The organism is uncultured Tateyamaria sp. (genome assembly GCF_947503385.1).
Lineage (GTDB): Bacteria > Pseudomonadota > Alphaproteobacteria > Rhodobacterales > Rhodobacteraceae > Tateyamaria.
This window is the reverse complement of record NZ_CANNDO010000006.1, coordinates 56291-171633: the sequence shown is the minus strand read 5'-3', so window position 1 is coordinate 171633 and position 115343 is coordinate 56291. Positions and strand designations below refer to the sequence as shown.

The following is a 115343-nucleotide window of genomic DNA, read 5'->3' as shown; positions in this document are numbered from 1 at the left end:
CTTTGGTGTCAAAAACCTCATTGGTGAGCCGTGTCCATTCAGAGCCGAAATCTTCCGCCTGCATCCCCAGCATGTCCGGTGCGGATTCCGCAGACAGCCGAATGCTTTCCAACGCGACATCGAAACCGGTCACTTCGAGAAACGCTTCCAGCTTGGCCCGGTCCGCTGCATCCGCGAGGCGCGGCATCAGAACAAGAGCGAGGGCAAAGACCAAAGAAACTGTGACAAAACGCACGGCGTGCATGGGCATCCTTTCGGGACAGAGGTTCGTTAACGATTGGTAAAAGCCTATGCGAAAAAGTGCCCGCGTCCATCAAAATCCTCGTGAAAGCGTTAACAGGCAAAAACCGCCTTGCCTCTGGTCGGTCTTGGCTCTAAACGCACCGGACAGACCCCCGCGGAGAGGTGCCGGAGTGGTCGAACGGGGCGGTCTCGAAAACCGTTGTGGGTGCAAGCCCACCCAGGGTTCGAATCCCTGTCTCTCCGCCAAAGACTTCATTAAGACATTGAAAATCATAGAAAATATTTTTCCAAATGGATCGAGGTCCACCTGAGGTCCACTTTTGTACCCATTGCGAGCGACGTTTAGTGACGTCGCGTAACGGTTAGAGGCAAATCAGTTGAACGGACCGAAATGGCCCACCTTCGTCCCTGACGACTTGCGCGACGCGTTGGCTGAACTCGAAAGATGGCGTTCGACCCCGACCGCGCAGGACATTTACAGCGTCGTAAAAGACTGGGCCGAACGACGCGAGATACCACCGCCGGATCGAGACTAAACAACTTTCGCCGCACAAGTGCCCCGCCGTCTGCAATCCCTTTTGCAGGCGCAATGTCGCGCCGCAACACAAGGAAAATCGAAATGAAACAAGTGGTGTTTTTCGGCGCTGACGCGCGGCGCTTTCACGACGCACATGCGACCGGCGAGCTGTCGACCCCGATGGGTCTGATTGAACGCGTGCAAGACAAGCGCGATGAAATCGGATGCGTTGTCGAGTGCATAGCTTGGGTCTTGTGCGACCCGGTCTAGTTCGACCACACGCCCCCTGAAGCGGCCACACGCGGCTTCAGGGGATACGGGAAGGCAATCAGCGCAAGGGCCTCTGTAGGCGCGTTTACACGCCCTTGTCGATCACTTCACGAGAACACGTATCGCAAAGTCGATCAGCATTCGCGCCACATCGGGTGAGTTTGTCAAAATTGAAGTGACGACAGGTTCAAAGTCGGCGTCGTCTATGTGTTCGTTCACTTCGCGGCGCAGTCGGTCGAGGTCGATATGGTCCATGTCCGTTGGTCCTTTGTTGATAGATCGACCTGCATTGTCCCGCGTCGATCAGGACCGCGACAATCGGTGAAAAATCAGCCATCGGAACTGAAAGTGAGAAACACCCCCGGAACTGCAATTCACCACGCGTGATGTATCGACGATTTTCATCACAAAGCGTGATAAGACGATTTTTTACAAAAATTCGCGTTGCTAGTGGGGGCCGGTCGTTGACCGCAAGGGTCTGCGATTATTTGCCCCCCTCCCCTGATCGTTCGCGCAAACCAAACGCCGCTCGCATTCTACGCTGAAGCCCAAGCTCGATATGATCGAAGACGTATTTCAGCAGATGGCTGATGGGTTGTTCGGATCACTGGATACGCAGCACATGTTCAAACGGTATTGCTCGCAAGTACCTTGATCCTGTTCGTGTGCACGGCCAGAAATGCAACCATAAAGAGTTGTACGGAAGGGAACAAACGTCATGAGAACGACAATTGCAGCTATTGCCTTGTGTACTGTTGCCGGTGCCGGCTTGGCCGGGGCGACTGACGCGCAGTTGAACGCATGTGCTGCGAAAGAAACCGACGCTGACAAGCTAACCTGTTACACAGCCCTGTCGCCTACACCGAAACCTGCACCTGAACCTATAGCCGGTGCCGAAATCTGTGACGTTCAGTTTCCGAACAAAGGCGAGACGCACGCTATGTGCGTTCGCAAGGTTGCAGAGAGCGCCGCAAAAGCAAATGACGCGAAGAACGGAAAAAACACGGGTCGCTGGTCGATCAGAACGAGTACCAACGCAATTGACGACAGCAAAATTGTGCTTGTTTCAACAAACCGCAGCGTTGTCGGATCGGACAATTACGGCAACAGCATCACCGCTAGTGTATTGCTCCGGTGCATGGAGAACACGACTTCACTGATCCTAAACACAAGTGAATTTATGTCAGATACACAGGGCTTCGGACGCGTCGACTTTCGAGTGGACGACAAGAAAGCGCAGAGGCTGAACATGATCGGCAGCACCGACAATCGTGCTCTGGGCCTTTGGAACGGACGGCGTTCGATACCGGTGATTAAGTCTATGTTCGACGGCGAGAAGCTGACACTGCGATTTACGCCCTACAACGAAAACCCGATCACAGCGACATTCAATATTCAGGGCGTCGAAAACGCCGTGGCTGAACTGCGCGAGACGTGTAACTGGTGATCAGTTCAGCTTGCGACGGTCCGCGTTGACCGCTGCAATCGCGTCCGACGTTTCGATTAGAGCGTCACAGAACGCGTCGCTCGTCCCCTGAAGCGTTGCAAGGGCTGCACGGCACTGTTCGTCGCGCAGGACCGCCCCAGCGGCGTTACGATCCGACGCAGGGTTCGACAGGGCTATTCCGATCCGCATCAAAAGGCCCGCAAGGTTTTCGTGTAAACCAAGGCTTTCCGCAACAGTCATTTCACCCAACCTCTTGCCGTTCAATCCATGCCGTGAGCGTCGTCTTGCGCCCACACAGCGTTGCCCCTTCAGTGAACAACGGTAGCTGTTTCGCACGGTGCAAACGGTACACACGCGACGGGGTCGTGTTCAGAAACCCGGCAATCGCCTTTGCCCCGCGCAGGACGTCGAGACTTTCCGGCAAGATATGAAGGCGCGGCGGGATCATCCGGTGACACTGTACGGGTGCGATAAGTTGCGCGCGGCTTCGCAGAACAACGCCAAGGGGGCCAAGGAAACGGTTGCCTGACGCGTCACAAAGCCTCCGCCGTTGCCGACCTCCCCGAACTGCATCACGACGCCTGACGGCCCCTGTAGCGTCGCCCACGGGGCCTCTGTGGCGGTCATAATCAGGTGCATGTCGACGGCCTTGCCGGGGTTCTCGAACAGACCTTTGACGATTTCAGACAACACGTCACCCAGTGTCACTTGCGCGGTCATGTCACCGGGCCGGTAAACGAAGCGGCGCAGGTCCGCGAGTTCGGCGATACGTTCGGGATAGGTGACGCCCAGACCAATAATCAACAGGGCAATGCGTACAGGCGTTGTAGGCGGGATCGACCGACCTTGTGCGGTCGGGAACATGCCGGATCGGCGCAGCGCGTCCTTTGTCGTCATGAGACCGCTTTCAGGGACGTCATAAATCTCAGCCAAAAGCTGGGTGGCTTGTGTGATCGAAAGCATGTGCAAACCCCCTTTGGATTGTCGGGGTCACCGTACCAAAATTCAGCAATAAAACCAGCGTATTAGGTCAGCTTTCTAGGGTTGCGTAAGTTTACCTCAGCGAAGACGGGATATCGTTCCAGTGCGCAAATTCCACAACAATCCCGCAATGCGTTTTGCGCAGAAAGCGGGCTTTGCAAAGTTGCGAACTTTGGGATTGACTTGAGGCGAGCGCACCCGGTTGCGGAAACTCGCCGCCTCTCTGCAGGGAATGTCGCTGCGTCTCCTATACGGTCATTCGTTCAATGAAAACGAACGGCAGCTCCTGCGCTTTGCTCGCGAAGCACAACAACTCCAAGGACGCAGTCGCAAGGTACATTCTACTATTCATCGAAGAGCCAACTTCTCTAGAGCGCTAGCACAGCGATCAAAAAAGTAGACTGGAAGTCGACCTAAACAGTTTGACTCAAGACAATTGTCCGACAAGCATGTCGACTGAGCATAACGCCAACTGAACCTGTAGATGCCAATGAGAGAAACGTGGACAAAGCACTACTCGATGAAAAGAACTTCGAAGCTCAGATCATCAGAATCTGTGATCAGATTTTTAGCCCATATTCAGACCGGAGGATCAATTACATTATCGACGGGATCGAACACGATGGGTACTATGAAACTGATCTAGTTGTACACGTCGTTGAGGTTACCGTCTCACAGAAAAAGTCGAAAGCTGCCCATGACCTTGACAAGCTTCGGAAACGTATCTCTGAGTTGCAAAGGGAATTTCGGGGATCAAAACCAATTACAGGATGGTTCATCACTAAATTCGATCTTGCACCTGAGCAGAGAGAGCTACTACGAACTTACCCAAGCAATATCAGGCATCAAAGCTATAGACAGTTTGTTTCGCGTGTCATCGATAGCGCAAAATATCTATCTGCGCGATCACACTATCGCTTTGGAAGTGCCGTAGATTTATTTCGTGAAAGCCAGGATTTTGAAACCGATTTCTTTGTCCAAACAAGTTTATCAAGAATTGGCAACGGAAAGAAGAAAAAACCAATTCAGCTCGATGTTCTGAAATCGTGGATTGATAAAGGGTCTGTAAATCGCGTTCTCTTATTGGGTGATTTTGGCACTGGCAAGAGCATGCACATGAGGGAGTTATTCCTTCATCTCGCAAAGGCACACACCTCTGGACGAAAAGAGACGTTTCCTGTTGCACTTAACCTAAGAGATTTCGCAAACCTGGAGTCACCAGACGAAGCGTTGCGAAGGCATGCTGATAGGATTGGTGTCAGAGATCTTGGGGAACCGCTGATACGTGCCTGGCGAGCAGGTTATGTCACGCTTTTGATTGATGGTTTCGATGAGATGGTCCCCCGCCTCTCACTGCGAAGAGATGAAAAGTACTTTGATATTCGACGGCAAGCGCTATTGGTAGTTAGAAGACTTGTTTCTGAAAGCCCTGAAAATGCAGTAATAGTAATTGCTGGAAGATCGCACTTCTTCCCGACCTTTGAAGAGGCCAAGGCTTGCTTGGGCGTGAATGAAAGTTGGGAACAACTGGAGCTCAGCGACATTGCAACTGAAGTAGAACTGACCCGTTTTCTTCAAAAGTATAATGCAAACTTTCAACCGCCTGACTGGTTACCTAGACGCCCCTTGTTGCTTGGCTATCTGGCCGTTTTGGATTCCAGAAAAAGTCTAGGCGAAATATCTACACTTGATGCTTCCGTTGGTTGGAAACTGTTACTTGACAGATTTTGTCAACGGGAAGTCGATCAAATCGATATGTTGCCGTTGATAAAAAAGGACCTTCTGGAGATTTATGGTGAATTGGCTACAGTGGCTAGAAAGCGTGGGAGTGGAGTTGGCCCTATCACGACTACAGATCTTACAGAAACCTATCGGAATGTTTTTGGCGATGAACCAGAAGGCGTTGTACTCGGTGAGTTGATGCGACTTCCCGGCCTTGTTCAAGCTGAGTCGATGAGATTTGAAGCTAGCACGCGCAACTCGCCGCAGGTATCAATCGAGTCCAAGAATTTTATGTCTCCTGACTTCGTGGACGTTTGTTCAGCCACCTATTTAAGTAACTTATTCCAAGACTATGCAGATTTTCGACTTAACGCGTATGTTGGCATTAAAAACCCGCTTGGCATTGCCGGAATTGAAACGCTTAGTGAAGTCGTTTTTGACGCCGACAAATGCTCTCCTTTTCTATCGTTCATTAACAATAAATCTCAAGACAATCACTCACAACTCGACCTCTTACACTCGATGATCTATTTTGGCACTCCCTACAAGGGTGCACACATTGAGATTTCCAACTGTGATGTAAGCACTCTTATTTTGGAAAAAGTTAGAGAAAACTATTCACGGATTCAATTTCATAATTGTTATTTTGAAAAAATCATTTTTGACTATGTCGAGGATGACAGCCTACTGCCAGTATTTTCTGAATGTGTATGTGAGCAGATTTTAGCGGTAGGAAGTCAAGCTCTCAAGTTTGGGTCTATGAGCGGTTGTGAAGTAGAGTTAGCAGTTAATCGGGAGTCTGACCTAGTTGAGCAAAAAATGACTTTTAAGAACGTTGCTGAACAGATTGTTTATGATGTCCTAAGGAAGACATATGAGCAGTCTGGCCCTCGTGTTGAGAAGGCCTTACTAAGTGGTAATGCGCCTCATCTACATGATGAGGTCAAGTCAGTAATTAGGACCCTTGAAAAAACAGGCTTTATTGTTCAAGTTCCAGGTGTGGCAAACGATACTATCTGGAAGTCCGTTTCGGGGAAATCGGCCGAGGTCAGACGCTTTTTGGAAAGTCCGAGCCCAAAATTTGCGCGTCGAATTTTACAGGCTTAGCAATTGTGTACTCACAGGTTGCACGCTATTGTAAGACGCTTGGAAATAGTCGCGATTGACGACAGTCCTTACGGATGGCCGTTTCCAGCCAATGCAGGTTCTACGCGATACGTGTTCTTTGCAGCCTCGTAACCATGAGTTCGAAGCCGACTTGCTCCCGTATAGAGTGCTGTGCGAGTTCTATGGAAACTGAACGTCCGCTTCCGTATGCGTTTTAGAGCGCTATCGCACATGCGGCGAATGACCGGCTCCCACACGGCCCTCTGCAACACATGCCGACTCTGCTCTCCTCGCAAAGTCCGCTTCGGGCTGCGCGCCGACCTTGGCGCGGTATGCAGCCAATGTCGGGACAGAGCCCATACTTCTGGATGCTGCGTCACTTACAGATGTCTGCGTTGCGGGTTTTGCGAACCAAACGTGCCAGTCACCGTTGAGGTATTTCTACTGCAATCGGCAACCAGCGATTGCCAACCAAAGCGCAGAAGATACACTGACTCCAGAAACTATGAAGCTTGGATGCGCCAAAGTGCCAATAGAAGTCACAAACCTATTACATTTTTTGGCACGTGACAGAACTCGTCTTAGTCGAAGCAGTTCTGCTGCTGTTCATGGCGATCCGCTTAGTTCTGCCGTATTAAACTTTCATCGCTACAATAAGAACGTTGTAGATAGGCTTGGCATTGAAAAGATCATTATCCGAACTCGAAGTGGGGAGGGTGACGTTTTCTATAGCTTGACGGATGGCGGAGGACACATTCCGAGGCCGATAAGCGACCTTCAGTCGATGGACAATCTTGTCGCAATCCACTCCAAAGCTACGCAACTCGATCCCGGATTTTTGACATCCACCAGCGATGGCTACAAGGCCCAAGTTGTAGCTTATATTGAACCTGCCGATGAGACCGAAGCTTTTGCCGTAAAGGCATTCTGCGACTTTTTAGTGAACGACTTTATATCTTCGAAGAAGGAAATGGTTTCCAAGTCTGTCGAGCGCGGCCTGTCGGATGTGGAAAGCTTGTATCAGATGGCGCGGGACCAATCGATCCTTCCGGGAACTTTTGCCATCAAACTAACTAGGATACTCGCGAAGTCTTTGGGGGCAAAGCTATGTGCTTTTGCGGTGATCGACACGGATTCTGTGTTTCTAGAGTATGCGACGCTGAACGCTCCGAAAAAACGAGAGCGCCCATACATTATTGGAGGCAAAAGGCTAAAGTTCTCGCGAGAGGATGAGTTCGAGCGGTACTTCGGTGATATCAGGCACAGCGGACATAAACACATCGAGCAAAACTCAGAACTGCACAGCGCCTTTTGCAACGCACTATCTTCGATTTCATCGATAGGGTTCGGGGAGTATGATCGGATAACGCTTTCCCCGGTAGTTTATGACAACGAAGTTCTTGGGGTACTTGTATTTGTCTTCGACTCGGTATCCCACTCTAGCTTCGGTTATGGGGCAACGCTTGTCTCTCGAGCGTGTCGAAACTTCTCGCCACTGGCTCGATATCTTCACCAGCGAAGGATAAACAGTATGATAGTTGACCCCATTTTCTCTGGACGCGACACGGGAATTAACAAGTCCACCTGTTTCGTAATAATGCCGTTTGGCGAAAACTGGTCAGACACTGTATCCAAAATTCTCAAAGAAGTTCTCGCAGACGAAGGCATATCTACGATTCGAGCAGATGAAATGCATGGCGAGAACGTAATGGAGGACGTTTGGAATGCTATCGTGAAGTCAGAATTCATGATAGCAGACGTGACGGGTAAGAACCCAAATGTGTACTACGAGCTTGGTATTGGCCACACACTTGGAAAGAAGATTCTACTACTAACTCAAAGCACAGGTGATATCCCATTTGACACTCGTCACCTTCGGCATATCGTTTACTCCAACGATCTTACTGGGTTTGATTCAATTCGAAACGGTGTCAAAGGCTTCCTTGCTAGGTAGCCCAAATTCAGGTTTGTCTATGATAAGTAGGCAGCCAAAGCGGACCTTGGCGCAACAGCAGCGAACGTCAGCAACGTCCGCATCCAGGCCGCCTGTGGTCGCTAGATGAATGTCCGTATTGGGCTGCGCACAGCTTTTCTGAGGCACCGCTCAAACAGAGTTCTGCAGTAGGGTGATGCCTCCGACATTCGACCAGGTTTCCCCTCCGGTGGTTCCGGGGTCCTCTCATCAGTCGTTCCGTCGAAGGCGCTGTTGTCGCACGCCTATGCAGCGGCGTACGCAATCAGCATGACATTGACATTGACGTCCCACATCCGTTTCGCTCCGTTTGACCACCAACACATGCCGCGGAGCTGTGGTTATCCTTCCTGCATCAAGGTGTTTACCGCGCTTCCAAAAGTTTGGTCAAAGTGTGTCCTCCTTTTGGCTGACGTGCCTATACCGCAGATCAGGTGTATTGCAAAGTCTGGACGAGCGGCAGTCACGACGCAGAGTGTACGGTTTGTTCGGTGATTGTCTGCTTGGGGCTGATGGCCGTCACGGCGATGCAACAGTTGAACGCGTCATGACGTATCCGTGCTAAGACAACAGGGCGGCAAGGTTGCCCCTACCGCCCCCCAAGAGTTTAGTTCGCATGGGTTACGCCTGCGTAAGCGTCCGTGCGGCCTCACCCTGGACCACGTCGCCGCCGACGCGTGCACGGGCGTGGAACCGCACCATCGACTTTGTCGCGAGGGAATACGGGTCGCGCAGAACGCTGATATCGAGGCGCGTCACGATCCGGTAAGCCCGGCTGAAATCACCGAAGGCGACGGCCTTTGCGTTGGCGATGGGATCGGGCATGTCGGGGGCCTCATACACCGGTCGACCAAGGATCGTGGCGGGCTGACCGTCGGCAAGGCTTTCGCGCCAGATGTAGTCGCCGCCCGCCGTCTTCAGCTTGCGCACAGCCGCAAGGGTCTGCGAATTCATCATCCACGCACCGGAATTCCGGTAAGACGCCTTCAGCGAATAGAACAGCCCGATCAGATCATCGCCGTCGATCACGCCCGCCGCTGCGGTGTTGACCGTCGGAATGTCGGCGCTGTCGAGAATGCCCTTCGGCTTGCCGACACCGTCACCGACGATAAACGCGTTGCTTTCGATTTCCCCGAAACTTTCCGCGAAATCAGCGGTCAGTTCGGCTTGCATGTCGAACGCGCTGTCTTCGAGGTTCATGTTCGAGATGGCCGTGAACACACCGATTTCGTGCACCGGGATTTTGATCTGACCGTAGGTGGGTTCGCTTTCGGTGCGGTCAGCCAGTTCAGCGGTCCAGCCCCCGGCGAGTTTCGTCAGACGCTTCGGCAAAACCAATTCGTCGCGACCGGTCGTGGTCACGCGTGCGACTTGGCGCATCGGCGAAACTTCGGTCAGGTCACGGATCAGTTCGGCGCGGAAATCTTCGGGAACAAGGAACCCGCCCTGCGCGTCGGTGCCGGAATTCAGCGCCTTGATTTCATCCGCCGCCATGCCCTCTTTGCCGTGACGGGCGAAGTTCTCGAACGCCTTGACCTCGACGGGGGTTTCGTCCGCCTTCGCCTTTGCGGGGACGGCGTCGAATTTCGCCTCCAGATCCGCAATCCGTTCGTTTGCTTTTTTCAATTCGGTGTCCAATTCGGACGCGTCAAGTGCCATGTCGTTGGCCCCTCCTGTTGCGGCCTTTTGGGCCTTGGTTGTGGGGTCGTCCCCCTTCACATCCGTGACGACCGCCGCGCGATTGGCGGGGAAGGTCACAACGGAAATTTCGACAAGGTCGATTTCGGTCAGCACGCGACCGCCGCCTGCGCGCGGATCGGCAGAGACGGTGCGGTAACCGATGCTCAGAGCGTCAAGAACGCCGTCTTTCATGAGTGCCCAGACGTTGCGGCCCGCGTCGCTGTTGATGCTCAAACGCCCTTCGACCTTCAGGCCGTCGGGTCCGTCTTCGAACTTCGTCCAGCGCCCGATGGGCTTTGACGGGTCATGGTTGTCGAGCATCACGACCGACCGACCTTCGGTGTCGATCTGGTTCAGCGTATTCGTGAAAGCACCCTGTTTGATCGTGTCACCGACGCGGTCGGGATTGCTGTCGTAGGTGGCGGCAATGCCTTTGACGACGCCGTTTTCGGGATTGGCGAACTTGACCTGTACAGGCGCAAATTCGTGCGTTTCAAGAAAGTCTTTAGCCATCGGTTGACCCCTGCATATTGAGCGGACGCAGGAATTCGTCGCCGCCCGGATAGGGGGCGCGATTTTCCATTGCGCGTGCTTCGTTGGGTGAAAGAATTCCGTTCGTGACCGCCTGCGAATACGACTGCATTCGTGCGGCCAGATCGGCCTTTGCGATATCGTCGGTCAGGAATTCGAAATACCGGGAACCGTCGTCAGCCCCCAGTTTCAGATTGCATTCCTGTTCCCACGATTTCAGGTGCGGCATCATCGTGAATTGCAGGAATTGCCGACCCATCTGTTCGGCGTTCTGGTGCGTGATCCGTTCGAGTTCTTGCAACATGTGCAAAGGCACCCGAAACGCCCGCGCGATTTCCGCGACCTGATGGCGGCGCAATTCCAAAAACTGCGCGTCGGCGTTCATGACGCCCAGCGGCTGATACTTTGCCGACCCGTCGAGAACCGCAGTCCCCTTGCGTTCGCCCAGTGCGCGGAACTGTTGCTGCGCGCGGTCGATTGCCGCGTCGGTCATGGCGTTCTCGAACATGAGAATGCCCGACGGTTTCTGACCGTGTGACAAGGACGCGGCCAGCTCAGCCTCTTGCGCAAGCGCAACCGCGATGGCCTCTTTGCACAGGTCGGTGACGGCTTTCCTGTGCAACGCGCGAATGTGCAGAATATCGCGATGGCTGAAGTTCTTCGAACCGCCTTCGGACAGGGTCACGCGGTACGTCGGTTCGTCGGTCAACCGGTTTTCGTCGATATGAACCGACCGGGCCGGTAGCTTACGCAGAAAGCGCGGTTCGCCCTGACGGTCGCGCTGAATGACGGCGAAGGCGCTCCCGTGCAACAGAACGTCGGCCTGCATGGCCAGACGGAAATCGAACGCCGTGGTCCACGGGTTCGGGCCGCGCGAAAACATTCGGTGAAAAACGCTGATGCGATCCCGTTCGGTCGTCCCGTCAGGTGCACGGGTGTACGCGTGCAAGGGAAGCTGACCGACGGTTTCCGAAATGATCCGCACGCACGCGAGAACGGTTGTCTGACGCAATGCGACTTCGGGCGTGACCACCTGACCGGTTTTCGCCGGTGTCGACGGCCACAAGGCTTCCCAAACGCCACGCGTCGCGTCCTTGGTTTCAACGGATCGGGTAAACGGCCAGATCATGACGCACCGTCCACGAGAACGTTGCCGTCGCTGTCGACAAGGAACAGTTCGGACGAACTCACCTGAACCGCGTGCAGTGTCACGTCAGCCTCAAGTGGCATGACAAAGACGGTTTCTAGACCATTGTATGCGAACGATTTTACCTGACCCTGCGCGGACAGTAGCAAACTATCCTGGGGATCGGTCGGCGGGGTATCCGCGATACAAATCCGCAAGCGACCGCACGCCCAGTGTAGCGCGTGCGGACCCGTGCCGATTGCGGTCCACTGACCTTCGGGAACGGACACTTCGCGGATCATGACGCCGCCGTCCAATATTCAGCGTTCCCGCCGACGGGTCCGATTGCGATATGCAGCCCGCGCAGGACGTCGACCGGATCGGCAAGAACTGTCGCGATGGTCCCCGCCTCGACCGTCGTCGGGTCAGGCAATTCGGCGTAGAGGGAATAGCTTGTGACGGTCGCGGGGTCGCGAGTGGTCGAGGTCAGAACGCCGGTGACCCGCAGGATAGTCGTCGTGGCCTCGACAGCGCGCGCCCAGACGGTGTCAGTGCTTGCGAAGGACACCAGCCGGGTCTGGCCCTGCGCGGCGTGCAAATAGCCCGTGCGGTCGTCCGTGGGCGCTGTCGTCTGCGCGGCGAAGAACATTCGGCCCCGGTTCAGCCCGACGGCCATCGGTCCCGACCCTAAGCTGGTCCAAGTCGTTGCGACAGAAATGCGAGTGGTGGCCATGGGTTACCAAGGGTTTTGAACGCTTGGCCACCCATTGATCGGAACTTTGACGACCGGTCAAAAGACCCCTTGTCGGTCCTTCGCGGTTTGTCGCGGTCCTTCGCGATTTTTGTCGGTATTTCTCACTCGACGACCCGCATAGACGCCCGCACACGGCGCTTGCGTTCGACGTCGTCGAGGTGCGCCGACAACCAGCGCCACACGTGGTCACACCGAACCTGACCTTCAGGCGTGTTTCGCCATGTGAGGTCTTCGACAGCGTCGACCGCGCGTTCGAGGCCCGCGACGTACTGCGCTTCACTCGCGAACGGCATTCGCTGACGCAGGAAGTCAATCGCGGGGATATCTCGGCGCACAAATGCGCGGTCGAGTGGTATCCGTTCGATTTCGTCGATTACGGTCATGACGACCCCCTGAATTTCTGACACACACAGGGCCGGTAGTCTCAATCTGGGCCTACCCCTGCCGAAAAGGCGAGATGGCCCCACGTGGGCGATTTTTGAGGGGTCAGCCGCCGAATACGATCCTCGGACGACGTCCCGCGATTGCCTCGACCCGTTCGACCGGCCAATACGTCAGCAAAAAAGGCACGCAGGTTATCGAAAACATCGGGTCTGTGTGTGTGCAGAGAGTATATTTCGCCCGGTGTGAAATCCGCCCCGTCCCAGCCAACAGTGATCCGACCGGACCGGAATGTGACAACCCCGTCGGCGCATTTGCTGGGGATTAGGTCGAGGCGACGACGCGACAAGTGCGTTTGATAGATCGACGTCACGGTTTGAACCCCTCCGGTTGAATGTAGATCTGGCCGTTTTCTTCGATCCGCACCAAACGCGGCAAAGGCTTGCGGCCCCGACGATCCGCCTGTTCGACGACACGGTTTCGCTGTTCGATGAAATCCCGCACCGCACGCGCCGAGTCCGTCACCGCCTGATCGTGCAACAGGTCGACCCATTCGGCCTCTGACGCACGGCGTGAGCGCAGGTGAAAGGCGCGATGGTGTAAAGTCGTATAAATGTCTGTCAAAATTCACTTTCTCCCATAGCTTCGCCCCTTTCTCGCCTTGGATAAGGCCGTAGGGGCGTCCAAGGGGGGTGACCAGCCCCGGACAGGCTCACGACCTGCCCCGATACTTGGTTGTCCTTTGGGGTCGCTTTCGCTCGCCCTGACGGTATTTCTACCGTCCCTCGCTGGCGCATTTTGGGCTGCGCCACGGTCCTGAAATGCTTCGGCGGTCACCCGGTCAGTCATTCCGATCCCGACTTTGACCCTTTCGGGGGTTTCCCTGTTTCCAAGGCCGCAAGTTGTCAGGGGCCGACAGCGCCTGCGATTTTTCGTTGCCCCTGATTTCCGATAGGCGGGGCCAGATCACTTTGGGCGGGTTTGTCACGGGAACCCGGCTGAACCGTGGCGACTGGCTTTGACTGGGAACGGCGGTCTTGCTATTCCGGGGACACGTCAGGGAACCAGTCGCATGAACCTGATTGTGTCGTTGAGCCGGGGCCGTGTTGGGTGGCCTCGGCTCTTTTCGTGGTGCGGTCGACTGTGCTGTCGGTCGCAAAAAACAGATCGACCGCAATTATTCACCGATCCGGCCCCATGTCTGCGCCTCAAATCGTGCGATTTTTCGGTCCATTTTGAGGTGCAAAAGGTTGTTTATTTTGAACGCGTTAGTGATTGCGCCGCGTTTTTGGGGTCAAAACTGACACCCCACGCGCGGAAAACGTCGCCCAGAACGTGCACGAACCGCGACCGGCGGCTTGCCGACACGGGCATACCAAACTGGGCAAACAGACTTGCGAGGTGGTACGCGGCTTCGTGCGGCCCCTTCTTTGCCTTGTCCTGAATGCGGGCGATGTAGCGGTCGAACCCGGCGTCTAGGTCAGGCAGGGCTTTGCCCGCAAACAAGGTCACGTGTTCGGCGTTCTCGGGCAATGCAGCCAGCGAAATCGCGGTACTGAACGCTACGTCATTACAGGCCTGTTTTTGGACGCGGCGCAGGTCGGCAATCAGCTTGCGTCGCGCTTCGGCGGTCAGACCGTCCATTGACATGAACATGACTGCGATTGCGTCTAGGGCTGTCTGGTCGACTTGAAATGTCGCTTGATCGTCGAACAGCTTCACAACTTTACGTTCGCGGCGGTCGACGTGACGGTCGATTTCCGCAACGACGATTTTTGCCGCCTCAGCGACCACACGTTGTTCGTCTGATTTTAGCGCCGAAAACGGGCCAATGGCTTGCTGGGCAGCGGGCGTAGGGGTATCGTGCATGTGTTGCTCTTTGTGGAGTTAGGGTGCGAACAAATGAAACCCCCGGTCGCGTGTGAGGCCGGGGGTTTCGCGTTTTATCCGGCTTGATCTTTGCCGCGTTGTTCCATGTACTCGTCGATCGCGTCTTCATCCCAAAACCGAATGCGCCCTAGTTTGATCGCGTGGGGAAATTTGGGGTCGTTACGCATGTCGCGTTCGAGTGCAGAAATTGAACGGCCTGAAAGTTTTTCCGACAACTTGTGAATGTCGAGATACTTTTTGGCTATAATGAACTCCTTTCTGACGGTCTGTGACCCTCAGAAAGGCGAACAAAATCGGCAATACAACCAGTTATTTATCCACAGCGAAACGTGTGCATACGACTGCAATTCAATGGCACATTATGGGACACGTTTTCGCTGTGGCTTGAAACAATTCGTGAGCGTCACGCCGCCCGCAAACGGCGCATTTCGTCGAGGTCAAGTACGTTGGCCTTCTCTTTGCCAACTACAAAATTGGCCCACTGCTGCATGAGCGGACGACGCAGTTCGCACAGGGTGCCGCGAATGTACGCCTGTTCGACGTCGCCGCGTGCACGATGGTGCAACGCTTCTTCGATCAGGACACTTTCAAACGGGGTCGTCAGTTCGGCCCACATCTTGAACGAACTGCGAAACCCATGCGCGGTAGCGTTCATTTTGTTGCGGCGTAGTGATTGCGTCCAGTCGTTCGCAGACACCTTGCCCGTCTTGTACGCTTGTGCCGACGGGAACAGGTACTTGTGTGGCAAGCCCGCGACTTCACGGTGTTTTGCCGCCTGCGGTTCAGCAAGTTCGAGAACGCGCAGGGCTTCGTCGGACAGCGGCACCCAGTGGTCGGCGTGACGTTTCATGTCGGACGGTTGTAAGTGCCAAACGTCGCCTTCTAGTTGGTCATAGCGGGCCGACGCAGCATTGTCGGGGCGCACGACGGTCAGGATCAAGAACCGCAGCGCAAGGTCGCTCAGGCTTTCGCCAAGAGACGCATAGAAGGCCGGGACGACTTCGTAGGACATGGATTTCACGTTGACCTGTTCGTACCGGGTCTTTCCGAGAATTTTGCGCGCTCTTCGGGCTGCACCGCCGTCTGCGCCGTAGTCGTTGTCTTCGGCCCATGCGAGAACCTGACCGGTGAACAACAGCGCCTTGTCGACCGTCGGGTACTTGTCGTGCCACAGCTTGCGGCACATGTTGGCGAGGTCGCGGGGCTTGATCTGATCCACGGGCATGTCGCCAATTGCGGGCAGAACGACGTCGTCCATCTTCGTCTGAAACCCGTACCCTTTGCCGCCGTTTTTCCAACCGGCGCGAATGTCCTCGTACGCCATCGGCAGGATCGTACGGAACGACGTCGAAGCGTTCAGGTTCGCTTGCACTTCGGCCTCTTGTTCGGCCTTCGGGTTGATCCCCTTCTTTGCGTCGAGTTGGTTTTGCAGGTGTTCGTCGCGCACCGCCGAAAGTTTGTTCAACGGGTAGGTTCCGAGCGACATGGTCACGGTGCGCGGCCCGACACGATACCGGCCTTGCCAGCTACCGGTGCCGTCGCCGTTGGCCTTGAACCGCAGCCCGACGACAATCCCGTGAACGCCCTTCGGCAGGGCACGAAGTTGGGTGTCTTTTGTGACGTTTCTCAGCATGATTTTTTCTTTCAAGGTCCACTTGAGGTCCACTTTTTTCGCCGTTGCGGTCCGAAACACTCCGTCGAACAAATCCAACGACTTACGGGCCACCTACGGTAACCGAATGGAAACACAAGAAAAAATCAGAGTCTAAGCGACGGCTAGAAACATGGTGAAAAACGTAGAAGGTCCACTAGCGCCCGACTGTCTCTCCGCCATATCTCACCTGTTTCTGCGTGGCTTGCGCCTAGTAGTCCCGCTCAAAGAAGATCCCGATCGAGCTGTTCCCATCCGCCTTTTGCGTCCCGCGGGCGGTCAGGTTGGGTGTCAGGTCCACGTTCAGCGACACCCCGGCGCTTTCGTTGTCACCTACAGTAACGTCTGTATACACGTTCTCCGACAGGTACTTGCCAAACCGCAATCCGGTTCGGCCTTCGTCATCGGTGGTGATGTCGAGGTCATCCAGACCAAAGTTGCGGCGCAGCCGCGACACGATCCCCTCGCCGCCCTGCCCGGCCAGTTGGGCGACGGCCCCCGCCAGTTGCAGCGCCTGAAATGGCGACAATGTCCCAAGCGACCGCCCAAAGAATATCTGCGCCAGCACCTCGTCCTGTGGCGCTTCTGGGGTGGCTTCAAAGGTGACTTGCGGTGAGGTGGCTGGCCCCTGAATGATGACGCTGGCCGAGCCGGTCGTGGTCGAGGTCGAGGCGACAAAGCGTATGAAAGGGTCAAGCTGGCCTTGCAGGCTCACGCTGCCTTCATCCAACACGAACCGCTTGCCAAGAACGTCGAGACGCCCGCGGATCAATTCGAACCGTCCAAGGGATATGACGTTGTTGGTGGTGCCGCGCAGGGTCACGCGCCCACCCAGTTCCGCGTCCAGCCCCCGGCCCCGCACAAACACGCGCGATGGCGCACTCATGGTCAGGTTGAGGCCAAAGCCCGGCCCCGCACCCGAGGCGGTCTCACTGGTTTGTTGGTTCAGTCCGGCGCGGGCGATGGTCTGACGGACATCCCGTGGTGCGCCGACATGGGTGATCTCCGGGATAATACTGAACCCGCCACCAGTGGCGTTGGGCACCTGTACCTGCGTCTCGCCCACGTCGATCTGACCTGCGATGAGGGCACCGCCGCTCAGCGGGCCGCGCAGGCTCAGCCCGCCATTGAGCCGCGTGTCATAGAGGTTGGCGTCGGTCAAACGCACATCGTTCAGCGTGGCGGTAATGTCGCTGTTCAGCGCCCCGGCAAGGGCCACCTGTCCGCGCACAGACACTTGTCCCCCGCTGGACACGGCGCCGTCGGCGACAATCTGTGCCTGCCCGCCGCCCAGTGTGATGTCGGCGTCAAGCGCGTTCAACGCAACGGCGACGGTCGGTGCGGACAGGCGTGCGCCGCGCGTGGTGATCCTGCCGCTGAGATTGGCCAGCGACGCAGCACCAGAATGCGTAAGGTTGAACTGTGCCGTGCCTTGCAGGCTGCGCGGCGCAATGAGAGGCGTGGCCAATGCCAAGGGCAAGGTGCCTTGCGCGTTGATATCAACCGCATCCGCGCTGGCGACCGTGCCCCTGATTGCGGCGGTCGCGCCGCCCGGACCGGTCAGATCCGTGGTCACGCGCCACGCGCCCGCCACCTGATCGGCACGTCCCGAAACCGAAAGCGGCCCGCCCACCGGGCTGCCAAGTGCGGCGATGTTCGGCAACCGCAAGTCATAGGTCACACTGGGGGCGGCACCGGTGAGCTGACCTGCAACAGTGCCGCTGGACTCATAGGGCCCGCGGAACGTCGAGTTGACAGACAGCCCGTCGGCACCTTGACGCGCGCGACCTTGAAGGGCGACTGGGCCGGAGACACTTGCCACCAATGGGCGGATGTTTGGCACATTCAGATCAAAGGTCACATCCGGTGCCGCAGTGCCTGTCACACGCCCGTTCACAGTGGCGCGGCTGGCAAAGGGCCCCGAGGCTGCGGCGTCCAGCAGCCAGCCGTCAGGCGTGGGGCGCGCGGTGCCCTCCATGCGCAGCGGGCCGCTGATCTCGGGCACGAGGGCGGCCATGTCAGGCAAAGACAGATCAAAGGTCAGCGACGGCGCGGGTCCGGTCACTGCGCCATCCAGATTGGCCACCGCATCAAAGGGTGCAGTGGCACGGGCCGCGACCCGCCATACCGCGCCACGTTGCGTGGCTGTTCCGTTCAGCGTTAACGCGCCGGTCAGCGTGGGATCAACGCGGGTGCCATCCGGTATCGACAGGTCGAACGCCACGTCCGACGCTTCGGTCTGCAAAGTGGCCTGCGCAGACAGCGACAGCTGCGCATTGCGAAGGTCCACCTGCGGCAACCGCGTGCCATCGCCGTCACGTTCGGCGCGGATGGTCAGTCGGGTGTCGCCCGCCAACAGCCCATCCACCTGTGCCACACCAACCGCCAAATCGCGGGCGCTGCCATCAAGCCGGATGTCCGCCGCACCGCCCAGATCAAACGTGCCCGTCACCGCCACATCAGCGGCACCGCGCAGATCCGCGCCTGCCAACTGGTCAAACCGGGCCAGCCGATCCGCTTCCAGCCGTAGATTGATGTCCGTTTCAAATCCGCTATCCAGTCCGGTGAGGTCGATATCGCCGGTCAGGCGATAGTCTTCGCCTGCAATCGCAAGGTTTGACAGGGTCACGGGAACGCCTTGCGCGACGCGCAGATCGACACCGGCACTCAGCGTATCACCTGCCGCGCGTTGCAGCGCGTCAGACACAAAGGCGAGCGCTTCGGCATCCACTTCGATCCGCCCATCAATTGTCTTGCGGTCCTCGATCCGGCCAGCGCCATCCAAGGTGAGCCGCGCAGCCGACAGATGTTCTGATGTGAACCCCTCGACCACGCCGCCGATGCGCCACGCATCATCCGTCGCGGCGTCATAGGCCAACGTCAGATCAGCGCGATCCACGCGCGTTGCAGCACCGGGAATGGGCAAGATTACAGGGGCACCTGTTTCGTCGCGCAGCACTGTTTCCAGCGTCGCCTGTTCGGGCCAGCCATCCGCGCCAAGGCGCAGGGTGCCCGACAAGGCCAGCGTGCCGGTTTGCAGCGACAGCGCCTCAAGGTCCAGCACGCCGTTGTCCGCACGGTTTCCCCGCGCGGCGAGGCTCGTGGATGCTCCGAAAAACGGGCGGAACTCGGCAGCGACCAGCGGCGCCAGATCGCCCGTCAAATCGACGTCAAACACCCGTGTGGACGCATCATCGCCGGATAGGCGAACGCTGCCATCCACACGGTCTGTTCCGGACGTATCAAGGTCGATTTCCATCTCGTAGTCACTGAGAGGGCCGGTTCCGTCCACACGCAGCGCGACCGACGGCATATCGGGCAGGTTCAGCAGGCGTGCGGCGATGCCGCCCTCGCCTTCGCGCAGCGATAGGGTCAGGGCAAGGCGCTCTTGCCCGCGCACATAGCGACCGTCGATGACAAATGCGCCGTCACTGCCATCAATCCGGTTTGCGTTGAATTGCAGTGCCAGCGTGGTGTCGTCGAACAGACCAGCGGCAGACAGCGACAGGGCCGCCGGTGCGCCAAGGATTGGCGCACCAAGGGTAAAGCGCGCCACTTCCAACGCCTTGATATCAATGGCCACCGGCAAATCAGGAAGGGCGAAACCCGACGCCTCGGCCTCGGGCAGCCCGTCGTCCTGTGTTTCGGGTGTACGCTCCAGATCAATGCGATCCGCCCGCAACGCGGTGATGTCGATCCGCCCGCGCAACAGGGCGGACCGGCTCCACTCCATTGTCAGGCCATCCATCGTCAGCCAGACGCCCTGCGGGTCGGCAATGGTGATGCGGTCAATCTCTGCCGTGCTGCTAAGCGCGCCACGAAATCCCGTGATACGCACCGTGCGCCCCTCGCCCCCAAGGCTTTGCTCCAGCAGACCGGCGAGAAAGCCCTGATCGCTTTCTTCGGCCAAGTCTTCGGACAATGCCGGGCCGTCCTGTGCCCGTTCTTGCGCCTGCGCGACCGCAGCCCAGATCAGGACCAGCGCCACGACACTGGCGCGGAGAATGTGCAACAGGGCCATCAAAACGCCTGTCCGATGCCAATATAAGCCTGAAAGCCGGATGGATCGTCGGGCCCGGACACCGGCACGGCAAGATCGACGCGGATCGGGCCCAACCCGGTGTCATAGCGGATGCCTGCCCCTGCCCCGCTGTGCCAGCGCCCAGATGTGCCGTCGGGAAAACTCTCTGCTCCGATGTAACCGGCATCGACAAACCCCACCACGCTCAGGCGTTCACCGGTGCGCACGCGCAATTCCGACGTCAGACCGATAAAGGACCGCCCACCGCTTTGGGCGGTGCCCTGTTGGACTCCAAGCGATTGAAAACTGTGCCCGCGCACGGTGCCGCCACCGCCGGAAAAAAACAGAAAATCGGACGGCAGATCCACAAGGGATGCGCCCACCACTGACCCCAACTGACCGCGCAGGGCCAATGTCACCCGCTCGCCTTCGCCAAAGCTGCGGTAAACCCGCGCGTCCACAAAGCTGCGCAGTCCATTGCCTGCCTCGTCCAGCCCCACAAACGGGATCAATTCGGCGCTAAAGTAATAGCCGGATTTTGCGTTCAGCGTGTTGTCACGGTAGTCGAATGTCGCCTTTAGCGGCAGGGTCAGGATACTGTAGCTGCGCGCCCCAAACACATCAGTGGTTTCTGCGGTCTCGAACCCGATGCCGAATTCGTATTCCCGTTCCGGCGCGGCATAGCGCACAATCCCCGTTTCCAGCGCCAGCCGGTCAAAGGACAGATTGGGTTCATTGCGGCTTTCGAGCGTGCCGGTCACATAATAATCGGTGTCCTCATTGAAGGTCGCGGGGCGCATAAAGCGAAAGCCCAGCTCGTAATCCTCGCCGCCGGTGTCACCTTCGATCCCGCTGATCTCACCCTCCACACGCAGCCGTTCGGCACCACCAAACAGGTTGCGGTGCAGCCAGAAGGCCGACAGCGTGATCCCCTCTTCGGTGGAAATCTCGGCCCCAAAGCCAAAGCGGCGGGGCTGGGCCTCGGTCACTTGGAGGTCGATGTCGAGTGTCTGGTTCGGGCCGATGGTCTCGGCTTCGGTCAGGGACACCCCCCGGAATGCGCCCGCGCGCCGCAGCCGCGTTGCGGCACGGTCCAGTTCGTCGGGGTGAAAGACTCTGCCTGTGGGCAGGCCTGCAATGTCAATGATGCGATCCACACGCACATCCTGCGCGCCTGAGACGCGCAAAGTGCCAAACCGCAGTTGTGGTCCGGGATCGAGGGCGATGTCCGCGTCAATGATGTTGGCCGGATGGCGGGCGGTGATGGATTGCCCGGCCAGACGGGCCTTGGCGTGGCCCGCATTGCGCCACGCGGCAACGCCGTCATCCACGGCGTCGCGCATCACGCGCGTGGTTGCGACCGCATCCGGGGCAAACCCGTCAGGTGGTTGCGCGCCGGGTGGCAAGGGCGCGAGACGCGCCGTGCCAAAGCGAAAGACGGGACCGGGCTGCACCACCACATCCACGCGCTGCACGCTGCGCGGACCGGACAGAACGGGGATGCCGGACGCCTCGCGTCCGTCAATGCGGATCGACACCGCCGAACCGAAATATCCGTTGTCATAGAGCACGCCAACGATGCGTTCATAATCCGCCCGTGCGGCGGCCACGATGTCCTGCGCGGTCGGCTCTGCGTCGCCGGTGGTGGCCAATTGGTAGCTTAACGATGCGCCTTGCAGACTGTCGAGCGTGTCCTGTGACACACCGGGGGCCGACAAGGTGGCGTCAAAGGACCACGCGGGCGCGCCCACCATCAACAACACGGCCAGTACACCGCCCCCGATGCGCCCCAAACGGGTTGCCAATGGGCCTGTGCCACGTAGAGGAGGTGATGTACGGATCATTGGCGTTCCTGTCCTTGAACGCCATGTCGTGCAAAGTCGCGCGGGTTCAAGTTATTTTGTTTTATGGACCCCGTTGCCCGGCCACAATCGGTGTTTCGTACCGTGGCCCCGAATTTTTGCACCGGGCGCAAATCCGCCCAAGGATGTTTCATTCCGGTACGTGGTCCAGCCACGCCTCAGCGCTGGCGTGCAGCAGGCTGTGACCCGCATCCGGAAGGGTCACAACACGGGCCCCCACACGCGCCGCAAGCCGTCGGACCGCGGCGATCGGGGCGTTCTTGTCCTTGGCACCCACGACGAAACACGGCTGCATCGCAAGCGTGGGCAAGCCCTCGTCCCAGTGCCGTGACGACAGCGCAGCATCCGCCAAAAATCCGTCAGGGCCACGTTCCACGTGCCATGCATGTCCGTGCCAGAACAGCCGTTGCACCGTCTCTGATCCGGCTACGGCACGCTGGTCAAAGCGGGCATTTGCAAAGACAATCTTGGCAAAGCCCGCCGGTCCCTGCCGCAGGATACGCTGGCCGCCCAGCAAGGCCAGATACCGCGCGGCTTTTGGGTTCACCCGTGACAGGGCCGAAAAAACCCGCGTTTCGGCGGGCAGCGACCACAGGTCAGACCAGTTCGCCAGCGACGGGACCGGTGCCAGACAGGTCAGCGACTGAATGCGATCCGGGGCCAGCGCCGCCATCCACAACGCAAAGGGCGCGCCCAGATCGTAGGTGACGACGTCAATCTGGCCAACGCTGAACGTGTCGAGCATGTGCAGCAGGTCCTGCGCGATATCCTGCACCTGCGCGTCGGCATCACCGGGCGTCTGCCCGTGACCGGGCCGTCCGGGCGCTATGATCCGGCGGGACCGGAACCGTGCAAGCGCCGGTTCCGGCAATCTGCGCCCCGCGAGACAGCCGTGCAGAAACAGCAGCGGCTTGCCCTGATCCGGCCCGGTGACTTCGACATCCATGCGCCGCCCGCTGGGCAGGCTAAGCATGTAGTTGCCATGTGCATCCACCGCACGCTCGGCCCGCATGAACTGCGTTGTAGCAATCAGGCCGTAGACGAGATGAACGATATCCACATGCCCGTGGGTGTCCGTCTTGCGGCAAATGGTGCGGACCTGCGTGCGCACCGTTTCCAGCGCCCGGTTGCGGCGCTGCGCAATATCCTTGGGCTGGTGCCCACGAAACAGCATCTCGACCACGTCGACCTCGGTGTCGGTCAACTGGAACCCGCTTTTGAGCAAGGGAGCCACGGCGCTGTTCCATCCCACCACAATTGCGATGGCATCGAACCCGCCCGTGCCATTGGATTGGGCAAAAACCGGAACCGGGCGCAACTGTGGCCGGGTGAACAGCGTGAATGTCGCCTGCGACCGCCGCCCCCGCAGCAGATCCTCCAGCACGGACTGGCCGCTTTCGCCCAGCTGATCCATCAGGCTTTTGCCGGGGTCGAGGCCAAAGACCGAGATGGCCGACGCCGTACCGGTCACCATGCGGCCCTTCCGGTCAAAGGTGAAACTCAACTCGCCCGTGCCCTGACCAACGGCACCGGTCTGCATGACCGCGTCGGCTGCGGATTCGAATTCGGGCACGAGGTGGCGCAACCCCGCCCCCGGTTCAAGCTGCATGGCCGTGTCCGTCTGTTCGATCAGCGTGCCGAATGTCTCGTTGCGGGCAATCGACTCGAATATCAGGCTGCGCAGGTGGTCCGTTTCGCGATTTTTTCCTGTCAAAATCCGCGTTCCCCGCCACCCGTACCCTCATCGGAGTATGGATCAGCCTCTGCGGTTCTTCAATGCTGGGCCCGTCACAGTTGCGTTTGCGCATATAGGGAAAGGGTGCGGGATGATTGGCAAAACCGGATGGAACGGAACAAGTATTTGCAGATGGGTCTGCGCGGTATCGGTTTGCGCATATATTGCCGGACCACCCGCCCATGCCGATACGCCGTGCACGGTCATCACCGACCCTGCAATCTACGCGGACCGCCTGAACGAGGCGATCCTGCTTATGCAATACAAGGACATCGTGGTGCGGGCGACCGATGGCAAAATCCGCTGTAACGAGGACGCCAAGAACACGCGGCAAGTCTGCGTGGTCGAGGGCCGTGGCGAAATCCTTGTCGTGGGCGGGGACGCCCCGGAACAGGTGATCCGCCTGAACAACGAAAAGATGGGCGAAGTCCACATCTATGCCACAGGCGATGTGACCTGCGGCCTGCAATCCGATTTCAACTGAAACCGATCGGGGCGTTTGGGCCAACACAAGGGGGACGTTTATGAAAATTCTATTGTGTGGTGCGGGGCTTGCTATTCTGGTCGCGACCCCAACTTTTGCGGACACGTTGGAGAACAAGCCCGCCTGTGAGGAGTTGATAGCGCTTTTCATCGTGCTGGCAGAGAAATCCGGCGAGACGGTCAGCAACGCCAGCGCCCAAGCCGAGGTGATGTCGGAAAATCCCAGCGATGCGGAATGCGCCGCGATGCTTGCCCTGTTCCCGCGACAAGAATGATCATTCTGCGTGCGCTTTCACATGGCTGACTAACCCAATCGACGCGCAACAGAGTGCGGCATTGCCTTATCCTTCGGGGGCGAGGGTCACGTCGAATGTCACGTGCAGATAGGGTTCCGTGATCTTACCGGACAAAGCCATGCCGCTTGGGAAAGTCGACGCGGGTCGTTCGACATAGGTCATCACCAGATCCTCCCGCACGCCAAAGACGGTGTCCTGATCCAGATACGGGTCATCGTCGGGAAAAATCTCGGTCACCAGCGGTTTGAACCCGGGTGCCTTGACGATGTAGTGCAGATGCGACGGACGCCACGGATGACGTCCACACGCATTGAGGATGTCGCCCACCGGCCCGTCCGACGGCACGGTGTATTCCACAGGTTTAACAGTGGTAAAGCCATAGCGCCCGTCGGCACCCACCGTCATCAGCGCATGAAACGAATACATGTCCTGATCGGCGTCCTGACTGGCATAAAGCCCGTTGGGTGCGGTTTGCCAGATATCCAGTTCCGCGCCCGGAATGGGGTTGCCATCCGTATCCTTGATGACCCCTTCGGCCAACAGCACCGGCCCGCCAAAATCGCGCTTCATATCGCCGCCCACTTCCAAAGGCGGCGCGCCTGACACGTGAAACGGGCCCAGAACGGACGAACTGGTCGCATCCGGGCTCGAATTGATCATGTCCACCAGCGACGACATGCCCAGCACATCCGAGGCAAGGATGAATTCGTGCCGGTCCTCGCTTTCGATGGCCGCGCACCCTTCGAGAAAGGCGATGCCGGCCTGCCATTCCTCGTGGGTCAGGTCCACCTCTTTGGCAAAGTCGTGCATATGCCGGACCAGCGCGCCCAGCACCTCGCGCATCCGCGGGTCCATATCGTCGGACATGTAGCCCAAAAAGACATCCGTGATGTTGTCCTTGGTGACAGTGCGCATGAGGGGTCTCCTTAGATCAGGGCAAGGCTGAGGATCGGGAATTCGATAAGGATAAAGAGCACGATCAGCATCACGAATGCAAAGGGCAGCGCGCCCATGAACACATCCTTGAGGCTAATGCGATCGTCGTTGATCGTCGATTTGATCACAAAACAGGATATGCCAAGCGGAGGCGTAAGCAGGCCGATTTCCGCACCCACTACAGTGATGATGCCGAACCAGATCAGCGACATATCCAGCGCCTCGGCCAGCGGCAGAAACAGGGGCACCACGATCAGGATGATAGAGGCTGTGTCGAGCAGCGTGCCCAGAAACAGCATCAGCAGCACATAAAGCAGCATGATCGACCAGAACGACGCGGCGTTGCCCGCCAGAAGGTCCTGCAACTGGTTTGGCAACCCGGCGAGCCCCAGCATCCGGCTGTAGATCGAGGCCGCCGTGATCAGGAACAGGATGGCGGCGGTGATGTGCCCCGTCTCTAGCAGCGCGTCCCAAAAACTGCGCGCGGTCATGGATTTGCGGATCACCGCGATGATCAGCGCCACCAATGCGCCCGCCGCCCCGGCCTCGACCGCTGTGAGCCAGCCGGTGTAGATGCCGCCCAGCACGATGGTGATCAGGAACAACGTCGGCAGGGTTTTGGACGCAACCTCGCGACCCGACATCCATTCGGTGTCCTCGACCACCCTGCCCCCGACAAATCCCGGCGTAAACCGGCCCATGACCCAGATGGCACCCACATAGGCGATGGCCAGCAGGATGCCGGGAATCACGCCCGCAAGGAACATGTCGCCCACCGATTGCTCGGCCACAAAGGAATAGATGATCAGCATCGCGGATGGCGGGATGATCATGCCCAGAACGGAACTGCCTGCCACGACCCCCACGGCGAACCGCGGGTTGTAATCCTGCGCCATCATTTGCGGAACGGAAACCTTGGTGAACACCGACGCAGATGCAATGGACGACCCGGTTACGGCGGCGAACACGGCATTGGCCCCCACAGTCGCCATGCCAATCCCACCTTTGACCTTGCGAAACCGCATGGTCATGACTTCGTAGATGTCTCGGCCCAACCCCGCCTTGGAAACGATCAGCCCCATAAAGGTGAACAGCGGGATGGTGGCAAAACTGTACTCCATCGCACTGTCGCCCACGGCGACCTTCAGCAGGTTCAGCGCCAGCGTGAAATTGTCCCGCATCAACCAGATCGACACAAAGGACACCATGCCAAGGGCGACCGGAATGTAGACGCCTGAATAGATCAGAAAGACAATCGCGACGACCGAGATCAGGCCAATCTCGATCGGTGTCATGGGGTGCCTGCGGGGCGGTCGCGGCCCGTGATGACCTTGATCACAAAGATCAGGCAAGACAGCGCCGTCCCCAGCGTGATCACCAGTTTGACCGGCCACCAAGGCAGCGTGAACAGGCCCGGCACGCCAAAATAGTCATTGGTGGCCCACATCTTTAGGAATTCGGGCCAGGTGATGTAGGCGATCAGACCCATGAAAATGGCCGATAGCGCATTGATAATGCGCCGCATATTGCTGGCCGCAGCGGGACGCCGTGCCGAGAGGAATGTCAGAAAACCGTCAGACCGTGTCAGCCGGTCCACCCGCACCACATCCGCCAATTGAAGAAACACGATCAAAACAACAGAAAACTGCACCATCTCGTAGGTGCCCCGCAGCGGCGACGCAAAAAACCCACGCGCGACCACGTCCACATTCAGCACCACCACCAACGCCAACACGACCAGCGTGCCCAAGGCGTTGGCGGCAATGGCCAGCGTATTGGCGACCGAAGACAGGCCAGCAACGGCGGACTTCAGCATGTTCCGGCCCCTCCCCGGACCCGCGATCAGTTCGCCGTCCAGTCGCGCACGCCGGTGTAGCCTGCCGCGTCAAGCTTGCCCAAATAGGCCGCCAGCATCTCTGTACCGGCCTCGCCCTTGTCATTCAGCGTCGCAGCCCATTCCTGTGCGATATTCGGCATGGCGTTGGCCCACGCGGCGCGGTCTTCGGCAGATACGTCGACGATGGTGCCACCGTCGGCCACATAGGCGTCGCGCGAGGCTTGAGCCCGGTCCATGGCGATGCCTGCCACGTGGTCACGATAGGCAATCGCCACCTCCTTGAGCACGTCCTTGACCGGATCGGGCAGACCCGCCCAATAGTCGGCGTTCACCGTGATCGTTTTGGAATTCACAGCGCCAAGGTCCGCCCTGAGCATATAGGGCGCCACTTCGGCGATCTTGAAGGTTTTGGCCGCCTCCGGCCACAGCATTCCGCAATCCACCAGACCGGTCTGGAGCATGTTGTAGAAATCGGTCAGCCCGCCGCGCACGCCTGCTGCATCCTTGATCCCTTCGAGGTAACGCAGGTTCAGACCGGCGCCGGCAATCTTCTTGCCCTCGAGGTCCGCCACAGACGACACCGGTTCGGTGCAGAACACCTGATATGTGTCGAGCACGACGCCCGTGGCCAGATAGACCTGATTTTGCGCCGCAAACTCGTTGTTCATGGCCGGGAATTCGCGGGCAATCTCGTCCACGGCCTGCGCCACTGCACGGGCGTCAGAAGCCACAAAGGGGGTGGAGCCGGAAATGCCCTGACTGGGCAGTTTCGAGGAATGGAAGATCGTGGTGACGATGCCGATATCACCCAGCCCCAGTTGCACGCCTTCCAGCACGCCCTTGGGCTTTACGATGGAACCGCCGTAATTCTCCTGCCAGTTCATCTTGAATTCGCCAGCCTCGGCCAGACGTTTGTCGACCTCGGGGATAAAGAAATTGGTGAATTCTTTGACCCACAATGCGCGGTCCGGATAGCCGTCGATGACCACTGCGTTGATTGTGGTCTCGGCTGCGACCGACAATGCCATCGCGGTGGCAAGTGCCGCGCCGATCAGGCCCTTTTTCATCCAAAATGTCATATGGTTTTCCTCCCAGAATGCGCGGCCATGTGCGGCCTCTTTTGTCTCAGTTGGTCTTGACCCAATTCACCGTCAGATCCGTGCCTGCGGCCTCGAACAGCTTGGCGATGGCGCAGTATTTTGACGTCTCTTGGCCCACGCGGGTCAGATCGTTTTGACTGGCGGGTGTGTCGCAATTCACGGTCAGCGTGATTTCGGGAAACGGCAGGTCGATCTCTTCCTCCATGAGAACGCCGCGCCGATCGAACTTGCAGTTTGCGTCAATCGTGACTGTGCCAAGGTCCACCCCCAGCCTTGCTGCGTTCTTGTGGCCGATCACATTTGTGCAGGCGATCAGGGCCGTCATCGCCGCCTCGGTCGGGCTGGGGCCCATGTTCGTGCCACCCCGCGCAACCGGTTCGTCAATCACCACGTTGAGGTCGCGCACGGGGATTTCGGTGCGCGCATGTGTCGGACAGGCCGCGGTGGTGCGGTATGTCACGAAGGTTTTCATCTTGACGGCCATGGCCCCTCCTCAGGCGTAGCTGCACGCCTTGTCGAACGGAAAGCGCGGCAATTTCTGGAACAATGCCGTCTCGTCCGCGTACCCGATGTTGCACAGGAAATTCGATTTCAGCGTGGTTCCGGCAAAGAACTCTGCATCCACGACATCGTTGAAAAAGCCCGACATGGCACCGACATCAAGGCCAACAGCCCGGGCTGCGATCATCAAATACGCGCCCTGCAACGTGCCATTGCGGAACGCGGTGTCGGCGATGTGCTGGTCCTTGCCCTCAAAGAAATGCCGCCGGTCTTCATGCGGAAAGGTGAAGGTCAACTCTTTCCAAAACTCGAGATCATGGGCGACAATTACGGTTACGGGCGCACCCATCATCTTGGCCACATTGGCGGGCTTCAGTGCCTTGGCCAGCCGGTCCTTGCCCTCGGGCGATTTCACGAACACGAACCGTGCAGGCAGCGTGTTCATGCTGGTCGCGCCATTTATGGTAATGTCATAGATCTCTTCGAGCAGCGCATCGGGCACGGGTTCGTCCCGCCACGCGTAATGCGACCGCGCACGGCGCAGGATCAGGTCGATGGCGTCATCCGACAGCCGGTCGATGCGGAACCGCAGGTCGCGGTGATCGGCCTGCGCCTTGGCGCGCGCGGCGTCCAGCGCCTCTTTGGCGGGGGCGTTCATTCGGCTGCCACCTGTGTGCCCGCGTCTTTTTCATCGATGACGGGGCTGGCGCAAATGCCGATCCCCTCAATCTCGATCTCGACCGTTTCACCTGGGATCAACCAACGGGGGTTGGGTTTCTTGGCATGGCCCACGCCCGGCGGCGTGCCAAGCGCGATCAGGTCGCCGGGTTCCAGCGTGGTATATTCCGAGATCGTGGCAATCACCTGCCGCACGCCCCAGATCATGTTGGCCGTGTTGGAGCTTTGCAGAATCTCGTCGCCCACGCGGCTTTCGATTTTTAAGCCCGATGCCGCTTCGGGCAGATCATCCGGCGTCACCGTAAACGGGCCAACCGCGCCGGTGCTGTCGAAATTTTTTCCCGGCGTCCACTGGTGCGTCTTGCGCTGGTAGTCCCGGACCGAGCCGTCGTTGAACACGGTGTAGCCAAACACATGATCCAGCGCGTCCGCTTCGGAGACGTGCCGCCCGCGTTTGCCGACGATCAGCATCAGTTCGGCCTCGTAGTCCAACTTGTCCGAACAGGCGGGCCGAACCATCGGTTGCCCTGCCGCCATGATCGAATTCCGGCCCCGCATGAACAGCGCCGGGTAGTCGGGAATGTCGTAGCCGCCTTCTTTGATGTGTTCGACATAGTTCAGCCCGAGGCAAATGATCGTGCCGGGGGTCGTGACAGGAAGCGCCGGCGTGATGGAACTGACGGGCACCTGCGGCGCATCGGCAAGCTGCCCGGCCAACGCCGCGACTCGGTCCGGCGCCGCGATCACCCCCATCAGATCAGCGCCGAGATGTGCGTCCAGGGCCGTCAAATTCACGGCATTCTCGCCGGTTACAGCAAAAACAGCCGTGCCACCCGGCACCTCGCCCACCAGATATTTCATCGTCGCAATCCTTGTCAGTTCACGCAATTTCTGCCTACAATATGATCAAGTGTCAAATAATATCGATATTTTGGAGGGGCAGTCATGGTGGCCTGGGCCGACTACAAAGCGACAGCCAGAGATCGGGGCGCGTTGGCGCTGGAGCTTTATGTGGTGATGAGCACGCCCGCCAAAACACCAGATGACGTCAAGGCTGCGCTGCCCGATCACCTTGCATATCAGGCTGATCTGGAACGGGCGGGCCAGCTTGCTTTTGCCGGTCCAATGTCCGATGAAACGGGCGAACACATGCAGGGCATGGGTCTTGTCATCTACCGCGCCGACAGCTTTGAGGCGGCGCGCGCACTGGCCGAGAACGACCCGATGCACAAGACCGGCGCACGCACGTTCACCTTGCGGCGCTGGATGATAAACGAAGGGTCGCTGACGCTGTCTGTTGGCCTCTCGACGGGCGGCGCCGCCCTCAGCTGAGCCGGAAAGGCACGACATGAACGTCACACGCGACATTGCGGGCAAGGAAACCTCCGCCACCCATGGCGCGTATCTGACATTGCGCGAGATGATCCTGACGGGCGCGCTGCCCCCCGGCGAAAAGCTGAAAATTGAACAGTTGCGCGGATTGCTGAACACCGGGGCAAGCCCCGTACGCGAAGCGCTGAGCTTGCTGACCTCTGACATGCTGGTCGAGCGGATCGACCAGCGCGGATTCCGTGCGGCCCCCGTGGGCAAGGCCAATTTCGAAGAAATCCTGACCCTGCGCTGCACGCTGGAGCCGATGGCGCTGCGCGCCTCCATCGCCAACGGTGCCGCCGATTGGGAAGAACGTCTGGTGCTGCGGCATCACCATATGAAAAAGGCCAGCCAGCGCGATGCGACGGATTTCGAAGTTGCGCACAAGGCGTTTCACATGGCGCTGCTCGACAATGCAGGCCTGCCGATGCTCGAACGCTACTGCGCGCAGCTTTATGATCTGAACATCCGCTACCGGAACCTTGCCGCCGGTGGTGCCAGCTATCGCAAACGCAGTATCGCCACGGAACATCAGGAAATCCTTGATGCGGCATTGGACCACGATGCGGACGCGGCCACAGATTTGCTGATCAGCCACTACCGCCGAACCGGCGAATATCTGAGCCGTCAGATGGAGGCGTAAGGTGCAACGGAACTGGTTTCTGGGCGATCTGCTGACGCAATTGTTTGAACGCCGTGACCGGGCGCGGGGCAAGGACGATACGCGTCCCCTGCCCGCCTTGTGCGACGCATTGCTGTCCACCGAAGGCGAACTGTCCGGTGTCCAACTGGCCGCCACGCTCCTTGACCGCTATGCCAGCGCAAATGACGCTGACAAACTGGCGTTTTTCGAATACCTCAACACCGCGTTGGAGATTGACGCCGCGCATCTGGCCGCCCTTGCGCGCACCTATGCCGAAGCGCCCCGGACGGACCTGTTTCGAGACCTCAGCCGCGCCGCAGAGCCGCGGCGTCAGGAATTGCTGCGGCGCCTGAACCAGCCCGTTGGTGCGACGGCGGCACTGGTGGCCATGCGTGTGGATCTGCTGCGGTTCGTGCGGGATCACCCGGACCTTGCGCGGACGGATTTTGACTTTGTCCATCTGTTGCGCAGTTGGTTCAATCCGGGCTTTCTGGTGCTCAAGGCCATCAACTGGGACACGCCAGCACGCATTCTGGACAAGATTGTCGCCTATGAGGCCGTGCACCGGATCGGTGATCTGGATGATCTGCGCCGCAGGCTTTATCCCGAAGATCGCCGGTGTTTCGCGTTCTTTCATCCGTCAATGCCTGACGAGCCGTTGATCTTTGTCGAGGTTGCGCTGACGGCGGACATTCCCGGCTCTATTGATGCGCTGCTGCTGGATGGGCGGACGCCGCTGGCGACAGAGGCCGCGCGGGTGGCGGTGTTTTACTCCATCTCGAACTGTCAAAGCGGGCTGACCGGCATCAGCTTTGGCAATCTACTGATCAAGCAGGTGGCCGCAGAACTGGCGCGCGATGTGCCGGGGTTGGAGCGTTTCGTGACCCTGTCACCCATCCCCCGCCTGAACCAATGGCTGGCCACGCAAACCGATGACCCGGAGCACGGGCAAGCCGCGCAGGATGTGCTGGGCGGCACCGCCTCCGAAGCCGTGCTGCGTGCGATGGCCGCGCGTTACCTGATGACGGCAAAACGCGCCGATGGCACGCCATTTGATCCCGTCGCACGGTTCCATCTGGGCAATGGTGCGGAAATCCATGACCTGCACGCCAATGCCGACACGTCCGCAAACGGACACGCACAGTCAAGCGGTGTCATGGTCAACTACCTCTACGATCTGGCGCAGACGGGTCCCAACCACGCACGCTTTGCGCTGCACGGGGATGTGGCGGCCACCAAGGCAATGCGGACGCTGGCCAACGCACCGCTGACCCAGACCTCCAAGGAAGAACCTGCGTGACCAACACTCTTTATGACGCGCTGATCGCGCCGCACGCCAATACTGCCGACCCATTCCTTGAACGCGACGATGGTGTCACGCTTAGCTATGCGGATTTCGTAAAGCGGGCCGCACAGATCGCGCATGTGTTGATCGAGACAGGCGTGACACCCGGCGACCGCATCGTCGTGCAAGCCCCCAAGTTGAGCGATACGGTCGCGCTTTATGCGGCTGCGGTGCAGGCAGGCGCGGTCTATCTGCCACTCAACACGGCCTATACCCTGTCGGAACTACACTACTTCATCAGCGATGCGACACCCGCTCTGATCGTGTGTGATGACGGTGACGCGCCTCAAATCGCCGAGATCGCCGCGGATGTCGGGGCAAAAGTGCTGACGCTTGCGGGCGACGCAGGCAGTTTGAGCGTCGCAGCGAACGACAGGCCGACGCAGTTTGAGACGGTGCCGCGTGGCCCCGATGATCTGGCGGCGCTGCTATACACGTCTGGCACGACCGGACGGTCCAAAGGCGCAATGCTCAGCCACAAGAACCTGCTGTCCAATGCCACGGTTCTGACTGACCTTTGGCAAATCACTGCGCAGGACAGGCTGATCCATGCGCTGCCCATCTTTCACACGCATGGGCTGTTTGTTGCGCTGAACACGGCACTGATGGCCGGGTCCTGCGTGCGGCTGATGGCGGGGTTTGACGTCGATACCATTCTGGACGAACTGCCCCGCTCCACGCTGATGATGGGCGTACCGACCTTTTACACCCGCCTGTTGGGAGATGCGCGCTTTGCCGATGGTCTGTGTGACAAGATGCGGCTCTTTGTCTCCGGGTCCGCGCCGCTGCTGGCCGAGACGCACAAGGCGTTTGAGGCGCGCACCGGGCACCGCATTCTCGAACGCTACGGCATGACCGAAACGAACATGATCACCTCGAACCCCTATGATGGTCCGCGTGTCGCCGGGACGGTTGGACATGCCCTGCCCGGCACCGAGGTCAGGATCACCAATCCCGAAACCGGAGACACCCTGCCTTACGGAGAGATCGGCATGATCGAAGTCCGCGGCGACAACGTGTTTCAGGGCTACTGGAACATGCCCGAAAAAACGGCGGAGGAGTTGCGTGCAGACGGCTTCTTTCTTACCGGTGATCTGGCGGTCATGGAACCGGATGGCCGCATCGCAATTGTGGGCCGTGCCAAGGATCTGATCATCTCGGGTGGCTACAACATCTACCCCAAAGAGATTGAGGACGTGATCAATGACGCGGACGGTGTGACCGAAAGCGCCGTGTTCGGTGTCCCGCATCCGGATTTCGGCGAAAGCGTCATTGCCGCTGTGGTTCCCGCCCCCGGCGCGTCACCCGATCCTGACAGCATCAGGGCCAAGGTCGAGGCGCAACTGGCCCGGTTCAAGCATCCGCGCCGCTACATCATCCTTGATGCGTTGCCACGCAATACGATGGGCAAGGTGCAGAAAAACGTCCTGCGGCAGGATCACAGCACCTGACCATTCAGAACCGCGCGACCAGAACGGACACTTTTGCGTGCCGCGCCACGCGCGAGGCGTTCGGCCCGGTGATCCGATCCGATAGGTCCGGCTTGTGCGCACCCACGATGATGAAATCCGCGCCGCATTTCTCTGCTGCGCGCAGGATGTGTTCGTAGACCACTCCGATCTCGACGATGCATTGCACCGCCCCCATGTCGGGCAGCACCTCGTCCACCATCTCGTGCAAGGCCACCTGTGCGGCCAGTGCTGCCTCTTTCAGCGTGCCCTCCTTGAAGAACGAGCCGACAAAGGACGTGCCGTAATCGGGCAGCACCGTCACGACGCTGAACTGCGCGCCCTGCGGCTCTGCGATGCGGCGCGCCTCGGTCAGCAGCGCGCGGGCATCTTCGGGATGGGTCAGGTCAATGGCGCAAAGGACATGTTTCATGCCAGGGCCTCCTCCTTGGGTTGGCGGCGACGTTGGAGCAGGAACACGGCAAGCACCAAAAGCAACGCCGGCAGATAGAAGATTTCCTTGGGGGGGCGGTCGGCGGGCACGTCCAGTTCGACCAGTTCCCAGTCCCAGTCGATGCCCAGCTGTTCGGCAGGTCCGCCAAAGCTGAGATTGTCGACAAATATCTTGCCATCCTCGTCCCGGAATTCGATCCCCGCGCCGTTCAGCAGGCGCGCCGCGCCGTCCTCGCCCGCATCTCCGACAGGCAGCAAATAGCGCGCGTCCACCACCTCGCCGTTCAGATTTTCACCCATCAAGCGCACGCGCAGTGATGCGTTGTCCGGCGCTGCTTGGGCCATGGAAAACAGTTCCGATCCGGGTCGTGTTTCGAACTCGGGCGCGAACTGGTTAAGGATGTAGCCCGGTTGAAACAGCACGAACGCAGCCACCAACAGCGCAATGCTTTCGTAGAACCGCGATGGTACGATGAAATAGCTCATCGTGGCGGCGGCAAAGAGCAGCATCGCGATGAGCGCCACGATAAAGACGAACACCGCCTGCACTGGCCCCACGTCAATCAACAGCAGATCGGTGTTGAAGATGAACAAAAACGGCAACAGCGCCGTGCGGATCGAATAGAAAAACGCCTGGAACCCCGTCTTGAGCGGATCACCCTTCGAAATTGCGGCCGCCGCAAAACTCGCAAGTCCCACGGGCGGAGTCACATCCGCCATGATGCCAAAGTAAAAGACGAACATGTGCACCGCCACCAGCGGCACAATCAGCCCTTCTTGCGCACCCAGTTCGACGACAACACCCGCCATCAGCGACGACACCACGATATAGTTGGCAGTGGTGGGCAGCCCCATCCCAAGCACGATCGAGATCACGGCGACAAAGAACAGCATCGCCAGCAGCTTGATGTTCATAAACGGCACCAGACCATCAAGACCAAGCGCCAGAAATTCCACGAACTCCGCCATCACCTGCCCGATCCCGGTGAGCGTCACAGCACCCACAATGATACCCGCCACACCCATGGCGGCGGCAAGGCCGATCATGTTGCGCGCGCCTGCGATCATGCCTTCGGCAATGTCGCTGATCCCGTCGGCAAAGCGTTGGACCACACCGCCCTGCCCCCGGAAAAACGCCTTGAGCGGGTTCTGCGTCAACAGGATGAACAGCATCGCGATGGTTGACCAAAAGGCGGACAGACCGGGCGATTTGCGTTCGATCATCAGCAAATACATCAGCAGCAGGATCGGCATGATGTAGTGGATGCCGGTCTTGAAGATTTCACGCACCGGCGGCAGGTTCTGCATACTGTCAAGGCTGGTGTCGAGATCGGGGCCTTTGGCGGCGAACCGCACCGCAGCAAGATATGCCACGAACATCAGCGCCAGCAGCACCGACATCGCCGCACCGCCGAACACGCCATAGATCGTGTCGACAACGACACCGGTCAGAAACAGCAACCCACCCGCAATCACGATGGAGATCGCGATGATGAAAATCGCGCCCAGCATGAATTTGACCGGGTGCATCCGGCTGGAGCCTTTCATGCCCGATTTCAGCGCCTCAAGGTGGACGATGTAGACCAGCGCGACATAGGAAATCGCGGCAGGCACAATAGCGGTCTTGACGACCTCGACATAGGAAATGCCTACATATTCCGTCATCAGGAACGCGACGGCCCCCATCACCGGGGGCGTCAGCACGCCGTTGATCGACGATGACACCTCAACCGCGCCCGCTTTGGTCGCGGGAAAGCCGACCTTTTTCATCAGCGGAATGGTAAAGGTGCCGGTGGTGACCACGTTGGCGATGGACGAGCCTGAGATCAGGCCGGTGGCAGCAGATGCAATCACGGCAGCCTTTGCGGGGCCGCCGCGCAGGTGGCCAAGGGCCGCAAAAGCCAGTTGCAGGAAATAGTTGCCCGCACCGGCTTGATTCAGCAGCGCGCCAAACAGCACAAACAGAAAGACAAAGCCCGACGACACGCCAAGGGCCACGCCAAACACCCCTTCGGTCGTCAGCCACATGTGGCTCATCGCCTTTTCGAACGACGCGCCTTTCCACTGGACAACTTCGGGCAGGCCGGACCACGAGCCAAAGAAGACATAAGACAGGAAAAACAGCGCCACGGCCATCAGCGGAATGCCCAGCGACCGGCGCGCGGCCTCCATCAGCAGGACCAGCCCGATGCCCGCAATGACAATATCCGTCATGTTGGGCGCACCGGTGCGGTTGGCGACCCCGCGATAATCCCACCACAGATAGGACGCGGCCGCCGCCGCAATCAGCGCAACCACCCACGTCAACGCAGGGATGCGGTCGCGGGGGGCGGATTTGTGACCGGGAAAGGCGAGAAACGCGAGCAGCACGGCAAAGCCAAGGTGAATGGCCCGCGTCTGCGTGTCGTTCCAGACAAAGCCCACGACAAAGGGCAACGGCGACGCAATCCAAAGCTGGTACAGCGCCCAGCACAGCGGCAGCACCCACAATGCGCGGCGGCCAAAGGTATCTTTTGGCTGGCGGCCCCCTGTGTCTGCGTCGGCGACGATATCCTCAAGCGCCGGATCGGATCCGGCATTGGTGCGCGCGTCTGTCATGGGGTCCCCCGTCGGAATTATTATGGGCCCGAGGCGCGGACGCCTCGGGCTATGTTCATACCCCCGCGGGGGCGGCAGGCGCGCTTAGAGCAGGCCCGCTTCTTTGTAGTACTTCTCGGCACCGGGGTGCAGCGGCGCGCTCAGCCCGTCTTTGACCATCTGTTCCTTGGTCAGGTTGCCAAAGGCCGGGTGCAGCTTTTTGAAGTCGTCAAAGTTTTCGAACACTGCCTTGACCAGCACATAAACCACGTCGTCGGAAGTGGCAGCATCGGTGACAAAGGTCGCCTTTGGACCCCACGAGGCCACGTCCACGTCATTGCCGGGATACATGCCGCCCGGAATGGTTGCCGCAGCATAGGCGGAGTTTGCGGCCAGCACCTTGTCTGTTCCCGATGTGGTCAGGTCCAGCAATTTGATGTCGCAGGTCGATGTCGCTTCCATGGACGAGCCGTTGGGCAGGCCAGCGGCCCAGATCGCCGCGTCCAGCTTGCCATCGCACAGGGCGGCGGATTGCTCAGACGATTTCAGTTCAGCCGCGAGCGAGAAGTCGTCAGGCGTGACGCCAGCCGCGTCCATCAGAACACCCGCCAGCACCCGCGTGCCCGAACCGGGGTTGCCGATGTTGACGCGCTTGCCCTTCATGTCCGCCACAGAGTTGATGCCGCTGTCGGCGCGGACCATCACGTGCATCGGCTCGGGGTGTACCGAGAAGACGGCGCGCAGGTCGCCATAAGGTTCGTCGCTTTCAAATGCGCGGACGGCTTCCATTGCCGCCGACTGCACGTCTGACTGCACAACGCCGAAATCCAGCTCACCCTCGCGGATGGTGCGGGTGTTGTAGACCGATCCGCCCGTCGATTCGACCGAGCAGCGCACGCCATGTTCCTTGCGGTCCTTGTTCACCAGACGGCAGATCGCACCACCGGTGGGATAGTACACGCCCGTTACGCCACCGGTGCCGATGGTGATGAACTGGCCATGGCCGTCCGCCAGTGCGGCACCGCCCATTGTGACCATTGCGACGGCCGCAGCCGTCAGTTTCAGTTTAGCAAACATGAGTGTCTCCCTGTTCATTGGTTTGCGGGTGTCATCACGGGGTCCAGGTCTCTCCCAGAGCGTGAATTTGGTTCTCCGCGTCGCGGATCATGTCCTCGGCATTGTCGCCTGCCCGCGCAAGTAGCATTGTGATGATCGTTTCGATCAACACAAGCGTGGCAGCATAGGACGAAAAGAATTGCGGGCTTTCGGTGGGCACCACAAAGCTCTGTGATGCAAAAGCCAGCGCCGGTGAGGTGTGGCTGTCGGTGATTACGATGGACGGCACACCCAGATCCCGCGCCGCTTGCAGTGCCGAAATGGTGCGGCGCGCATAGGGTGCCTTGGAAATCGCCAAGACAGCGTCGCCCGGCCCCAGCCGCGCCATCGTCGCCGCCAGCGTCGTGCCGTTGCGCCCCGCAACGGACCAGTTGGGGCTGAACCAGTGAGCCAGATAACCAAAGTAGTCGACAAAGCCCGACGACCCCTGCGATCCGACAAGCAGGACATGGCCCGCAGCGTGCAATGTCTCCACCGCCGCTTCGAGGCTGTCATTGGTAATGTCGCGGTCGAGATATTCGATATTGGCGATGCAGGCCGCGGCCTGCCGGTGCAGGAACACATCCGCATCCGGAGGCGTCGCCTTGGCGCGCAGCGCGTGGGCCCGTTCGGAAAAGGACGCCATCTTGCGTCCCATCGCGACGCGACCATCTTCGCGCATTTGTTCATAGTCGTGATACCCCAGCGCACGCGCCAAACGCGAAAATGTTGCGGGCGATACGCCGCTGGTGCTGGCAAGGGACCGCAGGGACCGGGTGGCAATGTCGATGGGATTGTCCGCGACGAAATCGGCTGCAACCTGCAACTTGTCGCTCAGCCCGGCATAATTGCGACTGATCCGCTCTTCGATCGTGGCCGTTTCGGTCACGCGCGTCCCCCTTTTTGGTGAAACGGACTGTTTCAACTGTTTTGAGAGTTGTCAACGCGTGAAACGCGTGTTTCAAAAGGAGAGATTGAAAATACGGATTTGCGCCATGTCCCTGCCCTCTCATGCGTCGGTTGTTGTCATCGGTGGCGGTATTATGGGCTGCTCGACCCTGTACCATTTGGCCAAGTTCGGTGCCGACGCGATCCTGCTGGAGCGGAACAAGCTGACATCCGGCACCACGTGGCATTCCGCCGCTCAGGTGCGCGCGCTGCGCTCGTCGCGAAATCTCACCCGCATGATCCAGTATTCCGTGGACCTTTACAGCCAGCTTGAGGCCGAGACGGGACAGTCCGTGGGGTGGATACAGGAAGGGTCGCTGTCGCTCGCCACCAATTCCGACCGCCTGACCCTGATCCGGCGACAAGAGGCGCTGGCCCACGCCTATGGCATCGCTGCCACGTCCATCACACCGGACGAAGCCAAAGCACGTTGGCCCCTGATGAACGCCAACGACGTGATCGGTGCAGTCTGGTCGCCCGAGGATGGGCGCGTGTCGCCCTCGGATGTGTGCGCGGCGCTGGTCAAAGGGGCCAAAGCGCTAGGGGCAAAGCTGTTCGAAGATACAGGTGTCACCGGTATCCTTACAGAAAATGGCCGCATCAAAGGGGTCGAGACCACGCAAGGCACTGTGATGTGCGATGCCATCGCGCTGTGCACGGGCCTGTGGTCGCGGGAGGTGGGCGCCATGGCCGGGGCCGAAGTGCCGCTGCTCGCCTGTGAACATTTCTACCTGCTGACCAAGCCCATCGACGGGATCACCGGCAATCTGCCCACGCTCAGCGATCATGACAATTACCTTTATATCCGCGACGATTCCGGCGGGCTGCTGGTGGGGTGTTTTGAACCCATGGGCAAACCCATCGCGCCCGGCGTGCTGGACGACAGCTTTGCCTTTGGCCTGCTGCCCGAGGATTGGGACCATTTCGAGCCGATGATGCACAAGGCCCTGCACCGATTGCCGGGGCTGGAAACAGCGGAGGTCAAGATGCTGCTGAACGGTCCAGAGAGCTTTACTCCCGACGGGTCCTTTATGCTGGGTGAAACCGCGGAAACGCGCGGGCTGTTTCTGGGCTGCGGCATGAATTCAATGGGTGTGGCGGCAGGTGGTGGCGCGGGCATGAACCTCGCCCACCAGATCGTGCACGGGCACACCGCCTATGACCTGAGCGAAGCCGATGCCAAACGGTTCGCGCCCGTGTTCAACTCGGTCGACCACCTGATGGCCCGCGCGCCTGAAATTCTTGGCACGCATTACGAGGTGCCTTTTCCCGGACGCCAGCTACAGACAGCACGCAATCTGCGTAAACTGCCGTTGCACGACCGGTATGCGGCTGCGGGCGCGGTCAATGGACAGTTCTACGGCTGGGAACGCCCGCTTTACTTTGGGGATGCACCAAAGCGACTGACCTTTGACCGCCCCGCGTGGCACGACGCGGTTGCGCGCGAGGTGCAGGCCGCGCACGAGGCTGCCGCGATCTTTGACGCCTCATCCTTTGGCAAGATCGACGTAACCGGCCCGGACGCCGAAGCCTTCTTGTTGCATGTCTGTGCGGGTCACATGGCACGCGCGCCCGGCTCCGTGATCTACACCGCGATGCTGAACCACCGCGGCACTTTTGAAAGCGATTTGACCGCACAGCGCATCGCGCCCGATCACTACCGCCTGATTGTCGGCACCACAGCGATCAAGCGCGACCTTGCGTGGCTTGCGCGGCACAGCGACGGGTTCAACGTGACCCTTCAGGACACCACCGAAGCCTACGCCGTCCTTGCCCTTATGGGGCCAGACGCGGCACGGATCGTCACCGAAACAGGCGCGTCAGAACTGAACGATCTGGGCTATTTCAAGGTTGGCCCTGCCCATATCGCGGGCAAACATGTGCGCGCCGCGCGCATGTCCTATGTCGGAGAGGCCGGATGGGAGATCACGATGAAGGCCGAAAATGCGGCGGCGATCTACGCCGCACTCACTGCAGCCGGCGCACGGCCCGCAGGCCTTTATGCCCAGACATCCATGCGCGTGGAAAAGGGGTTCTGCGCCATGGGCCACGAATTGGACAGCGACGTGTCCCCGGTCGAGGCGGGGCTGGATTTTGCGACCCGCAAACGGGGTGGTTTCATCGGCGCGGATGCGCTGGCCCAGCGGCGCAGTGACGGTGCGCTGTCGCATGTCGTGTCGCTGCGCTTTGACGATCAAGACGCCGTGCCCCTTGGCCATGAACCGATCCACGCGGATGGCAGCATCGTTGGCCAGACGACGACAGCCACCTACGGGTTCCGTGTGAACGCACCGGTTGCCCTTGGCCATGCACCGGGCCTTGCCGACGGACAGCGCGTGCAGGTCGACATTGCCCGCACGCTCTATGACGCAACCGTCACCATTGGCCCCCTGTTTGATCCTGACGGCGCACGGATGCGCCCCTGACCCCGCTCCAAGGAGCCTGACCCATGTCCCACATCTTTCCCCGCCATACCAAATCCACCCCGCCCCGCGCCGTGCGCGGCGCAGGTGTGTATCTTTATGACGAAACCGGCAAAGCGTATCTCGATGGCTCCGGCGGGGCCGCTGTGTCCTGCCTTGGCCACGGCGATGCGGATGTCATCGCAGCCGTGCAGGCGCAGGCGGCGGAAATGTCCTTTGCCCATACCGGGTTTTTTACCTCTGAACCCGCCGAGGCGCTGGCCGATTTGCTGATTGCACATGCGCCGCAGGGTCTGGACCGCGTCTACCTCGTCTCGGGCGGGTCCGAGGCGACCGAGGCCGCCGTCAAGCTCGCCCGCCAATACTTTGTCGAAACGGGCCAGCCCCAGCGGCGGCACCTGATTGCACGCCGCCAAAGCTATCACGGCAACACGCTGGGGGCGCTGGCGGCGGGTGGCAATGCGTGGCGACGCGAACAATTCGCGCCGCTGCTGATCGACGTGAGCCATATTGCGCCCTGTTACGAATACATTGACCGGCGCGCGGACGAGACGGCCTTTGACTACGGTCAGCGCGCTGCACAGGACCTTGAGGACGAGATACTGCGGCTGGGGCCGGATACCGTTATGGCATTCATGGCCGAGCCCGTGGTCGGCGCGACGATGGGCGCCGTGCCTGCGGTCGAGGGGTATTACAAGCGCATCCGCGAGATTTGCGACCGCTACGGCGTGCTCCTGATCCTCGACGAGGTGATGTGCGGCATGGGGCGGACGGGACACCTTTTTGCCTGTGACGCTGACGGCATCGCGCCCGACATCCTGTGTATCGCCAAAGGGCTGGGCGCGGGTTATCAGCCCATCGGCGCAATGCTCTGCAGTGCCACCATCTATGCCGCCATCGAAAACGGCAGCGGCTTTTTCCAGCATGGTCACACCTATCTGGGTCACCCCGTCGCCGCCGCCGCCGCCCGCACCGTTCTGACCAAACTGACAACCGGTGGTCTGGCGGCTGGTGTGGCCGCACGTGGCGATCGGCTGTGCAAGGCGTTGCAGGACACGTTCGGCCAGCACCCGCATGTGGGTGACATCCGGGGGCGCGGGCTGTTTCAGGGCGTCGAACTGGTGGCTGACCGCGCCACAAAATCGCCCTTTGCCCCCGACCTCAAGGTTGCCCCGCGCATCAAGGCCGCCGCGTTCGACGCCGGGCTGATCTGCTATCCAATGGCAGGCACACGGGACGGCAAACACGGCGATCACGTGCTGCTGGCCCCGCCCTTTATCATCGACGACGACCAGATTGACGAATTGGTGGCCAAGCTATCCCGCGCGGTGAAATCCGTCCTCGACTGATCCCGGCCAACACGGCGCAAAAAAATGGCCGCGCCCGAAAGCCCGGGCGCGGCCATACAAGACATCAGGTGTCAAAAAGGCTTAACCGACCAGTTCCAGACCGGAGAAGAAATAGGCAATCTCGACCGCCGCCGTCTCGGGCGCGTCCGACCCGTGGACGGAGTTTTCGCCAACGCTTTCGGCAAACTCGGCACGGATTGTGCCGGGCGCTGCATCGGCAGGGTTTGTGGCACCCATGACTTCGCGGTTCTTGGCGATGGCGCCTTCACCCTCGAGAACCTGCGCCACGATCGGTGCGGAGGCCATGAATTCGCACAGTTCGTCATAAAACGGACGTTCTGCGTGCACGGCGTAAAACACGCCTGCCTGCGCTTTGGTCAGGTGGATGCGCTTTTGCGCGACGATACGCAGGCCAGCCTCTTCGAACTTGGCGTTGATCGCACCGGTGAGGTTGCGGCGGGTTGCATCGGGCTTGATGATCGAGAATGTGCGCTCAAGGGCCATGGGGTGTCTCCTGTCTGGACAGCACCTGGCGGTCAGGTGCCTGAATCGCGGCCCGCCTACCATGGGGCCAACCGCTTGGAAAGCGGCGATTGACGCAAGCGCCGCACTGCGGCACATGGGCAGCCATGCTGCGCATCAACGATATCACCTACGCCATCGCGGGCCGCCCTCTGTTCGAGGGCGCCAGCGCCGTCATCCCCGAAGGTCACAAGGTCGGCCTTGTCGGGCGCAACGGGACAGGCAAAACGACGCTCTTCCGCCTGATCCGAGGCGAACTGGCGCTGGAATCGGGCAGCATCGGCCTGCCCTCCCGCGCGCGTATCGGCGGCGTCTCTCAGGAAGCACCGTCCAGCGACATCAGCCTGCTCGACACGGTGCTGGCCGCCGACACCGAACGCGCGGCCCTGCTGGCCGAAGACAGCGATGACCCCGCCCGCATCGCAGAAATACAAACGCGGCTTGCCGATATCGACGCGTGGTCCGCCGAGGCGCGCGCTGCCACGATCCTCAAGGGTCTCGGTTTCGACACGCCCGATCAGGCACGGCCCTGTTCCGACTTTTCCGGTGGCTGGCGGATGCGCGTGGCGCTCGCGGCGGTTCTGTTTTCACAACCCGACCTGCTGCTGCTTGATGAACCGACCAACTATCTCGACCTCGAAGGCGCGCTCTGGCTCGAAGCCTATCTTGCCAAATATCCCCACACGGTCATCATCATCAGCCACGACCGCGGCCTCCTGAACCGTGCCGTCGGCAGCATCCTGCACCTCGAAGACCGCAAGCTGACCTACTATTCCGGCCCCTATGATCAATTCGCCCGCCAGCGCGCCGAAAAACTGGCGCTGGCCGCATCCATGGCCAAAAAGCAAGAGGCCCGCCGCGCCCACCTGCAATCCTATGTGGACCGGTTCCGGTACAAGGCGGACAAGGCGAAACAGGCCCAGTCGCGCCTCAAGGCACTGTCCAAGATGCAACCGATCACCTCGCCGCAAGAGGCGGGGCTGAAACGCTTTGATTTCCCCAACCCCGAGGAACTGTCGCCGCCCATTGTCCACCTTGACGGCGCATCCACCGGCTACGGCGACACCACCGTGCTCAGCCGCCTGTCCCTGCGCATTGATCAGGACGACCGGATCGCACTTTTGGGCCGCAATGGTATGGGCAAATCCACCCTGTCGAAACTGCTCAGCGACCGGCTGCCGAAACTGTCCGGCAAAATCACCCGTTCGTCCAAACTGCGGATCGGCTATTTCGCCCAGCATCAGGTGGACGAACTGCATATCGACGAAACCCCGCTGGACCATCTGCGCCGCGAACGCCCGACCGAAAGCCCGGCCAAATGGCGTGCGCGCCTGTCGGGCTTCGGCCTGATGGCGGATCAGGCCGACACCAACGTGGGCAAGCTTTCAGGCGGACAAAAGGCGCGCCTGTCGCTGTTGCTGGCCACGTTGGACGCGCCGCACATGCTGATCCTCGACGAGCCCACCAACCACCTCGACATAGAAAGCCGCGAGGCGCTGGTCGAAGCACTGACCAACTACACCGGCGCCGTGATCCTCGTCAGCCACGACATGCACCTGTTGGAACTGGTGGCTGACCGGCTGTGGCTGGTCTCAGACGGCACCGTCACCCCGTACGAGGATGACCTCGAAAGCTACCGCCAACTGCTGCTGAGCGATGGCAAACCGCCAAAACAGGCCAAAACGGACGCACCCAAACCCAAAAAACCGTCCCGCGACGCCATCCTCGCCCTGCGCTCCGAGGTCCGCAAATCCGAAGCGCGGCTCGAAAAACTCAATCAGATGCGCGACAAACTCGCCGACAAACTCGCCGATCCTGATCTCTACGAGGACGCCAACATCGGCGAAATGGAGGTCTGGCAAAAGAAATATGCCGAGGTGATGAACGCCCTGAACCGCGCCGAAACCCTGTGGATGCAGGACATGGAAAAACTGGAAACCGCCGAACGCGCCTGAACTTCTTCTGACCAAAAATACCACGGGGGTTTGGGGGCAGCGCCCCCATTCACAAAAACAGATAGCGCGCGCCGCAGGCGCTCATTTTGGACACCGCATGATCGATACGGCCTTTTTGATCACCGCCTTTGTCACGATGTTCGTCGTGATCGACCCAATTGGTCTGGCACCGCTGTTCGTCGCGCTGACCCAAGGCATCCCGCCCCGCGCGCGGCGCGCCATCGCGCTGCGCGCCTGTGCCATTGGAATGCTCATCCTCGTCGTCTTCGCACTTTTTGGCGAGGCGGTGCTGGGCTTCATCGGCATTTCTATGCCCGCATTTCGCGTCGCGGGTGGCATCCTGCTGTTTCTCACCGCGCTCGACATGCTCTTTGAACGCCGCACCAAGCGGCGCGAGGATCAAAGCGACAGTGCCGAGGCAGAGGATGATCCCTCCGTCTTCCCGCTTGCCATTCCGTTGATCGCAGGGCCCGGCTCCATCGCGTCGGTGATCCTGCTGACCGGTCAGGCACCCGGCGCGGAAGGGCTGGCGCTCGTGCTGGCGATCACTGCGCTTGTGCTGTGTGTCTGTCTTGGTCTCTTTCTGGCCGCAGGCATGTTGGAGCAGGCTTTGGGCAAGACCGGGATCACCGTCGTCACCCGGCTCCTCGGGATGTTGCTGGCCGCACTTTCCGTCCAATTCGTTCTCGACGGTCTTCGGGATTTCGGTTTTGTCACTGGCTGACATTGCCCGGTCCCACCCTATATTGACCGCATGAGTTCAGACAACATCGCCCAACTGATCTATCTCGGTGCCTTTGGACTGCTCCTTGGCGCGGGGTTCTTGCTGACCAACAAACTCAAGTTGGGCCAGACCCTGCAAATGGCCGCAACCTGGGTGCTGATTTTCATCGGTGTGATCGCAGCTGTTGGGCTTTGGGGCGATATTCAGGACGATCTCTATCCCAATCAAACGCGGTTCGATGAGGAATCGGTGGTTGTCCCGCGCAGCCGGGACGGGCACTACTACCTCACGCTCGACATCAACGGCGCGCCCATTGGTTTCGTGGTGGATACCGGTGCCACCGACATCGTTCTGACCACCGAGGCCGCGACAGCCGCGGGCCTTGACCCGGACACCCTGAATTTTCTGGGGCGCGCCAACACCGCGAATGGCGAGGTGCGCACCGCGCCTGTCCGTCTCGACACCGTGACCATCGGCCCCTACGAGGATCGCGATGTCTATGCGGTTGTGAACGGCGGTGAGATGGATCAATCGTTGCTCGGCATGGGGTATCTGCAACGCTGGGGCCGGATCGAGATCACCGGCGGCGAGTTGACGCTGACGCGCTAACCGCTTTCCGCCTTTTTCTCCCACTTGCCGCTTTCCTCTGACCAGTACTGCGCCGACGCGCCCGCGCCGGTCAGGGCCTTCCACTGGCCCCGCGCGGTCTCAAGCGCGGCTGCGTCGTTGCCATCGAACAGAACGCAGACACGCTCCAGTGCCTGCACCTCATCTGCGGATACTTCTGCGCCGTCCACCGACATCAGGCATGTCGCCCCATTCGTAGTCGCACCCGTCGTCAGAAGAACAGGCTGCTCTGCGTCGTGATCGCCGCCCGCCAACCCATGCGGCAGAAACCCGTCCTCTGGCGAGAGCCACAGCTTTTCGTCCAGCCACGCCAGACGGCTCACGTCCTGACCACGCACCGCCACACGCATTTCCCTGCCGCGCGCGGCATTCAGCAATTCGGTCAGCGCCACCTCCAGCGGGCGGCGCGTCAGGTGATAGAAATAGGCGGCCCCCAATCGCTCACTCCGCCTCGAACTTGTCGGCCACCAGCCGGTTGAGCGCCATCACACCCCAGCCCGTCGCGCCCTTGGGGGCAAGGGGTGTATCGGATTTCACAAATGCGACACCCGCGATGTCCAAGTGAATCCACGGCGTCTCGTCTTTCACAAACCGTTGCAGGAACTGCGCCGCCGTGACGGAACCTGCGGCGCGCCCGCCGATGTTCTTCATGTCCGCGATGCGCGATTTCAACATATCGTCATAGGCCTGTCCCAACGGCATCCGCCACGCGCCCTCGTTTTCAGCGGCGGCCGCCTTGAGAAACCCGTTGCACAATGCGTCGTTGTTGGAAAACGCGCCCGCATTTTCGTGTCCCAGACCGATGATGATCGCACCCGTAAGAGTGGCCAGATCGATCATTCCAGCAGGCGCAAATCGGTCCTGCGCGTACCACATCACATCACACAGGACGAGCCGTCCTTCGGCGTCGGTGTTGATGATCTCAACCGTGTCGCCCTTCATGGATTTGACCACGTCGCCGGGGCGTGTCGCATTGCCCGAGGGCATGTTTTCCACCAATCCGACAAGGCCCACGACATTGGCCTTTGCCTTGCGTGTGGCCAACGTTTTCATCACGCCCGCCACGACACCGGCACCGCCCATGTCCATGGTCATGTCCTCCATGCCGCCCGCAGGTTTCAGGCTGATCCCGCCCGTGTCAAAGACGACGCCTTTGCCGACCAGCGCAAGCGGGGCCTCATCCCCGCCGCCGTTCCACTGCATGACCACAACCTTTGAGGGGCTGTCCGACCCTTGACCTACAGACAAAAGCGTTCGCATTCCGAGCTTTGCAAGATCATCCTCATCCAGAACCTCGACCTTGAGGCCGAGGCTGCTCAGCGCCTTGAGCTGTGCGGCAAACTCGGTAGTGGTCAGCACGTTGGCGGGTGCGTTCACAAGATCGCGGGTAAAGAACATGCCTTCGGCCACCGCCATCAAAGGGGCAGCGGTCTCCTGCGCCGCTTCGGGTTGCGAACAGGTGATGGTGACCGCGCCGGATGCCGCGTTCTCATCATCGCCGGATTTGTGATCGTCAAAGGTGTAGTCCCGCGCCACGAGGCCAAAGGCGATCTCCGCCACGCGCCGTGTGCCGTCCGCCGCCAGCAGCAGGTCCTTGGACCCGCGCAGCTTGGCCAATGCCGCCCCGCCTTTGCGTGCCTCTTCGACCGAATGGGCGCGCGGCAGGCACAGAATGTCGACGGCCTGCGCCTCCATCCCGACGGGCCACGCCAGTGTTGTCACCTGCCCCGCCTTGACCTTGGCAAAGCCGTCGCTGTCCACAAAACGTTTGACCGCGCCTTTGGTCAGCCGGTTCACGCGGCGCGCAGATTGGCCCATGCGGCCCTCTGGATCGACCACAACAGCCACACGCCCGGTGGCCTGCGCAATCGCGTCAATGTCGGTGGCGGTAAAGGAAACGGGCGTGAGTGTCGTTGGCATGGTGGTCTCCGCAATGAGGGGTTTGGCCAGAGGTAACGCGCCATGCCCGCGCTGACCAGTGCTTGGGTCGGTTTAGCGGTTTTCGCGCCCGCGCACATGGGATAGCCTCACGCGGAATGCGCTGCCGCGTGACAGACTCAATCGCCAATGACCAAGGGGGACAATGTGGCCAGGTTCGACCGCTATCTGCTGTCGCAACTGCTTGTGCTGTTTGGCTTTTTCTCCCTCGTTTTGGTCGCCGTATTCTGGATCAACCGTGCGGTCCAACTGTTTGACCGGCTGATCGGAGATGGCCAGACGGCGCTGGTGTTTCTTGAATTCACCGTCCTTGGCCTGCCGCGGTTGGTCACAACCGTGTTGCCCATCGCGACATTTGCCGCGACCATCTATGTCACCAACAGGCTCAACAACGAAAGCGAATTGACGGTGATGGCCTCCACCGGTTCTTCGCCATGGCGGTTGGCGCGGCCCGTATTTCTGTTTGGCCTTATCTCAGCGGTGATGATGACCGTGCTGAGCCATGACCTTGTGCCCCGCGCCAGCGCCCAGCTGAGCGAGCGCGAGGTGGAGATTTCGCAAAACATCACCGCGCGCATCCTGACCGAAGGCACCTTTCTCAGCCCGGTGCGTGGCGTCACCTTTTACACCCGCGAAATTGGGGAGGATGGGGTGCTGCGCGATGTGTTTGTTGCGGACCGGCGCGATCCTTCCACCCGGATGATCTATACTGCGGCAGAGGCATATCTGGTGCGCAACGACACCGGCACCTCGCTGATCATGGTGGACGGTCTTGCACAGCGGCTGCTGCCCGATGGATTGCGCCTGTCGACAGCAAAATTTCAGGACTTTTCCTTTGATATTTCAGGCCTCATGCGATCTGACGCCACTGTGGCCGAGCGGATCAGCAACATGAGCACATGGCGGTTGTTACAGGATCGGGACGCCTTGTTGGCCGAAGGCACCTCTGCAGGTGCCCTCGCCGAAGAGACCCACAGCCGGTTCGCCCGTGCCACGTTTTGCGTGGTGACCGCCCTGATCGGCTTTGCGACGCTGCTGGTGGGTGGATATTCGCGGTTTGGCGTCTGGCGTGAGATCGTCATAGCCTTTTTGCTGTTGCTGGCACTCGATGGCACACGGTCGACGCTGACTGACCCGGTTCTGGACGACGCGTCGAAGTGGTGGATACTCTATGCGCCGTCGGTGGTCGGCGCTGTCATTGTAACGGGTATGCTGTGGAGCGCGTCGCATCCCGGTTGGGTCCGGCGGCGACTGCGGGGTGTGGCATGATTCTGCACCTCTATTTCGCGCGCCGCTTTGCGCAAAGCATCGGGGTTGTGGCGGCGGTTTTGCTGGCGGTCGTGGCGCTTGTCGATCTGATCGATCAGACCCGCAAGTTCAGCGATCTTGGCGTTGGATTTGCCCAGCGGTTGGGCCTGACGGTGCTGAACGTGCCCGAAACGCTGAACCAGATCCTGCCATTGATCCTGATCCTTGCCACGGTTGGCCTCTTCGTCAATCTTGCCCGCACGTCAGAGCTGGTGGTGACCCGTGCGGCGGGTCGGTCAGCCCTGCGCGCGCTGGTCGCGCCGGTCACGGTGGCGCTGGCGCTTGGCATCTTTGCCACCACCACGCTGGGGCCGATCGTGGCGGCAACGTCGAAACGCTACGCCGTCCTCGCTGAGACCTATCGTTCAGGCGGCGCATCCGCCCTCGCGGTCAGTGAGGACGGGCTGTGGCTGCGTCAGGGCGGCACCCAAGGGCAAACAGTGATCCGGGCGGCCCGGTCCAATGCGGACGCCTCGGTTCTTTATGACGTGACCTTTGTCGCCTATGCGCGCGATGGCGGTCCTGTGCGGCGGATCGAAGCCGCCAGCGCGGCGTTGCAGGACGGTGTGTGGTCCCTGCGCAGCGCAAAAGTCTGGCCGCTAGCCACCGGCATCAACCCAGAGGCCAACGCCGTCGCGCATGAGATCCTTGCCCTGCCCTCGAACCTCACACTTGACCGCATCCGCGAAACTCTGGGCACGCCTGCGGGCGTGTCGATCTGGGACATGCAGGACTTTATCGCGCAGCTGGAACAAGCCGGTTTTTCGGCGCGCCGTCACCATGTCTGGCTGCAATCGGAACTGGCCCGACCCATCTTTTTGATGGGCATGGTTCTGGTTGCCGCAGCCTTCACGATGCGCCATACCCGATTTGGGGGGACCGGCACGGCAGTGCTGGCCGCAGTGCTACTGGGGTTCGGTTTGTATTTTATCCGCAGCTTCGCGCAAATACTGGGTGAAAACGGGCAGATTCCGGTGCTTCTGGCCGCATGGGCGCCACCGCTTGCGTCAATCCTGCTGGCTTTGGGTTTGTTGTTGCAGGCCGAAGATGGCTAGGCCCGGGTGGATCACACTCTGGGCCGCCATGCTCTGGGTGCTGTGCGGCGGTGCCGTATTGGCCCAGACGGCTGCGCCCCCGGCGGTTCTGGTGGCGGACGAAATCATTGTGACGCCAGACCGCCGTCTGATCGCCAGCGGCAGCGTTGAGGCGTTTCAGGGCCAGACCCGCATGACCGCGCAGGCCATCGAATACAACGCCGAAACCGAAACCCTCACCATCACTGGCCCGATCACCATCGACAGCGGCGACGGCATCGTCATTCTTGCCAGTCAGGCCGAGCTGAGCCGCGATTTACAAAACGGTCTGCTGACCGGGGCGCGGCTGGTGCTGAACGAACAATTGCAACTGGCGGCGGTGCAGATGAACCGGGTCGGAGGCCGCTACACCCAGCTGTACAAAACCGCCGCAACCTCGTGCCGGGTGTGCGAGGATGACCCTCGCCCGCCCCTGTGGCAAATCCGGGCCAAACGGGTGGTCCACGACGAATTGGAACGGCAACTCTATTTCGACGAGGCGCTGCTGTACTGGCGCAATATCCCGATTTTTTACCTGCCGCGCCTGCGGATGCCGGACCCGAGCCTTGATCGCGCCAACGGCTTTTTGTTCCCTGAAATCCGCTCCAGCACGCTGTTGGGCACAGGTGCAAAGGTTCCCTATTTCATTAAACTTGGTGATCACCGCGATCTGACGCTGACGCCGTACCTGTCCAACAAGACCAAGACGCTGGAATTCCGCTACCGCCAGGCGTTTCGCCGGGGCCGCATCGCGTTCGAGGGGGCTTTGTCCCGTGACGACCTGCAACCCGACGACCAGCGCGGCTATTTGTTTGGTGTGGGCGAGTTTGATCTGGGGCGCGATTTCCGGCTGCAATTCGATGTCGAGGTCATCTCGGACGACGCGTATCTGGCGGATTATGGCTATTCCGGCAAGGACCGACTGGACAGCGAGGTGCGCGTCAGCCGCGCCCGGCGCGATGAATACATTCGACTGTCCTACATCAATGTCAAAACGCTGCGCGATGACGAGAATGACGATTTTCTGCCGTCGGACATCGTCGAGGCGTTGTACGAACGCCGCTTTTTCCCGATCGCAACGGGCGGGGAATTCCGCATCGCGGCCACCGCTCGCACCCATTTGCGCCAATCCAGCAATCCCGGTGACACCGATGGTGACGGCGTCGCTGATGGCCGCGATGTCACCCGCCTGAACCTTGAGGCCGACTGGATGCGGACCGGGTTTGTTGGCGGCCTGCAAGTCACCTCGCAACTGGGGTTCGCAGCGGACGCGTTCGACATCAAGGAGGACGCCGCTTTTGACGGCTCCGACAGCGAGATCAGCCCGCGCGCGTCGGTCACGCTGCGCTATCCCATGGTGCGGCGCGATGCAGGCGGCGTTACGCAGGTGATCGAACCGATGGTGCAACTGGCATGGGTGGGTGGCAATGGGCTGGACATCCCCAATGACGAAAGCACATTTGTCGAATTCGACGAGGGCAATCTGCTGACCCTGTCCCGCTTTCCCGCGCCGGACCGGCGCGAACGGGGCTGGTCCGCGGCCATTGGCGCCACGTGGGCGCGGTTTGACCCGGACGGGTGGTCGGCCAACCTGACCATCGGCCAAATCCTCCGCGAAGAGGCGCAGGTCGATATCACCCGGTCGTCGGGATTGGGGGGGCTGCAATCGGATTACCTTTTGGCGGGCCAATTGAAATTTGACGGCGGTCTTGCCATCACGGGCCGCGGGCTGTTCGACGATCAGTTCGACGTGGCCAAGGCCGAATTCCGGGGCAGCTGGCGCAATGACCGGCTTGATCTGGGCAGTAGCTATGTCTGGCTCGATGAGGATATCGACGAAGACCGGCCTGACCCGATCTCGGAACTGAGCTTTGACGGCTCGTACAAGATCGACCGGTTCTGGACGGCCGACCTTGACTGGCGCTACGATCTGACCGAAGGGCGCGCGGCCACCGCCCGGGCCGGGATCGCGTACAGCAACGAATGTGTGCGGGTTGCGGCGTCGGTCACACGGCGCTTTGCGGACTCGACAACGGTTGAGCCCTCGACAAATCTGGGCTTTACAGTGTCCCTCAGAGGCTTCGCCACCGAGGCGGGGGGGCAATCACAGGTACGATCATGCGGAAAGCAGGCGAAATGAGCGGTAGACTGACACGATTTCTGGGGGCAGCAACCCTCATCACGGCGGGCCTGACGGCCCCGGCCAGTTGGGCACAAAACCTGTTTGCCCCGGTGGCACAGGTGGACGAAGCCGTCATCACCGAATTCGAAATCCAGCAGCGCAGCCGCTTTTTGCAGGTTTTGAATTCACCGGGCAGTGATCGTTCATCCGTGTTGCAGGAACTGATCCGTGACCGTCTGCGTGTGGCCGAAACCCGCCAACGCGGCGCTGCGGTGAGCGAAGGCGCGTTGCAACAGGGGTTGGCCGATTTCGCGGCGCGGGCCAATCTGACCGTCGAAGAATTTGTCGGCGGTCTAGAAAGCGCGGGCGTCGCGCGCGAAACCTTCCGTGACTTTGTCGCCGTGTCTCTGGTGTGGCGCGACTATATCCGGGCGCGCTTTGGCTCTCGGGTGCAGATTTCCGAGGACGAGATTGACCGCGCAGTCAATCAGGTGAACACGGCCAGCGGTATCGAAGTGCTGGTCTCCGAGATCATCATTCCCGCCCCGCCCAACCGCGCACAAGCCGTGTTGGCGCAGGCCGAGCAGATTTCACAATCCACGACCGAAGCCGAGTTTTCCAGCTTTGCCCGCCGGTTTTCAGCCACCGCGTCGCGCGGACGCGGTGGGCGCCTTGACTGGTTGCCGATCACCGATCTGCCCGCAACCCTGCGCCCGCTCCTGCTGGCGCTTGGCCCCGGCGAGGTCACGCAACCGCTGCCGATCCCCAACGCCGTTGCGCTGTTCCAATTGCGCGATATCCGTGAAACCGGTGCGCCCACGCAGGAATATGACGCCGTGGAGTACGCAGCCTATTACATCAGCGGCGGGCGCACGCCCGAAGCGCTGGCAATCGCAAATACAATCCGGGCAAATGTGGATCGGTGTGACGACCTCTATGGCATCGCCAAGGGCAAGCCGGAGAATGTACTGGACCGTGGCAGCCTGCCTCCCGAAGAGATTCCCGATGACATCGCCATCGAACTGGCCAAGCTCGACCCGGGTGAAGTGTCGACGGCCCTGACCCGCGCCAATGGCGAAACACTCGTGTTCCTGATGCTGTGCGGGCGCACCCCGGCGCTGGAGGACGATCAGGTGATCGACCGCGAATCCGTGGCCGCGCAATTGCGCAACCAGCGTCTGACAGCCTTTTCCGACAATCTGCTGGCCGAGCTTGAGGCCGAAGCGAACATCGTCATTTTCGAATGACCGGCAGGACTCCGCGCCCGGTCGCCGTCACCTGTGGTGAACCGGCTGGGATCGGACCGGAGATCATGGCGCACGCCCGGCGGGCCTTGGGTGCTGACGTGCCGCTGTTCTGGATCGGCGATCCGTCACATTTGCCTGCGGACACAGAGTGGCAGGCGATTGACGCCCCTGCGGCTGCGGCGGATGTGGCGGCGCCGGTCCTGCCCGTGCTGCAGCATCCCTTTGCCAAGCCGGTCACACCCGGTCTCCCGGAACTGGGCAATGCTGCGGATGTGATGGCGGTGATTGCCCGCGCAGTGGCATTGGTGACCGAAGGTGCGGCTTCGGCCCTGTGCACAGCGCCCATCCATAAAAAGGTACTGAAAGACGGGGCCGGTTTCCCCTATCCCGGCCATACTGAGTATCTGGAAGCCCTGACCGGTGCGCCACAGGCGGTGATGATGCTCGCCTCGCCTGAATTGCGCGTTGTGCCGACGACCATCCACATTCCGCTTCGGGATGTGGCCGAGGCGCTGACGCCAACCCTGTTACGGCACACAATTGAGATCACCGCGCGTGATTTGCGCACCCGTTTTGGCCTGCCGCACCCGCGTATCGCTGTCGCAGGCCTGAACCCCCATGCGGGTGAAGGCGGGACGATGGGACGGGCGGAGGTGGATTGGATCGCGGATCTGGTGGCGCAGATGGCGGCGGACGGTCTGGACATAACCGGCCCCTGGCCCGGTGACACGCTGTTTCACGCGGCCGCCCGCCAGCGCTATGATGTGGCGGTCTGCATGTATCACGATCAGGCGCTCATCCCGATCAAGACGCTGGATTTTGACCGGGGCGTGAATGTAACCCTTGGACTGCCGATTGTGCGCACCTCACCGGATCACGGCACCGCCTTTGACATCGCGGGCACCGGGCGCGCAAACCCCACCAGCATGATCGAGGCCTTGCGCCTTGCGTGGCAGATGGGCGGCGGCGCATGAGTGCTATCGATACATTGCCGCCGCTGCGCGCGGTCATCGCGACCCACGATCTGCGTGCCAAAAAGGCGCTTGGGCAAAACTTCCTTCTGGATCTGAATCTGACGGCAAAAATTGCACGACAAGCAGGTGATTTGACCGGCACGGACGTGCTTGAGATCGGGCCGGGCCCGGGCGGGTTGACCCGTGGCCTTTTGGCCGAAGGGGCGCGGCATGTTCTGGCGATTGAAAAGGACGCGCGCTGCCTGCCCGCGCTGGCAGAGATAGCGGACGCCTATCCCGGAAGGTTGACGGTGATCGAAGGCGACGCGTTGCGGATCAATCCGCTGGACCACCTGACGCCACCCATCCGGGTGGCTGCGAACCTGCCCTATAATGTGGGCACCGAATTGCTGGTGCGCTGGCTGACACCGCCTGTCTGGCCGCCCTTTTGGGACACCCTGACGCTGATGTTTCAGCGTGAAGTGGCGGAACGGATCGTCGCTCAGCCCGGGTCCAAGACGTACGGACGTCTCGCGGTGCTGGCGCAGTGGCGGGCGGATGCACGGATCGCGATGAGCCTGCCACCCGAAGCGTTCACGCCAGCCCCGAAAGTATCAAGCGCGGTGGTGCATCTGACAGCCCTGCCCGCCCCACGGTTCGAAGCCGACGCCGCTGTGCTGAGCCGGGTGGTCGCGGCCGCGTTCAACCAGCGGCGCAAGATGCTTCGGGCGGCGTTGAAGGGCGTGTCGCCCGATATTGAAGATCGTCTGCGTGCGGCTGGCATTGCGCCCACGGACCGAGCCGAACAGGTTCCGCTGGAAGGGTTCTGCGCCCTCGCCCGCGCGATCGTAGACGGTCAGCCGTGATCACACGGACGCCTGCGGCGACACGATTTTTAGGGTGAATGAGGGGCTGTGCCCCTCAAACGCCCCCGAGTATTTGAAAAGAGAAGAAGGGCCTATTCTGCCGCTTCGGGCGCAGAGCCACTGTCCGGTGCCGCGTCTTGGGACGATGTGGCATCTGTTTGCGGCTTGGGTTTACGGCTGCGGCTGCGCTGTTTTGGCTTGGGCTTTGGCTGGCTTTCTGGTGTTTCCACCAGACCGGTGTCGCCATCGCTGTCCACCACATCCGGTTGCGGGGCCTCTGCCGGGTCGGCGTTGGCCTCTTGTTCCTGACGCTGGGCGCGTTCGCGGTCCCGTTCGGCCTGACGCTCGCGGTTCTGGCGCTCTTGCTCTTCGCGGCGGGCGTCCATTTCGCGCTGCGCCTCACTGAGCATCCGCAGGTAATGTTCGGCGTGTTGCTGGAAGTTTTCGGTGGCCACGCGGTCACCGCTGAGCTGTGCATCGCGGGCAAGCTGATTGTACTTGTCGATGATTTGCTGCGGCGTGCCGCGCACTTTGCCTTCGGGGCCGGAGCTGTCAAAGACCCGGTTGACGACGTTGCCGCCGCTGTTACCGCCGCGATTGCGGTTGTTCTTGGACCGGGACCGTGATCTCGATGATTTCATGTCGTCTGCTCAGCTCTCTGGCGTGGTGTTGGGGATCGCTTGTGGCGCAAAGCGCATGCACGGTCATGGCCTCAATGGCGGAACCGGCGATCAGCGGGATGGGACGCGGGGCCTAGCAAGCGCTTGAGCGCCCGGCGACTGACACAGGAATAAGCACGCCAGCCCCTGTTCGACAAGGGCTAAACACAAGAAAGATCATATTCGGTACGTTTTTCGCGCAATCACGCAGGATTCCGCGCGATCACACAGCGGTCGCGGCCATCGAGATCCGGCAGCACATCCACATCGCCCCAACCGTGGTCTTTGAACAGGGCTGCCACAGCCGGTCCTTGGCTGTGGCCGATCTCGCAAATCACCCGTCCGTCCGCCTCCAGATAGGCGCCGGCCTGTGCGGCGATGGTGCGGTAAGCGCTGAGCCCGTCGCCTTCATCCGTGAGGGCCATGCGCGGTTCGTGGCGGGTGACTTCGGGGGCGAGGCCAGACATCTCGGCTGCGGCGATATAGGGCGGGTTGGCCACGATCAGGTCATAGCGGCCGTCGACCCCGTCGAACCAGTTGCTACAGATAATCTCTGCCCGGTCGGCCACGTGTTGGGCCACCGCATTGGCGCTGGCTTCGAGGCAGGCCGCTTCGCTCAGGTCCACCCCCACGCCGGTGGCGTGTTCCCGTTCGGCCAGCAGCGTCACGAGGATGCAACCGGAGCCGGTCCCTAGGTCCAGCACGCGGTTGAACGGAGCGGACAGGGCGGCCTCGATCAGCGTTTCGGTCTCTGGGCGCGGGTCGAGCACGGCGTCGCTGACCCGGAAGTCACGACCATAAAACGCGCGCCGTCCTACAAGGTGGCTGACGGGCACGCGCACAGCGCGCAAAGCAACAAGATTGTCATAGCGCTCTGCGATCTCTGGCGCGATGTCTTCGGGTGCGATCAGAGTGACGCGGGCGGCGTCCACCTGTGCGGCATGGGCCAGCAACAGGCGCGCGTCGCGTGCCGGGTCAGGCACACCGGCGGCGCGCAGTCGGGCGGCGGCATTCGCCATGGCTTCGGCTGCCGTCATCCTTCCATCTCCGCCATCAAGCGGGCCTGTGCGTCCGCAGTCAGCGCGTCGATAACCTCATCAAGATCTCCCTGCATAACCTGATCCAGCTTGTAGAGCGTCAGATTGATGCGGTGATCGGTCATACGCCCTTGCGGGAAATTATAGGTTCGGATCCGTTCGGAGCGGTCGCCCGATCCGACCTGCGAGGCCCGATCGGACGCGCGTTCGCTGTCCACCCGCGACCGTTCCAGATCGTAGAGCCGCGCGCGCAGCACCTGCATTGCCTTGTCGCGGTTGCGGTGTTGCGATTTTTCCGAGCTGGTGACGACAATCCCGGTGGGCAGGTGCGTGATGCGCACCGCCGAGTCGGTTGTATTCACATGCTGACCGCCAGCGCCGGAGGACCGCATCGTGTCGATGCGAATGTCTTGTGGGTTGATGTCGATATCAACGTCCTCGGCTTCGGGCAGAACCGCGACTGTTGCAGCCGATGTGTGGATGCGCCCGCCGCTTTCCGTTGTGGGAACACGCTGGACCCGGTGCACGCCAGATTCGAATTTCAGTCGGGCAAAGACGTTTTCGCCGGTGATGTGGGCCACGACCTCCTTGATCCCGCCCAATTCGGTGGCGGCCTCTTCGACCACGTCGACTTTCCAGCCCTGCGCCTCGGCATAGCGCTGGTACATGCGCAGCAGATCACCGGCAAACAGGGCCGCCTCGTCCCCGCCGGTACCGGGCCGGATTTCGAGCATGGCCGGGCGTGCATCTGCGGCATCCTTGGGCAAAAGCGCCAGTTGAAGCGCGGCTTCGGCATCGGGCAAAGCGGCGCGCAGCCGTGGCAGTTCTTCGGCGGCGAGTTCTGCCATTTCGGGATCGTCCATCATCGCCTCGGCCTCGGCCAGATCATCCACGATCTTGGTGTATGCGGCGATGTGTTCGACCACGGGGCGCAGATCGGAGTATTCCTTGGCCAGCAGGGCGATATCGCCGGACCCATCGGCCATCGCTGCTTCAAGGTACTGAAAGCGCTGTGTGATCTGATGAAGACGGTCTGCGGGGATCATGGCGTCGGTGTGCGGCAAGCTGCCGCTTTGGTCAAGAGCCGCCCCATGTTATCTTATTTCGCATGAAACGGATGTTTTTTCTTTCGCTTTTGGTTGCTGGCCCTGCGCTTGCGGATGTCACCTCACCCTCCGGCAAAACGGTTGAGTGTTACTGTACGGACCGGGGTGGTGCGCGCATCGAACTGGGCCAGACCGTCTGTATGCAAGTCGATGGCCGTATGTTTATGGCGCAATGTCAGATGTCCCTGAATTCGCCCATGTGGCGCGAAGTGCAGGAAGGGTGCCTTAGCTCATCGCTCCGCAGCGGTGAGAAGCCGTTGCAATCGGTCGGCGTTTACCCCGAAATCTGATCGGCCAAACCGCAAACGGGCGTACATGCGCAGCAAGCCGTCATTGTATTCAACTGTGGTGTAGTCCGGGAACCCGATCACTTTGGACCGTGTGACATAGGTGATCCGACCCTCTTCCACCGATCCGGCCAGCACTGTCGTTCGCGGCAGCGCACGCGCCGCTGCATCCACTCGCGCCAATGCCCCTTCATCGGTGCTGAGCACTCGGATGGCACCGCCCATGCGGTCACTGCTCGTGGTTGCGTCGACGGGCTTGTGCCAGCGGTCTGGTGCGGACGGGGCAAGGCGCACATAGGCAAGCGCTGCAACGAACAGAATAATAATGATCACAATAATATACATCGCAAACTTCATCCTGATTCCATTCTTCTGACCGACGGGTCACATCCCGCAGGCTCAGCGATAGGCCACTCCGGGCAGAATGCACAGCATTTCGAACATCAGGTTCGCCGCGACCAAGCCCGTGTTGCCGGATGTATCATAGGGCGGCGACACTTCAACCATGTCGCACCCCACAACATTCAGCCCCCGCAACGACCGGATCAGTTGCATCGCCTGCGCCGTGGTCAAGCCGCCAATCTCGGGCGTGCCTGTGCCGGGGGCAAAGGCGGGGTCAAGGCTGTCGATGTCATACGAGATATAAGTCGGCAGATCGCCAATGTCGCGCCGGATCTCGGCACCGATCTGGCCAAGGTCGCGCCCCCACAACTCCGGTGCCAGAAACTGTTGAAAGCCCCATCCCGCGGCCTCGGTAAAATCTTCGGCGCTGTATCCGGTGCCGCGCAACCCAATTTGGTAGGTTTTTGAGGGGTTTATCAGCCCTTCCTCATAAGCGCGCCGAAACACAGTGCCATGTGTTTCCCGCTCGCCAAACATCTCGTCGTTCACGTCTGCGTGGGCGTCCACATGCACCAGCGCTAGCGGCCCATGCTTGGCCGCCACGGCCCGCAGAATTGGCAAGGTGATGGAATGATCGCCACCAATGGCAACAGGCACAACAGGATGGTTTAATATCGCACCGTAACTCTCCGTTATAATGCGTAAACTGTCGCTCAGCGAAAATGTGTTGATAGCCAGATCACCGATATCCGCCACCTGAAGCGAGTCAAATGGCGCGGCCCCGGTCTGGATATTGTAGGGCCGGATCATCGCGGATTCGTTGCGCACCTGCTTGGGCCCAAAGCGGGTGCCCGACCGCCACGAGGTGCCGATATCCATCGGAACGCCCAGCACGGCCACATCCAGCCCGCTCAGGTCCGCCGCCGATGGCAGCCGCATAAACGTCCCCGGCCCTGAAAACCGGGCCAGATCATTGCCGCTGATCGGCTGGTTCTTAGCCATTCTCGCGCATCCTCCATCCCAAGAGCTGGCAGATTTCCGTGGCGACATGCGCGCCCGCAATCGCCGTCGCTCCACTGGTGTCAAAGGGGGGGGAGACCTCGACCACGTCGCCGCCCCGAATGTTGATACCCGCCAATGCGCGCAGCAGTGCGGCCGCCTGCGCCGACGACAACCCACCCCAGACAGGTGTTCCCGTGCCGGGGGCAAAGGCCGGGTCCAGCCCGTCGATGTCAAAACTCAGATAGACAGGCCTGTCCCCGACAATTTCCCGGGCGCGTTCTGCCGCCGCCTCTGGCCCAATGCGGTGAAAGGTGGGCGCGTCGATGATGTTGACGCCCAGCGTGTCCTCGTTTGTCGTGCGAATGCCGATCTGCACGCTTGTGGCCGCATCGACGATCCCGGATTTCACGGCCTTGTAGAACATCGTGCCATGATCGACGCGCGCCATGTCATCATCGGGCCACGTGTCCGTGTGCGCATCCACCTGAATCAGCGACACTGGTCCATACATCTCGGCATAGGCCTTGAGGATCGGAAACGAGATATAGTGATCCCCCCCCAACACCACACTCGCCGCACCGGCGTGTAGGATGCCCCGAATATGTGTGGTCAGCGTGTCGGGAAAGGCAGGGATATTGGCATAGTCAAACGCCACGTCGCCATAGTCCACGATCACCCGCTCGCTCAGCACGTCGAAGGGCCAGCCATAGGGTGCGTCGGGTGCTTGCAGGGTCGATGCTTCGCGGATCGCGCGCGGCCCCAACCGCGTACCGGGCCGGTTTGTCACCGCCTGATCAAAGGGCACACCGGTCACGGCGATGTCCACACCGGTCAGATCCTTTGTGTACCGCCGCCGCAGGAACGACGTCGCCCCGGCAAATGTCAGCTCAAAGGACGGTCCGCGCGGGTCTTCGCGGGTAAAGGCGTGGTCGATCTGCGTCTTGGCATCTTCGAGCGCCATCAGCGGTCCACCGGCTGCGCCGTCTCCACCAGCCGCGCAAAAAAGGATGCCCCGATCGGGGCCACATCGTCATTAAAGTCGTATTTCGGATGGTGCACGCCCGCGCTGTCCCCCTGCCCCAACATCAGGTAAGCACCGGGGCGCGCTTCGAGCATGTAGGAAAAATCCTCGCTCGCCATGATCGGTGTCGCTTCGGACACGGCGCTTTCGCCCACCACTTCGGCGGCAACAGTGGCGGCGAATGCGGCCTGTTTGTCGTGGTTCACCGTGGGTGGATAGCCATAGTCGATCTTGACCGCCGCGCTGCACCCAAAACTCTTTGCCTGCGCCTCCGCGATCTCCGTTAGACGGCGCACCGCCATGTCGCGCACAGCCGTGTCAAAGGTTCGGATTGTTCCGTTGATATAGGCCGTTTCGGGGATCACGTTGTCGGTTGTGCCTGCATGAAACTGTGTCACCGACAGAACCAGCGTGCCCAAGGTGTCGTGGTTGCGGCTGGCGATTGTCTGCAGGCCGCTGACGATGCTGGATGCCGCCACAATCGAGTCGATGCTGGTATGCGGCTCGGCGGCGTGGCCACCGCGCCCGGTCACATGAATGTGGAACACATCCGCCGCCGCCATGATCGGACCGCCCCGGGTGTGGATGGAACCGGCCTCAAGCCCCGGCGCGTTGTGAATGGCATAGACCTCGCCGATGCCAAACCGTTCCATGATGCCCTCCTGCACCATGACCTCTCCGCCGCCCCCGTCTTCTTCGGCAGGTTGAAAAATCAGCGCGACGCGGCCCGAAAAATTCCGCGTCTCGACCATGTATTTCGCGGCCCCCAGCAACATCGCCGTGTGCCCGTCATGGCCACAGGCGTGCATCTTGCCCGCATGTGTCGACGCGTAGGGCAGCCCGGTCTCCTCGGACATCGGCAGCGCATCGAAATCGGCGCGCAAACCAATTGTGGGGCCGTCGCCCTGCCCTTCGATGATTGCCACGATCCCGGTTTGCGCGATGCCCGGATGCACCTCATCCACGCCAATCTCGGCCAGCCGTTCCTGAATATAGGCGGCTGTCTTGGGGCAGTCGAAGTTCAACTCGGGGATGGTGTGCAGATGCTGGCGCCACGCGGCCATATCCGGTCCGAACTCCCCGATGCGGTTGATGATCGCCATGGCTGGACTCCTCTTGCACGACATGCGTCACATGTCAGTCAATCGCAAAGCGACGGAGGCTGCAATGGGCGACACCCTGATCCACGATTCCAGCGCGGGCATCGAACGGCTCTTGCACATCATGCGGCGCCTGCGGGATCCCGCAACGGGCTGCCCTTGGGACATTGAACAGACCTTTGATACCATCGCCCCCTACACGATCGAAGAGGCCTACGAAGTGGCCGATGCCATCGAACGCGCGGATTGGCCCGAATTGGAAGGCGAACTGGGCGACCTGCTGCTGCAAACCGTCTATCACACCGCCATGGGCGAAGAGGCCGGGCACTTCACCTTCCAATCCGTCGTGACTGCCATTTCGGACAAGATGGTTGCCCGGCACCCGCATGTGTTCGGCGACGAAAGCCGTGACAAATCCGCAGAGCAGCAAACCCGCGATTGGGAGGCGATCAAAGCCGCCGAACGCAGCCAAAAGGCGCAAAAGGGCGCACTGGACGGGGTTGCCATGAACCTGCCCGCCCTCCTGCGCGCGGTGAAACTTCAAAAACGCGCCGCCCGCGTGGGGTTTGACTGGCCCGAAACCGGTCAGGTGCTCGCCAAACTGACCGAAGAGGCCGCCGAACTGGTCGAGGCGCGCGACACGCTCACCCACACGCAAGTGGTCGAGGAAATGGGTGATATTCTCTTTGTCATGGCCAATCTTGCCCGCCACCTCGACGTTGATCCCGAAGAGGCCTTGCGCAAAACCAACGCCAAGTTCACGCGCCGCTTTGCCGCGATCGAGACCGCGTTGGCGCAGAATGGCAAGCGTCCCGAGGACAGCACGCTCGAAGATATGGATGCCCTGTGGGATCAGGCCAAACACGCCGAAAAATCAGCCGTTTCTTCTGACTGAAAATACCACGGGGGGCGCGCAGCGCGGGGGCAGCGCCCCCTCCGACGCCAACTCTTATGCCTTGGGTTTCGGCTTGCGCCGCCGCCGGTTGCTGGGCTTCGACGTACCGGGCGCACCGCCAGGCTTGGCGCCCGGACGCCCGCCGGGTCGTCCACGGCCGCGCCCGCGCGTCGATTTTTGGGGCGCATTGGGGTCTGGCATCTCTTCCCACGGTCGGCCCGATGCAATGGGAATGCTGATCTTCATCACCTTCTGGATGTCTTTGAGATACGGCATCTCGTCCGGGGCACATAGTGCGACCGCCTGCCCTTCCTTGCCCGCCCGTGCGGTCCGCCCGATGCGGTGTACATAAGCCTCCGGCACGTTCGGCAGTTCGTAATTGTAGACGTAAAGCACGTCGGGAATGTCGAGACCGCGCGCCGCAACATCCGTTGCCACCAGCACGCGGATGTCGCGCGATTTGAACGCCTCAAGCGCGCGTTCGCGCTGCCCCTGCCGTTTGTCGCCATGGATCGCCGCCACCGCAAAGCCTGCACGCCCCAGATTGCGCGCCAGTTTGTCCGCGCCATGTTTGGTGCGGGTAAACACCAGCGCCCGGTTCTCACGGTGCTTGTCCATCAACTCAATGAGCAGCGCGGATTTCTCGGCCTTGGCGATGAAATGCACGGATTGCTCGACCTTGTCAGCCGCTTTGCCGGGAGGAGACACCTCAACCCGGATCGGCTCGCGCAAATAGCTTTGCGCAATCTCGGCCATCTGCTTGGGCATGGTCGCCGAAAATAGCATGGTTTGGCGGTTGTCGCCCATCATGCTGGCAATCTTGCGCAACGCGTGCACAAACCCGAGGTCCAGCATCTGATCCGCTTCGTCCAGCACCAGAAACCCGGTTTCGTCCAGCCGGATCGCCCGCCGCTCGACCAAATCCAGCAGGCGGCCCGGTGTGGCCACCATGATGTCCGCGCCCTTGGTCAGACGCTGGATTTGCGGATTGATGGACACACCACCCACCACAATTTGCACGCGCAGGTCTGTCAGGTCGCGCAGCACTTTGGCAATTTGCGCGGCCAACTCGCGCGTGGGTGCCAGAACAAGGCCGCGCGCCGTCTTGGGCGCAGGCCGCCCGCCCTCTTCCATCAGGCGCGCAATCAGCGGGATGCCGAATGCAGCGGTCTTGCCGGTGCCTGTCTGGGCAAGCCCCATCACGTCACGCCCGTTCATGGCATGTGGAATGGCTTGGGCCTGGATCGGGGTGGGCGTTGTCAGCCCGGCTTCGGCCACTTTCGCCGCCAGTTGCGGCGGGAGGGCCATCATGTCAAAATCGCTCATGTGTCCCAGTGGCCCCAACAACGCATGGCGTCAACCGGATTTGGCTGTTTGCACGGGCGCAGTTTGCATATTCCGCCTTCACAATTTGCAATGTGACTTTGCAAACCCGAACCCATCCCTTTGCAAACCGTCCCGGGGCAATGCCCAATTGCCCCCGCCGCACCGCTTCGCTAAGACGGCGCCATGACGCGCGCACGCCCTACAATCATCGACCGCTGCGAAGCCAAGGGGCTGCGCATGACCCATCCCCGCAGGGTGATTGCCCGCGTATTGGAAGCGTCAGACGACCATCCGGATGTCGAAGAGCTTTACAACCGCGCCAGCGCTGTTGACGCGGGCATTTCGATTGCAACCGTCTACCGCACGGTCAAACTGTTCGAAGAGGCGGGCATTCTCGACAAGCTGGAATTTGGCGACGGCCGCGCCCGATACGAGGACGCCGAACGCGAACACCACGACCATCTCATCGACCTCAATTCCGGCGAGGTGATCGAATTCGTCGATGCCGAGATCGAAGCACTTCAGGAAAAAATTGCCGACAAGCTCGGGTACGAGCTGCGCGGACACCGGCTTGAGCTGTATGGCGTGCCAAAGAAACGCACGTGAGCACCCCCCGCGACAACCTGACCGGCGCAGGCCTGATGGTGCTGGCCATGCTGTGCTTTGCCATCGAGGACATGTTTATCAAATTTCTGGGCGGCGCGATCCCTGTCGGTCAGTTGCTGGCCTTACTGGGGGCTGGCGGTGCGCTGATTATGGGTGTCGCCTGCACCATCAAGCGGCAGCCGCTGTTCAGTGCCGAATTGCTCAGCACTCCGGTTCTGATCCGCAATGCGGGCGAATTGATCGGCACGCTGGGTTTTGTATCGGCGCTTGTGCTTATCCCGCTGGCAACGGCGTCGGCAATTCTACAGACCACGCCGCTGATGGTCACACTTGGGGCGGCCCTGTTTTTGGGCGAACAGGTCGGCTGGCGCCGCTGGGCCGCTATATCCATCGGTCTGATCGGCGTCCTGTTGATCCTGCGTCCGGGGTTGGACGGGTTCGACTGGAACGTGCTTTTTGCCGTGCAGGGCATGATTGGCCTGTCGATCCGCGATCTGGCCACCCGTCGCGCGCCCGCATCCCTATCCGCTTTGCAGCTGAGCTTCGTTGCATTTGGGCTGCTGGTGCCTGCGGGTGCGGCGATGATGTGGGTGCAGGGCAGCGACTATGTCACACCGACCCTGCGCGAATGGGGCCTGCTGGGTGTGGCAGCGGTCATCGGCGCATTCTCCTACCGATTCATCGTGTCCGCGATGCGCGTCGGAGAGGTCAGCTTTGTCACGCCGTTCCGCTACACCCGCATGGTCTTTGCCCTGATCATCGGTATCGCCGTCTTTGCCGAAGTGCCGGACACTGTCACACTGGTCGGCGTGGCGATCATCATTGGCTCCGGCCTGTACACCCTGTGGCGCGAACACAGGCACAAATCGGCCCCTGCGACATGAAAACCCCTTTGTGTTAGCGCCAACATAACGTTAGACGCTGCGTAAACCTGCCTTTCGAAAGGACATCCCATGAGCACCATTATCGACATCCACGCCCGCGAAATCCTCGACAGTCGCGGCAATCCCACGGTCGAAGTGGACGTGACCCTCGAAGACGGGACCATGGGCCGGGCCGCTGTCCCGTCGGGCGCATCCACGGGCGCCTATGAGGCCGTAGAAAAGCGGGACGGCGACAAGGCGCGGTACAAGGGCAAGGGTGTGCTGGAGGCCGTCGCCGCCGTGAACGGCGAGATTGCCGAAGCTCTGCTGGGCATCGACGCGACCGAGCAGGAAGAGGTCGACGCAACGATGATCGAACTGGACGGCACCGACAACAAGGCGCGGTTGGGTGCGAACGCAATCCTCGGCGTGTCCTTGGCAGCCGCAAAGGCGGCAGCGGATTGGACGTCGCAACCGCTCTATCGCTATGTCGGCGGCACCTCGGCGCGGATGCTGCCGGTGCCGATGATGAACATCATCAACGGCGGCGAACATGCCGATAACCCTATCGACATCCAGGAATTCATGATCATGCCGGTGTCGGCCAGCAATATCCGCGAGGCGGTGCGCATGGGGTCCGAAGTCTTCCACACACTGAAGAAAGAACTGACAGATGCGGGTCTGTCCACCGGGATCGGGGATGAGGGTGGCTTTGCGCCCAACATCAACTCCACCCGCGATGCTCTTGATTTCATTCTCAAGTCTATTGAGAAGGCTGGGTATAAGCCTGGGGAGGAAATTTATCTCGCATTGGACTGCGCGGCGACAGAATACTTCAAGGACGGCAAATACGTGCTGGCCGGCGAAGGCAAATCGCTGAGCTCCGAAGAGAACGCCGCCTATCTCGAAGCGTTGGTGAACGACTATCCCATCATCTCCATCGAGGATGGAATGGGGGAAGATGACTGGGACGGCTGGAAGGCCCTGACCGACGCCATCGGGGACCGTGTGCAATTGGTGGGTGACGACCTGTTTGTGACGAACCCGGCGCGTCTCGCCGAAGGGATTAAGCGTGGCTGTGCAAATTCGATGCTGGTAAAAGTGAACCAAATCGGCAGCTTGTCCGAAACACTTAAAGCAGTCGATATGGCCCACCGCGCCCGTTACACCAACGTCATGTCGCATCGGTCAGGTGAAACCGAAGATGCGACCATTGCCGATCTTGCCGTGGCCACGAATTGCGGACAAATCAAAACCGGATCGCTGGCCCGCTCTGACCGGTTGGCGAAATACAACCAACTGATCCGGATCGAAGAGTTGTTGGGCGAAACCGCCGAATATGCGGGCCGCAGCATTCTGCGCTGACGCCCTTGGGCCAACACTGGCGCGCAGGCTTGAAACCTTGCGCGCCACACCTCACTGTTTGCGCAAGGCTGCGGCGTCTTGCGCCGGGCGCTGATGACCCGAAGGACGGACAGATGAGCAATGTGAGACTGCGCAGCGCAACCGCCGCCGATATGGACGCAGTGGCGCGGCTGTGCTGGGCCTACCGCGCGTTGCTGGCGGAACGGTCGACGCATATCCCCGGCATCGTGGAGCGCTACTATTCGGCGGACAGCTACGCGCAAATGATTGCCGCTTTGCCGCAGACACATGCCCGTCCCAAGGGCGATATCATTCTGGCAGAGCATGACGGTGCAGTGATTGGCTGTGCAATGTATTACCCTTTGGGTCCTAACGGCGTGACAGAGATCAAGCGCGTGTTCGTGGACCCCGACGCGCGCGGTCTGGGGGCCGGTCGCGCTCTGATGCAGGAGGGGATCAGACGCGCGAGCGCCGACGGATACCGCCGCATGGTGCTCGACACGATTGCGCCGCTGCACGAAGCGGTATCGCTCTACGAGGCGCTGGGGTTCCGGCCTTGCGCGCCATATTACGAGCCTGAGCCTGCCTATGTGCCGCATCTGCGGTTCTTCGACATCGCCTTGCAGGCCCCCGCATGACGGCGGACGAGGTGATCGCGCGGCTGGATCTCGCGCCGCATCCCGAAGGGGGGCATTTCCGTCAAACCTGGATGGCCGCGAATGACGGCAGGCCCACGGGCACCTGCATCTATTTCCTGCTGGCCGAAGGTGAGACAAGCCATTGGCACACAGTCGACGCCACCGAAATCTGGCTGTATCACGCAGGCGCGCCCTTGATCCTGAGCCTGAGCGCGACAGAAGCCGGTCCTGCGCAGGAGCATCTGTTGACCCCCGATCTGGATCGCGGCGCGCCGCAGATCATCGTCCCCAAACATCATTGGCAAGCCGCGCGCAGCACGGGCGCATGGACATTGGTCAGTTGCACCGTGTCACCGGGGTTTCAGTTCGACGGCTTTACGCTTGCACCACCGAGGTTCACCATTCCCCGCGCCTGATCCTGTTGCTGCTCTGGTCGGCGCGTCAGGGCACGGACACGACGCCCCCGCCAACCGCAGCGCGGACACCTGTCGTGCCGGGGCACGACGTTGGCAACCCCCGCGCCACACGCACCGCCAGATAGGCAAAGGCCTGCGCCTCAAGCATATCACCGTCCAATCCCACCGCCTCAACCGGCTCCACCGGGCAGTCCAGTGACACTTCCAACATTTCCATCAAAACCGGGTTGTGACGCCCGCCGCCAGTGACCAGCATCCGCGTCGGCAATGTCGGACAGTGTTCCATGGCTTGCGCCACACCGGCGGCGCACATGGCCGTCAGCGTGGCGGCCGCATCCGCATCGCTGAGTTCGCGCACCAGATTTACCATTTCGGCAAAGTCGTTCCGGTCCAGCGACTTGGGGGGCATCTTGGCAAAGAACGGTTCGGCCAAAAATAGCTCCAACGCACCGGTCTCCACTGTCCCCCCCGCCGCGACACAGCCGCCTTTGTCATAGGCCAAGCCCAGCCGTTCCTGCATCAGGTCGTTGACCGGCGCATTCGCTGGCCCCGTGTCAAAGGCCAGCAGCGCCCCCGCCTCTTGCTGCGCGTCAAAGCGTGGATCGACCCATGTGATGTTGCCCACACCGCCCAAGTTCAGAAAGGCCACAGGGGCCTCTGCCCCGATCCATTTGGCACAGGCAAAGTGAAAGAACGGAGCAAGGGGCGCGCCCTCGCCCCCCAACGCCACATCAGAGCTGCGAAAATCCCACACAACCGGACGGCGCAATGCCTGTGCCAGAACGGTGCCATCGCCCAATTGCAGCGTTCCGTGCAAACGCGGCGCATGTGCCACCGTCTGACCGTGAAAGCCGATCACATCCGCGTCGGGGAAGTCCGCGAGCAATTCCTGATGCGCCCGCATCGTCACGTCCGTCGCCGGACCCAGCGTGGGTCCGGACCACTGCCCCAAGGCGCGCCGCAACACAGCCCGTTCGTCATCGGAATATGCACGGTACCCAGACCGACCAAAACCATGAATGGCAACGCCATCCGTCTCGATCATGGCGGCGTCGACCCCATCGAGCGATGTGCCTGACATCGCCCCCAGCGCCCTGATCACCGTCCCCTTGGCCCGGACCTTATCCATGGTCTTTTCCTTCGCCCCTTGCCCAACTATAGACAGCACGCAGCCCCACCCAAGGACAAGCCCATGACGTACACGCCCCGCTCCGATTTTCTGCATGTGATGCAGTCCCGCGGCTTTTTGGCCGACTGCACGGATATGCAGGCGCTGGACGAGGCGCTGCTTACGCCCGGTCAGTCGGGCTATATCGGGTTTGACGCCACTGCGCGGTCGCTACATGTGGGCTCGCTGATCCAGATCATGATGCTGCGCTGGTTCCAGCAGACCGGGCACAGGCCCATTACGTTGATGGGCGGCGGCACGACCAAAGTGGGCGATCCGTCGTTTCGGGCCGATGAACGGCCCCTGCTCGATGCGGCGGCCATTGACGACAATATCGAAGGCATCCGCCAGGTGTTTGCCGCCTATATCGACTATGATGCGGGCGCGCAGATGCTGAACAATGCCGAATGGCTGGACGATCTGAACTATCTCGATTTCCTGCGCGACATCGGGCGGCATTTTTCGATCAACCGGATGCTGTCATTTGAAAGCGTCAAGTCGCGGCTGGACCGCGAACAGTCCCTGAGCTTTCTCGAATTCAACTACATGATCCTGCAAGCCTATGATTTCATGGAACTGCACCGCCGCTACGGCTGCATCCTGCAAATGGGCGGCAGCGATCAGTGGGGCAATATCGTCAACGGGATCGACCTCACGCGCCGCGTGATCGAGGGCGAGGTCTATGGCCTCACCTCACCCCTGCTCACCACCTCGGACGGCAAGAAGATGGGCAAATCGCAATCCGGTGCCGTCTGGCTGAATGCCGAAATGCTGTCGCCCTATGAATTCTGGCAGTTCTGGCGCAACACCACGGACGCCGATGTGGGCCGCTTCCTCAAACTCTACACCGAATTGCCAGTGGACGAATGCGACCGCATGGGTGCGCTCCAAGGATCCGAGATCAATGAGGCCAAGGTGCGGCTTGCCACCGAGGTTACGACGCTGCTGCACGGCGCTGATGCGGCCGCCGCCGCGGCCCAGACCGCGCGCGACGTGTTCGAAAAGGGTGGCGTGGGTGATGACCTGCCCACACTGACATTGAGCGCAACAGATGTGGGCGACGGCATCTCCATCGTGCAACTGATCGTGAAATCGGGCCTTGCCGGGTCGGGCAAGGAGGCCAAGCGCCTGATCGCCGAGGGCGGCGCGCGCCTCAACGACGCGCCCCTGACCGACGCAGGTACGATGATCGACGCCGACGCACTGACCAGCCCGATCAAGCTGTCTGCGGGCAAAAAGCGCCACGCGCTGGTGCAACTGACCTGAACCTTGGTTTCGGAGCCGCCGTCGCTTGATCTCCAAGAGACAGGGGGCAGGCTGACGGTCCAGCGGAAATCCGGAGGGTCCCTGCCAGAGGAAACCGTATTTCTGCTTGAACGGCAGACTGGCCCCTGTCACGCCAGAGATCATGTGTCGGCGGCCTGAACACCTTGGTTTTGGTGGGTCCAGAAGCGCCAAATCAACACTGTAATGCGCCGCAGGCGCGCAATTGGCTTACATCCGATCCAGCACGGCGCGGGCCGCGCGCAGGCCGGGGTCTTCGCCGCCCTGCCCCAACCGCTCCATTGTCAGTGCCATGGCCGCGCGCTGCGGCTCGGGGTCCTGCAACAGCGTCTCCATAGCGGCAACGGTGTTATCCACATTCATCTCGCGGCCCACCACTTCGGGCACCACGCGGCTGTCAGTGACATGATTGATCAGACTGCCCGTGTCCGTGGTGACCATCCGACTGATGATCGCGCGGCTCAGCCAGTGCAGGTCAAAGGCGCTGACCATCGGCGTGCCCGCTGCGGCGAGCTCCAGCGACACTGTGCCGGATGTGGCCAGCGCCACATCTGCGGCGGCAAAGGCCACGGATTTCTTCGCCTTGATCGCTTCCACGGACTTGCCGCGCGGGTCCAGCACCAGCGGCGCAACCGGCCAGCGTGCCACCTCTTCCAGCACCGCTTCGGCCACGGACGGCGCTGCGGGCAGGATCATGCGCATGTCCGGATGTGTGTCCTGCAACCGACCCAGCGCCGCGCCAAAGACCGGCCCCATGCGCGCCACTTCCCCTTTGCGCGACCCCGGCAGAACCAGCATCAGCGGGTCAGCCGCGTCCAGCCCATGCGCGGCACGAAACGCGGCACACTCCGCCTCTGATGCGCGGGGCACGTTCGCCGCCGGATGCCCGACGAAGTCGCAGGCCATGCCTTCGGCTTCCATATATGGCGGCTCGAACGGAAAAAGCGCGAGGACGTGGTCAATATACTGCGCCATTTTCTTGGCGCGCCCCGGACGCCATGCCCAGACGGTTGGGGCGACGTAGTGCACGGTGCGCACGGCGCCTTGCGCCTTGACCAGCTTGGCCACGCGAAACGAAAAATCGGGCGCATCAATGGTAATCAGGACGTCGGGTCGCGTGTCAACGACGGCGCGTGCGGTTTCAGCGATCCGACGTTTGAGGTGGACGTATTTGGGCAGCACTTCGGCGATGCCCATGACGGTCAGTTCCGACATGTCAAAACGGCTGGTCAACCCTTCTGCCTGCATCAACGGCCCGCCGATACCATCGAATTGCACATCCGGCGCAAGTGTCTTGAGACCTGCCATCAAGGCCGCCCCCAAAGCGTCTCCGGACGGCTCGCCCGCCAGCAAAAAGACCCTTAGCGCACCCACAGAAACAACCCTTTGTCGTCCAGCATGTCGATAACACGGTCCCGGTCCAACACCATCACGCCGCCCTTGGCCAGAACGATCCCGTCCAGCTTGGCCGCAATCGCACGCTCCGCCGTCCCCGGACCAATCGTCGGCAGATCAACACGCATGTCCTGCCCCGGCTTGGGCGCTTTGAAGAACACACCGCCATGCCCCTTGGCACGTGCCTCGGCCACGGGGCCGGACAACCAATCCGCCGCCCCGTCGAGCATTCCACCCACCATGTCCAGCGTCATGCCAAACGGATCATCATCCCCCAGAGGCTGCGGTGGCGCAGCCGGACCGGAGACGAGATCCGCCAGCATAGCATCCGTGCCCCTTCGGTCTTCGGTCGCGATGACCACACCGTCGCGGATAACACAGGATTGCCCCTCGTCCTTGCGCCCCTGTTCCCGGTGGACGCCCTCGGCAATAGAAAGGTCACGCTCGGTCGTCTCAAGGGGCTGTGCCAGCGTCAGGACGCCCGACGGCGGCAGCAGCCCCGGGGCCAGATCATGCGCGCCGCGCACAGCAAAGCCCTTGTCCTGAAAAATGCCCAGCACAGTGCGCAAGGCGCTGTCCTCACCCCCGCCCACGGCCTTGGACAACGCGGGCAACAGCGGCACAGTACGCGCATCCAGACGGGTCAGCGAGATGTTGGGGCGGTCGATTGCCCCGCAAAAACACACCTCGGTCACACCACGCTTGCCCAATTCGCGCAGAAGACCGCCCAGTTTTTCGATGCGAAAACTCAGATCAGGCGTCAGACCGTCAGGCAGGTGCCCGTCGAGCGTACAGATCAACGGGCGCGTGTCTTGTGCCGCAGCCACGGCAGCGGGCAGCGCGCCCCGGCCGGTGATCAGGGCAAGGCTCATCGGGGTGTCAGGAAATGCCGGTCGCTTTCGCCCATGACGAAATCGACGATTTCGCGCACGTATTCACTGTCCGTTTCCGCCCCCAGACGTTCAGCACGAGAGTGGAACGTTCCCTCCCCTTGCGCCAGCATCTGGAATGCGGCGCGCAGCGCCGTGATGTCGGACCGGGCCACGCCACGCCGCTTTAGCCCGACGAGGTTCAGACCGTCCAACTCGCCACGCGGCGCCTGCACCAGACCGTAGGGGATCACATCATTCGTCACCATCGTCACGGCACCGATGATGGCACCACGGCCCACCCGCACGAATTGGTGCACCCCGGACAAACCACCGATGATCACATCGTCCTCAAGCACGCAGTGCCCCGCAATGGCGGCGGAATTCACCACAATCACCCGGTCACCGATCAGCGCGTCATGAGCGATATGGCATCCGGCCATGAACAGCCCATCATCGCCGATGCGGGTCACACCGCCGCCCCCTTCGGTGCCGCAGTTCATCGTCACATGCTCGCGGATGCGGTTGCGCGCCCCGATCTCAAGGCGGCTCTGTTCGCCCTTGAATTTCAGGTCCTGCGGCACCTCGCCGATTACCGCGAACGGAAAGACGGTGGTGCCTTGGCCAATCGTGGTCTGGCCGGTGACGACCACATGGGATTTCAACGTGACGTCAGGCCCGATGACCGCATCGGCCCCCACCACACAAAACGGACCAACCGTGGCGCTGGCATCGATCTGTGCGCCCGGTTCAATCACCGCAGACGGGTGTATCCCGGCCATCAGCTTGGCAGGTCCATCATGGCGGTGAATTCGGCCTCACAGGCCATGTCGCCATCCACCTCGGCGGTTCCCGAAAACTTCCACACCTTGCCACCGGGTTTGCCCCGCGTCGTGCGCAGCTTGAGCGCGAGCTGATCGCCGGGCACCACCATCCGGCGGAATTTGCATTTGTCGATTGCCATGAAATAGACAAGCATGTTCTGGTCTTCCATGCCCAGTTCGGTGCCCACCATCACGGCGGCGGTCTGTGCCATCGCCTCGACAATTGTCACACCCGGCATGATCGGCTTTCCAGGAAAGTGACCCTGAAAATGCGGTTCGTTCATGGTGACGTTCTTGATGCCCGTCGCGGATTGGAAGCCGTCAATATCGACAACCTTGTCGATCAAAAGGAACGGATAACGGTGCGGAATCAGCCGCTGGATCAAGTCAATATCTGCTGTTTTCAACTGCTGCTCTGACGACACGGCGCACAAACCTCGTTGCGTTTGTTCTGGTTCCCTCCTGCCTAGCAAGGGGGGCGGCGCGCCGCAAGCGCGGGGGTGTCAGTCGTTGGGAACCGGCGTGGTGCCGTCGCCGACAGCCGCGTTGATCTCGGCTATGGCGCGGTCGGTGATGTCGATTGCGTTCGAGCTGACAAAAACGCTGCGCACCTCAAGCACGACGGCAGCGCCCACATCGCGCATGATCGCTTCCAGCACCGGCAGGGCCGCACGCAGAAAACGCGCCTGATTGTCATCCAGCAGGGCAAGGTTTTCCTTGTTGCGCGCCTCGCGGTCGCGGCGGATCGCCTGCACCCGCGCATCGAACGCGTCGGCCAGCGCGCGAAATTCCTCTGGAGTCAGGGTGTCGCGCTGTTCTGTCAGCGCTTTCTCTTCGGCTTCGAGCTCGGCTTCCAACGCGATGTTTTCATTGGTCAGCGCTTGTGTACGTTCTTCTATTTCGCGCAGGACCCGTTGGCCGAAATCGCTGTCGCGATACAGCCGCTCACTGTCGATGGTAAGGATCGGGCTTTGCACCACCTGCGCGCTGGCAAAGGGTGCAAGCCCGATGATCAAGACCAGCGCGACAAGATAGCGCCGGAACATGGGTTAGAACTGAGTAGACAAGGTCAGGTCAAAGGTCTGCTCTTCGTCGAAATCCTCTTTCTTGAGAGCATTCGAGAAGTTGAACCGGAGCGGGCCAATGGCCGTGTCCCAGAACAGCGAGAACCCGATGACATGCCGGAAAGAACCGTCCTGTCCGACAACGTTGCCACCTGACAGGTCGACATCGTCGAGATTGTACAGGTTGCCAATGTCGTAGAACAGGCCGCCGCGCAGCCCGATTTCCTCGGGCAGACCCAGCGGGAATTCCATGTCGAACCGTGCCGCCACGTAAATGTTGCCGCCCAACGGATCAGGATCGCCCGGGCTGGACAGATCGCGTGGACCGATGCCGCCGGGTTCAAAGCCGCGCAGGATTTGCGGGCCAACAAAAAAGCGGTCAATGGTCCGGTTCGTGCCCGAAGACCAAGCGAGCAATCCACCTTCGAGGGTCGCGCGCAATGTGACTTCTTCGTTGAACACGCGACGCTGACCAATGATCTTGCCCACAGTGCGTATGTATTCGGAATCGCCGCCGATGCCGGAAAAGTCCTGACTAAACTCAAGTAAAACGCCGGCATTCGGGTCGAGTCCACCACTGCGTGTGTCGTACCGATACGTGTATCCGATCGAAGACGAGAACTGCTGCCCTGCTGCAATCTCCGTCAGCACGACATTGCCGGGCACGATGCTGTCACGTTGCAAAAGCTCGTCCTGACGCCCCGTGTAGCGCAGAGACAGCGTGCTGTTTTCACCGGTCCGGAAGGTCAGGCTTGGCGAAAACCGAAATGTGGAGCTGTCATAGTTCGCAAAGCTGCTGTCCGCTTCGCTGTATTGCAGATCGATCCCCAAGGCGACATCACGACCCAACAGCGAGGGTTCTACAAAGCTAATGCCATACCGCTCGGATTCTTCGGCTGTCGACAACGTCAGCCCAAGGGTCTGGCCCCGGCCAAGGAAATTGCGTTCCGTGAAACCGACAGCCACGCCAAATCCGTCATTGTTGGAAAAGGTTGCGCCGAAATTCAGTGCGCCTGTGGGCTGCTCTTCGACATCGACATCAATCACCACTTGATCCGAGGACGACCCTTCGCGCGCGTTCACATCTGAATTGGAGAAATACCCCAGCGCCCTGATCCGTTCGGCCGCATCGCGGATTTCGCGCGGATTGAACGGGTCACCTTCGGCGATGCGGAATTGACGGCGGATCACCTGATCCAATGTCGTTGTGTTGCCTTCGATATCGATGCGCTCGACGAACACACGCGGACCGCGGGTCAGCACAAATTCGACGTCCAGCGTCAGGTCGCGGTCGTTGCGGCTGACGCGCGGTTCGACACGCAGAAAATTGATACCTTCTCGCTGGCCTTTGCGCTCCAACCGGCTCAGCTCTGCTTCGACCAGCGTCGGCGAATAGGTTGCACCCGGTCGCAGTTTGAGCACGTCGGTATATGCGTCAGGATCGACGTCTGCCCGTTCGCTGCTCACCGTGATTTCGCCAAAGCTGAACTGCTGCCCCTCTTCGATATTGAAGACGAGGAAGAAGCCATCGCGCTCTTCGGTCAGTTCGGCATTCGACCCGAGAACCCGGAAATCGACATAGCCCCGCGAGCTGTAGAAATCCCGCAAAAGCTGTTCGTCGAACGCGATCCGGTCTTCGACCAATGTGTCGCTACGGATCAGGGTGCGAAACACGCCTGCTTGCTTGGTCTCCAAGATGCGACGCAGGCGCCGGTCGGAGTAGTTGCGGTTGCCGACAAAGGTGATCCGCTCAATCTCGATCACGCCGCCTTCGAAGACTTCGTAGATCACGTCGACGCGGTTGTCGTTGCGCCGGATGATGCGCGGCGTGACACGGGCCGCCACACGGCCTTGTTGTACATAGGCTTCGGAAATTGCTGCCGCGTCACGTTCGGCCTGCGCCGGGTTGAACACACGGCGCTCCTGTAGTTGGACAATTGCACCAAGCGCGTCGTCGTCCACGCGCCGGTTGCCCTCAAACGCGATGCGGTTGACCGTCGGCAGTTCGACAACCGTAATCAGCAGCGTGTTGCCGCGCGGCTCAACCGAAACGGTTTCAAACAGGCCGCTGTTCTGCAGGTTCTGCACGACATCGTTCACCTGACCGGCTGACAACGTCTGTCCGGTGGCGATTCCGGCTTGTTGCAGAATGGCTGCATCGCCGATCCGCGTGTTGCCTTCGATCTGGATTGATCCAAACCGAAATGTTTGCGCCTCGACGCTTGCGCCGACGCTCAGCCAAATCGCTGAAACAAAAACGAAAAATCTAATAATGCTCTGCGCGCGGATCAGGTGTGACAGCACCTGTGGGCCCGCGCCCCTCAACCCCAGTCCCATGGTGTATTCCCACGTGTTCAGACATTCACTGAGAAGTGAGTATCGGGATTGCCGAGGCTTGTCAAAACCCCAGAACGTTCATGGATTGTATTGATTGAGGAAACGGTGCCCGTGGTCGCGTCTACAGGCTGCCAAGCCACGCGCCAGCGCCCAAAGCCGCCGCAAGCGTGACAGCATAAAGAACGCGGTCGGCGTTCAGCATCATTAACAGGCTCAGGCCGCGATATCCACTGTGAAGGGTCTGCATGTGCTCATCCTTTGGCTGATAATCACACTAGCGACTGATTCCGGCAGCAACTTGGAACAAATGTGGCAGTATTGTGGCGCGGCTCAGGGACAGAAGAGGTCGTTGCCAAGCGCAAAAACCATCAGCGACAGCACAATCGCAAGCCCGGCCGCCATCAGAATGCGCAAGGCCCCATCGCTGGGTGGACGGCCCGTGACCGCCTCATAGGCGTAAAACACGAGATGACCGCCATCAAGCGCGGGGATCGGAAACAGGTTCAACAATCCAACCGCCGTGGACAGCACGGCAATGAACCAGATAAAGCTGACCGCCCCTTGGCTGGCCATGGTGCCCGACACCTGCGCGATTCCGATAGGCCCCGACAAATTACAGGTGCTGATTGCCCCGGTGATCATATGGCCAAGGCCAGAGATTGAGCCGGTAATGATGGACCATGTCTGGTTCACGCCGCCGACGACCGCTTGTCCCAGTCCCGGCGCTTCGGTTGCTCTCTCAAACGCGTTGCCGCTGGCAATACCGATCCGCCACACGGTGGCAAAGCCGCCGTCAGCCTGCGGCTCATCGGTGCGTTTCGGTGTCAGGACCTTTTCCAGCATTTTGCCATCACGCCAGACCCCGAGGGTCAACCCGGCACCATCCGAGCTTTCCACCGCCGTTTTCAACTGGTTGAACGCAAAAATCGGCGTGCCGTCGATTGACGTGATGACGTCCCCGCGCTCCAGGCCTGCCGAGATTGCCGCGCTTTGCGGGGTGACGGAATTGACCAGAGGTGGCCGCAAATACGGCGCTTGAACCACCATACGCTCTCCCCCGCGTTCGACCGTGTAATCGAGGATGGGTGCCTGTGGCAGATTTTGCATGAATGCTGCGTATGCGCCGTCTTCGATGCTGGGCACCGGGGCGCCGTTGATCTCAAGCACGACGTCGCCAGCCTGTAGCTCCTGCACTTCGGCAGGCAACGGGCGCAGCTCACCCACGGTGAGCGGGTCGCGCGGAACGCCCGTGGAATACCCGACGGACGCAAAGACAATGATGGATAGAACAAAGTTGAACACCGGGCCGGCTGCAACCGTGGCCGCACGGGCCCAGAGCGGCGCGCCGTGCATGGTGCGGCGCAGCGCGTTTGGATCGGCGGCGGCGGCTTGCATGGCGTCCGCGTCTTTGCCCGATGCGGCATTCGCGTCACCGGCAAATTTTACATAGCCGCCAAAGGGAAGGGCCGCGATCTGCCATTTGGTGCCGCGCTTGTCATGGCGGCTCCACAACACCGGGCCAAACCCAATGGAAAACACATCCGCATGGATGCCGGACCAACGGCCTACGATGTAGTGGCCGTATTCATGGATCGCCACGATAACACTGAGGGCAACGATAAAGGCCACAATCGTCCAGGTCAGGCCGCCAAAGCCCGAGAGAAGCGCCGCTATGTCCAAAGGTTCACCCTTACTGTTGCCTGATTATCTGCTCTGCTGCGTGCCGTGCCATTTGGTCCGCTTGGCGCACATTATCAAGGGTCATTGCGGCATCAATAAGGTCAGGATCAAAGGTGTTGAGCACCTCTTCGACCACTTCTGCCATCTGCGGAAAGCGCAGCGCGCCCGCGATAAACCCATCCAGCGCCGTTTCCTTGGCTGCGTTGAACACGGCCCCCGCAAGCCCGCGCCGGTCCATGACTTCGCGCGCCAGCCGCAAGGCGGGCCAGCGGGCATCGTCGGGCGCACGGAACGTCAATGCCCCGATCTGCGCCAGATCAAGGCGGTCTACGGGCAGGTTAGTCCGGTCAGGCCAAGTCAGCGCATATCCGATCGCGTGGCGCATATCGGGCGGCCCCACATGGGCCATCAACGCGCCATCGTGAAAGCCGACCAAAGCGTGCACCATGGATTCGGGATGTACTAACACCTCGATCTTGCTGGGTGCGACACCGAAATATTCCCGTGTTTCAATCAGTTCCAGCGCCTTGTTAAACATTGAGGCGCTGTCGATGGTGATCCGCTGGCCCATATCCCAGTTCGGATGGGCCGAGGCCTGCGCCAGCGTGGCATTGGCCAGATCCTCAAGCGGCCAGTCCCGGAATGCCCCGCCTGAGGCAGTGATTATCACCCGCTCCACCGCGTTCATGTCCTCGCCCACGAGCGCTTGAAAGACTGCGGAATGCTCACTGTCCACCGGCAATAGACGCGCATCGTGTTTGGCAGCCGTCTCAAGGATCAGGGCACCGGCGCACACCAGCGATTCCTTGTTTGCCAGCGCCAGCGTTGCCCCCTGTTGCAGTGCGGTCAGGCCCGGCTCAAGCCCCGCCGCGCCCACGATGGCGGACATGACCCAATCGGCAGGCCGTGCAGCAGCTTCGATCAACGCCGCCTGCCCTGCCGCCGCCGCGACCCCTGATCCGGCAAGCGCATCGCGCAGCGGCTCCAGCAGGCTGTCATCGGCGGTCACGGCCAAATCAGCATTCAGGCGGATCGCGTCCTGTGCCAGTTGCGCGATATTGCGTGCGCCAGTGAGGGCCACAACGTCATAGGCATCCGGATCGCGCGAAATCAGATCAATGGTATTCTGCCCGATAGACCCGGTCGCGCCAAAGATCGACACACGCCGCGTCACAGCACGCTCCACGGAAATCCAAAGGCCACTTCAAGCACGAGAAGCGCCAGTGCGGCCCCCAGCATTCCGTCAAACCGGTCCAGCAGGCCACCATGGCCGGGGATCAGGGTCGAACTGTCCTTGACCCCGACCTTGCGCTTGATCGCGCTTTCCGCGATGTCGCCCAGTTGCGATGCAAAACTCAGCAAAACAGAGGCCAGAACCAAGGCACCCAACGCGCCGGACCCAATCCCAAAGCCAAGCCCGACCAACGCCGCCGCGACCCAACCGGCAGAGGTGCCCGCCCATGTTTTCTTGGGACTGACCGCAGGCCAGAATTTCGGCCCGCCGATCATGCGGCCCGCGAAATAGCCCGCCACATCCGTGACAACAACGACCAGAACAAGCCACACCATCCAGCCAAACCCCAGATCGTCGCGCACATGTGCCATGCCCCAGCCTGCCAGCAACAGAAGGCCGGAAAACACAAGGTAAACAGGCGCATATCGTTTGACTCGGCCCAGCCCCACCAAAACCGCAGCCGCCAGCAGCGGCACCGCATAGAGCGGCGGCAGATAGGTGGCCAGCAGCACGGCGAATGCCGACACACCGCCCAATTGCAGCGCCAGCGACGGCTGATCCGGCGACAGCATCCGCACAAGCTCCCAAACCATCAGCCCGCAGATCACCGCGACAAGCCCGTGAAACACGTGTCCACCAAACCAGATGCCCGCGATGCCAATGGCGACCATCGCGGCGCCGGACCCAAGGCGAGTGCCCAGATCAGACCAGCGTTCCGCGTTGCCGTTCACGTCTTGACCCCGCCAAACCGTCGCTCCCGACTGCCATATTTGGCACACAGCCGGGTGAACTCTTCGCGGGAAAAATCAGGCCAGAGCGTGTCGACAAATTCGTATTCCGCATAGGCCGATTGCCACAGCAGGAAGTTGGAAATACGCGCCTCGCCGCTGGTGCGGATCACCAGATCGGGATCGGGCAGCACTTGGGTGTCGAGAAATTTGACCAATGCGGCCTCGTCCACTGTTTCCGGGTCGATATTGCCCGCCGCAACCTCAAGCGCCAGCCGCTTGGTGGCGCGGGCCACTTCGTCACGGCCCCCGTAATTCAGCGCGATGGTCAGGTTCACCCGCGTGTTGCCCGAGGTTAGCACCTCCAGTTCGTCCATCAGCTTGATCAGCTTTTTGTCGAGCCGCACCCGGTCGCCGATAAACCGGACCCGCACGCCAAAATCATCAAGCGCACGCGCCTCTTTGGCGATGTAGCGGCGAAAGAGGCTCATCAACCCGGCCACCTCAACTTGCGTCCGCTTCCAGTTTTCGGTGCTGAAGGCAAAGATGGTCAGGTATTCGACCCCGATGTCCGGACAGGTTTCGACCACCTCGCGCACACGCCGGGCGCCTGCGTGATGGCCAAACAGACGTGGCCGCCCGCGTTGCGTGGCCCAGCGTCCATTGCCGTCCATTATGATGGCGACGTGGCGCGGGCCGGTATGGGCAGGGTCTGAAATGGCGTCGTCCTTAAATCTGTTTTGCAATGCGCCCCCGGTATGTCGGGGCGGGCCATTAAAGGCCCCAACGCACCACCGGCACGTCGTCCTGCACCCCAAGGGCGCAGGTGCGGGCGTCACACTTGCATGATCTCGGTTTGCTTGGTCTCCAGCGCGGCATCCACGGATTTGATCGCCTTGTCCGTCATCTCCTGCACCTCGTCTTCCCAGATTTTCTGGTCGTCCTCGGACAGGTCGCCGTCACTCTTGGCTTTCTTGATCTGGTCCATACCGTCCCGGCGCACGTTGCGAATGCTGACGCGGGCATTTTCGGCATAGCTGCCCGCCACCTTGGTCAGTTCGCGGCGGCGTTCCTCGTTCAATTCGGGGATCGGCAGCATGATGATCGTCCCATTGAGCTGCGGGTTGATGCCCAGCCCGCTTTCGCGGATGGCCTTTTCAACCTTGCCCACCAGCCCCTTGTCCCAGACGTTCACTGTGACCATCCGCGGTTCGGGCACGTTCACGGTGCCCACCTGATTGATCGGTGTCATCGACCCGTAGGCGTCGACCATCACCGGCTCCAGCATAGAAGCCGAGGCACGGCCAGTGCGCAGCGAGGCAAATTCGGTTTTGAGATTGGCCATGGCGCCGTCCATCCGGCGCTCAAGGTCGTCTGTGTCCAGCATAAAGTCGTCAGACATCGCTTTCCCCGTCTTGTTCTTGGGCGGCGGGTCGTTGCCCGCGCACCACCTTTCGTCTGGGTATAATTCAAGCCACGTGCAGATGGCCAGCAGGAGTTGTGCCTAGCCCTGCACGCGCGTGAATGTGCCCTTGCCCTCGAGGATGCTCTTGAACCCGCCGGGTGTGTCCAGCGGGAACACAATCAGAGGCAGGTTGTTGTCGCGCGCCAGCGCGATGGCCGAGGCATCCATAACCTTGAGGTTCTTTTGCAGCACCTCGTCATAGGTCACGATGTCATAGCGTTTGGCGTCCGGGTTTGTCTTTGGGTCCTTGTCGTAGACGCCGTCCACGCCGTTTTTGCCCATAAAGATCGCCTCGCAGGACATCTCATTGGCGCGCAGGGTGGCCGCTGTGTCAGTGGTGAAATACGGGTTACCCGTACCGGCTGCAAAAATGCAGACACGCTTTTTCTCAAGGTGGCGCACCGCGCGGCGGCGGATGTAGGGTTCTGCCACCTCGTTCATGGTGATCGCGCTGATCACGCGGGTGAACACACCCAGCCCTTCCAGCGCGGATTGCATGGCCAGCGCGTTCATCACTGTGGCGAGCATCCCCATATAGTCGGCGGTTGTCCGCTCCATTCCCTGCGCGGACCCCTGCAATCCGCGAAACACGTTGCCGCCGCCGATCACCATGCAAATTTCGACCCCGAGATCGTGCACCGCCTTGACCTCGCGCGCCACACGCTCGACCGTTGGGGGGTGCAGGCCAAAACCCTGATCGCCCATGAGGGCCTCGCCCGAAATCTTCAACATGACACGGTTGAAGGTGGCCGCTGGCTCTGTTGCCACTGCCGTCTCCGTCATCGTTTGTCCCCGCTCTTGGAATTTGCGCGCAACCTGTCGTAAATCGGCACGGTTTTCAATGGAGCAAACGCGCATGATCCGCGACCTTGTCGCATCTCTGGACCCTGACCTGCCGGTTCTGATCGCAGGCCCGACGGCGTCGGGCAAATCCGCGTTGGCGCTGGCGCTGGCCGAGGCGCAGGGCGGCGTGATCGTTAACGCGGACGCAAGTCAGGTATACGATTGCTGGCGCGTGATCACGGCCCGCCCCTCGGTCGCGGAAGAGGCGCGCGCGCCGCACGCGCTCTATGGTCACTTGCCCTATGACGCGCCCTATTCCACCGGGCATTGGGTGCGCGACGTCAAACCGCTGCTGACCGGACCAAGGCCAATTATCGTCGGCGGAACGGGTCTGTATTTTTCGGCGCTCGTCGAAGGCTTGGCCGACATTCCCGCAACCCCGCCCGAGGTTCGCGCCGCGGCAGATGGTTTGTCGCTTGAGACGATGATCGCCGATCTGACGTCCGAGACGGCAGCCCGTCTGGATCTGGCCAACCGCGCACGGGTGCAGCGGGCGTGGGAAGTGGCGCGCGCCACGGGCCGGTCCCTTGCCGATTGGCAGGACAACACGCCCCCGCCCATTCTTCGGCCGGGCACATATCAGGGCATTGTGCTGGACAGTCCGAAGACGTGGCTTGAACCGCGCATCGCGCACCGCTTTGACTCCATGCTGCGCGGTGGCGCGCTGGAGGAGGCGCGTGCCATGGCGGATCGGTTCGACCCCGCGCTGCCCGCGTGCCGTGCCATTGGCGTGGCCGAGGCCATTGCGCTGCTGCGCGGCGACATCGACCACGCACAGGCGGTCAAAGCGGCCACCATCACGACACGCCAATATGCCAAGCGCCAGCGCACCTGGTTTCGCGCCCGGTTCGCGGCGTGGCAGTGGATTGCATCCGCGTCATTGTCCGGGAGTTGACAAAAACCGCTTGGAAATGCCCGTGGCTGGGGGCAAAAGGGGCGCACACGCGTCAATATGCGACTTTTATGGCCCTGCCCCCGGTTCAGATTACCACACTTGCCCAGATGACCGGCCCGCAGGAGTGGCGGCTGGCGCTGGCACATGAGCGGGCCGAACATCTGATCATCTGGATCACCCGCGGACAGGGGCGGCTACTGATGAACGGGACACGCCGCGGCGTGGGCACCCACAACGCCATCGTGATTCCGGCGCGCACCTTGTTTTCACTGGAGTTGGGACGGCAAGGCATGGGTCAGGTGGCGCTGGTGCCAGAGGGCACCGATGTGCGCCTGCCGCAGACACCACGCCAACTACGTTTGCGCGACGTGGCCGCAATCAACGAGATCAACAGCCTGTTCGAAGCGGCACAGCGCGAGGCCACGCAAGCGCGCCCGCTGGCGCAGGATGCGCTGGACGCGCATGTCGCGCTGATTTCGGTCTGGGTCCGTCGCCAGATCGCGATGCCCGATCACCTGCCAGTGCAGATGGACGCCGCCGCACGCCTGACAGCGGCGTTCTGCGAGGGCATCGTCGAAAACTATGCCCAGCCCATGACAATGGCTGACCATGCCCGCGCACTTGGTGTCACGCCCACACATCTGTCACGCGCCTGCAAAGCGTCCACCGGACGTACCGCCGCGGAGGTCCTCACCGAGCGCACGCTATACGCCGCGCGGATCAGCCTGATCGAATCCAAGGTGCCCATTCAGGATATCGCCCGGCATCTGGGCTTTGGATCAGCCGCCTATTTCACCCGCTTCATTCAGCAGCATACGGGCAAAACGCCGACGGCTCTGCGGCAGGCCGCGACATCCGCGCCGGGACCCGCACGAACAGGTTAAGCACCGGCACAACATCCGCGCATGTCGCAAACAGACTAATCATTGGTCGGTTTCAGACCCAGTTTTTCCCATTGGCCCTGTTGACGGCTGCCCCGTTTGTGTTGCCTCATGGGCGGCAATACGCGGGCAACCACCAAGGGCAACTGACCAAATTCCAAAATGACGCGCTGCACGGGCACGTCACAAGGCGAGGCACAGCCAACGTTGCCCGCAAGAACAACCGGTTGATCAAAAACGACCGACAGCCACCCAACAGGGGCACCAAATGGGACTTTTCATCCTCAGACGACTGGGCGTGATGCTGTTGACAGCACTTTGCCTGACCTTTGTCGTCTTCTTTCTGACGAACCTTTATCCAAATCTGGAAAAGCTCGCCAAAACCCAAGGCAATTTCCGCATGAGCGAAGAGCAGGTCGACACCTGGCTTTCTGCGCGGGGATACACGGACAACATGTTCGTGAAATACGGGCGTTGGCTGGGCGTTGCGCCGGGCTGGACCGGCACCACCACCGAAGGCAAGGAGATCGCGCAATGCTACGGCGTTGACACTCCCGTCGAGGACCGTCCGACATTCTGCGGGGTGTTGCAGGGCGATTGGGGATTTTCGTTGGTCTTCAAGGATGATGTGGCCAATGTCGTTGCCGTGCGCTTGGCCGCGACGGGCAAGCTGATGGGCTTTGTCCTGCTGGTCATGGTGCCGATGGCGTTGATTGTGGGTGTGCTGGCCGGGATGCGCGAGGGATCGGGGCTGGACCGGTCGCTGTCCACCTTTTCGATCGCGACAACAGCCACGCCGGAATACGTGTCGGGGGTCGTCTTTATCGCCTTGCTTGCCTCATCCAAGTTCGGGCTGTCGCCGGTGCTGGCCGAGGCAGGCTGGATCGAAAGCAAGACGCTGTTTTCGGGGTCCGCCACCAAGGCTGTGGAAGACGCGACATTTGCCAACTTCACCCTGCCAGTGTTGACCATCGCACTGTACGGCATGGGATACATCGCGCGGATGACGCGGGCCAGCATGACCGAGGTCATGACCGCGCAATATATCCGTACGGCGCGGCTCAAGGGCGTGAGCTTTGGCAATATCGTAATGAAGCACGCTCTTCGCAATGCGCTCATCGCGCCCTTTACGGTGATCATGCTGCAAATTCCGTGGTTGTTGAACGGGGTGGTGATTGTTGAGACCCTATTCAACTACAAGGGCTTTGGTTGGCTGCTGGTACAGGCGGCGGGCAACAACGACATTGAATTGCTGCTGGCCGTGTCGGTCGTGTCAGTGGTCGTCGTCCTGATCACGCAGCTGATTTCGGATGTCGGCTATATCTTCCTCAACCCGCGCATTCGCATCTCATAGGGAGCAAGAGACATGGACCCTTTGACATGGACCGGGCCGCTTGGCCAAATCCTTGACCCCGCGCTGAGTGTGATTGCACCCGTTTTTGCGCTTGCGGTGCTTGTGCAGATCGTGATGAGCGTGGCCTCGGCCGGAGAGCGGGTTGTGACAAACCCTGACGGCACGCTCAGTTCCTCGGGCGGCGCTTATGGCATGTCCCGGATGGCCACGAAGTGGACCGGGCTGGCCCTTGTCGCGCTGCTGGCGGCCTATATTGCCCTGGGTGCCGTCGGCGGGCCCGGATTGGCGGGGATTGTTGGCGGGATGAGCCAACAATTGCTGCCGGTTTGGATCGCGCTGATCGCGACCTACGCCCTTTCGATTGTCTACAAACGCAAGCTGGGTCTATACGGCAAGCTGTTTGATTCAACCGTCGGCATGATCGGTTTTGGCCTTGTGATGTTCTGGGTCTATGCCGGGATCATGGCGGGAGTGTTCGACTGGATCACCACCCATGACAGCCTGAGCCAAGTGTCGGGGATGAAGAACAAGTCCCCCGGCACGCCACTGTTTGGCGCCGAAGAGGGCGAATACGCCTGGTACCTGCTGGGTGGCGACAACCTTGCGCGCGACGTCTTTAGCCGTCTGTTCAAGGGCGCGTGGGTTGTGGTGCAGATCGCGCCGCTGGCGACGCTTTTTGCCTTCCTCGCGGGTGTCACGCTGGGCCTGCCTGCGGGTTATTACGGCGGTCGGCTGGACACGGTGCTGTCCTTTATCGCCAACCTGATCCTCGCCTTTCCGGTTATCCTGCTGTTCTACCTGCTGGTCACACCCGAGATCAAAGCCGCTGGTATCCCGGCGATCATGGGCCTTGTGCTGTTCCTGTTCCCGGTGATCTTTTTCTGCGTCCTGCTGAACTCGCGCTATCGGACACAGCCATCGGTGCGCACGCCACTGCTGATTGTTGTGCTGGGCGTGATGTTGTGGGGCTATCTGTCGCTGAACACGGAAAACGGCTACCTGATCAATTCCGAGAACTTCAAACTGCCGGGCCTGCCCACATGGCTTGACGGGATCAACCCTGACCCGTCGGTCCTGCTGGTGTTCGTGTCGGTGGTGTTTGTGAACGCGCCCACCGTGTTCCGGATCGTGCGGGGCCTCGCACTCGATATCAAAACCCGCGACTATGTGGCGGCGGCACAGACCCGCGGCGAAGGCCCCTGGTACATCATGCTGTGGGAAATCCTGCCCAATGCGCGCGGGCCGCTGATCGTCGATTTCTGCCTGCGCATCGGCTACACCACCATCCTTTTGGGCACGCTCGGCTTTTTCGGCTTGGGGCTGGAAAGCGAGAGCCCGGACTGGGGTACAACCATCAACACCGGTCGTCAGTTGATCCGCGCCTATGTGCATCCGCTGCTGCCGCCCGCGATTTCACTGATGACGCTGGTGCTGGGTCTGAACCTCTTGGCGGATGGTCTGCGCGAAGAGAGCCTCAAGGACTGATGAATAACGCGGGACCGGGGGCCAGCCCCCGGACCCCCGGAGTATTTCACAAGAGAAGAAGAACGGGTCGCAACGACCTGTCGGGGAGTGAGACGGATGGCGAAGCAAGAATATGACGGTCCGATCCTTGAGATCGACAAGCTGAGCATTTCCTTCTTTACGCGGTTGCGGGAAATTCCGGCGGTGATGGATTTTTCGGTGACCGTGCAGCCGGGCGAAGCCGTCGGCTTGGTAGGCGAGTCGGGTTGTGGCAAGTCCACCGTGGCGCTGGGTGTCATGCAGGATCTGGGCAAAAATGGGCGCATCGTTGGCGGGTCGATCAAGTTCAAAGGGCGCGATTTGCAGGAGATGAGCGCCGAAGAGTTGCGCGACATTCGTGGGTCCGAGATCGCGATGATCTATCAGGAGCCCATGGCCTCGTTGAACCCGGCCATGAAGATCGGCAAGCAGTTGATGGAAGTGCCGATGATCCATGCCGGGATGAGCGAAAAGGACGCTTATGACCGCGCGCTTCAGGTGGTCACGGATGTGAAACTGCCTGACCCCAAGCGCATCCTAAACGCATTTCCCCACCAGCTGTCTGGCGGGCAACAGCAGCGGATCGTGATCGCGATGGCGCTGATGTCGGAGCCGTCCCTGTTGATTCTTGATGAGCCGACAACCGCGTTGGATGTCACGGTGGAGGCCGCTGTGGTCGAACTGGTCAAGGACCTCGGCAAGAAATACGGCACTTCCATGCTGTTCATCAGTCACAACCTTGGGCTGGTGCTGGAAACCTGCGACCGCATTTGCGTGATGTATTCCGGCGAAGCGGTCGAGCGCGGCAGCATCAAGCAGGTCTTTGACGAGATGCAGCACCCCTATACGCAGGCGCTGTTCCGGTCGATCCCCTTGCCCGGCGCGGACAAGAACGCGCGTCCGCTGGTGGCGATCCCGGGCAACTTTCCCCTGCCCCATGAACGCCCGCCCGGCTGCAATTTTGGTCCGCGCTGCGACTATTTTGAAGCGGGGCGCTGTGATGTCGACCAATCCATCCCGATGTCCCCGGCCAATGCGGATGGCAGCCACGAGACGCGCTGCGTGAAATTCCAAGAGATTGACTGGAACGCACCGCTGGCCAATGTCGTGACCAAGGAAAAGGGCAAGATCGGGGATGTTGTTCTCAAGATGGACAACCTCAAAAAATATTACGAGGTTGCCGCATCCGCCTTGTTCTCATCCGGCGAAAAGAAGGTGGTGAAGGCGAACGAGACGCTTAGTTTCGAGGCGCACGAATCTGAAACGCTGGCCATTGTGGGCGAGTCCGGGTGTGGCAAATCCACGTTTGCAAAGGTGTTGATGGGGCTGGAGACGGCGACCGAAGGAACGATCCTGCTCGGCAATAAATCCATTGAGGACGTGCCGATCGAAGCGCGTGACACCAAGACTGTTGCGGATATTCAGATGGTGTTCCAGAATCCCTTTGACACGCTCAACCCGTCGATGACGGTTGGCCGCCAGATCATCCGGGCGCTGGAAATCTTTAAGGTCGGCAAGAACGAGGCGGAGCGGCACCAGCGGATGCTGGAATTGCTGGACCTCGTGAAACTGCCGCGTGCTTTTGCCGAACGGATGCCGCGGCAATTGTCCGGCGGTCAAAAACAGCGCGTGGGCATCGCCCGCGCCTTTGCCGGGGATGCGCGCATCGTGGTCGCGGACGAACCCGTATCGGCGCTGGACGTGTCCGTACAGGCGGCGGTCACGGACCTGCTGATGGAGATCCAGCGCGAACATAAGACCACGCTGTTGTTCATCAGCCACGACCTGTCCATCGTGCGCTACCTGAGCGACCGGGTTATGGTCATGTATCTGGGCCACGTGGTCGAATTGGGCGACACCGAACAGGTGTTTTCGCCGCCCTACCACCCCTATACCGAAGCATTGCTAAGCGCTGTGCCGATTGCGGATACAAGCGTGGAAAAGCAGCACATCGTGCTCGAAGGCGACATCCCGTCGGCGATGAACCCACCACCGGGATGCCCGTTCCAGACCCGGTGCCGCTGGAAGACCGAAGTCCCGGATGGGCTGTGCGAGCGTGAGGTGCCGCCCGTCCGTCACCTAGCCGAAGGGCATCAGGTCAAGTGCCACCTCGCGGACGATATCCTTGCCCGGATGGAGCCTGTGATCAAAATTGCGGCTGAGTAGCGACGGCGTCGTTCACGACGTCCTTGGCTGAGGTGTAGGTACCGACGTATTCCCAGAACCCCGGGATGACGATGAATTCGACCACGTACCGGACTTCGTTATGGTTGGCGGCCAAAACTCCGACCATATAGGCGAACCAGAACTGGACGGCACGTTTGGATTTGCGGCTGAGGATCACGCTCCAGACAAAACCTAGCGGCCCCAAGGCGCAAACGCCCATATAGGCGGCGATCTTGTAATCGGACAGCACAAGCCCCTGGATCGTGATCCAGTCCAGCGACATCAGGAACAACAGGCCGATATTCTGTAGAAACAGCGTGCCTGCGATACCTCCGGCGATGCCACCTGCGACCAGCATGTCCAGATGGACGCGGCGGCGGCCTTTGGCGCTGTGCATGAGCTTTTCGCGCTGCTGCGGCGACACGACATCGACGGCATTCATCGGTTTGCCGGTGTTGATGCGCGACAGGCGCTCTTCGAATGTGGATTGACCGGCTTTCATCATCGCGCTGCCTCACGTCGCTGTTGTTTAAACGACGGGGTAGCGGCCAGAGATGGCACGTTTAAGGCGAAATCGGACCAAAGACGGGGCGCGCGTCAGCTGCCCCAGATGATCTTCACGTAGTTGCGGGTTTCGCGGAAAGGCGGCACGCCCTTGTACTTTTTGACCGCGCCGGGACCCGCATTATAGGCGGCAAGCGCCAGCCGCCAACTGCCAAATTCGCGGTACTGTTCCTTGAGGTACTTGGCGCCGCCATCAAGGTTCTCGGCTGGATCACGTGGGTCAACACCCAGATAACGGGCGGTGCCGGGCATCAGTTGCGCCAGACCGTAGGCACCTTTGTGCGATTTGGCCGTGGGGTTCCAGCCCGATTCCTGCTGTACAAGGCGCAGGAACAAATCCTCAGGCACGCCGTGGCGGCGCGCTGCGGCCTTGGCCACGTTCAAGTATTGGCCCTTGTACCGCCCACGATATTTCGGTGAGGTTCCGGTGTCCCATTTTGTCGGTGTCACCACTTTTGGCGGCTGTAGCCGGACCGAACTGTTGTATTGGCTCTTGGCGCGGGTATCGAGGATCTTGGTCTGGGATTTGAACAGGTTGGTGCGGTTCTTTTTCGAGAACAGATCAGCCGACGCACTGTCAGCCACCAAGGCGGCCAAAGCCGCGGCTACCCATACTGCCCGCATTTTGCCCCAAGCTCCCAGCGCCGGTTTCCGCCATTTCCGCGGACGATAGGCGATTTTTTGCACGCTGGCCAGCCTTCTGGGTTCACCGGTCTTTAACCATGATCCACGCAGTGTTGCTCTGGTGGTCCAACACTGCGCGCGCTAGTCTGACCGCCAATCATTCCGCGCCGGAATCAGCGATGGCGCGCGCACGAAAGACAGCGAGGGGAAAGAACATGGCAGGCTCGGTCAATAAGGTGATCCTGATCGGCAATCTGGGGCGTGACCCAGAGGTGCGGACATTCCAGAACGGCGGCAAGGTGTGCAACCTGCGCATCGCCACGTCAGAAACGTGGAAGGACCGCAACACCGGCGAGCGGCGCGAACGCACGGAATGGCACACGGTCGCGATCTTCAATGAAAATCTCGCCCGTCTGGCAGAGCAATATTTGCGCAAGGGATCGAAAGTATATCTCGAGGGCAAGCTGGAGACGCGCAAATGGCAGGACCAGTCCGGTCAGGACCGCTATTCAACCGAGGTCGTTCTGCGGCCCTATGCGGGCGAGATGACGTTTCTGGATGGTCGCGATGGCGGCGGTGGCGGCGGCGGCAGCTTTGGTGGCGACAGCGGCGGCGGCAGCATGGGCTATGACGACCGTGGCGGTGACTACGGTGGCAGCAGCGGCGGCGGTGGCAGTGCTCCGGCCCCAAGCCGCGATCTGGACGACGAAATCCCGTTCTGAGCCGAAGCGATTTCCTAGAAAAACGGCGGGCCGGAAAATGACATCATTTTCCGGTCAGCACCTCGATCACGGCCTCTGGCGGGACGTCTGACGTCACAAAGGCCTCGCCAATGCGGCGCGCAAGGACAAAGTTCAGCGTGCCCGCGACAACCTTCTTGTCCTGCCCCATCATCTCCAGCAGCGCCTCGGGTCCGGCGAGATCGCCGGGAATGTCGGACAGCGTGCTTTTCATTCCCATCGCCTGAAGATGTGCAAAAACGCGGCTTGGGTCCTCTTGCGGACACAGGCCCAGACGCGCAGAGAGGGCAAAGGCCAACCCGCAGCCAATCGCGACCCCTTCCCCGTGCAGCAGCCGATCCGAATAGCCCGTGGCGGCCTCAAGCGCGTGGCAGAACGTGTGACCGAGGTTCAAAAGCGCCCGGTCGCCCTGCTCCGTTTCGTCACGGGTCACAATGTCGGCCTTCATCTCGACCGACCGTTTGACGGCTGCCACGCGCAGTTCCATGTCTCCCGCGGCCATGGCCGGCGCGTTGGTCTCAAGCCATTCAAAAAAGGCTGCGTCCCCCAACAGGCCGTATTTCATCACCTCGCCGTAACCGGCGCGGAAATCGCGCAGGCTCAGCGTGTCCAGAACCGCCGTGTCCGCCAGAACAAGCGCCGGTTGATGGAACGCCCCGACAAGGTTCTTGCCATGGCCCGAGTTGATGGCCGTCTTGCCACCTACGGAACTGTCGACCTGCGCCAGCAGCGTCGTGGGCACTTGTACATATCGCACCCCGCGCCGCAGAATTGCCGCTGCAAACCCCACAAGATCACCGATCACACCACCACCCAAAGCGATGACGACATCGTTGCGCTCGACCTTTTGGGCCAGCAGCCATTCCACGACCTCTTGCAGATGCGGCCACCCTTTCGTCGCCTCACCCGGCGGCAGATGCAGCGCCTCCATTGCGATGCCTTCGCTCGCAAGACCCGCGCGCAGGCCGTCCAAATGGGCGGCTGCCACACGTGTTTCGGTCACCACCACCACGCGAGGACGCGGCAGAAGCGGTGCAATCATCGCACCTGCCTCCGCCAGCAGACCCGGCCCGATCACCACGTCATAGGCACGGGTCCCCAAGGGCACATGCACAATCTCACGCATGGTTCACCTCCAACACATCCGGGCGCGCGAGCGCCAGCGTTTCGATCACACGGTCCACCATTGCTTCGATCGACAGATCGGGCGCCGAGCGCACAGAGACATCCGCCAGCGCATAAACCGGCGCGCGCTGCGCAAAAATTTCGGCCAATGTGGCGCGGGGATCGGCGGTGCGCAGCAAGGGCCGCGTATCCTTGTGACGCACCCGCTGCCACAACAGATCAAGGTCGGCATTCAGCCACAGTGACACGCCGCGCGCACTGATCATCTTTCGGTTTTCATCCTGCAGGAATGCGCCGCCACCCGTGGACAGGACCCCACGTTCCTCGTCAAGCAGGCGCGCGATCACCTGCGCTTCTTTCTGTCGAAAAAACGGCTCGCCATCGCGCGCAAATATTTCAGGCACTGTCATATTTGCGGCAGCCTCAATCTCGGCGTCGCTGTCAAGAAACGGCACGGACAGGCGCGCCGCAAGAGCCCGGCCCACGGCGGTTTTGCCCGCCCCCATCATGCCGACCATCACCACCGTCTTCTTCAGATGGTAGCGCACCGCGTCTTCACGATTTTGCTGAAATTCGCTCATTGGCTTGTCAATGACGTGATTTTGGCAAAAAGGCCATATATGCTGTTCACAAAACAAAGAAATCCCCGGGGCACGTAAGGCAGCACATCATGGGTCGCATATTCAAACTGTTGATCTTTCTGTTGATCATCGGCTTCATTGGGCTCGTGGGCTACGCCTATGTGGGCGAGTTCTTCGGGGCGAATTTTTCGCCGCCGCAAGAGGAAACGCGGATGCCGGTCACACTGGATGCTGAATAGGTCGCTGATCCCTGCGCTGTGCCTGAGTGCTGTGCTGGGACAGATGGTGCACGCGCAGGACGCAGCACCGCTGAGTGCCATTGACTGGCTGGGCGCGCAGACGACACCCGCCGCCCTGCCCCAGCCCACGGCCACCGACGAGCCGTCAACCGCGCAATCGGCAACGGTCCCGGATGTCACGGTGACCCCGCTCGACGGGCCTGCCGCGCGGCGTGTTGGGTTGGTGCCGCCCAATGTGACGGGCCTGCCCGATACGCTGTGGTCCGGCAGCACCGGCCAGACGCTTGCCGCACAGCTGAACCAGTTGCCCAACTTGCGTCTGCCCGCCCTGCAACAGCTCACGTTTACGCTGTTGCTGGCAGAGGCGGTGCCGCCCACGAGCGATGCGGGCGCATTCGATCTGGCACGCATTGATACGCTGCTGGCCTATGGCGCGCTTGATCCCGCAATTGCCCTGATGGAGCAGGCCGGTGCAGATGCGTCGCCCGCGCATTTCCGGCGCGCGATGGACATGGCCCTGATTGCCGGGCGGGAGGCACAGGCCTGCGCCATTCTGCGCGCGCAGCCGGACCTGTCGCCGGGCAAGGGTCACGACGTGTTCTGTGCGGCGCGCAACGGCGACTGGCGCATGGCCGCACTTCAGCTTGGCACCGCGCGTGCATTGGAGTTGCTGCCGGAGGCGCAGGTGGCCGCACTGGAACGGTTCCTTGATCCCGATCTTTATGAAGGCGAGCCGCCCCTGCCCGTGCCGTCTGTGCCCAACGCGCTTTTGTTTCGGACCCATGCCGCCATCGGAGAGCCGATCCCCACGCGGGGCTGGCCGGTGGTCTATGCCAATGCGGGCCTGAGCGACACCGCCGGGTGGAAAACTCAGATCGAAGCAGCGGAACGTTTGGCGCGCAATGGGGCGGTGCCCGGCAACCGGCTGTTGGGACTGTATACCCAGCGCAGCCCGGCGGCGTCAGGTGGTGTATGGGACCGTGTATCGGCCCTGCAACGGTTCGAGACAGCCATAGGCACAGGCAACGCCGCTGCGATTTCCAAGACATTGCCCACGGTTTGGCGCGTGATGGGCGCACAACGCCTGCGCGTGCCGTTTGCCCAACTCTTTGCCGAACAGCTTGAAGGGTTTGTGCTAAGCGGTCAGGCGGCGGACATCGCCTATGAACTGTTGCTGCTGTCGCCCCGGTACGAAGCGGCGGCACAGGTCTTTCCCACCCGCGCGCTGGGGCGCCCGGTCCTTGCGGCGCTCGCCGCCGGTGAAGTGCCCGCAGGACTGACAGCGGATGGTGTTGCAGGTGCCGCGCTTGCCGGGTTCCGTGACACGCCTGCCGATGCCGACATTCTTGCACAGGCGCGTGACGGGGCTTTGGGGGCGGCCATGCTCGACACGATTGCGCTGGCCCATCAGGGCAGTACCGGCGACGCCGCACAGCTCGCGACCGCTCTGGCGACCTTACGCGCTCTTGGTCTCGAAGACGTGGCACGCCGCACCGCGTTGCAGACATTGCTGCTGGATGCACGCTGATGAGCCATCGCTGGATCTCTACTTTTCTGGAGGCGCAGGCCGCGGAACTGGGGGCCGCCCACAACACTTTGCTGGCCTATGGCCGCGACCTCAAGGACGCCGCAGAATGGCTGACCGACCAAGGGCAGGATTTTGAGACGGCGGAACAGGAGATGTTTGAAGCCTATCTGATCCACTGTGATGCCCAAGGTCTGGCCCGCGCCACGCGGGCACGCCGCCTGTCCGCCATCAAACAGCTTTACCGCTTTGCCTTCGAAGAAGGCTGGCGCAATGACAATCCTGCCATCCAGATCGCCACACCTGCACAGCAGAAACGGCTGCCCAAAACGCTTGACGAGGCCGAGGTCGACCGGCTGCTCACCGCAGCCGAAAACTATGGGCGTGGTGATCATGACCGGCTGCGCGACACCTGTCTGATGCAATTGCTCTATGCGACGGGGATGCGCGTCAGCGAACTGGTCGGACTGCCGGTCAGTGCGGCACGCGGGAACCCGCAGATGCTGCTGATCCTTGGCAAGGGCGGCAAGGAACGCATGGTGCCCCTGTCCGACCCGGCGCGCGTGGCGCTGGCCGCGTGGATCAAGATGCGGGACACCCGCGACAAGGAACAGGTGGAAAAAGGGGCTGCGCCTTCGCGCTTTTTGTTCCCGTCGCGTGGCGTGTCCGGCCACCTCACGCGCCATTGGTTCTATGCGCGCATCAAAGCGCTGTCGGTCTTTGGCGGTGTGTCGCCGGACAAGGTTACACCACACACGTTGCGCCATGCCTTTGCCACGCATCTGCTGGCGGGCGGTGCTGATCTGCGCGCCATCCAGACAATGCTGGGCCATGCCGACGTGGCCACAACCGAAATCTACACCCACGTGGTCGACGAACGCCTGACAGAACTGGTGCTGGAACATCACCCGTTGGCCAAGGACACCCGCAAATCAGGCGGCAAAACATCCTCGGACGGCCAATAGCCGCTCTCCAGCCCGCGCTCGTAGCCTTGGGTCAGGCCCGCCGCGCGCATATCCGCGACAGCGCCCGCCACATCATAATCGAGCCTGTGTAACGTGACCGCGCCGCTTTGGATGAGGGCGTAACGGGTCTGCGGATGCCCGTCATGTGGCGGCATCCCGATCACCCCGGCATTGATCCATTGGCCCCGCGCGGTGGACCGCTCAAACGGTATCCCCGCATGGCCCGCGACCACGCGGTCGAGCGGGCCGGTCCAAGCCGCAAGCGCGTCCCTTTCCGCCTCATACTCCGCCGCGTCCGTCGTGGGCCAGAGGAACCGCGCAATGTCCGTCGCCCCACCGTGCAAAACGCCCCACCGCAACCCATGATGGGTAAAGGTGATGAAATCCGGCAATGTCCCCATCCAGAGCCGGGTCTTTTGGCCGACATGGTGTGCGGCGAACCCGTACCATCCCGCAGACATCACATCGCACACACTTCCTGCATCAAAACCGCAACCGCAGTCCGGTGCCCCTGCTGCCAACTGGCGTTCGCAATTGCCCGCGATCATGGACACATCGGCGGCACGCAACGCCGCGACCGTCGCCTCTGGCGCGCCGCAATACGCCACCGCGTCACCCGTACAAAGCGGCAAAGCACCGTGACGCTTTGCCAATGCCAGAACAGCGCGCGTTGCCTGCACATTGGAATAGGGCCCGCCAAATGCCAGCACCGGACCCGTCACATTGCCCAAATCCGTAACCTGCATGGCCTACATCCCTTGATTGCACCGGCTCTGCCCCCCATAACCCGAAGGCAGACAAAGGATAAATCACGAATGGACGACCCAAGCACGACCCTCGACGCAGCCTTCTGGATCACCGCTGGGGTGATCCTTGGCCTATTGGTGTTGTCGGGCTTTTTCTCCGGCTCCGAAACGGCGCTGACCGCGGCGTCACGGGGCAAGCTGCGCGCACAGGCAGACCGCGGGTCGGTTGGTGCGCAGCGGGCGCTTAACATCACCGAAGACAACGAGCGCCTGATTGGTTCGGTCCTGCTGGGCAACAACCTCGTGAATATCCTTGCCACGTCTCTGGCCACCGCAATCTTTACCCGCGCGTTTGGCGAAAGCGGCGTGGCGCTGGCGACGCTGGTGATGACCCTGCTGGTCCTGATCTTTGCCGAAGTCTTGCCCAAGACATACGCCATTTCGAACGCTGAAACCGCCGCATCAATGGTGTCACGGCCCATCGGTTTTGTTGTGACCGTCTTTGCCCCAATCGTGTCGGCAGTGCGGTTGCTGGTGCGTGGCGTGTTGCGCATTTTTGGTGTGCAGATCGACCCGGACAGTCACATCATGGCCGTCCGCGAAGAGATCGCCGGAGCGCTGCAATTGGGCCATTCCGAAGGTGTGGTCGAAAAAGAAGACCGCGACCGCATTCTGGGCGCGCTGGACCTTGGTGATCGCACGGTCGAAGAGATCATGTTGCACCGGTCCGGGATTGAGATGATTGACGGGGCCAACAGCCCGCAGGACATTCTTGAACAATGCCTGCAATCCAACCACACCCGCCTGCCGATCTATGCGGACGAGCCGGAAAATATCACCGGCGTGATCCACGCCAAGGACCTCAGCCGCGCGATCTACAAAGAAATCGCAGGTACGGGCGGCACCGCGAACCTGCAAACCTTCGACATGCGCGCGGTGACCACCGATCCGTATTTTGTGCCTGAAACCACCACGCTGGACCACCAGATGCGCGAATTCCTCCGCCTGCGCACCCATTTTGCGCTTGTGGTGGACGAATACGGCTCACTTCAGGGGTTGATCACGCTCGAAGACATCCTCGAAGAGATCGTGGGCGAGATCACGGACGAATTCGACCCCGACGACGAACCGACGCTGGAGCGGGATGCAGATGGGTACTTTGCCGTCGATGGCGCCATGACCATCCGCGATCTGAATCGGGCCACCGACTGGAACCTGCCGGATGACGAGGCAAACACCGTTGCGGGCCTCGTAATTCACGAAGCACAGACGATCCCGACGGTGGGGCAAGTGTTCAGCTTTCACGGGTTCCGGTTCGAGGTGACCGAACGTGAGGGCAACCGGATCACCGCCCTGCGGATTGCCGCGCTGGACTGATCTCGCTGCAATCGGCCACGTACGGCGGCGGGAATTTGTCGATCCAGTCCTGCACATCCTTTTGCCGTCCCCGGGCCACCGGCACGGTCCTGCCGCAGTCCAGTTCCAGCACGGACCCCCGAAGCAACCGCGCATGTTCCCGCGCGATCCAGTGGGACCGGTGCGTTTGCACGCCGTCCTCGGGCGTGACCTGCTCCAGAAACGTGCTCATCCGCTCACGCAGGATTTCCACCCGGTCATCCAGATGTATCTCTAGGTAGTGTTCGGCGGCTTTGACCCGGCCAATATCCTTGACCGCAATCCGCCGACCGGCAAGCGTCACCGCCCGCGCGCTGTCGTTGCGCGCACGTTGCGCAGGCAGTAGCCACAGCAGTGTCACCGTCTCGAACACATGCGCCACAAAGACATTCCGGACGAGCATCTGCCACGTGATCATGCTGCCCAATGGCCGGTCCGGTTCAAATATCGCGGCCAGCCCCAGCACCGTCACGACGGAGGCAAACACGATCAGTGGCCCGGTCAGGATGATCAGCGGAATGGGTGTGCCCACAAACCGTCGCCACGCCCGGTCGAACACCACACCATACGGAACCGACAGCAACAGGTACACAAACAGCGCGATGACCCAAAACGCCATGCGCACCCAGAACCCTTCGAACTGCGGCAAGGTAACGGGATGGCCCGTGGACATGATCAAAAAGCCGACGGCAATCAGCAACCACAGTTGCCAGGACTGATACAGCCCCAACAATTCGCGTAACGTGAAATGCGTTCTTGTCCCATTCGAGACAAAAATCCGCATTTCATGATCAATGCGCACCCCCAACATAACCTCGTCTTACCATGTGACGCTATTTAGAGTAAACGTCCTGATAACGGCCTGAGATGGAGGCGGGGCCGGACAGGTTTTGGTGCGAGTAACAGGCCTGGTTTACCAGTTGCGCCATATCGGTTCCCGCCTCCCGCATTCCGTGTAACCCGTTATGCGCGCAATCTTTTCCCGTCCGGGTCGAACGGCGGAAGGTCAAGTATAGTTGCGCGATGCGGCTCTCCGAGCAACATGACCTCGACCTCTGTGCCCGGCTCAATTCCGCTCACATATCCCAGTGCGAGGCTTTGATTGACGGTGTAACCATAGGCCCCCGACGTGACCCGACCGACACCGCGCCCGTTCAAAAAGATAGGCTCACCGCCGCTCACATCTGCTTGGGAGGCGTCTGTTTGCGCTCCGTCCAACGCCAGTATGACGAGTGATTCGCGCGGCGGTTGGGACAACACACGCTCCACCGCTGCCTTGTTGAGAAAATCTTTGTCCCGTTTGATCAGCCGGTCCAGACCGACCTCGTGGGGCCAATATTCTGGACTGTATTCCCGGCTCCACGAACCATACCCCTTTTCGACCCGCAGGCTCATCAATGCACGGCTGCCCACTGGCCCCGCGCCCAAGGGTTGCCCCGCCGCGATAAGCGACTGGTACAACCGCGCCTGATCGGCCTGCGCGCAGTGCAGTTCCCATCCCAAATCTCCGGTAAACGACACGCGCAGCGCAAGGACTTCGACCCCGGCAAGTTCAATTACCGCCGAGCGCATAAACGGAAAATCCGCCGTCTCCAGCGATGTGTTGGTCAGCCGTGACAGCAACGCCCGGCTTTGCGGTCCCGCAACATTGAACCCACACCACGTATCTGTCAGGCTTTCAAAGACGGTGCGATCGGGCAGTGGCACAGCATTAAAAAAGCGCTGGTGATAGCGTTCCGCCATGCCCGATCCGATAACCCAGAATACGTCCTCGGCCAGCCGCGTAACCGTGAAATCACCGGCGATCCCGCCCCGTTTTCCGATCAGCGGGGTCAGGCACGACCGCCCGACGGTCTGCGGCATCCGATTGGCAAAGACGGCGTTCAACCAGTGTTCGGCACCCGGACCCGCCACGCGGTACTTTGCAAAGTTCGAAATATCTATGATCCCGGCCCGGTCGCGCAGCATACGGCATTCGGCCCCGACCACATCCCACCACGGCTGGCGCGTGAAACCCGCGGTGTCTGGCACATCGCCAAAGTAAAGCGGATGCTCCCACCCGTAGTTCAATCCCATCTGCGCACCCATTTCGCGCTGGAGGTCGTAGGCGGGCCGTGTGCGTACGGGCCGCCCGGCATCGCGTTCCTCGCCCGGAAAGTGGATTTTGAACCGGTGCGCGTATTGGTCACCCACACGCGCCTTGGTGAAATCCTTGCCAGCCCATGTGCCAAAGCGTGCCACGTCCCACGCGAACATATCGTAGTGCGTCTCGCCCTCGACCATCCACTGCGCTGCCAACAGCCCCATGCCGCCCGACTGCGAAAAGCCCGGAATGATCCCGTTGCAGCAGAAATAACCAGTCAGTTCCGGCACGGGTCCAAAAAGGACGTTTGAATCCGGTGACCAGATCATCGGACCGTTGATCACCCGTTTGATCCCCGCCGTACCCACCGCCGGAACCCGGTCGATGGCGCGCATCATGTTGTCTTCGATCCGCTCCAGATCATCGGCAAAAAGCTCGTGGCCAAAGCCCTGCGGCGTGCCGTCCTCAGCCCAGAACCGCACGTCCTTTTCATAGGCCCCCACCAACAGCCCCTGCCCCTCCTGACGCAGGTAATACTCGCCATCGCGGTCCGCGACCGATGGCAGGCGGCGATCCATCCCTGCGATCTCGGCGATGGTTTCGGTTACAAAATACTGATGTTCCGTCGGCAACAGCGGCAGCGATACACCAGCCATCGCAGCAACCTCACGTCCCCAAAGACCGGCTGCGTTCACCACCCACGGTGTCGCGATATCCCCTTTTTCGGTGCGCACAATCCACGTGCCGTCCGCCTGCGCTTCGGTCCCTGTGACCGGGCAAAACCGGATGATCTCTGCCCCGTTCCGGCGCGCGCCTGCGGCATAGGCATTTGTCACGCCGGAGGGGTCCACATTGCCGCCATCGGGTTCCCACATGATGCAGCGGATGCCGTCGAAATCGACCATCGGGTGCAGCCGCTCCGCCTCTGCCCGGTCGATCTCGTGAAAGTTCATACCGTAGAGCTTGGCCTTGGCCGCTTGCAGCCGCAGTTGATGCACCCGCGCCTCTGTCTGTGCCAGATAGAGCGATCCGGGCTGAAACACGCCACAGCCCTGCCCCGTCTCCTGCTCAAGCTCTTTATACAAACCCATCGTATAATGCTGAATCCGGCTGATATTGGTGCTGTCATGCAGCCCGTGGATGTTGGCCGCAGCGTGCCAAGTGGAGCCTGAGGTCAGTTCATCCCGCTCCAGCAGGACAACATCCGTCCAGCCCAGCTTGGTCAGGTGATACAGGATCGAACACCCGATCACCCCGCCTCCGATGACCACCGCCTGTGCATGGGTTCGCATGATTGTCTCCCTGATCTTGGTGCCACGCTGGAACGCCAGTGGGCTGCGCAGTTGCAAGTTCCCGACATCAGGTGTCGCAATTTCGAAAATATGTCGCAGTTGCCCGCGTGAATTCCAGAAAACGCCGAACCGCGCCCACATTGATGCCCGTTTCGTCCGTCACGTTACAGCCCGCACCACGAGGGAAAAGCCCGTTTCGCATGATTGCCCGACTGTCTCAGATCGCTCAGATACCGCGCCGGGTGCGCGCGCGCTTTGTGCGCCGCGCGCACGCGCTGCTGTTCGATCACCATCAGCATCGAGCGATTGTGTAGCGCATACACTCCGCCGCGCCTGACGGTGCCCTCGGTGTTCTGCAAAAGGCGGTGGACCTTGTTGCGCAGGTTGACCCGGTGAGCCGTGCGCATTTGCCCACGTACCTGCCCGGCGGCATTGCAGCCGAGGCGACAAGCTATGCTGCCGCGTGGTACAACCATCCCACCCGCACATGCTTTATCGGCGCCAGCACGATCTTACAGGCCGACGTGACCGAAATTGCGCTGTGTATCCTGCACGAGATGTGCCACGCGCGTCTGTTCACCCGTGGCATCGGATATGATGAAGCGTTGCGTGTTCGTGTGGAAAAGGTCTGTATCCGGCGCGAATTGCAGTTTGCGCGCAAGCTTGCTGCGGCGGGGCACGACGTTGATGATCTGATCGGCGACATTCAGCGACATCTCGACCACTTTCCGCCGGAATCGGTCACGCATCGGAGCCTGCAACGCTCGTATCGCAAGCAGGTCCTGCAACGCCTGCGGCTTCTCAAACGTCTGGACGTGCCCTATTGGCTGCGACGTTTTCTGATCCTCAGGGTACGGCGCAAGCTGGCCACGTGGCGTGCCGCGGCCAAGCGGTCGGCATAGACAATTCGCGACACCACATGTCGCAAGCGCCATTTCCTTGCCATGACTCGCCCCATACACTCTGCGCCAAGGGCTGATCCGCCCCTGAAAGGCTTGCATCATGAAATCCACCTCTCGTGTCGTTGTCATCGGTGGCGGCGTCGTCGGCGCTTCTGTTCTGTATCACCTGACCAAGCTGGGCTGGTCCGACGTCATGCTGGTGGAACGGTCCGAGTTGACGTCCGGTTCGACCTGGCACGCGGCGGGCGGGTTCCACACGCTTAACGGCGACACGAACATGGCCGCCCTGCAAGGCTACACGATCAAGCTGTACAAGGAGCTGGAAGAGATCACAGGCATGTCCTGCGGTCTGCACCATGTGGGCGGCATCACGCTGGCCGACAACCGCGACCGCTTTGACATGCTGCTGGCCGAACGGGCCAAGCACCGTTTTATGGGGCTCGAAACCGAGATCATCGGCCCCGACGAGATCCGGGAAATCGCCCCGATCACCAACACCGACGGTATTATCGGCGCGCTCTATGATCCGCTGGACGGCCACCTCGATCCGTCCGGCACCACCCACGCCTATGCCAAGGCCGCGCGCATGGGCGGTGCGACGATTGAAACACAGTGCAAGGTGCTTGAGGTCAACAGAGGCGCGGATGGCTGGGACGTGGTGACCGACAAGGGCACCATTCAGACCGAACACGTGGTCAATGCCGCAGGGCTGTGGGCCCGCGAGGTAGGCGCGATGATGGGCACCTACCTGCCGCTTCACCCGATGGAGCATCAGTACCTTGTCACCGACGACATCGCAGACATCTATGAACGCGACTCAGAGCATCCGCATGTGATGGACCCCGCCGGTGAAAGCTACCTCCGGCAAGAGGGGCGCGGGCTGTGCATCGGATTTTATGAACAACCTTGTAAACCTTGGGCCGTTGATGGCACGCCGTGGACCTTTGGCCATGAACTTTTGCCAGATGACTTTGACAAAATCGCTGACAGCGTTGATTTTGCTTACAAACGGTTCCCCGTGCTGGAACGGGCGGGTGTCAAATCGGTGATCCACGGCCCCTTCACCTTTGCACCCGATGGCAATCCGCTGGTGGGGCCAATCCCCGGCCGTCATGGGCTGTGGTCTGCCTGCGGTGTTATGGCCGGGTTCAGCCAAGGTGGCGGTGTGGGCCTTATGCTGGCGCAATGGATGATCCAAGGCGAATGCGACCGGGATGTGACCGCGATGGACGTCGCCCGCTATGGCGATTGGATCGGCCCCGGTTACACGCGCCCCAAAGTCGTAGAAAACTACCAAAAGCGGTTTTCGGTCGCCTATCCAAACGAGGAACTGCCAGCCGCCCGGCCCCATGCCACGACCGCCATGTACGACATCTTCAGCGATCTGGGCGCTGTCTGGGGCCACCAATTTGGGCTCGAAGTGCCCAACTACTTCGCCCAAGACGGTGAGCCCGGCTATGAAACCCCGTCTTTTCGCCGGTCCGACGCCTTTGCGGCCACCGCCCGCGAGGTCAAGGCGGTGCGCGGCAGCGTCGGCATCAACGAATTGCAGAATTTCGGAAAGTACCAAGTCACCGGCCCCACGGCCCGCGCTTGGATGGACCGCATCTTTGCCGGTCGCGTGCCGCAACCGGGCCGGGTCAGCCTGTCGCCCATGTTGTCACCCAATGCCCGCATCATCGGGGATTTCACGCTGTCCTGCCTGAGCGAAGACGCGTTCCAGATTACCGGGTCCTACGGCGCTCAAGCTGTCCACATGCGCTGGTTCCTCGCCCATCAGGACGGGGTGCAGATTGACAATATCTCCGACTGCCGCACCGGGTTCCAGATCGCAGGTCCGAATGCCCGCAAAGTGCTTGAGGCGGCGTGCGGCCAAGATCTTGGGCATATCCGGTTCATGGACGTCGTGCGTATGTCCGTTGGACAGGTGGACTGCATCGTGCAGCGTTTGTCCTATACCGGTGATCTGGGGTTCGAGGTGTATTGCGACGCAACCCAGCACCGCGCCTTGTGGTGGACCTTGTGGGCCGCCGGGCAGCCACATGGTATCACGCCTTTTGGGATGCGGGCGATGATGTCTCTGCGGCTTGACCGGTTCTTTGGCTCATGGCTTTCGGAGTTTTCTCCAGATTACACCCCGTTTGAAACCGGCCTCGACCGGTTCATTCCCTTCGACAAAAAACCCGACTTTATCGGGCGCACAGCCTATGCGGAACTGGCACAGACCGCGCCGTCCCGGACGCTTTGTGCCTTTATCGTGGATGCGGACGATGCGGATGTGCACGGATATGAACCCATATGGCTGGAGGGTCAGGTCGTTGGGTTTTGCACCTCGGGCGGGTATTCGCACCATGCGGGCGCGTCTGTCGCCCTTGGCTTTCTCCCGACGGACCGCTGCACCAACACGGAGCGGGTCGACATCGAAATCCTCGGCCAGATGCGTTCTGCCCGCCGCATCACCACGCCGCTCTTTGACCCGGACGGCACCGCGATGCGGGGATGACGCCATCCAACGCGCAAACCGGTGGCGTGGTGTTTTCACAATGTCGTCGCGCGTCAGCGCGTCCGTTGGATCACGGCCACGTTGCTGCACTGCGTTGCGCACAGTAGTGTCGGGCCATGATGCCTGTCCTTATCCTCGCCGCCGGTGCTTCCTTTCGGATGCGGGGCCAAGACAAATTGCTGATGGATATAGACGGTGTTCCGTTGCTGGCGCGTCAGGTGCGCCGGGCGCTGTCTGTCAGTGAAGACGTACGCGTTGCCCTGCCAGCCGCACCGCATCCGCGCTACGCCTGCGTGGCCCCACCGGCACGGGCGATTGATGTGCCTGATGCGGACGAAGGGATGGCCGCAAGTCTGCGACGGCTCATCGCAACCCTTGGGCCGGACACGCCAACCGCAATGATCCTGCTTGCCGATTTGCCGGACATCACCGTCAGCGATTTGAAAGCCGTCATGGGCGCGGTCCAGACCCACCCAAACGCGCGCATCTGGCGCGGCGCGACCCAAGACGGCAAACCGGGCCATCCGCTGATCATCCGCGCGGACCTGTTTTCAGATTTTGCCACCCTCACCGGGGATACCGGCGGGCAGCATATTCTCGCTCAGTGCAAGGCCGACACATGTCTCGTTCCGCTGGCAGGCCAGCGCGCGCGGCTCGACCTCGACACGCCCGAGGATTGGGCCGCGTGGCGGGCGTCTACCGCAGGCGATTGACCAGCAACTCCGCCTCGTGCCGCTTGAGCGACAGCCGCGCCGCGCCATATACGTCCAAGCCCGCCAACGTCTCCAGCTCAGGGAAAAGAGACATGATTTCAGCCCGTTGCGTGTCGCCGATCCCCTTCAACGTGCGATCCGCCGGTTGGAAACTTTCGGACCACGCGCCGTCGGCCAGCACCACTTCGTGGTGATCAAACATCAGGTGCAGATAGCTGACCTGCTGCGCGCGCACCACGTCAACACCGTCGAGACCCGTCAGGTGTTTTGCAGGCACCAGCACCTCGCGCTCTTCGAACATTAACTCTGCCAGATCAGAGGTGATCAGCATTCGGTGTTGCGGTGACACCAGCATATCACGCTCCGGCAGCCCCTTGCCCAAGGCACCTTGGCGGATCAGCACCGGCTGAAAGTCCGGCACGATGTGCAACTCCGCCGCAGTCAGATCGCGACGCCCGACCCAGCGCAAGGGCTGCAATCCGTTGTCGCGGGTAAAGACCTTGTCGCCCGAGCGCAGATCCTCGACCGCCACTTCGCCTTTCTGGGTCGCAATGCGGGTGCCCGGCGTGAAACAGATGATAATCTGTTCGATCTCGGAATAGGTCACGCGGCGGGCCACATTGCCATTGTCGTCCAGCAACTCGACCAGACCGGATTCGGAATCTGGCCCGTCCGGGATGACGTTGGCGCGCACGCCTGTCAGGTCCAGCACATCGACGTCGAGCCCGTCCGCGTCTTCGCCGCCAATGATATTGTGATTGCCCAGCCCGTCAAAGGTGAACCGGTCCGACCCCTGTCCACCTTCGGCCAGATCGTTGTCGGGGCCCAGTGTGATTGCGTCTTCGCCATCGCCGCCACGCAGCGTGTCGTCACCCTGCCCGCCAGTCAGCGTGTCTGCGCCCGCGCCCCCTTCGACAAGATCCTGCCCCGTGCCACCGTCGAGGATGTCGCTGCCTTCGCCGCCATCTAATGTGTCATTTCCGCTGCCCCCTGTGAGGCTATCGTCACCACCTTGCCCAAAAATCTGATCCTGACCGCCGCCGCCGTCGATTGTGTCATCGCCTGCGTCAATGGGCGTCACAACCGCATCGTCAATCAGATCACCCGAAAAGGAAAACCCGGAATTTGTCGTTCGTGCCTCCAGCGAAAACTCGATGAATTCGCGGTTCTCGAAGGACGCACTGAACCACGCATCCTGATCAGAAGGATTGTTCCCCTCGGTGCCCGCCGCCGTGACGGTGCCGCCGCTTTGCGTCACATCCAGCGACGTATCACTGGACGTCGCAAAAGCGGTGAAGCTGCTTTCGTTCAGGATCACCGCCTCGCGGTCGCCGGGGCTGTTCCGGTCAAGGTCGTTGATCGTCGCGACCGAGTTGATCGCCACCGGTGTGCCGGTTGTGGGATCGCCCGCACTGGGAATGAAAAACTCCATACGGAACGCCGCCGTGTCGCCGGTGCCGTTCCCGTTCATCAGGATTTCGGATCCGTCGCCCCCCGACAGATCAACGCGCAGGTTCGGATCCGATTTTGAAACAAGAACGATCCGTGCCGAAACCTGGGTGCCGTCCTCCAGTTGCGTGACATTGCGATAGACGGCTGAATCACCGGCGCTTACGTTGTTGTCCGCATTGTCCGCCGTCACCAGATTGCCGATGTCGATGACAAGCGGTGATGCATCCTGACCGGGGGCCGTCCCCTCGCCCACGTCCCCAAACAGCGTATCGTTGCCGTCGCCGCCAAGGATGCTGTCATCGCCGCCTTCGCCGGAAACCAAATCCTGACCGTTTCCGGCGTTGATCGTATCGTCTTCGTTCGTGCCCGGAATCGTGTCGTCGTTCGGCGTTCCATTTATAACCGGCATGGCAGCAGCCCCCATCTGATACTCAATCGCGCGTGTCGGACAGGGCCCGACACGTACACAACGTGTCTGCTTCAGATTTAATTCGAAGTTGGTTCGAATTCAGGGGGAAACTTTCCGTGATAGTTGACTCGCGTAAAATTCAGGCGCTTTGGCGCCGCATCGCAGACCCGCACCCTGTCACAGCGGAAACAATCCTGCGAAATCCCGCCGATTGAACACGAAAAACGGGTGCGCCCCCGCGCCCCGTTTTTCGCGCCCCGCGCGAATCACGCGCGGGGTGCTGCATATCAGGTGAACGGGATGGACCCGGTTTATTGGGTCAGCAGGCGTGCCTCGTGCTTTTTCAGGCTGCGCCGTGCGGCACTGTAGGCCTCGACGCCATCGGCTGTTTCCAGCTCGGGGAAGAGCGCGATGATTTCCGCGCGTTGCGCATCCCCCATCGCCCCAAGTGTCATATCACCCGGTTGGAAACTTTCGGTCCATGCGCCGTCAGACAGGATCACTTCGTGCTGGTCAAACATCACATGGATGTAGGTCGTTCCCGACACGTCCACCACGTCGATGCCATCCATGCCGGTCAGGTGTTTGGCCGCCACAAGCACTTCGCTTTCGTCGAAATACAGCTCTGTCTTTTCGCCTGACATCAGCACGCGGTGCTGCGGCGACACAAGCATGTCACGCTCAGGCAGACCTTTGCCCAAGGCACCTTGTTGGATCAACACCGGCTTGAAGTTCGGCGCAGCCTCCAGATCGGCCCCGGTCATCTCGCGTTGACCCACCCAGCGGATTTCCTGAATGCCGTTGTCGCGGGTGATCACCCGGTCGCCGACCTTCAGGTCTTCCACACGGCGCTCACCCTTCGGCGTCGCAATCAGCGTGCCGGGGGTAAAGCAGGGAATGACGTTTTCGATGTTGGAGAAGGTCAGCGAACCAACCTGATCCCCGTTCTCGTCAAAGTAATTGACCACACCGTTTTCAACGTTGCTCGGGTCGAACACCACCTGGAGCGAGCCGTTTTCAGGCGCGGAGTCGGTCAGGTCGAGCGTGTCAAAGTCGTCGCCGCCCTCGTTCCCGTCAACCACATCACCCGCATTGACGTTGATGAACAGATCGCGGTCATCGCCGCCAAGCAGGTCATCGTCGCCGTCGCCGCCATCAAGCGTATCGTTGCCCGTGCCGCCGATCAGGGTGTCTTCGCCCTGCCCGCCGATCAGCAAGTCTTCGTCTTCACCGCCACCGATAAGGTCGTCGTCGATGCCGCCGTCGATGGTGTCGTTGCCTTCGTCACCAAAAAGTTCATCGTCATCGTCGGCACCAAAGATCACGTCGTTGCCTTCGCCACCAAACACCGTGTCCATGCCATTGTTCGGCACCGGATCCGCCGGGAAGAGCGGGTTGGTCCCGTCATCCTCGATGTTCAGCTGGTCAAGGCCCAGATCGGGGTCATTGCCGGCATAGATAGTGTCGTCACCGACGCCACCAGTGATGAGGTCATTGCCCTCGCCGCCGACAATGCGGTCATCGCCGCCAACGTCGGGGTTGGTCGTGTCGTCACCGTCGATGATGTCATCGTCAATGCCACCGTCGATCACGTCATTGCCGTCGCCACCGATGATGGTGTCGGCATCGTCGCCGGTGGAAATGGTGTCGTCACCTTCGCCACCGTCGACAAAATCGCGATCGTCGTCCGGAGCGTCATCTGCCGCAAAGCCGAAGGGGAAGCCGGGGGCCGGCGTGCCATCGTCATTCGGGAAGCCGAGGTCAGGCGCAAATTCACCGTTGCTGGTGTCGATGACATCATTGCCTGTGCCACCTTCGACAGTGTCACTGCCGTCACCGGTTCGGATGTCGTCATCGTCGGCACCGCCGTCGACCACATCATCTCCGGCACCACCTGCGATGGTGTCATTGCCCTCTTCGCCGTTGATGGTGTCGTTGCCGGGCCCACCATGGACCTGATCGTCACCCTCGCCTGCGTTGACCGAATCCGCGCCTTCGCCTGCAAGGATGGTGTCGTTGCCACCACCCGCTTCGATGATGTCGTCGTCTTCGGTCAGCGGGTTGTTCGGGTCAAAGATGTTGTCGGCATTGTCGACAAAGTCACCCTCGGGATCGCCGTCATAGTCCTCGTCGATCAGCTCACCATCATCGGTGCCCGACACGATGCCGTCACGCGGATCGTCTTGGACCGTGATCAGAACTTCGGCCGTGTCTTGCAGACCTTCCTCATCCTCGATCGTATAGGCGATTGTCGCAACACCTTCGAACCCGTCATTGGGGGTAAAGGTGATCGTGCCATCGGGGTTGACGTCCACAGTCCCGTCCGGCGAGGTCGCGTCGACCACGGTGATGTCGTCGCCATCCACGTCGAAGTCGTTGTCGAGAACGGCAACGGTGACCGGCGTGTTGAAGGGTGTCGTGTCACTGTCATCGACCGCTTCGGGTGCGTCATTCACCGGCACCACATTCACATCAACCGTCGCCGTGTCTTCGTTCCCGTCCGGGTCCTGCACGGTGTAGGTGATGGTGGTCGGGCCGTTAAAGTTCTCGTCCGGTGTGAAGGTGATCGTGCCATCGGGATTGATGTCCACGGTCCCGTTCGGAGACGTCGCTTCGGTGACCGTCAGATCGTCGCCATCGGGGTCTTCGTCATTGGCAAGAACGTCAATGGTCACCGGCGTGTCTTCATCGGTTTCCGCAACATCATCCTCGGCCACAGGCGCGTCATCGACCGGTGTCACCTCGACCGTGTGGATGGCCGTATCTTGCAGGCCTTCCTCGTCCTCGATCGTGTAGGTGATCGTGGCCGTGCCGTTGAAATCGGGCGCTGGGGTAAAGGTAAAGGTCCCGTCGGGGTTCTCCTCCAGCGTGCCCTGATCGGCAGGCACGGTCGCCTCCACCACCGAGATGTCGTCGCCATCCACATCCGTGTCATTGGCCAGCAGGTCAACGATCACGGGGGTGTCTTCGTCGGTGGTGTCGCTGTCATCGACCGCATCGGGTGCGTCGTTGACCGGGGTCACCGTGACCGTGATCGTGCCTTCGGTTTCGTTCCCGTTGGGATCGGTCGCGATATAGGTGATCGTGTCCGTGCCGTTGAAATCGGCATCGGGCGTGTATTCAATGGTGCCGTCCGGATTGACCGTCACGGTGCCGTTATCGGCCGTGGGTGTGCCGGAAATCTCCAGCGGATCGCCATCGGGATCGCTGTCATTGGCCAGCGGGTCGATGGTGACAGGTGTGTCCTCGTCCGTTTCGGCCACGTCGTCCACGGTGACAGGTGCATCGTTGACCGGGTTCACCGTGACAACCACATCCGCCGTGTCGTTGAGCCCGTTCCCATCGGTGATGGTGTAGGTGATCGTCGCCTCGCCGTTGAAATCGTCAGCGGGGGTGAACACCAGTTCGTCGTTCACAATCTCGACCGTGCCCTGCTCCGGCGGAACAGTGGCAGAGACCACGCTGAGCGGGTCGCCATCGGGATCACTATCGTTGTCGAGGACGGAAATGGTGACTGGCGTGTCTTCATCCGTCTCGGCGGTGTCGTCTTCGGCGACGGGGCTGTCGTTGACCGCGCCCACCGAGATAACGGCTTCGCCTTCGTCTGTGCCACCATTGCCGTCAGACACAGTGTAGGTGATTGTCGCCGGACCGTTGAAATTCAGTGCCGGCGTAAAGGTGACGGTGCCGTCACCATTGTCAACAACAGTGCCCTCGGCTGGATCGACACTCAGCGACGCGATGGTCAGATCGTCGCCATCCACATCACTGTCATTGCCCAGCAGGTCCACGACAACGGCCACGTCTTCGTCCGTGGTTTCGATATCATCCACGGCGACCGGATCATCATTGACCGGGTTCACAGTAACCAGCACTTCAGCGCTGTCTGTGCCGCCATTGCCGTCGGTGATCGAGTAGCTGATCGTTGCTTCGCCGTTGAAGTTCTCGGCGGGGGTGAACACCAGCTCGTTATTGACGATATCCACGGTGCCCTGATCGGCAGGCACGGAGGCGGCTGTGATCGTCAGATCATCGCCATCGGGGTCTTCGTCATTGCCAATCACATCGATGGTGACAGGCGTGTCCTCATCCGTGGTCTCGGTGTCGTCGTTGGCCGTCGGGCCATCGTTCACAGCACCCACATTGACCAGCGCCTGACCTTCATCCGTGCCGCCATTGCCGTCGTCCACCGTGTAGGTGATGGTCGCAGGACCGTTGAAGTTCTCCGCAGGCGTGAACACCAATTCGTTGTTCACAATCTCGACCGTGCCTTGGTCCGCAGGGACCGTGGCGTTGAGAATCGTCAGGTCATCGCCATCCGCATCCTCGTCATTGTCGAGCACGTCGATGGTGACGGGCGTGTCTTCGTCCGTTTCCGCGATGTCATCCACAGCGACGGGATCGTCGTTCACATTGTTCACGGTGACGGTGACTTCGGCGACGTCGGTGCCGCCATTGCCGTCCTCGATCGAGTAGGAGATCGTCGCTTCGCCAAAGAAGTCTTCGGCAGGCGTGAACACCAGCTGGTTGCCGACGATGTCGACGGTGCCCTGTTCGGTCGGCACGGAGGCGGCTGTGATCGTCAGATCGTCGCCGTCCACGTCGGTGTCGTTGGCAAGCACGTCGATGGTGACGGGCGTTTCTTCGTCCGTCTCGGCCACGTCGTTGACCGCATCGGGCGCGTCGTTGACGGGGGCCACCGTGACCGTGATCGTGCCTTCGGTCTGGTTCCCTTCGGGGTCCTCGGCGATGTAGGTGATCGTGTCGGTGCCGTTGAAATCGGGATCCGGCGTGTATTCGATCGTGCCATCGGGGTTGACCGTGACGGTGCCATTCTCTGCCACCGGCGTGCCGGAAATTTCCAGCGGGTCGCCATCAGGATCAGAGTCGTTGGCCAGCGGATCGATGGTGACAGGCGTGTCTTCATCGGTTTCCGCCGTGTCGTCCACGGTGACCGGCGCGTCACCTTGCGGCGCCACATTGATCGTGTGGATCGCGCTGTCGGTGCCGCCATTGCCGTCGGAGATCGTGTAGTTGATCACCACAGGACCGTTGAAGTTCGGCGCAGGTGTGAAGGTGACGGTGCCGTCGCCATTGTCGTCCAGCGTACCCGTCGACGGATCGGCCAGCGTCGCTTCGGTCACGGTCAGATCGTCGCCATCCACGTCCGTGTCATTGGCCAGCAGATCAACAGTGATTGCCACATCTTCGTCTGTCGTGTCGCTGTCATCGACCGCATCGGGTGCGTCGTTGACGGGGGCCACGGTGACCGTGATCGTGCCTTCGGTTTCGTTCCCGTTGGGATCGGTCGCGATGTAGGTGATCGTGTCCGTGCCGTTGAAATCGGGATCGGGCGTGTATTCGATCGTGCCATCGGGGTTGACCGTGACGGTGCCGTTGTCTGCCGTGGGTGTGCCGGAAATCTCCAGCGGATCGCCATCGGGATCGCTGTCATTGGCCAGCGGGTCGATGGTGACAGGCGTGTCCTCGTCCGTTTCGGCCACGTCGTCCACGGTGACTGGCGCGTCATCGACCGGGTTCACCGTGACGGCCACCTGGGCGGTGGATTCCTCGCCCGACGGATCTTTGACCGTGTAGGTGATCGTCACGTCGCCGTTGAAGTCAGGCGCAGGTGTGAACACCAACTCGTTGTTGACGATATCCACAGTGCCCTGATCGGCGGGCACGCTGGCTTCTGTGATCGTCAGGCTGTCGCCGTCCGGATCGGTGTCATTGTCCAGAACGTCGATGGTGACCGGCGTGTCTTCGTCCGTTTCGGCGCTGTCATCGACGGCCGTGGGACCATCGTTGACCGGGTTCACGTTAACAGTTGCGGTGCCTTCATCCGTGCCGCCATTGCCGTCGTCCACCGTGTAGGTGATGGTCGCAGGACCGTTGAAGTTCTCCGCAGGCGTGAACACCAATTCGTTGTTCACAATCTCAACCGTGCCTTGGTCCGCAGGGACCGTGGCGTTGAGGATCGTCAGGTCATCGCCATCCGCATCCTCGTCATTGTCGAGCACGTCGATGGTGACGGGCGTGTCTTCGTCCGTTTCCGCGATATCATCCACGGCGACGGGATCGTCGTTCACATTGTTCACGGTGACGGTGACTTCGGCCACGTCGGTGCCGCCATTGCCGTCCTCGATCGAGTAGGAGATCGTCGCTTCGCCAAAGAAGTCTTCGGCAGGCGTGAACACCAGCTGGTTGCCGACGATGTCGACGGTGCCCTGTTCGGTCGGCACGGAGGCGGCTGTGATCGTCAGATCATCGCCGTCCACGTCGGTGTCGTTGGCAAGCACGTCGATGATGACGGGCGTTTCTTCGTCCGTTTCGGCCACGTCGTTGACCGCATCGGGCGCGTCGTTGACGGGGGCCACATTGACATTGACGGTCGAAGTGCTGGTCTCACCGCTTGGGTCGG

General features: G+C 60.9%; 102 protein-coding genes and 1 tRNA gene (2 of these 103 running past the window's edge). 43 read left to right on the top strand and 60 right to left on the bottom strand.

The features are described from left to right. A protein-coding gene (locus Q1A85_RS18065; protein WP_299692758.1) for a DUF2059 domain-containing protein crosses the window boundary here: on the bottom strand, nt 1–250 show its 5' end (the start). It extends 593 nt beyond the left edge of the window; the window shows 250 of its 843 coding nt (coding positions 1–250); its start codon is at nt 248–250; its stop codon lies off the left edge, out of view. A 149-nt stretch (nt 251–399) separates the two neighbouring features. On the opposite strand from Q1A85_RS18065, the gene Q1A85_RS18060 reads away from it, so the two are divergent. Next, nucleotides 400–489, top strand: a tRNA-Ser gene (locus tag Q1A85_RS18060). A gap of 373 nt (nt 490–862) precedes the next feature. Next, nucleotides 863–1030: a hypothetical protein gene (locus Q1A85_RS18055; RefSeq protein WP_299692755.1), complete on the top strand. Its 168-nt coding sequence runs from the start codon at nt 863–865 to the stop codon at nt 1028–1030. A 102-nt stretch (nt 1031–1132) separates the two neighbouring features. Here the strand turns inward: Q1A85_RS18055 and Q1A85_RS18050 are convergent, their stop codons facing one another. Then, nucleotides 1133–1285, bottom strand: a complete 153-nt coding sequence (locus Q1A85_RS18050) for a hypothetical protein (protein WP_299692752.1) — start codon at nt 1283–1285, stop codon at nt 1133–1135. 463 nt (nt 1286–1748) lie between these two features. On the opposite strand from Q1A85_RS18050, the gene Q1A85_RS18045 reads away from it, so the two are divergent. Further along, complete coding sequence (locus tag Q1A85_RS18045; protein WP_299692749.1) at nt 1749–2477, top strand: type VI secretion system-associated protein TagO; 729 nt, start codon at nt 1749–1751, stop codon at nt 2475–2477. Here the strand turns inward: Q1A85_RS18045 and Q1A85_RS18040 are convergent, their stop codons facing one another. Genes Q1A85_RS18040 through Q1A85_RS18030 form a run of 3 tightly spaced genes read right to left on the bottom strand, consistent with a single transcriptional unit; the run spans nt 2478 to nt 3440 of the window. Then, nucleotides 2478–2717, bottom strand: a complete 240-nt coding sequence (locus Q1A85_RS18040) for a hypothetical protein (protein ID WP_299692746.1) — start codon at nt 2715–2717, stop codon at nt 2478–2480. A 1-nt stretch (nt 2718) separates the two neighbouring features. After that, the gene (locus Q1A85_RS18035) at nt 2719–2925 is read right to left on the bottom strand and encodes a hypothetical protein (protein ID WP_299692743.1); all 207 of its coding nucleotides are present in this window, start codon (nt 2923–2925) and stop codon (nt 2719–2721) included. Continuing rightward, on the bottom strand, nt 2922–3440 hold the full coding sequence (locus Q1A85_RS18030) for a hypothetical protein (protein WP_299692741.1): 519 nt from the start codon (nt 3438–3440) through the stop codon (nt 2922–2924). Before Q1A85_RS18030 ends, Q1A85_RS18035 begins: the two co-directional genes overlap by 4 nt. A 519-nt stretch (nt 3441–3959) precedes the next feature. On the opposite strand from Q1A85_RS18030, the gene Q1A85_RS18025 reads away from it, so the two are divergent. Both Q1A85_RS18025 and Q1A85_RS18020 read left to right on the top strand, forming a co-directional pair. Next, on the top strand, nt 3960–6287 hold the full coding sequence (locus Q1A85_RS18025; protein ID WP_299692738.1) for an NACHT domain-containing protein: 2328 nt from the start codon (nt 3960–3962) through the stop codon (nt 6285–6287). A 430-nt stretch (nt 6288–6717) separates the two neighbouring features. Continuing rightward, nucleotides 6718–8241, top strand: coding sequence for a hypothetical protein (locus Q1A85_RS18020; RefSeq protein ID WP_299692735.1), 1524 nt, complete (start codon nt 6718–6720; stop codon nt 8239–8241). 639 nt (nt 8242–8880) lie between these two features. Here the strand turns inward: Q1A85_RS18020 and Q1A85_RS18015 are convergent. The 10 genes from Q1A85_RS18015 to Q1A85_RS17970 all read right to left on the bottom strand — a co-directional run bounded on the left by Q1A85_RS18015 (nt 8881) and on the right by Q1A85_RS17970 (nt 23869). Further along, the gene (locus Q1A85_RS18015; protein WP_299692732.1) at nt 8881–10452 is read right to left on the bottom strand and encodes a phage major capsid protein; all 1572 of its coding nucleotides are present in this window, start codon (nt 10450–10452) and stop codon (nt 8881–8883) included. Beyond that, nucleotides 10445–11599 carry a phage portal protein gene (locus Q1A85_RS18010; protein WP_299692729.1) on the bottom strand — a complete coding sequence of 385 codons (1155 nt, stop codon included), beginning with the start codon at nt 11597–11599 and terminating at the stop codon, nt 10445–10447. Before Q1A85_RS18010 ends, Q1A85_RS18015 begins: the two co-directional genes overlap by 8 nt. 295 nt (nt 11600–11894) lie before the next feature. Beyond that, nucleotides 11895–12329, bottom strand: coding sequence for a hypothetical protein (locus Q1A85_RS18005; protein ID WP_299692726.1), 435 nt, complete (start codon nt 12327–12329; stop codon nt 11895–11897). Nucleotides 12330–12451: 122 nt separating this feature from the next. After that, the gene (locus tag Q1A85_RS18000; protein ID WP_299692723.1) at nt 12452–12733 is read right to left on the bottom strand and encodes a hypothetical protein; all 282 of its coding nucleotides are present in this window, start codon (nt 12731–12733) and stop codon (nt 12452–12454) included. Nucleotides 12734–13100: 367 nt separating this feature from the next. Next, a complete protein-coding gene (locus Q1A85_RS17995) occupies nt 13101–13355 on the bottom strand; it encodes a hypothetical protein (protein ID WP_299692720.1) in 255 nt (84 codons plus the stop codon). Between the two features lie 630 nt (nt 13356–13985). Then, on the bottom strand, nt 13986–14600 hold the full coding sequence (locus Q1A85_RS17990; protein WP_299692717.1) for a hypothetical protein: 615 nt from the start codon (nt 14598–14600) through the stop codon (nt 13986–13988). Nucleotides 14601–15024: 424 nt separating this feature from the next. Beyond that, a complete protein-coding gene (locus Q1A85_RS17985) occupies nt 15025–16254 on the bottom strand; it encodes an integrase arm-type DNA-binding domain-containing protein (RefSeq protein ID WP_299692714.1) in 1230 nt (409 codons plus the stop codon). Nucleotides 16255–16483: 229 nt separating this feature from the next. Further along, nucleotides 16484–20293, bottom strand: coding sequence for a translocation/assembly module TamB domain-containing protein (locus tag Q1A85_RS17980; protein ID WP_299692711.1), 3810 nt, complete (start codon nt 20291–20293; stop codon nt 16484–16486). Continuing rightward, complete coding sequence (locus Q1A85_RS17975; RefSeq protein WP_299692708.1) at nt 20293–22137, bottom strand: BamA/TamA family outer membrane protein; 1845 nt, start codon at nt 22135–22137, stop codon at nt 20293–20295. The genes Q1A85_RS17980 and Q1A85_RS17975 overlap by 1 nt, the downstream gene beginning before the upstream one ends. 148 nt (nt 22138–22285) lie before the next feature. Continuing rightward, nucleotides 22286–23869 (bottom strand): alpha/beta fold hydrolase, encoded by a 1584-nt coding sequence (locus Q1A85_RS17970; RefSeq protein WP_299692706.1) that lies wholly within the window; start codon nt 23867–23869, stop codon nt 22286–22288. A gap of 112 nt (nt 23870–23981) precedes the next feature. On the opposite strand from Q1A85_RS17970, the gene Q1A85_RS17965 reads away from it, so the two are divergent. Then, on the top strand, nt 23982–24374 hold the full coding sequence (locus Q1A85_RS17965; protein ID WP_299692703.1) for a hypothetical protein: 393 nt from the start codon (nt 23982–23984) through the stop codon (nt 24372–24374). Nucleotides 24375–24414: 40 nt separating this feature from the next. Beyond that, a complete protein-coding gene (locus Q1A85_RS17960) occupies nt 24415–24648 on the top strand; it encodes a hypothetical protein (protein ID WP_299692700.1) in 234 nt (77 codons plus the stop codon). Between the two features lie 66 nt (nt 24649–24714). Here the strand turns inward: Q1A85_RS17960 and Q1A85_RS17955 are convergent, their stop codons facing one another. The 7 genes from Q1A85_RS17955 to Q1A85_RS17925 are packed head-to-tail and all read right to left on the bottom strand — an operon-like array spanning nt 24715 to nt 30582. Then, nucleotides 24715–25584, bottom strand: a complete 870-nt coding sequence (locus tag Q1A85_RS17955; RefSeq protein ID WP_299692697.1) for a dioxygenase — start codon at nt 25582–25584, stop codon at nt 24715–24717. Between the two features lie 11 nt (nt 25585–25595). Next, nucleotides 25596–26900, bottom strand: coding sequence for a TRAP transporter large permease subunit (locus Q1A85_RS17950; protein ID WP_299692695.1), 1305 nt, complete (start codon nt 26898–26900; stop codon nt 25596–25598). Then, nucleotides 26897–27421 (bottom strand): TRAP transporter small permease subunit, encoded by a 525-nt coding sequence (locus tag Q1A85_RS17945; RefSeq protein WP_299692692.1) that lies wholly within the window; start codon nt 27419–27421, stop codon nt 26897–26899. Before Q1A85_RS17945 ends, Q1A85_RS17950 begins: the two co-directional genes overlap by 4 nt. 26 nt (nt 27422–27447) lie before the next feature. After that, a complete protein-coding gene (locus Q1A85_RS17940) occupies nt 27448–28521 on the bottom strand; it encodes a C4-dicarboxylate TRAP transporter substrate-binding protein (RefSeq protein WP_299692689.1) in 1074 nt (357 codons plus the stop codon). A 46-nt stretch (nt 28522–28567) separates the two neighbouring features. Continuing rightward, nucleotides 28568–29026, bottom strand: coding sequence for an OsmC family protein (locus tag Q1A85_RS17935; protein ID WP_299692686.1), 459 nt, complete (start codon nt 29024–29026; stop codon nt 28568–28570). A gap of 9 nt (nt 29027–29035) precedes the next feature. Further along, on the bottom strand, nt 29036–29701 hold the full coding sequence (locus tag Q1A85_RS17930; RefSeq protein ID WP_299692682.1) for a malonic semialdehyde reductase: 666 nt from the start codon (nt 29699–29701) through the stop codon (nt 29036–29038). Continuing rightward, nucleotides 29698–30582, bottom strand: a complete 885-nt coding sequence (locus Q1A85_RS17925; protein WP_299692679.1) for a fumarylacetoacetate hydrolase family protein — start codon at nt 30580–30582, stop codon at nt 29698–29700. Before Q1A85_RS17925 ends, Q1A85_RS17930 begins: the two co-directional genes overlap by 4 nt. An 84-nt stretch (nt 30583–30666) precedes the next feature. On the opposite strand from Q1A85_RS17925, the gene Q1A85_RS17920 reads away from it, so the two are divergent. From Q1A85_RS17920 to Q1A85_RS17905, 4 genes are read left to right on the top strand one after another with little or no spacing between them, the layout of a single operon-like run. Further along, nucleotides 30667–31053 carry a YciI family protein gene (locus tag Q1A85_RS17920; protein ID WP_299692676.1) on the top strand — a complete coding sequence of 129 codons (387 nt, stop codon included), beginning with the start codon at nt 30667–30669 and terminating at the stop codon, nt 31051–31053. 16 nt (nt 31054–31069) lie between these two features. Continuing rightward, complete coding sequence (locus Q1A85_RS17915) at nt 31070–31735, top strand: GntR family transcriptional regulator (RefSeq protein WP_299692673.1); 666 nt, start codon at nt 31070–31072, stop codon at nt 31733–31735. A 1-nt stretch (nt 31736) separates the two neighbouring features. Then, nucleotides 31737–33035: a malonyl-CoA decarboxylase family protein gene (locus tag Q1A85_RS17910; protein ID WP_299692670.1), complete on the top strand. Its 1299-nt coding sequence runs from the start codon at nt 31737–31739 to the stop codon at nt 33033–33035. Next, nucleotides 33032–34531: a malonyl-CoA synthase gene (locus Q1A85_RS17905; RefSeq protein WP_299692667.1), complete on the top strand. Its 1500-nt coding sequence runs from the start codon at nt 33032–33034 to the stop codon at nt 34529–34531. The genes Q1A85_RS17910 and Q1A85_RS17905 overlap by 4 nt, the downstream gene beginning before the upstream one ends. A gap of 4 nt (nt 34532–34535) precedes the next feature. On the opposite strand, the gene Q1A85_RS17900 is transcribed toward Q1A85_RS17905, so the two are convergent. The 4 genes from Q1A85_RS17900 to Q1A85_RS17885 form a co-directional block, all read right to left on the bottom strand. Beyond that, entirely contained in the window at nt 34536–34961 is a 426-nt protein-coding gene (locus Q1A85_RS17900) for a universal stress protein (protein WP_299692664.1), read from the bottom strand. Beyond that, nucleotides 34958–37579, bottom strand: a complete 2622-nt coding sequence (locus Q1A85_RS17895) for a TRAP transporter permease (RefSeq protein WP_299692661.1) — start codon at nt 37577–37579, stop codon at nt 34958–34960. The genes Q1A85_RS17900 and Q1A85_RS17895 overlap by 4 nt, the downstream gene beginning before the upstream one ends. A gap of 84 nt (nt 37580–37663) precedes the next feature. After that, entirely contained in the window at nt 37664–38635 is a 972-nt protein-coding gene (locus tag Q1A85_RS17890) for a TAXI family TRAP transporter solute-binding subunit (protein ID WP_299692658.1), read from the bottom strand. 34 nt (nt 38636–38669) lie between these two features. Next, a complete protein-coding gene (locus Q1A85_RS17885) occupies nt 38670–39542 on the bottom strand; it encodes a MurR/RpiR family transcriptional regulator (RefSeq protein ID WP_299692655.1) in 873 nt (290 codons plus the stop codon). Nucleotides 39543–39648: 106 nt separating this feature from the next. On the opposite strand from Q1A85_RS17885, the gene Q1A85_RS17880 reads away from it, so the two are divergent. Continuing rightward, entirely contained in the window at nt 39649–42027 is a 2379-nt protein-coding gene (locus tag Q1A85_RS17880) for an FAD-dependent oxidoreductase (RefSeq protein ID WP_299692652.1), read from the top strand. Nucleotides 42028–42050: 23 nt separating this feature from the next. Continuing rightward, entirely contained in the window at nt 42051–43373 is a 1323-nt protein-coding gene (locus Q1A85_RS17875; protein WP_299692649.1) for an aspartate aminotransferase family protein, read from the top strand. Between the two features lie 81 nt (nt 43374–43454). Here Q1A85_RS17875 and ndk read toward each other — a convergent pair whose 3' ends face one another. Further along, entirely contained in the window at nt 43455–43877 is a 423-nt protein-coding gene (gene ndk / locus Q1A85_RS17870) for a nucleoside-diphosphate kinase (protein WP_058240757.1), read from the bottom strand. Between the two features lie 125 nt (nt 43878–44002). On the opposite strand from ndk, the gene Q1A85_RS17865 reads away from it, so the two are divergent. The 3 genes from Q1A85_RS17865 to Q1A85_RS17855 all read left to right on the top strand — a co-directional run bounded on the left by Q1A85_RS17865 (nt 44003) and on the right by Q1A85_RS17855 (nt 47183). Then, nucleotides 44003–45850 carry an ABC-F family ATP-binding cassette domain-containing protein gene (locus Q1A85_RS17865; RefSeq protein WP_299692646.1) on the top strand — a complete coding sequence of 616 codons (1848 nt, stop codon included), beginning with the start codon at nt 44003–44005 and terminating at the stop codon, nt 45848–45850. 97 nt (nt 45851–45947) lie between these two features. Next, a complete protein-coding gene (locus Q1A85_RS17860) occupies nt 45948–46574 on the top strand; it encodes a MarC family protein (protein ID WP_299692643.1) in 627 nt (208 codons plus the stop codon). A 30-nt stretch (nt 46575–46604) separates the two neighbouring features. Continuing rightward, nucleotides 46605–47183, top strand: coding sequence for a TIGR02281 family clan AA aspartic protease (locus Q1A85_RS17855; RefSeq protein ID WP_299692641.1), 579 nt, complete (start codon nt 46605–46607; stop codon nt 47181–47183). Here the strand turns inward: Q1A85_RS17855 and Q1A85_RS17850 are convergent. Further along, nucleotides 47180–47638, bottom strand: a complete 459-nt coding sequence (locus Q1A85_RS17850) for a DNA polymerase III subunit chi (protein WP_299692638.1) — start codon at nt 47636–47638, stop codon at nt 47180–47182. The genes Q1A85_RS17855 and Q1A85_RS17850 overlap by 4 nt on opposite strands. 4 nt (nt 47639–47642) lie before the next feature. After that, nucleotides 47643–49121 carry a leucyl aminopeptidase gene (locus Q1A85_RS17845; protein WP_299692635.1) on the bottom strand — a complete coding sequence of 493 codons (1479 nt, stop codon included), beginning with the start codon at nt 49119–49121 and terminating at the stop codon, nt 47643–47645. 147 nt (nt 49122–49268) lie between these two features. Here Q1A85_RS17845 and lptF point away from each other — a divergent pair, with 147 nt between their 5' ends. From lptF to rsmA, 6 genes are read left to right on the top strand one after another with little or no spacing between them, the layout of a single operon-like run. Next, a complete protein-coding gene (lptF, locus tag Q1A85_RS17840; RefSeq protein WP_366140599.1) occupies nt 49269–50408 on the top strand; it encodes an LPS export ABC transporter permease LptF in 1140 nt (379 codons plus the stop codon). Further along, nucleotides 50405–51502, top strand: coding sequence for an LPS export ABC transporter permease LptG (lptG, locus tag Q1A85_RS17835; RefSeq protein ID WP_299692632.1), 1098 nt, complete (start codon nt 50405–50407; stop codon nt 51500–51502). Before lptF ends, lptG begins: the two co-directional genes overlap by 4 nt. A gap of 28 nt (nt 51503–51530) precedes the next feature. Continuing rightward, nucleotides 51531–53660: an LPS assembly protein LptD gene (gene lptD, locus Q1A85_RS17830; protein WP_299692627.1), complete on the top strand. Its 2130-nt coding sequence runs from the start codon at nt 51531–51533 to the stop codon at nt 53658–53660. After that, nucleotides 53657–54889, top strand: coding sequence for a peptidylprolyl isomerase (locus Q1A85_RS17825; RefSeq protein WP_299692624.1), 1233 nt, complete (start codon nt 53657–53659; stop codon nt 54887–54889). The genes lptD and Q1A85_RS17825 overlap by 4 nt, the downstream gene beginning before the upstream one ends. Next, the gene (gene pdxA, locus Q1A85_RS17820) at nt 54886–55863 is read left to right on the top strand and encodes a 4-hydroxythreonine-4-phosphate dehydrogenase PdxA (protein ID WP_299692621.1); all 978 of its coding nucleotides are present in this window, start codon (nt 54886–54888) and stop codon (nt 55861–55863) included. The genes Q1A85_RS17825 and pdxA overlap by 4 nt, the downstream gene beginning before the upstream one ends. Then, the gene (gene rsmA, locus Q1A85_RS17815; protein WP_299692618.1) at nt 55860–56708 is read left to right on the top strand and encodes a 16S rRNA (adenine(1518)-N(6)/adenine(1519)-N(6))-dimethyltransferase RsmA; all 849 of its coding nucleotides are present in this window, start codon (nt 55860–55862) and stop codon (nt 56706–56708) included. The genes pdxA and rsmA overlap by 4 nt, the downstream gene beginning before the upstream one ends. Nucleotides 56709–56800: 92 nt before the next feature. On the opposite strand, the gene Q1A85_RS17810 is transcribed toward rsmA, so the two are convergent. The 3 genes from Q1A85_RS17810 to prfA form a co-directional block, all read right to left on the bottom strand. Then, nucleotides 56801–57349 (bottom strand): DUF4167 domain-containing protein, encoded by a 549-nt coding sequence (locus Q1A85_RS17810; protein WP_299692614.1) that lies wholly within the window; start codon nt 57347–57349, stop codon nt 56801–56803. A 221-nt stretch (nt 57350–57570) separates the two neighbouring features. Next, a complete protein-coding gene (gene prmC / locus Q1A85_RS17805; protein WP_299692612.1) occupies nt 57571–58404 on the bottom strand; it encodes a peptide chain release factor N(5)-glutamine methyltransferase in 834 nt (277 codons plus the stop codon). Then, the gene (prfA, locus tag Q1A85_RS17800) at nt 58401–59450 is read right to left on the bottom strand and encodes a peptide chain release factor 1 (protein ID WP_299692609.1); all 1050 of its coding nucleotides are present in this window, start codon (nt 59448–59450) and stop codon (nt 58401–58403) included. The genes prmC and prfA overlap by 4 nt, the downstream gene beginning before the upstream one ends. A gap of 62 nt (nt 59451–59512) precedes the next feature. Here prfA and Q1A85_RS17795 point away from each other — a divergent pair, with 62 nt between their 5' ends. Further along, nucleotides 59513–59800, top strand: coding sequence for a hypothetical protein (locus tag Q1A85_RS17795; protein WP_299692607.1), 288 nt, complete (start codon nt 59513–59515; stop codon nt 59798–59800). On the opposite strand, the gene Q1A85_RS17790 is transcribed toward Q1A85_RS17795, so the two are convergent. From Q1A85_RS17790 to Q1A85_RS17775, 4 genes are read right to left on the bottom strand one after another with little or no spacing between them, the layout of a single operon-like run. Further along, complete coding sequence (locus Q1A85_RS17790; RefSeq protein ID WP_299692605.1) at nt 59741–60142, bottom strand: DUF1499 domain-containing protein; 402 nt, start codon at nt 60140–60142, stop codon at nt 59741–59743. The genes Q1A85_RS17795 and Q1A85_RS17790 overlap by 60 nt on opposite strands. A 54-nt stretch (nt 60143–60196) precedes the next feature. Continuing rightward, nucleotides 60197–61141: an agmatinase gene (speB, locus tag Q1A85_RS17785; protein WP_299692602.1), complete on the bottom strand. Its 945-nt coding sequence runs from the start codon at nt 61139–61141 to the stop codon at nt 60197–60199. Continuing rightward, a complete protein-coding gene (gene speB, locus Q1A85_RS17780; protein WP_299692599.1) occupies nt 61134–62102 on the bottom strand; it encodes an agmatinase in 969 nt (322 codons plus the stop codon). Before speB (Q1A85_RS17780) ends, speB (Q1A85_RS17785) begins: the two co-directional genes overlap by 8 nt. Beyond that, entirely contained in the window at nt 62102–63265 is a 1164-nt protein-coding gene (locus tag Q1A85_RS17775) for a M20 aminoacylase family protein (protein ID WP_299692596.1), read from the bottom strand. The genes speB (Q1A85_RS17780) and Q1A85_RS17775 overlap by 1 nt, the downstream gene beginning before the upstream one ends. A gap of 64 nt (nt 63266–63329) precedes the next feature. On the opposite strand from Q1A85_RS17775, the gene mazG reads away from it, so the two are divergent. Further along, on the top strand, nt 63330–64157 hold the full coding sequence (mazG, locus tag Q1A85_RS17770) for a nucleoside triphosphate pyrophosphohydrolase (protein ID WP_299692593.1): 828 nt from the start codon (nt 63330–63332) through the stop codon (nt 64155–64157). Between the two features lie 54 nt (nt 64158–64211). On the opposite strand, the gene Q1A85_RS17765 is transcribed toward mazG, so the two are convergent. After that, nucleotides 64212–65483 (bottom strand): DEAD/DEAH box helicase, encoded by a 1272-nt coding sequence (locus Q1A85_RS17765; protein ID WP_299692590.1) that lies wholly within the window; start codon nt 65481–65483, stop codon nt 64212–64214. Between the two features lie 183 nt (nt 65484–65666). On the opposite strand from Q1A85_RS17765, the gene Q1A85_RS17760 reads away from it, so the two are divergent. The 5 genes from Q1A85_RS17760 to Q1A85_RS17740 all read left to right on the top strand — a co-directional run bounded on the left by Q1A85_RS17760 (nt 65667) and on the right by Q1A85_RS17740 (nt 69371). Continuing rightward, nucleotides 65667–66089: a Fur family transcriptional regulator gene (locus Q1A85_RS17760; RefSeq protein ID WP_299692587.1), complete on the top strand. Its 423-nt coding sequence runs from the start codon at nt 65667–65669 to the stop codon at nt 66087–66089. Next, nucleotides 66086–66973 carry a DMT family transporter gene (locus Q1A85_RS17755; protein WP_299692584.1) on the top strand — a complete coding sequence of 296 codons (888 nt, stop codon included), beginning with the start codon at nt 66086–66088 and terminating at the stop codon, nt 66971–66973. Before Q1A85_RS17760 ends, Q1A85_RS17755 begins: the two co-directional genes overlap by 4 nt. 69 nt (nt 66974–67042) lie before the next feature. After that, nucleotides 67043–68317, top strand: coding sequence for a phosphopyruvate hydratase (eno, locus tag Q1A85_RS17750; RefSeq protein WP_299692581.1), 1275 nt, complete (start codon nt 67043–67045; stop codon nt 68315–68317). A gap of 113 nt (nt 68318–68430) precedes the next feature. Beyond that, nucleotides 68431–68955, top strand: a complete 525-nt coding sequence (locus Q1A85_RS17745; protein WP_299692578.1) for a GNAT family N-acetyltransferase — start codon at nt 68431–68433, stop codon at nt 68953–68955. Next, nucleotides 68952–69371, top strand: coding sequence for a cupin domain-containing protein (locus Q1A85_RS17740; RefSeq protein ID WP_299692575.1), 420 nt, complete (start codon nt 68952–68954; stop codon nt 69369–69371). The genes Q1A85_RS17745 and Q1A85_RS17740 overlap by 4 nt, the downstream gene beginning before the upstream one ends. Before the next feature lie 25 nt (nt 69372–69396). On the opposite strand, the gene Q1A85_RS17735 is transcribed toward Q1A85_RS17740, so the two are convergent. Beyond that, on the bottom strand, nt 69397–70500 hold the full coding sequence (locus tag Q1A85_RS17735) for an anhydro-N-acetylmuramic acid kinase (protein ID WP_299692572.1): 1104 nt from the start codon (nt 70498–70500) through the stop codon (nt 69397–69399). A 63-nt stretch (nt 70501–70563) separates the two neighbouring features. Between Q1A85_RS17735 and tyrS the strand changes: the two genes are divergently transcribed. Continuing rightward, nucleotides 70564–71805 (top strand): tyrosine--tRNA ligase, encoded by a 1242-nt coding sequence (tyrS, locus tag Q1A85_RS17730; protein ID WP_299692569.1) that lies wholly within the window; start codon nt 70564–70566, stop codon nt 71803–71805. Between the two features lie 228 nt (nt 71806–72033). Here tyrS and lpxB read toward each other — a convergent pair whose 3' ends face one another. The 13 genes from lpxB to pyrH form a co-directional block, all read right to left on the bottom strand. Then, nucleotides 72034–73197 (bottom strand): lipid-A-disaccharide synthase, encoded by a 1164-nt coding sequence (gene lpxB / locus Q1A85_RS17725; RefSeq protein WP_299692566.1) that lies wholly within the window; start codon nt 73195–73197, stop codon nt 72034–72036. Next, nucleotides 73185–74090 (bottom strand): UDP-2,3-diacylglucosamine diphosphatase LpxI, encoded by a 906-nt coding sequence (gene lpxI, locus Q1A85_RS17720; RefSeq protein WP_299692563.1) that lies wholly within the window; start codon nt 74088–74090, stop codon nt 73185–73187. Before lpxI ends, lpxB begins: the two co-directional genes overlap by 13 nt. Next, nucleotides 74087–74869: an acyl-ACP--UDP-N-acetylglucosamine O-acyltransferase gene (lpxA, locus tag Q1A85_RS17715; RefSeq protein ID WP_299692560.1), complete on the bottom strand. Its 783-nt coding sequence runs from the start codon at nt 74867–74869 to the stop codon at nt 74087–74089. The genes lpxI and lpxA overlap by 4 nt, the downstream gene beginning before the upstream one ends. Continuing rightward, on the bottom strand, nt 74869–75297 hold the full coding sequence (gene fabZ / locus Q1A85_RS17710; RefSeq protein WP_299692557.1) for a 3-hydroxyacyl-ACP dehydratase FabZ: 429 nt from the start codon (nt 75295–75297) through the stop codon (nt 74869–74871). Before fabZ ends, lpxA begins: the two co-directional genes overlap by 1 nt. A 117-nt stretch (nt 75298–75414) precedes the next feature. Next, nucleotides 75415–75957 carry an OmpH family outer membrane protein gene (locus tag Q1A85_RS17705; protein WP_299692554.1) on the bottom strand — a complete coding sequence of 181 codons (543 nt, stop codon included), beginning with the start codon at nt 75955–75957 and terminating at the stop codon, nt 75415–75417. A gap of 3 nt (nt 75958–75960) precedes the next feature. Then, nucleotides 75961–78312 carry an outer membrane protein assembly factor BamA gene (bamA, locus tag Q1A85_RS17700; RefSeq protein ID WP_299692551.1) on the bottom strand — a complete coding sequence of 784 codons (2352 nt, stop codon included), beginning with the start codon at nt 78310–78312 and terminating at the stop codon, nt 75961–75963. Between the two features lie 121 nt (nt 78313–78433). Next, nucleotides 78434–78559, bottom strand: coding sequence for a hypothetical protein (locus Q1A85_RS17695; protein WP_299692548.1), 126 nt, complete (start codon nt 78557–78559; stop codon nt 78434–78436). Between the two features lie 83 nt (nt 78560–78642). Next, the gene (gene rseP, locus Q1A85_RS17690; RefSeq protein WP_299692545.1) at nt 78643–79992 is read right to left on the bottom strand and encodes an RIP metalloprotease RseP; all 1350 of its coding nucleotides are present in this window, start codon (nt 79990–79992) and stop codon (nt 78643–78645) included. Nucleotides 79993–80002: 10 nt separating this feature from the next. Next, the gene (gene dxr, locus Q1A85_RS17685; RefSeq protein WP_299692542.1) at nt 80003–81166 is read right to left on the bottom strand and encodes a 1-deoxy-D-xylulose-5-phosphate reductoisomerase; all 1164 of its coding nucleotides are present in this window, start codon (nt 81164–81166) and stop codon (nt 80003–80005) included. Continuing rightward, nucleotides 81163–81957 carry a phosphatidate cytidylyltransferase gene (locus Q1A85_RS17680; protein ID WP_299692539.1) on the bottom strand — a complete coding sequence of 265 codons (795 nt, stop codon included), beginning with the start codon at nt 81955–81957 and terminating at the stop codon, nt 81163–81165. Before Q1A85_RS17680 ends, dxr begins: the two co-directional genes overlap by 4 nt. Further along, the gene (gene uppS / locus Q1A85_RS17675) at nt 81954–82700 is read right to left on the bottom strand and encodes a polyprenyl diphosphate synthase (RefSeq protein ID WP_299692536.1); all 747 of its coding nucleotides are present in this window, start codon (nt 82698–82700) and stop codon (nt 81954–81956) included. Before uppS ends, Q1A85_RS17680 begins: the two co-directional genes overlap by 4 nt. A gap of 89 nt (nt 82701–82789) precedes the next feature. Then, nucleotides 82790–83356 carry a ribosome recycling factor gene (frr, locus tag Q1A85_RS17670; RefSeq protein ID WP_299692533.1) on the bottom strand — a complete coding sequence of 189 codons (567 nt, stop codon included), beginning with the start codon at nt 83354–83356 and terminating at the stop codon, nt 82790–82792. A gap of 102 nt (nt 83357–83458) precedes the next feature. After that, nucleotides 83459–84202, bottom strand: coding sequence for a UMP kinase (pyrH, locus tag Q1A85_RS17665; RefSeq protein WP_299692530.1), 744 nt, complete (start codon nt 84200–84202; stop codon nt 83459–83461). 73 nt (nt 84203–84275) lie between these two features. On the opposite strand from pyrH, the gene miaA reads away from it, so the two are divergent. The 5 genes from miaA (at nt 84276) to Q1A85_RS17640 (ending at nt 91061) form a co-directional block, all read left to right on the top strand. Beyond that, entirely contained in the window at nt 84276–85157 is an 882-nt protein-coding gene (gene miaA, locus Q1A85_RS17660; RefSeq protein ID WP_299692527.1) for a tRNA (adenosine(37)-N6)-dimethylallyltransferase MiaA, read from the top strand. Between the two features lie 68 nt (nt 85158–85225). After that, nucleotides 85226–86041, top strand: a complete 816-nt coding sequence (locus Q1A85_RS17655; protein WP_299692524.1) for an AraC family transcriptional regulator — start codon at nt 85226–85228, stop codon at nt 86039–86041. 265 nt (nt 86042–86306) lie between these two features. After that, nucleotides 86307–87392, top strand: a complete 1086-nt coding sequence (locus Q1A85_RS17650) for an ABC transporter permease (protein ID WP_299692521.1) — start codon at nt 86307–86309, stop codon at nt 87390–87392. 12 nt (nt 87393–87404) lie between these two features. After that, complete coding sequence (locus Q1A85_RS17645) at nt 87405–88877, top strand: ABC transporter permease (protein ID WP_299692518.1); 1473 nt, start codon at nt 87405–87407, stop codon at nt 88875–88877. A gap of 96 nt (nt 88878–88973) precedes the next feature. Beyond that, nucleotides 88974–91061, top strand: coding sequence for an ABC transporter ATP-binding protein (locus Q1A85_RS17640; protein ID WP_299692515.1), 2088 nt, complete (start codon nt 88974–88976; stop codon nt 91059–91061). On the opposite strand, the gene Q1A85_RS17635 is transcribed toward Q1A85_RS17640, so the two are convergent. Both Q1A85_RS17635 and Q1A85_RS17630 read right to left on the bottom strand, forming a co-directional pair. After that, nucleotides 91042–91566, bottom strand: coding sequence for a hypothetical protein (locus Q1A85_RS17635; protein ID WP_299692512.1), 525 nt, complete (start codon nt 91564–91566; stop codon nt 91042–91044). The genes Q1A85_RS17640 and Q1A85_RS17635 overlap by 20 nt on opposite strands. 92 nt (nt 91567–91658) lie before the next feature. After that, nucleotides 91659–92249 (bottom strand): lytic transglycosylase domain-containing protein, encoded by a 591-nt coding sequence (locus Q1A85_RS17630; protein ID WP_299692509.1) that lies wholly within the window; start codon nt 92247–92249, stop codon nt 91659–91661. A gap of 215 nt (nt 92250–92464) precedes the next feature. Here Q1A85_RS17630 and ssb point away from each other — a divergent pair, with 215 nt between their 5' ends. After that, nucleotides 92465–92971 (top strand): single-stranded DNA-binding protein, encoded by a 507-nt coding sequence (gene ssb, locus Q1A85_RS17625; protein WP_299692506.1) that lies wholly within the window; start codon nt 92465–92467, stop codon nt 92969–92971. Nucleotides 92972–93014: 43 nt separating this feature from the next. Here ssb and aroB read toward each other — a convergent pair whose 3' ends face one another. Beyond that, nucleotides 93015–94115, bottom strand: coding sequence for a 3-dehydroquinate synthase (gene aroB / locus Q1A85_RS17620; RefSeq protein WP_299692503.1), 1101 nt, complete (start codon nt 94113–94115; stop codon nt 93015–93017). Next, on the bottom strand, nt 94108–94695 hold the full coding sequence (locus tag Q1A85_RS17615) for a shikimate kinase (RefSeq protein ID WP_299692500.1): 588 nt from the start codon (nt 94693–94695) through the stop codon (nt 94108–94110). The genes aroB and Q1A85_RS17615 overlap by 8 nt, the downstream gene beginning before the upstream one ends. Nucleotides 94696–94784: 89 nt before the next feature. Between Q1A85_RS17615 and Q1A85_RS17610 the strand changes: the two genes are divergently transcribed. Genes Q1A85_RS17610 through Q1A85_RS17600 form a run of 3 tightly spaced genes read left to right on the top strand, consistent with a single transcriptional unit; the run spans nt 94785 to nt 97424 of the window. Beyond that, entirely contained in the window at nt 94785–94934 is a 150-nt protein-coding gene (locus Q1A85_RS17610; RefSeq protein WP_299692497.1) for a hypothetical protein, read from the top strand. Further along, nucleotides 94924–96462 carry a hypothetical protein gene (locus tag Q1A85_RS17605; protein ID WP_299692494.1) on the top strand — a complete coding sequence of 513 codons (1539 nt, stop codon included), beginning with the start codon at nt 94924–94926 and terminating at the stop codon, nt 96460–96462. The genes Q1A85_RS17610 and Q1A85_RS17605 overlap by 11 nt, the downstream gene beginning before the upstream one ends. Next, nucleotides 96462–97424, top strand: coding sequence for a site-specific tyrosine recombinase XerD (locus Q1A85_RS17600; protein ID WP_299692491.1), 963 nt, complete (start codon nt 96462–96464; stop codon nt 97422–97424). Before Q1A85_RS17605 ends, Q1A85_RS17600 begins: the two co-directional genes overlap by 1 nt. Here the strand turns inward: Q1A85_RS17600 and Q1A85_RS17595 are convergent. Next, nucleotides 97364–98170, bottom strand: coding sequence for a metallophosphoesterase family protein (locus Q1A85_RS17595; protein WP_299692488.1), 807 nt, complete (start codon nt 98168–98170; stop codon nt 97364–97366). The two genes, Q1A85_RS17600 and Q1A85_RS17595, sit on opposite strands and share 61 nt — an antisense overlap. Before the next feature lie 69 nt (nt 98171–98239). Between Q1A85_RS17595 and Q1A85_RS17590 the strand changes: the two genes are divergently transcribed. Further along, a complete protein-coding gene (locus Q1A85_RS17590) occupies nt 98240–99547 on the top strand; it encodes an HlyC/CorC family transporter (protein ID WP_299692485.1) in 1308 nt (435 codons plus the stop codon). Here Q1A85_RS17590 and Q1A85_RS17585 read toward each other — a convergent pair. Further along, nucleotides 99516–100238 (bottom strand): LytTR family DNA-binding domain-containing protein, encoded by a 723-nt coding sequence (locus Q1A85_RS17585; RefSeq protein WP_299692482.1) that lies wholly within the window; start codon nt 100236–100238, stop codon nt 99516–99518. The genes Q1A85_RS17590 and Q1A85_RS17585 overlap by 32 nt on opposite strands. A 290-nt stretch (nt 100239–100528) precedes the next feature. Continuing rightward, complete coding sequence (locus tag Q1A85_RS17580) at nt 100529–102940, bottom strand: FAD-dependent oxidoreductase (protein ID WP_299692479.1); 2412 nt, start codon at nt 102938–102940, stop codon at nt 100529–100531. Nucleotides 102941–103305: 365 nt separating this feature from the next. Between Q1A85_RS17580 and Q1A85_RS17575 the strand changes: the two genes are divergently transcribed. The 3 genes from Q1A85_RS17575 to Q1A85_RS17565 all read left to right on the top strand — a co-directional run bounded on the left by Q1A85_RS17575 (nt 103306) and on the right by Q1A85_RS17565 (nt 107058). Beyond that, the gene (locus Q1A85_RS17575; protein WP_299692476.1) at nt 103306–103842 is read left to right on the top strand and encodes a hypothetical protein; all 537 of its coding nucleotides are present in this window, start codon (nt 103306–103308) and stop codon (nt 103840–103842) included. 100 nt (nt 103843–103942) lie between these two features. After that, the gene (locus Q1A85_RS17570) at nt 103943–106345 is read left to right on the top strand and encodes an FAD-dependent oxidoreductase (RefSeq protein ID WP_299692473.1); all 2403 of its coding nucleotides are present in this window, start codon (nt 103943–103945) and stop codon (nt 106343–106345) included. A gap of 116 nt (nt 106346–106461) precedes the next feature. Beyond that, nucleotides 106462–107058, top strand: a complete 597-nt coding sequence (locus Q1A85_RS17565; protein ID WP_299692470.1) for a nucleotidyltransferase family protein — start codon at nt 106462–106464, stop codon at nt 107056–107058. Here Q1A85_RS17565 and Q1A85_RS17560 read toward each other — a convergent pair. Together Q1A85_RS17560 and Q1A85_RS17555 are read right to left on the bottom strand one after the other, a co-directional pair. Continuing rightward, nucleotides 107042–108919 (bottom strand): Hint domain-containing protein, encoded by a 1878-nt coding sequence (locus Q1A85_RS17560; protein WP_299692467.1) that lies wholly within the window; start codon nt 108917–108919, stop codon nt 107042–107044. The genes Q1A85_RS17565 and Q1A85_RS17560 overlap by 17 nt on opposite strands. 311 nt (nt 108920–109230) lie before the next feature. Then, a protein-coding gene (locus tag Q1A85_RS17555) for an Ig-like domain-containing protein (protein WP_299692465.1) crosses the window boundary here: on the bottom strand, nt 109231–115343 show its 3' portion. 1996 nt of this gene lie beyond the right edge of the window; the window shows 6113 of its 8109 coding nt (coding positions 1997–8109); its start codon lies off the right edge, out of view — the gene reads right to left on this strand; it ends in the stop codon at nt 109231–109233.

Bases quoted from the DNA above. Each gene is read 5' to 3' on its own strand.
- Q1A85_RS18000 (WP_299692723.1), bottom strand. From the start codon at position 12,733: ATGACCGTAATCGACGAAATCGAACGGATACCACTCGACCGCGCATTT.
- Q1A85_RS17975 (WP_299692708.1), bottom strand. From the start codon at position 22,137: ATGATCCGTACATCACCTCCTCTACGTGGCACAGGCCCATTGGCAACC.
- Q1A85_RS17900 (WP_299692664.1), bottom strand. From the start codon at position 34,961: ATGAAACATGTCCTTTGCGCCATTGACCTGACCCATCCCGAAGATGCC.
- Q1A85_RS17705 (WP_299692554.1), bottom strand. From the start codon at position 75,957: ATGTTCCGGCGCTATCTTGTCGCGCTGGTCTTGATCATCGGGCTTGCA.
- Q1A85_RS17980 (WP_299692711.1), bottom strand. From the start codon at position 20,293: ATGGCCCTGTTGCACATTCTCCGCGCCAGTGTCGTGGCGCTGGTCCTG.
- Q1A85_RS17585 (WP_299692482.1), bottom strand. From the start codon at position 100,238: ATGTCCACGGGCCATCCCGTTACCTTGCCGCAGTTCGAAGGGTTCTGG.
- prmC (WP_299692612.1), bottom strand. From the start codon at position 58,404: ATGACGGCAGCCGAAGCCATGGCGAATGCCGCCGCCCGACTGCGCGCC.
- Q1A85_RS17960 (WP_299692700.1), top strand. From the start codon at position 24,415: ATGAAAATTCTATTGTGTGGTGCGGGGCTTGCTATTCTGGTCGCGACC.
- Q1A85_RS17890 (WP_299692658.1), bottom strand. From the start codon at position 38,635: ATGTTTGCTAAACTGAAACTGACGGCTGCGGCCGTCGCAATGGTCACA.
- Q1A85_RS18005 (WP_299692726.1), bottom strand. From the start codon at position 12,329: ATGGCCACCACTCGCATTTCTGTCGCAACGACTTGGACCAGCTTAGGG.
- Q1A85_RS17765 (WP_299692590.1), bottom strand. From the start codon at position 65,483: ATGAGCGATTTTGACATGATGGCCCTCCCGCCGCAACTGGCGGCGAAA.
- Q1A85_RS17950 (WP_299692695.1), bottom strand. From the start codon at position 26,900: ATGACACCGATCGAGATTGGCCTGATCTCGGTCGTCGCGATTGTCTTT.
- Q1A85_RS18055 (WP_299692755.1), top strand. From the start codon at position 863: ATGAAACAAGTGGTGTTTTTCGGCGCTGACGCGCGGCGCTTTCACGAC.
- Q1A85_RS17735 (WP_299692572.1), bottom strand. From the start codon at position 70,500: ATGGATAAGGTCCGGGCCAAGGGGACGGTGATCAGGGCGCTGGGGGCG.
- speB (WP_299692599.1), bottom strand. From the start codon at position 62,102: ATGGCGCTCGAAGATGCCAAGACGCAGATCGACCACGCCTTTACCCGC.
- speB (WP_299692602.1), bottom strand. From the start codon at position 61,141: ATGGCTAAGAACCAGCCGATCAGCGGCAATGATCTGGCCCGGTTTTCA.
- ssb (WP_299692506.1), top strand. From the start codon at position 92,465: ATGGCAGGCTCGGTCAATAAGGTGATCCTGATCGGCAATCTGGGGCGT.
- Q1A85_RS17640 (WP_299692515.1), top strand. From the start codon at position 88,974: ATGGCGAAGCAAGAATATGACGGTCCGATCCTTGAGATCGACAAGCTG.
- Q1A85_RS17775 (WP_299692596.1), bottom strand. From the start codon at position 63,265: ATGGCGATCATCAACCGCATCGGGGAGTTCGGACCGGATATGGCCGCG.
- Q1A85_RS17600 (WP_299692491.1), top strand. From the start codon at position 96,462: ATGAGCCATCGCTGGATCTCTACTTTTCTGGAGGCGCAGGCCGCGGAA.
- lptG (WP_299692632.1), top strand. From the start codon at position 50,405: ATGATTCTGCACCTCTATTTCGCGCGCCGCTTTGCGCAAAGCATCGGG.
- Q1A85_RS17790 (WP_299692605.1), bottom strand. From the start codon at position 60,142: ATGTATATTATTGTGATCATTATTATTCTGTTCGTTGCAGCGCTTGCC.
- Q1A85_RS17855 (WP_299692641.1), top strand. From the start codon at position 46,605: ATGAGTTCAGACAACATCGCCCAACTGATCTATCTCGGTGCCTTTGGA.
- ndk (WP_058240757.1), bottom strand. From the start codon at position 43,877: ATGGCCCTTGAGCGCACATTCTCGATCATCAAGCCCGATGCAACCCGC.
- Q1A85_RS17930 (WP_299692682.1), bottom strand. From the start codon at position 29,701: ATGAACGCCCCCGCCAAAGAGGCGCTGGACGCCGCGCGCGCCAAGGCG.
- Q1A85_RS17895 (WP_299692661.1), bottom strand. From the start codon at position 37,579: ATGACAGACGCGCGCACCAATGCCGGATCCGATCCGGCGCTTGAGGAT.
- Q1A85_RS17630 (WP_299692509.1), bottom strand. From the start codon at position 92,249: ATGCGGGCAGTATGGGTAGCCGCGGCTTTGGCCGCCTTGGTGGCTGAC.
- Q1A85_RS18040 (WP_299692746.1), bottom strand. From the start codon at position 2,717: ATGACTGTTGCGGAAAGCCTTGGTTTACACGAAAACCTTGCGGGCCTT.
- bamA (WP_299692551.1), bottom strand. From the start codon at position 78,312: ATGGGACTGGGGTTGAGGGGCGCGGGCCCACAGGTGCTGTCACACCTG.
- Q1A85_RS17795 (WP_299692607.1), top strand. From the start codon at position 59,513: ATGAAACGGATGTTTTTTCTTTCGCTTTTGGTTGCTGGCCCTGCGCTT.
- Q1A85_RS17590 (WP_299692485.1), top strand. From the start codon at position 98,240: ATGGACGACCCAAGCACGACCCTCGACGCAGCCTTCTGGATCACCGCT.
- Q1A85_RS17580 (WP_299692479.1), bottom strand. From the start codon at position 102,940: ATGCGAACCCATGCACAGGCGGTGGTCATCGGAGGCGGGGTGATCGGG.
- Q1A85_RS17760 (WP_299692587.1), top strand. From the start codon at position 65,667: ATGACGCGCGCACGCCCTACAATCATCGACCGCTGCGAAGCCAAGGGG.
- Q1A85_RS17740 (WP_299692575.1), top strand. From the start codon at position 68,952: ATGACGGCGGACGAGGTGATCGCGCGGCTGGATCTCGCGCCGCATCCC.
- lpxA (WP_299692560.1), bottom strand. From the start codon at position 74,869: ATGGCCGGGATACACCCGTCTGCGGTGATTGAACCGGGCGCACAGATC.
- Q1A85_RS17985 (WP_299692714.1), bottom strand. From the start codon at position 16,254: ATGCTGAGAAACGTCACAAAAGACACCCAACTTCGTGCCCTGCCGAAG.
- aroB (WP_299692503.1), bottom strand. From the start codon at position 94,115: ATGCGTGAGATTGTGCATGTGCCCTTGGGGACCCGTGCCTATGACGTG.
- Q1A85_RS17860 (WP_299692643.1), top strand. From the start codon at position 45,948: ATGATCGATACGGCCTTTTTGATCACCGCCTTTGTCACGATGTTCGTC.
- Q1A85_RS17565 (WP_299692470.1), top strand. From the start codon at position 106,462: ATGATGCCTGTCCTTATCCTCGCCGCCGGTGCTTCCTTTCGGATGCGG.
- eno (WP_299692581.1), top strand. From the start codon at position 67,043: ATGAGCACCATTATCGACATCCACGCCCGCGAAATCCTCGACAGTCGC.
- Q1A85_RS17615 (WP_299692500.1), bottom strand. From the start codon at position 94,695: ATGAGCGAATTTCAGCAAAATCGTGAAGACGCGGTGCGCTACCATCTG.
- Q1A85_RS17810 (WP_299692614.1), bottom strand. From the start codon at position 57,349: ATGAAATCATCGAGATCACGGTCCCGGTCCAAGAACAACCGCAATCGC.
- prfA (WP_299692609.1), bottom strand. From the start codon at position 59,450: ATGATCCCCGCAGACCGTCTTCATCAGATCACACAGCGCTTTCAGTAC.
- pyrH (WP_299692530.1), bottom strand. From the start codon at position 84,202: ATGACGGAGACGGCAGTGGCAACAGAGCCAGCGGCCACCTTCAACCGT.
- frr (WP_299692533.1), bottom strand. From the start codon at position 83,356: ATGTCTGACGACTTTATGCTGGACACAGACGACCTTGAGCGCCGGATG.
- Q1A85_RS17605 (WP_299692494.1), top strand. From the start codon at position 94,924: ATGCTGAATAGGTCGCTGATCCCTGCGCTGTGCCTGAGTGCTGTGCTG.
- Q1A85_RS17940 (WP_299692689.1), bottom strand. From the start codon at position 28,521: ATGACATTTTGGATGAAAAAGGGCCTGATCGGCGCGGCACTTGCCACC.
- mazG (WP_299692593.1), top strand. From the start codon at position 63,330: ATGGGCGACACCCTGATCCACGATTCCAGCGCGGGCATCGAACGGCTC.
- Q1A85_RS18050 (WP_299692752.1), bottom strand. From the start codon at position 1,285: ATGGACCATATCGACCTCGACCGACTGCGCCGCGAAGTGAACGAACAC.
- Q1A85_RS17965 (WP_299692703.1), top strand. From the start codon at position 23,982: ATGATTGGCAAAACCGGATGGAACGGAACAAGTATTTGCAGATGGGTC.
- Q1A85_RS17745 (WP_299692578.1), top strand. From the start codon at position 68,431: ATGAGCAATGTGAGACTGCGCAGCGCAACCGCCGCCGATATGGACGCA.
- Q1A85_RS17595 (WP_299692488.1), bottom strand. From the start codon at position 98,170: ATGCAGGTTACGGATTTGGGCAATGTGACGGGTCCGGTGCTGGCATTT.
- Q1A85_RS17990 (WP_299692717.1), bottom strand. From the start codon at position 14,600: ATGCACGATACCCCTACGCCCGCTGCCCAGCAAGCCATTGGCCCGTTT.
- Q1A85_RS17880 (WP_299692652.1), top strand. From the start codon at position 39,649: ATGTCCCTGCCCTCTCATGCGTCGGTTGTTGTCATCGGTGGCGGTATT.
- Q1A85_RS17610 (WP_299692497.1), top strand. From the start codon at position 94,785: ATGGGTCGCATATTCAAACTGTTGATCTTTCTGTTGATCATCGGCTTC.
- lptF (WP_366140599.1), top strand. From the start codon at position 49,269: ATGACCAAGGGGGACAATGTGGCCAGGTTCGACCGCTATCTGCTGTCG.
- Q1A85_RS17875 (WP_299692649.1), top strand. From the start codon at position 42,051: ATGTCCCACATCTTTCCCCGCCATACCAAATCCACCCCGCCCCGCGCC.
- rsmA (WP_299692618.1), top strand. From the start codon at position 55,860: ATGAGTGCTATCGATACATTGCCGCCGCTGCGCGCGGTCATCGCGACC.
- Q1A85_RS17655 (WP_299692524.1), top strand. From the start codon at position 85,226: ATGGCCCTGCCCCCGGTTCAGATTACCACACTTGCCCAGATGACCGGC.
- Q1A85_RS17865 (WP_299692646.1), top strand. From the start codon at position 44,003: ATGCTGCGCATCAACGATATCACCTACGCCATCGCGGGCCGCCCTCTG.
- Q1A85_RS17845 (WP_299692635.1), bottom strand. From the start codon at position 49,121: ATGCCAACGACACTCACGCCCGTTTCCTTTACCGCCACCGACATTGAC.
- Q1A85_RS17925 (WP_299692679.1), bottom strand. From the start codon at position 30,582: ATGAAATATCTGGTGGGCGAGGTGCCGGGTGGCACGGCTGTTTTTGCT.
- tyrS (WP_299692569.1), top strand. From the start codon at position 70,564: ATGACGTACACGCCCCGCTCCGATTTTCTGCATGTGATGCAGTCCCGC.
- Q1A85_RS17650 (WP_299692521.1), top strand. From the start codon at position 86,307: ATGGGACTTTTCATCCTCAGACGACTGGGCGTGATGCTGTTGACAGCA.
- miaA (WP_299692527.1), top strand. From the start codon at position 84,276: ATGATCCGCGACCTTGTCGCATCTCTGGACCCTGACCTGCCGGTTCTG.
- Q1A85_RS17560 (WP_299692467.1), bottom strand. From the start codon at position 108,919: ATGCCGGTTATAAATGGAACGCCGAACGACGACACGATTCCGGGCACG.
- pdxA (WP_299692621.1), top strand. From the start codon at position 54,886: ATGACCGGCAGGACTCCGCGCCCGGTCGCCGTCACCTGTGGTGAACCG.
- Q1A85_RS17915 (WP_299692673.1), top strand. From the start codon at position 31,070: ATGAACGTCACACGCGACATTGCGGGCAAGGAAACCTCCGCCACCCAT.
- Q1A85_RS18015 (WP_299692732.1), bottom strand. From the start codon at position 10,452: ATGGCTAAAGACTTTCTTGAAACGCACGAATTTGCGCCTGTACAGGTC.
- Q1A85_RS18045 (WP_299692749.1), top strand. From the start codon at position 1,749: ATGAGAACGACAATTGCAGCTATTGCCTTGTGTACTGTTGCCGGTGCC.
- Q1A85_RS17945 (WP_299692692.1), bottom strand. From the start codon at position 27,421: ATGCTGAAGTCCGCCGTTGCTGGCCTGTCTTCGGTCGCCAATACGCTG.
- Q1A85_RS17695 (WP_299692548.1), bottom strand. From the start codon at position 78,559: ATGCAGACCCTTCACAGTGGATATCGCGGCCTGAGCCTGTTAATGATG.
- Q1A85_RS18035 (WP_299692743.1), bottom strand. From the start codon at position 2,925: ATGATCCCGCCGCGCCTTCATATCTTGCCGGAAAGTCTCGACGTCCTG.
- Q1A85_RS17635 (WP_299692512.1), bottom strand. From the start codon at position 91,566: ATGATGAAAGCCGGTCAATCCACATTCGAAGAGCGCCTGTCGCGCATC.
- Q1A85_RS17955 (WP_299692697.1), bottom strand. From the start codon at position 25,584: ATGCGCACTGTCACCAAGGACAACATCACGGATGTCTTTTTGGGCTAC.
- Q1A85_RS17935 (WP_299692686.1), bottom strand. From the start codon at position 29,026: ATGGCCGTCAAGATGAAAACCTTCGTGACATACCGCACCACCGCGGCC.
- Q1A85_RS17570 (WP_299692473.1), top strand. From the start codon at position 103,943: ATGAAATCCACCTCTCGTGTCGTTGTCATCGGTGGCGGCGTCGTCGGC.
- Q1A85_RS18010 (WP_299692729.1), bottom strand. From the start codon at position 11,599: ATGATCTGGCCGTTTACCCGATCCGTTGAAACCAAGGACGCGACGCGT.
- Q1A85_RS17645 (WP_299692518.1), top strand. From the start codon at position 87,405: ATGGACCCTTTGACATGGACCGGGCCGCTTGGCCAAATCCTTGACCCC.
- Q1A85_RS17825 (WP_299692624.1), top strand. From the start codon at position 53,657: ATGAGCGGTAGACTGACACGATTTCTGGGGGCAGCAACCCTCATCACG.
- Q1A85_RS17920 (WP_299692676.1), top strand. From the start codon at position 30,667: ATGGTGGCCTGGGCCGACTACAAAGCGACAGCCAGAGATCGGGGCGCG.
- lpxI (WP_299692563.1), bottom strand. From the start codon at position 74,090: ATGAGCCTTGCCCTGATCACCGGCCGGGGCGCGCTGCCCGCTGCCGTG.
- lptD (WP_299692627.1), top strand. From the start codon at position 51,531: ATGCTCTGGGTGCTGTGCGGCGGTGCCGTATTGGCCCAGACGGCTGCG.
- Q1A85_RS18030 (WP_299692741.1), bottom strand. From the start codon at position 3,440: ATGCTTTCGATCACACAAGCCACCCAGCTTTTGGCTGAGATTTATGAC.